This window comes from Paraburkholderia sp. RAU6.4a, from assembly GCF_050435625.1.
Classification (GTDB): domain Bacteria; phylum Pseudomonadota; class Gammaproteobacteria; order Burkholderiales; family Burkholderiaceae; genus Paraburkholderia; species Paraburkholderia tuberum.
The window spans coordinates 57672-172607 of sequence record NZ_JBNDKQ010000003.1; the positions used below are offsets into that span (position 1 = coordinate 57672).

Consider the following 114936-nt stretch of genomic DNA (forward strand, 5'->3'; position numbering starts at 1 on the left):
GTACGCCGTCGCGTCATCGCTGCACGACGTGCCGAACCTCGGCCAGCTGCTGCCGGCGTTGCTCGCCCTGCCGCTCCAGCATCCAGCCGGGGTACTCCGCCGGCAGCGCGCTGACTTCGGCCAGCTTCGCGAGCTCATCGGCGGATAGCGCGACGTTGGTCGCCGCGATGTTGTCGTCGAGCTGCTCGATTTTCTTCGCGCCGACGATCACCGTGCTGACGACACGCTGATGCAGCAGCCACGCCAGCGCGATCTGCGCGACCGAGACGTTTTTTGCTGCAGCGATTTCGCGCATCACGTCGATGCAGTCATACGCGCGCTCGCGATCGACAGGCGGAAAATCGAAGTTCGTGCGACGGCTGTCCGCTTCGGCCTGCTGCTCGCGTCCGTATTTGCCGCTCAGCAAACCGCCCGCGAGCGGACTCCACACCATCAGGCCGAGGCCTTCGCTTTGCAGCATCGGCACGAGTTCGCGTTCGAGATCGCGGCCCGCGAGCGTGTAATACGCCTGCAGCGTTTCGAAGCGCGCGGTGCCGAGCCGCTCGGCGATGCCGAGCGCCTTCGCGATCTGCCACGCGGCCCAGTTCGACACGCCGACGTAGCGCACGTGGCCGTGCTGCACGAGCGTATCGAGCGCGCGCACGGTTTCTTCGATCGGCGTGGCCGGATCGAAACCGTGGATCTGATACAGGTCGACGTGATCGAGTTGCAGACGCTTCAGGCTCGCCTTGATGCCGTCGAGGATGTGATAGCGCGACGCGCCGCGCGCGTTTGCGAACTCGCCGGTCTGGCCGAACACCTTGGTCGCGATCACGACCTTGTCGCGCGGTACTTGCAGGTTCTTCAGCGCCTGGCCGGTGATCTGCTCGGACAGGCCGCCCGCGTAAACGTCGGCGGTGTCGATGAAATTGATGCCCGCGTCGAGCGCCCGGCCGACCAGCCGCTCCGCGTCGTTCTGCTGCAGATCGCCGATCTGCCGCCAGATGCCTTCGCCACCGCCGAAGGTCATCGTGCCCAAACACAACTCTGAAACAAACACACCGGTACGGCCCAACTGGTTATATCGCATTGTCGACGCTCCATCGTGGGTGCAGGAAGAGTCGTCAAGCGTACTGCAATCGGCGGAGGTTGGTAGGAGTGGCGCACACGCCGCAAAAGACTACGAATTCCAGCAGCGGCGCGACGCCCGATGCGCCGCGCACGAGCGGCGAAAACCTGCGAGACTGGCGGCTATTGCGCCGTCAGCGTGGAATGACCCACAACCGTCAAAACGGTCGACATTGCCCGGTACCGACTGGATATCCCCCGCGCCGCCCTCATCTGCACAAGCATGACTTCGGCAAAGACTTCCGCCGCACTCGACGCGGCGCTTCGCTCCCCCAAGGCCCGCTCCACCGCGAGCGCGGCGCGCCCCGCCGCGCCAGCCTTACCGCCAGCCCAGCAGGCACTCGACGGTTTTCACCCAGCCGTCGCCAACTGGTTCCAGCAAACCTTCGCCGCCCCGACCGACGCACAAACCGCCGCGTGGCCGCAGATCCGTAGCGGCCGCTCGACGCTGGTCGCCGCGCCGACGGGCTCCGGCAAGACGCTGACCGCATTCCTGTCCGCGCTGAACGACCTGGTCTCGCAAGGCCTCGCGAACGGCGGCACGCTGCCCGACGAAACGCTGGTCGTCTACGTGTCGCCGCTGAAGGCGCTTTCGAACGACATCCGCCTGAATCTGCAACTGCCGCTGCAAGGCATCGCCGCCGAACTCGACAGGCTCGGCCTGCCGCCGCTCGACATTCGCACCGCGGTGCGCACCGGCGATACCACGCAGCAGGAACGCAACGCGTTGAAAAAGCGCGCGCCGCACATTCTCGTGACGACGCCCGAGTCGCTGTACGTGCTGCTCGGCTCGGATTCTGGCCGCCGCATGCTGGCAACGGTGCGCACGGTGATCGTCGATGAGATTCATGCGCTCGCCGGCAGCAAGCGCGGCAGTCATCTCGCGCTGAGCCTCGAACGGCTCGACGCGCTCTGCGCCCGGCGCCTGCCGCGCATCGGGCTGTCGGCGACGCAAAAGCCGGTCAGCGCGGTCGCGCGGTTTCTGGTCGGCGGCGCGAGCCTCGAGAGCGACGTACCGGCCGAGTGCGCGGTGATCGACGTCGGCCACGTCCGCGCGCGCGACCTCGCGCTCGAGATCCCGCCGGTGCCGCTCGAAGCGGTGATGGCCAACGAAGTGTGGGAGCGCGTCTACGACCGGCTCGCCGAGCTGGTCGCGCAGCATCGCACGACGCTGATCTTCGTCAACACGCGCCGAATGGCCGAGCGCGCCGCGCGTCATCTGACCGAGCGGCTCGGCAAGGACGCGGTCGCCGCGCATCACGGCAGTCTCGCGAAAGAACATCGTTTCGACGCCGAACAGCGCCTGAAACGCGGCGAGCTGCGCGTGCTGATCGCGACCGCTTCGCTCGAACTCGGCATCGATATCGGCGACGTCGACCTCGTCTGCCAGATGGGTTCGCCACGCGCGATCGCGCCGTTCCTGCAACGCGTCGGCCGCTCGGGCCACCACGTCGGCGGCATGCCGAAGGGGCGGCTCTTTCCAGCCTCGCGCGACGACCTGCTCGAATGCGCGGCGCTGCTCGATTGCGTGCGGCGTGGCGAACTCGATGCGCTACGCATCCCGCGCGCGCCGCTCGACGTGCTCGCGCAACAGATCGTCGCGGAAGTGTCGAGCGCCGAGTGGAGCGAGGATGCGCTGTTCGACATGCTGCGGCGCGCAGCGCCGTACGCGGATCTGTCGCGCGAGCAATACGACGCGGTACTGCGCATGCTCGCCGAGGGCTACACGAGCCGCCACGGTCCGCGCGCCGCGTACGTGCATCGCGATGCGGTAAGCGGCACGCTGCGCGGCCGGCGCGGCGGCAAGCTGGTCGCCGTGACGTCGGGCGGCACGATCCCCGAAAACGCCGATTACGCCGTCGTGCTCGAACCGCAGGCGATCAACATCGGCACCGTCAACGAGGACTTCGCGGTCGAAAGCCTCGCCGGCGATGTGTTCCAGCTCGGCAACGCGTCGTATCGGATTCTGCGAATCGAGAGTGGCCGGGTGCGTGTCGAGGACGCACAAGGGCAACCGCCGAACATTCCGTTCTGGCTCGGCGAGGCGCCGGGGCGCAGCGACGAGCTGTCTTTCGCGGTCACGAGATTGCGGGAGCAGGTCGAGCGTTTGCTGACGGAGGGCGAGCCGGCGTCACAGGCGGTTGCGTCGGTGCCAATCGCCGCGGCGCAATTCGAAGCAGCCGCAACGCCCGCGAAATCCGCGGCAAAGAGAGGACGCAACGCGAAAGCTGCCGTGGCGCAGAGCCCGACGCAGACCACAACGGCGTCCGCACCCGCCGCAGCCACGCTGCCCGCGAACGAAGCCGAACCCACGGCCGCGCGCCTCGACCGCGCCATCGCCTGGCTCGCCGACGAGCTCGCGCTCGACGAGCCCGCCGCGCGCCAGATCGTCGAATACCTGGCGCGTGCCCGCGCCGCGCTCGGCGTACTGCCGACGCAGAGCACGCTGGTGATGGAGCGCTTCTTCGACGAATCGGGCGGCACCCAGCTCGTGATCCACTCGCCGTTCGGCAGCCGCGTGAACCGCGCGTGGGGGCTCGCGCTGCGCAAGCGCTTCTGCCGCAGCTTCAACTTCGAGTTGCAGGCCGCCGCCACCGAAGACGCGATCGTGCTGTCGCTGACCGGCAACCATTCGTTCGTGCTCGACGAGGTCTGGCGCTATCTGCACTCGAACAGCGCCGAACACCTGCTGATCCAGGCACTGCTCGATGCGCCGTTGTTCGGCGTGCGCTGGCGCTGGAACGCGACGACCGCGCTCTGCCTGCCGCGCTACACGGGCGGCCGCAAGACCGCGCCGCAACTGCAGCGCATGCGCAGCGAGGATCTGCTCGCGAGCGTGTTTCCCGAGCAGGCCGCGTGTCTGGAGAACCTCGTCGGCGAACGCGAGGTGCCGCGCCACCCGTTAGTCGACCAAACCATCGACGACTGTCTGCACGACGCGATGGACAGCGAACGCTGGCTCGCGCTGCTGCGCCGCATCGAGCGCGGCGAGTTGCGGCTCGTCGCGCGTGATCTGCCGGCGCCGTCGCCGCTCGCCGCCGAAATCCTGACCGCGAAGCCCTACGCGTATCTCGACGACGCGCCGATCGAGGAGCGCCGCACCCAGGCGGTGCTGAACCGCCGCTGGACGGACCCTGAAAGCGCCGACGATCTTGGCGCGCTCGACGCCGCCGCGATCGACAGCGTGCGCGACGAGGCGTGGCCGCAGGCGCGCAACGCCGACGAAATGCACGAAGCGCTGACGGGCCTCGCGTGCATCACCGGGGCCGAGGCGCTCGCGCACGAGGATTGGCCGACGCTGCTTGCGGCGTTGGCGAAAGCCGGCCGGGCGACGCGCTTGCCGCTGGCCGCGCAAGCCAACGCGAGCACGGGCAACGACAACGCCAGCGACAGCGCACTGTGGCTGCCCGCCGAACGCCTCACCTGTTTCGAAGCGCTGTACCCCGGCATCGCGCGCAATCGCTACATGCCGCCGCTGAGCGCCCCGAAGGGCTACACCGAGAACTGGAGCGCCGACGACGCGCTCGTCGACGTGTTGCGCGCGCGGCTGACCGGCTTCGGCCCGCTGACGGTCGAGGCGATCGCGCGCCCGCTCGGTTTGCCGGCCGACCGGATCGAACAGGCGCTGATCCGGCTCGAAGCCGAAGGCTATCTGTTGCGCGGCCGCTTCACGCCGCACACGAGCGACGAGGAATGGTGCGAACGACACCTGCTCGCACGCATCCACCGCTACACGGTGAGGCGGCTGCGGCGTGAGATCGAGCCGGTCGAGCGGCACGACTTCATGCGCTTCCTGTTCGAATGGCAGCATCTGACGCCGACCACACGTGCCGAAGGCCGCGACGCGCTCGCCGCCGCGCTCGACCAGCTCGAAGGCTTCCAGGCCGCGGCCGGCGCGTGGGAGGAAGACATCCTGCCCGCGCGCGTGCGTGCCTACACCAGCAGTTCGCTCGATGAGCTATGCCGCGCCGGCAAGATCGTCTGGACCCGCCTGACCGAGCGGGCGCGCGGCGCCGCCGGTCCGGTCCGCGGCACGCCGATCGTGCTGCTGCCGCGCGTCCAGCTGCGTGCGTGGCGCGCGCTGCTCGATCCGGCGCGCCAGGTCGAGTTGTCGGCGCTCGCGCAAAGCGTGCACGATACCCTCGCGCAACACGGCGCGATGTTCTTCGACGAACTGCTCGCCGAGGTGCGCGTGCTGCGCATGGAGCTCGAAAACGCGCTCGGCGAGCTGGTCGCGGCCGGCCTCGCGAACTCCGACAGCTTCGCGGGCTTGCGCGCGTTGCTGAAGCCGGTCGCCAAACGCAACGCGTTTTCCAGCAGCCGGCGCGCGCGAGCGAGCGCGCTGATCGGCGGCATGGACGACGCTGGGCGTTGGGCGCTCGTGAGCCGTCCGTCCGCCGTCGCGCCGGAAAATCCATCCGAACGGCAGCGCCAGTTACCGCCCGAGGCGCTCGAACACGTCGCAATGACGTTGCTGCGCCGCTACGGTGTCGTGTTCTGGCGCGTGCTCGAACGCGAGGCCGAATGGCTTCCGCCGTGGCGCGATCTGCTGCGCGTTCTGCAGCGGCTCGAGGCGCGCGGCGTGATCCGCGGCGGGCGGTTCGTCAACGGACTCGCGGGCGAGCAGTTCGCGCTGCCCGAGGCGATTGCGCTGCTGCGCGAGGTGCGCCGGCAGCCGAACGACGGTGCTCTTATCTGCGTTGCTGGGACCGATCCGCTGAATCTCGTCGGCACGCTGCTGGTCGGCGACAAGGTGCCGGCCGTGACCGGAAACCGCGTGCTGTATCGCGACGGCGTGGTGGCGGCCACGCTGGTGGCCGGCAAGTTCCGGTTCGACGCGGCGCTCGACGCCAACCCGCCCGAACGCGAACGCTCCCGCGCGCTGCTGGCGCGCCGCCTCTAGCGACGTCATCGTGGCGTCGTTCTGGCGGGTAATAATCGCGCCGCGCGCGGCCGCGCAGGCCCATACTCATGCTTAGCAAAACGTTAATGATTCTTCGCTCGAATTGTCACGCTTAGATACAATGAGGCAGTTTCATTTTAGTATGAGGAAGACTGTCTGCCGCCGCCCGCCTTGATAGGGACCGCCGGCACACTCCGGGGATTCCATGAGCGACGAGCTACACGACCAGGTGCTTCACGCGCGGTTCGGCACGAGCAGCCCTCGCTGGGGCCTGGCGGCGGCCAGCAACATACTGGAACTCGTGCCTGCGCACGGCCACGCGGCTGTCGGCGTCGCCATTTCCCTCACCTCTTCTCAAGCTTCCCAGGTCCGCGCGCTGAGCGGCGTGACCTCCCACGTCGTCGTCGACGTTCAGTTGGACGCCGCGCCGCTGCGGCTGCATCTGGTCGGCAAGAAACTCGATTGTCATCGCTGGGGCGGCACCGCGTCGGCCGATGGCGACACCGAATCCGTCGCGCGAGCGCTGCTGCACGGTCTGTCGTTCGCTGAACAGGTCGTCTCGGAAGTCAATTCGGTCGTCGTGATCGTCGACCGGAACGGCCGGATACAGCGCTTCAACCGGCTCGCCGAGGAGCTGACCGGGCTCAGGGAAGAGGACATCATCGGCCGCAGCGTCTGGACGTTGTTCATGTCGTCCGACGACGACCGGGTCTCGAACGAGGTGAGCGCGAATTTTTTCAATCGTGGCGAACCGTACGAGATCGAACGGCGCATCAAAACGGTGCACGGCGAACGGCTGTTCCTGTTTCGCAACAAATTCGTGCGCAGCGGCAGCGGCATCGAAGAGCAGTTCCTGATCTGCTCGGGCACCGACATCACCGAGCAACGGCTCGCGCAGGACCGCCTGATCGAGCAGGCCACCACCGACCCGCTCACAGGCCTCGCCAATCGCAACGCGATCCAGGAGCGCATCCAGATCGCGATCGAACTGGCCGCGCCGGGCGAAACCGTCGGCATCCTGTTTCTCGATCTCGACAACTTCAAGAAGGTCAACGATCACTACGGCCACGTGTTCGGCGACCGCCTGATCTGCGACGTGTCGGACGCGATCCGCGACTGCCTGAATCCGGGCGACTCGCTCGCGCGTCTGGGCGGCGACGAATTCATCGTGCTCGCGGCGAAGGGCTCCGCGCATGAGCTGGAAAACACCGCGCAGCGCATTCTCGATCGTATGCGCATGCCGTTCGCTGTCGGGCTCGTCGAGGTCTATACCGGCTGCTCGATCGGCATCGCGCGTTCGCCCGAGCATGGCGAAACCCTCGAATCGCTGATCCGTTCGGCCGACACGGCAATGTACGTCGCGAAGGACGAAGGCAAGCGCACGCATCGCGTGTTCTCGCCGGACATGAATCGCCGCGTCGCGGAGTTCATGTGGCTCGACACGAATCTGCGCCGCGGACTCGACGAAGGCCAGTTGGCGCTGCACTATCAGCCGAAGCTGAACCTCGCGACGGGCGCCGTGCAAGGCGCCGAAGCGCTGGTGCGCTGGAATTCGCCGGAGCGCGGCCAGATCATGCCGGCGGAATTCATCCGTTATGCCGAGGAATCCGGACTGATCGGCGTGCTCGGCCGCTGGGTGATGGAAACCGCAGCGAAACAGGCGGCCCGCTGGAAAGCGGCCGGCTATGACCTGCGCGTCGCGATCAACGTGTCGGCGCGACAGCTCACGGATACAGCCGTGGTCCGCCATTTCACCGAGGCATTGCAGCACGCGAGTCTCGATCCATGCCTCGTCGACCTCGAACTGACCGAAAGCTGCCTGATCGAAAACGAAGCGGCCGCGATCGAGCTGATCAAGCAGTTCCGCCAACTCGGCGCGCAGGTGCATCTCGACGACTTCGGCACCGGCTACTCGTCGCTGTCGCAACTCGGCCGTATTCCGCTCGACGTGATCAAGCTCGACCGCAGCTTCACGGGCTCGATCCACGCGGATATGAAGGCACAGGCGCTGGTGCGCTCGATGGTCGCCGTCGCGCAGGAGCTCGATTTCCAGGTGGTCGCCGAAGGGATCGAAACCGAGGCGGAAGAAGCCTTCATGAAGGGGCTCGGCGTCGATTACGTACAGGGCTTCCTGTACGCGAAGCCGATGCCCGCCACCGAGTTCGAGCGCTGGCTGCTCGATAGGCGCAGCAAGCTCAGGCTGATCGCCTGAGCCCTGCTGTCGCGCGCTTCAGCCGAGGCGCGCGGACCAACCACCCACTTCGTCTTCATTCATCCCGACAGCGCGCGCCGCGCAGTGGATTTGCGTCCACGTAGCCGCGTCGATCGGAATGCCGGCGGCCTCGCGCCGCGCGCGCGTCACGCGCTCGGGCTCGCCGGGTTCGTAGATGCGCTCCGCGCCCGCCGCGAGCGGCGACGCCTTCACCCACGCGAGGAACGCATCGGCTTCGGCTTGCGCATCGGGCGCGTCGAATGCGGTGGGATCGATGATCACCGATAGCATGCAGTTGATGATCGCGTGCGTGGTACCGAGCGTGTCCGCATGCGTCGTGAAGCCGCCCGACAGCGCGCCGCCGAAAATCTCGCAGATCGCCGCGAGCCCGAAACCCTTGTAGCCGCCGAACGGCGTCAGCGCGCCGAACGGCGCTTCGTGCATGACTTTCGGTTCGAGCGTCGGCATGCCTTCGTGATCGATCAGCGCGCCGGGTGGTGTGTGCTTGCCCTGGTTATAAGCGACGCGCGTCTTGCCGAACGCGATCGTGCTGGTCGCGAAGTCGAGCACCAGCGGCGGTTTGCCGGGCCGCGGATAAGCGGCGCAGAACGGATTCGTGCCGATGCGCCGGTCCGCGCCGCCGAATGGCGCGACGAGCGGATCGCCCGCCACGTTGACGAAGTGAAACGACACCAGCCCGGCGCGCGCGCACTGCTCGGCCCAATGCCCGATGCGGCCGATATGATGCGCGCCGCGCAAGCCCACCGCGCAGACGCCGAGCCGCCGCGCGCGCTCGATGCCCCGCTCCATCGCCTCGAACGCGATCACCTGACCGAAGCCCTTGCCGCCTTCGACGGTCAGTACCGCGCCCGCGTCCTTCACGACGTCGGCGTGTCGATTCAGTTGCAGTTGCCGGTCGGCGAGCGATTCGACATAGCGGGGGATCATGCCGACACCGTGCGAGTCGTGCCCGGTCAGATTCGCGGCCACCAGATGATCGGCCACCAGCTCCGCTTCGCGCGGCGTACTGCCCGCTCGCTCCCAGATCGCCCTGACGTAGGCATGCAGTTGATCGGCCGGAATCCGGGGCGTGGTGGTTTGGGCAGTCTGGGAGTCGGTCATTCAGCGTGTCGGTGAGGTTCGAACGGAAGGAATGAAACGGCGGGAAAAACAGCTGCATCAAAGCAGCATCGATAAACAGCGGGCCCGGGTCACGCCCGAGCCCCACTCAAACGAAACCGGAACTCACGGCGCCGCGGCAATCACTTCGGCAACCGCGGCCGTCAGCTTCTTGCCGTACGGCACGTGCAGGAACTCGTTCGGCCCATGTGCGTTCGACTTCGGCCCGAGCACGCCGCACACCATGAACTGCGACTTCGGGAAGCCCGCCTTCAGCACGTTCATCAACGGGATCGTGCCGCCGAGACCCATGTAGGCCGCGTCGGCGCCGAAGTGCTGACGCGACGCATCGTTGAGCGCGGTGGCGAGCCACGGCGCGACCTCCGGTGCGTTCCAGCCGCTCGCCGCACCCGCATCCGGCTTGAACGTGACCTTCGCGTTGTACGGCGGATCGAATTCGAGCAGCGCCTTCAGTTCGGCGACCGCCTTCTCCGCTTCGATGGTCGGCGGCAGCCGCAGCGACAGCTTGAACGCCGTGCGCGGACGCAGCACGTTGCCGGCGTCGGCGAGCGCGGGCAAGCCAGCCGCGCCCGTCACCGACAGCGACGGACGCCACGTCGAATTGAGCAGCGCCTCGCGCGGATCGGTCGTGGTGGGCAGCACCTGACGGCCGTCCTGGCCGCACGCCCACGGCATCTTCTTCCAGACGTCGTCGCCGAGAATCTTTGCGGCGGCCTCCGCTTCGCGCAGACGATCGGCCGGCACCGTGCAGTGGAAGCCCTTCGGCAGCAGCGTGCCGTTGGCGGAGTCTTCGAGACGGTCGAACAGTTGCCGCATGATGCGGAAGCTCGACGGCACGATGCCGCCGTAGACGCCCGAGTGGATCCCTTCGTCTAGCACCTGCACTTCGAGATCGCCGCCGACGAGTCCGCGCAGCGACGTGGTCAGCCACAGCTGATCGTAATTGCCCGCGCCCGAGTCGAGACACACGACCAGCCCGACGTTGCCGAGCCGCTCGCGCAGCGCGTCGACGTAGGGCAGCAGATCGTAGCTGCCCGACTCCTCGCAGGTTTCGATCAGCCCGACGCAGCGCGGACGTTCGACACCCTGTGCATCGAGCGCGGCGAGCGCCGTCAGGCTCGCATAGATCGCGTAGCCGTCGTCCGCGCCGCCGCGGCCGTAAAGCTTGCCGTCTTCGAACTTCGGCGTCCACGGACCGAGGTCGTTGCGCCAACCATCGAACTCGGGCTGCTTGTCGAGGTGGCCATAGAGCACGACGGTTTCGTCGCTACCCGAGCGCGTCGCGGCCGTCTCGAAGAAGATCACCGGCGTGCGGCCCGGCAGGCGGATCACCTCGAGCTTCAGGCCGCGCACCGGCTGCTGCTCGGCCCATTGCGCGGCGTCGGTGATCACGCGCTCCAGATAACCGTGTTTCGCCCAGTCGGGATCGAACGCCGGACTCTTGGCCGGCACCGCGATGTAGTCCGTCAGCGCGGGCACGATCTCGTCGTTCCACTTGCGCTCGACGAATTCTCGTAGCGTGTCCGGGTTGAGTTGAGCCTGCTGGGTCGTGTCGTCGGTGATCATGATCGGGTCCGTGAAGTACTGTTCGGTCGAAACGATCATGATAGTCCCGATGCGTGTCGGGCTGAACCCCTTGCGGTGATTGGGGTGGAGACTGGAACGCGCAGGTGCGAGGCGCGCGGCCGCCATTCGCGCGACAATCGCTACATGCATCGCGCATCAGGAGCTTGTATGGGTGGCAACGTGGCCGTTCAGGCCATCGGCGCGGCGTTCGCGCTGGCGCTGTATTTTCTGCCGGCGATCATCGCGGACCGGCGCAAGCGCCGCGACGTGCTGACGCTCGCGCTCTTCAATGCCTGCCTCGGCTGGACCGTGCTCGGCTGGGTGCTCGCGCTGTATTGGGCGCTACAGCCGAATCCGGCGGAGAGCCTCGCGCGGGACGTCGTGGAGACACGCAAGGTGTCGACCTTGCGCGCGTTTTCATCGGCGCTGACGCTGCGCGTGCGGCGACGCCAGGCCGCGCGCGACCGGCCCGAGCGCTGAAACGATTCGGGCGGCTCGAGCAATACGAGCAACAAACGAACAACAGGAAACCGATTGATTGACGTGCACGGGCGTCACTCAGGGGCGTCAGTCAGGGGCGTCAGTCAGGGGCGTCACTCAGGCCGCGCGCCCGATGCGACTCCACTGTACCGAGCCCGCCGGAATGGAGCGCGGCTCCGCCCGCACGGCTTGCGCCGCAAAGCTTTCGTGGCGCAGTTCGCCGTGTTCGTCGAACCACTCGCAGATCACCCAGTCGCCGGGATTCAGCGCGACCGGACCTGCGTACGTCACGGTCATGCGCGGGCCCCCTTCTTTTAACTTGACGACGTCGCCCACATTGAAGGCGGCGGCGGATGCTGTCTGGAATGCGTCAATGGTAGCGGTCAGCATATTGGGTCCCCCTATCTTGAGCGTTATTAACTTGAGCCCGGCTTTATCGACTCCGACCTGTTGAACGTACACTCTAAAGTTAAGACAGATTAACAATCGAATTTAAACGCGGCAAGCGCTTTTTTATTGATACCGTTTCCATTAGACCCGCAGTCCATGCTCGCTGGCTAAAGTTCCCGGCATTACCGAAAACAATCATCGCGACAGCTTGCGGCTAACCCTATGTGCGCTACCGCACAAACGCAACACTTACTGCAGGCCGTCTGCAGGCCGGTAGAAAATGCGAGGCCGGTTTCGTCTGATTAGAGAAAGCTGACGCGATGTCGTCGAGCCGTTAATCGGAATGAGCCAGTTTGATCTAAATCAGAATTACCTGTGAACGAGTAGATCGCCGGTAAATACGATGCAGTTCGTTATACCGCTTCGTTCAAATTGAACGATTTTTTCAGCAAGCTAACAAATGAAAACGATTACCAGCGGATTAATTTCAAACTGCCGGGGCCACCGAGCGCCGCACGCCTTGCTGATGACGTACCAGCAGCACGCTAAGGCCGATACACACGAACATCAGCACGGCATTGATAGCGAGGCTCAGCTGGAACGCGTGCGCATAAGAGGCGGGTGCCGAACTGCCGCCGAGCGCCCCGAAGAACGCGCCGCTGATCGCCGCGGTGCCGAACGCGGAGCCGATCTGCAACGTCGACGAGACCACACCCGATGCAAGCCCGGCCTTCTCGGGCACCACCTCCTGCAGCACGATGCGCATGATCGACGGCAACAGCAGACCATGTCCGACGCCCGCGCACACTAGCCCGCAGTAGAACAGCAGATCGGGCGTCGCGGATTGGGTAGCGGACCAGCCTGTCACCGTGAAGCCCAACGTCATCATCGAGAAACCGAGCGTCAGCACATGGGCGCCGATGCGCTTGACCACGGCCGGCGACGTCAACGGCCCGATCACGAAGCCGAGCGCGAACGGCATGATCGCGATGCCCGACGCGAGCGGCGTCCAGTGCAGGCCGGTTTGCAGAAAGATGCCGTAGGTCAGGAAGAACGCGCTATTGCAATAGAACAGGAACGCGAGCACGAGACCGAGCGCGAACGCGCGATTGCGGAACAGTTGCAGGTCGACGAGCGGATGGCCGCCAGCGCGCTCGACGCGCCGCTCGGTCGCGACGAACAGCGCGAACACCGGCACCGCGAGTGCGAACATGGCGAAGGTCCACGCGGGCCAGCCGGCTTCACGGCCATGCGTCATCGGATAGATGACGAGCAGCAGCACCGCCGACAGCAGCGCGACGCCCTTCAGATCGACGCCGGTATGCGTGACCGGCTGGTTCTCCGGCACGAACTTCCATGTGCCGACGAACGCCGCGATGCCGATCGGGATGTTGATCAGGAAGATCACGCGCCAGTCGAGCCCGAACGGGTGATACGTGATCAGCGCGCCGCCGCCGAGTTGCCCGACGATCGACGACAAGCCGAACACGAAGCCATACAGACTCATCACGCGCGTCTGCTGATGCAACGGCACGACCGCACGAATCGTCGCGAGCACTTGCGGCGCCATCACCGCGGCCGCGATGCCTTGCACGATGCGCGAGATCACGAGCATGTGGCCGCTCGTCGCGAAGCCGCACAACGCCGACGCGATCACGAAAGCCGCCATGCCCGTCATGAACATGCGACGGCGGCCGAACAGATCGCCAAGGCGGCCCCCCGTGATCAGCAGCACCGCGTAGGCGGACGCATAAGCCGACACGACGAGTTGCAGTTGCGCGTCGCTCGCGTTGAGGCCCGTGTGAATCGACGGCAGCGCCAGATTGACGATGAAGTAATCGAGCGGCGCGAGAAAGGCGCCGACGAACAGCACGGCGAGCGCGAGCGCCTGGCGCTGAAAGCCGGGCGCCGACGCGTTGGCGGCGACAGCCAGGCCGGCCATCGCCGGGCCGGGACCGGTCACGGCTGCGCTCGCCGCGCAGCTGACGGATCCACCGAATGCCGCCTGAGCGGACTTGATTGCCTCACGTTTCATGACCGATCGTTCAAAAATTGGTTAAAAAATTTTGCGCCACCGCTCGCGGACGAGGCGTTACACCAGCGCGCGCATCGCCACATCGACGATACCGATCAGCGCATCTTGCTGATGCGCGACCCGCCCCATGACCCGCAAGCCCTGCATCACGCACAGCAGGAAATCGCCGACGGCTTGTTCGTCGAGCGTCGAATCGAATGCGCCGCTCGCCTGACCGCGGATCACCGCCGCCGCGAGCAAAGTCGCCATGCGGCGCTGAATCGCGGCGACGCGCGCGCGCAGCACTTCGTCATCGGGCTGCATTTCGAGCGTCGTATTCGTAATGAAACAGCTGCGCCGGCCGCTCAATGCGCAGGACACCCTCGCGTAGTGCAGCAACGCGTCGCGCAGCGCCTGCTCCGGCTCGGCCGTCGCGCTCAGTCGCTGCGCAAGCCGCGCGACCGCGCCTTCCGAGTAATGATCCAGCGCGGCGAGCATGATGCCGTGCTTGTCGCCGAACACGCCGTACAGGCTGCCGCGCAGCAGACCGGTGGCCTTGCACAGATCGTCGATCGACGTCGCGTGGTAGCCGTGATCCCAGAACACCTGGCTCGCGTTCGCCAGCACGGTGGCCGTGTCGAACTCGCGCGGACGGCCGCGCTGACACGTTTCGCCGGCTTTTTTCGCGGCTTGCTTTGAATGACTCAATTGCGATGACCTTGTTGCCTGGTTGCGTCGGTCTGTTTATATTATGACTGGATGTTCAATAAATCAAGGATGGCATTCCGTAGGCCTACTCGCGTCGGGGTCATCCGTTCATTCGACAACCGGCATCAAAAAACCGGCGGCGGACATGGCCCGTCGCCGGCTTCGTTGCGCGCTCACAGTGACAGCAGGGGCTCAGGTCTCGAGCTTCGCATCCATCGTAATCGTTGCATTCAGCACCTTCGACACTGGGCAGCCGGCCTTCGCGTCCGCGGTGGCTTTGTCGAACGCGGCCTTGTCTCCGCCCGGAATCTTCACGGTCACGTCGAGATGCACCGCGGTGATCGCGAAGCCGCCACCGTCCTTGTCGAGCGTGACGGTGGCCGTGGTGCCGATGTGCTCCGGCGTGATGTTGGCCTTGCCCAGCTCCGCCGACAACGCCATCGAGAAACATCCCGCATGCGCAGCCGCGATCAGCTCTTCCGGATTCGTGCCGATGCCGTCCGCGAAGCGCGTCGCGAACGAGTACTGGGTGTCCTTCAGGACGCCGCTGTCGGTGGAAATCGAGCCCTTGCCGTTCTGCAGGCCGCCTTGCCAGACTGCCGATGCCTTGCGCTTCATTGCTCTCTCCTGTTTGTGCCTTGCCGCGCACGCTGCTCGACCAAAGATGATGCCCGCCGCGGCGGTCCGCCCGGATGTGTCCGCGCCTGGGCATCGGTCGCAGGTGCCGCGCGGCTCGCAGGCGCGGGCGTGGACCGCATTTCATCATAGGCGCTTCCGCGTCCCGGCGCGGAAAAGCGCCTTTTTCACTATCTCAAAACTGGCAATAATATTTCGCCAGAAAGCCGCTTTTTTGCTGACCTCGTAAGAAATAGACTGCGTTCAACGGATCGGGGAACGCGGTTCACACCGATCCACCACACAATCAATTGGAGGTCGTCATGAAATCGCTTCTTTCCGCAGTCGTCGTCGCATCCGCTCTTATCGTTCCGGCACTGTCGTTCGCCCAGCAGACAAACGGTCCGGTCACGCGCGCTCAGGTGCGCGCCGAACTCGTAGCCGCGCAAAAAGCAGGCCTCCTGAACCAGAACGACACCACCTATCCGAAGGCCGTGCCCCAGGACTCGACGATCGTCACCGCTTCGGCGCAAGGTTCGCAAGACGTCGGCGGCGCGAAGGCCAGTTCGTCGGACGCGGGCGCGCCGGCGACGGTGCAGCAACGTCTCTTTTCGACGTATCGCGGTAACTGAGCGTGGTAACTGATCGTGATAACTGAGCGCGCAAGTCGTTAATGTAGCGCGCAGTAAAAAAGCCCCGGTTGCGAAGTTCGGCAACCGGGGCTTTTCGTTGGCGCGCGCGGCGCTGCTGCGCAGCCGCTCGTTGGCAAAAGCGCTATTCGGGAAACGGCAGGCTTTGCTGCCCCAATGCGCGCATGTCGAACACGTTCAGCGTCATCGCGACCAGCGCGTAGTAGCCGAGCAGGCCGACCAGGTTGATCACGACCTGATGCCCGAAACGCCCGACCGTCTGCGCATACGTCGCGGCCGTCACGCGCTTCGTCTCGTACAGTTCGCTCGCGAAGTCGTAGATCAGCGCGTCGTCGGCATCGGCGAACTCGGGGCGGCGCCCCTGGCGGATCGCCTCGGCGTCCGCTTCGCCGACGCCCGCCTGCAGCGCGATCGGATAGTGGATGTACCACTCCGCCTGGGCCTGCCAGCGCGAAGCGGTCACCAGAATCGCGAGTTCCGACAGCCGCAGCGGCAGCCCGGTCTGGTAGCGGCAAAACGCGCCGAGGCGTTGCGCGTGCTGCGCGAGATCGGGGCTGTGAATCCAGCCGAGGAACGGCCCATTCAGGTTGCCGCGCGGGCCGGACAGGATTTCGTCGAGCACCGCCTTCTGTTCGGGCGTGGCAGTGGACATGTCGAAGTGAGGCAAGCGCTCGGTCATCGTCGTTCTCGCAAAAGTCGGTGGGTCGAATCTCAGCGGGCGGCGAGCGACGCGCCGATCGCATCGCTGAGGCGGCTGACGATCTCGTCGATGTCGCGCTCCGTGCAGATGAACGGCGGCGCGAGCAGCACGTGGTCGCCGCTCTTGCCGTCGACGGTCCCGCCCATCGGATACACCATCAGGCCGCGCGCGAACGCTTCGCGTTTGATCGTCGCGTGCAGTTTCAGTTTGGCGTCGAACGGCTCTTTGGTAACGCGATCCTTGACGAGTTCGACGCCGACGAACAAGCCGCGCCCGCGCACGTCGCCGATATGCGCATGTTGCGCATAGTGCTCGCGCAGCCGGCCGCGCAACTGCTCGCCGCGCGCCTGCACGTTCGCCAGCAGATCGTCTTCCGCGATCACGCGCTGCACTTCGAGCGCGGCCGCGCACGCGGTCGCATGGCCGATATAGGTATGACCATGCTGGAAGAAGCCGGAGCCGCCGACGATGGTCTGATAGATGCGGTCGCTGACCAGCGTCGCGCCGATCGCCTGATAACCCGCGCCAAGGCCCTTGGCGATGGTCAGCATATCGGGCGCCACCCCGTCTTCGTCGCACGCGTACAGATAGCCGGTGCGGCCCATGCCCGACATGATCTCGTCGAGAATCAGCAGCACGCCGTAGCGGTCGCACACCGCGCGGATCTTGCGGAAGTATTCGCGCACCGGCGGCACCGCGCCCGCCGTGGCGCCGACCACCGTTTCCGCGACGAACGCCGCGACCGTGTCCGCACCGAGCGCGAGAATCTTCTGCTCGAGTTCATCGGCGAGACGCTGAGCGAACGCTTCTTCGGTTTCGTCCGCGCGCTGCTCGCGATATGCGTAGCACGGGCTCACGTGATGCGCTTCGATCAGGATCGGCAGGAACGGCTCGCGGCGCCATGCATTGCCGCCGATCGCGAGTGCGCCGAGGGTGTTGCCGTGATAGCTCTGCCGACGCGCGATGAAATGGCGCCGCTGCGTCTCGCCCTTCTCGACGAAATACTGACGTGCGAGCTTGAGCGCCGCCTCGATCGCCTCCGAGCCACCCGACACGAAGTACACGTGCTCGAGTCCGGCCGGCGCGCTCGCGACGAGCCGGTCGGCCAGTTGCTCGGCCGGCTCCGTCGTGAAGAACGACGTGTGCGCGTACGGCAACCGTTGGGCTTGCCGCTTGATCGCGTCGATCACGCGCTGGTTGCTGTGACCGAGGCACGACACGGCTGCGCCGCCCGACGCGTCGATATAACGCTTGCCCGTGGAGTCGATGATTTCGATGCCGTCGCCCGCGACGGCCACCGGCAAGGATTGCTTTGGAGAGCGATGAAAAACGGTGGACATGATGTTCAGTTCCTGGTGAGGGCGGCGGGCGCTGAAACGCGGGCCGGTTCGGGCGTCGCGCACGCGACGAAAGTGTCGAACGCGCATTGCTTCTGGCGATACGCTTTCATCGACACACCAGCGTTGCCGATTTCGAACAGCGCGGTGGCAAGGGTGTTTTCGTCGTCGGGATCGTAAGGATCGTCGCGGTAGATCGGCAAGCCCGACGGCGCGCGATCGTGCAGTACGTCGAGCAAGGCCGCCGGTTGCAGCGGGCCGGCCGCGGCGAGGCGATTTCGCCAAGCCGGTAGCCGATGTCGTACGGCTCGCCGCTGACCTGAAAAAACACTGAATGCCTGCATCGACGCCACGGGTCGCACCATATTCAACAATCGGTACGTATTTATACGCCAATACAACATTTGTTGTCAAATGCCGTTGAACGATATCGAACGGAGCGTGGCGTGCCTCACGCAATCGCTCAAGGCACGTACGCGCCCTTCGCATGCAACGATTGTTCGGCGAGCGCAAGCTGCTCGAGCGCATCCGCACCTTCGAGCGCGAGCAAATGCGCGACCAGCGCTTCGGCGATCGCTGTGGCGGCCACCAGCGACGGAAAGAACGACGGGCTTTCGTGCGAGAAGATCAGTACCTTGTCGGCGTTCAACGCGATCGGCGACACGGCGCTGTCGGTGAGGGCGATCAGTTTGCTGCCTTTTTCGAGCGCGGCCTCGGCGACGCGCGCGGCTTCGACCGAATACGGCGCGAAGCTGATGACGATGGTCGCGCTGTCGCGCTCGATCGTGCGCAGTTGCATTTCGAGCGTGCCGGCCTCGCCGTTGAGCAGCGACACCGACGGACGAAACAGCCGGTAGCCATAGACGAGACCGAACGCCACCGCGTAACACGAGCGGAAGCCCGCCACGTGCACGTGCGACGCACGCCGCAACACGCGCGCGGCCTCGACGATCACGCGGCCGTTATGCGCGGCGGTCGTTTCGAGATTGTGCTGCTGCGCGACGAGAAGATCGTTCGCGAGCGCATCTTTCGATTTGACCATCGAGCGCGCCCGGCTCGTCAACGGCTCGGGCCGCGTGCGCACGCGCGCGACGAACAGATCGCGCAATTCGTTCCAGCCGGGAAACCCCAGTTGCTGCGACAGCCGCACCAGCGACGCGGGCTGCACCTGCGCGCGCTCGGCCACCTTGCGCATCGACGACACCGCGACCTCGTCGGGATGATCGAGCAGGAAGCCCGCTCCCATCTGGAACTGCGGGCTCAGTTCGGGAAAGCGCGCCCGAATCAGGGCGACGAGCTGATCGAAGCTGTCTGGCATGGTGAGGTGGATCGGCGCCGAGGTGAGAGATGACAACAAATGTTACCACCGGGCAGGCGCGTTTCAACGGCGCGAAGATGCTCGGTTCACCAGCGCTTCCCGATGCGCGTCGACGAAGTCCGCCATGCTGTCGAAGCGGAAGTCGATGTCAGGCTGCGAGCCCGGGTTCATCGTCGCGCCAAAGCCCGGCTGCGAATGACGGCGGTAAATCCAGCACGACGCCAGGCCGAACTCGTTTGCGGGCTTGTGGTCATGGAAGAGGCTTTCTGCCGTGTGAAGGATTTTTTCCTTCTTGATGCCGCGCTGATCGAGCTTCTGAAGCATGTACTCGAAGTTGCGCGGCGACGGCTTGTAGGACCCGACGTCCTCCGCTGTGATGATGGCGTCGAACTCAACCTGAAGCCTGGCGTTGCTGAAGGTGAAACTTTCGTTGTCGATGTTCGACAGGATGACCAGCTTGTAGTGCTTCTTCAGATATTGCAGCGCGAGCGCGGAATCGGCGAATGCCGGCCAGTTTCTGATCGACTGGCCGTACGCCACGCATTCTTCGTGTGTATAGGGCAGGCCCCACTCTTCAGCCATGCGCTTATATACGATGGGAAGCAGTTCCTGATAGCGCTTCGCAGGGGTGAAGTTCTGCTGCGACGACTCGTGGCGAGCGTGCGCTTCGAGGACCTCGTCACGCGTGAGCGGCGTCCTGGCTCGCTCCAGCAGAGGCCTCAGGCCTTCAAGGATGCCACTCTCCCAGTCGATCAAGGTGCCGTAGCAGTCAAAAGTCAGTGTATCGAAATCGGTCAGTTTCACGACTCCTCCTGTCGGATGACGTGCTCAAAGGTTGAACCCATGCCGAAGCGCAGCTAATCTGGTCAAACACGGATCCAATACCTGGAGACTATATGCGCCACCTCGTCCTAACAATGGCTGTCTTAACAGCCGCCGGCATCACCGCATCCGCCAATGCTCAATCGGTGGTCACCCTCGGTCACTCGGCTCCGCTTACGGGCCCCCAGGCGCCGAACGGAAAGGACAACGAGAACGGCGCCCGCCTTGCAATCGATGAACTCAACAGGAGCGGTGTCACGGTCGCTGGCCAGAAGGTAACTTTCAAACTGGACTCCGAGGACGACCAGGCAGATCCGAAGGTTGGCGTTCAGGTCGCGCAGAAACTCGTCGACAGCGGCGTGATTGCTGTCCTCGGCCCCTACAACTCAGGTGTGGCTATTCCGGCATCGCGCGTCTATAACGCCGGCGGGGTACCGATGCTGCCGGTTGCCTCCAATCCGGCGCTGACGAAGCAAGGCTTCAGGAACATCTTCCGTATCGGCGCGAGTGACGAGCAGCTAGGCGGAACGATGGGTCAGTTTGCGGCCAAAACATTGAAGGCCAAGACCGCCGCGGTGATCGACGACCGCACGGCATATGGGCAAGGTGTGGCCGAGCAGTTCGTCAAAGAGGCGAAGGCAAATGGAATTCAAATCGTGGACCAACAGTTCACGAACTCGTCGGCGACTGACTTCCTCGGCATTCTCACCAGCATCAAGGCCAAAAATCCGGATGTCGTCTTCTTCGGCGGATACGCTGCTCAAGGCGCGCCGATGGCCAGGCAGATGCGCGCACGCGGACTGCGAGCCAAGCTGCTTGGCGGTGATGGCATTTGCTCGGCCGACATGGGCAGGGTTGCCGGTGACGCGGCCTCTATCGTGTATTGCGCCCAGGGCGGCATCGCGCTCGACAAGACCCCAGCCGGGCGTGAGTTTCTGCAGAAATACAAGGCCGCGTTCAACACCGACACGCAGGTTTATGCGGTCAGCTACTACGACGGCGTAAAACTGCTGGCCGATGCGATGGTCAAAGCGGGAACCACGACCGACAAGGCAAAGCTCACCGCCCAGTTGGCAAAGACCAACTATAAGGGCGTGGCAGGCACCTACTCTTTCGATGAAAACGGCGATCTGAAGGGCGCACCCACGACCGTCTATGTGATCAGAAACGGGCTTCCGGTGCCCTACGGGCAGTGACGTTCAATCGAATAACCCCCAACGCACACATGAAAATCACTCGCACTATTTCGACGGTCGAGGTCCATACCGGCGGCGAAGCGTTCCGTATCGTGACGAGCGGGCTTCCTCGTCTTCCCGGTGACACCATCGTCAAGCGTCGAGCGTGGCTGAAGGAGAACGCCGACGAAATTCGTACCGCGCTGATGTTCGAACCGCGTGGTCATGCTGACATGTACGGTGGATACCTGACCGAACCCGTTAGTCCCACGGCAGACTTCGGAATCATCTTCGTCCACAACGAGGGTTATAGCGACCACTGCGGACACGGCGTGATCGCGCTGTCTACCGCGGCGGTCGAGTTGGGCTGGGTTCAGCGCCAGATTCCCGAGACGCGAATCGGCATCGACGCTCCATGTGGCTTCATCGAGGCGTTCGTGCAATGGGATGGTGAACACGCCGGCAACGTACGCTTCGTCAACGTTCCGTCGTTCATCTGGAAACGGGATGTCACGGTCGAGACGCCGTCATTTGGCACGGTAAAGGGTGACATCGCCTTCGGTGGTGCCTTCTACTTCTATACGGACGGTGCCCCGCACGGTCTCGCAGTCCGGGAGTCTTCCGTCGAGGAACTGATCAAGTTTGGCGCCGAGGTCAAAAAAGCTGCAAACGACGCGTACCCGGTTGAGCATCCCGATATCCCGGAAATCAACCACATCTACGGGACCATCATTGCCAACGCACCGCGGCACGAAGGCTCGACGCAAGCCAACTGTTGCGTCTTCGCCGACCGTGAAGTGGACCGTTCGCCCACCGGCTCAGGGACGGGCGGACGCGTCGCGCAACTCTATCTGCGCGGCGAACTGGCGAGCAACGAGACGCTCGTCAATGAGTCCATCATCGGCACGGTCTTCAAGGGGCGTGTACTCAGTGAGACGACCGTCGGCGACTTCAAGGCCGTCGTCCCCGAGGTCCAGGGCAACGCATACGTTTGCGGTTTCGCAACCTGGATCGTGGACGAGCGTGACCCGCTGGCTTACGGTTTCCTCGTCCGATAATCGGTTCCTTGCAGTCGCTTTTAGCGCGGAACGCCGTGACAGGCATTCCGCGTTGTTTGATTGGCGAATCGAGCGGCCCGACCGGTAGGTCAAAGCGCGGTTTCGTGCGCGAGGCCAGCGCGTTGGCATCACCTCATCGCCCGTTCTTGCCTTGCGTCTTCTTTGCGGTCGCTCTGCTTCGGTTCCGAAGCGCGAAGAACACACCGGCTCCGAGCGCGACGAGCAGAACCACGATCAGGCCGCCACTGATGTCGCTCATGCCGGTCATGCCACGAGATTCGCTCTGGCTGGGCGCCGCCGAGGCAGCCACGGGCGCGGAAGCCTCCGCCGCGACGGGCTGCGGAAGCGCCACACCAGCGGCACTCCCTTGACGCACCAGAGAAGCCTCCGACGTCGGCGAGGCCTGGGACACCTGAGATGCATCAGATGCGGATACGGCTGGAGGCGCTTCGGGATTGGGACCGACAGGTGCCATCGCCGTTTCCGAGGCCGTCATGACAGGCGCGGCCGGCTGAGGCGCGGCCGCCTGAGGAGCGACGTCGACGGACCGGGCCATCGCCTTCCACTGCGCGAACACGCCATCCACGCAGTGCACATCGATACAGGCGTTTCGCGCCTGCCGCCACTTCGCCAGTTGCGCGGACGAGAGTTTCCCGCTGCTCAGAAGAGCCTGTTGCTGCGCGAAGATGTCGTCGTACTCGTTGTTCAGGATCGCGTGATCGCAAATGACGCGCTCAGCGGGTTGCTGCGAGGTTGCACACTGAATGTCGTTCGCCGATGCCGCGGTCGAACCCAACGCCGCCATGGATAGCAGCAATACTCCGAATCGTCGTGCCAGGTGCACCCGTCCTCCCAGAATGTGAGTGTCAAAGTCCAGGCACCACTATGAATCCGCCTGGCTCGTCACCGTATGTTTCGACTCTGCCTTCCAGCAGATAACGTGCCGCCAACGCGCATAGCGCCGCGTCGACGTCGTCGATCGAAGTCAGCGACGCTGTTGCGATACCTTCCCGTTCGAGGATTGCCCGGCGCTGCGGACCCTTTTGCTTCGCGGATGCGACGTCCGTCCCGAGGAAAGCGCACGTGATCGCGTGGGGGAATGTCTCGAAGCACACGCGACCATTGATTTTTTCGCCCGCCGCTGAAAAGCGGAAAGTGCGCGACGAATGCGTCGTAGACGCGCTCGCCGTTGAACATCCATCCATAGAAGCCGCTTTTGCTGGCGATCGCCGTTTCGCGAGCCGGTGTCGCAAACGAAAAGATTCGCTGCCGCGCGAGCGCCTTCTCGGCTAGTCGTCCCGCGGCGCCTGTTCGCCAACGACACGGCGCATCGATGCCGACCGCCGCCACCTCGAGTGCGCGACACCGTTCGAGCATCTGTTCGGGGGTCGCGTTGCCGAGATGGCTCACGATCTCGGTGCCGCGCAGGACGACCAGATGGTTTCCCTTCCGGTCGCCGCCAACATCGATGCCCGCTACCGTGGTCGGCGTCAAAGCAGCGCCACCACCCTCACATCGCCCTGCTCCGCCGACGCCACCACCTTCTCGCCGATCCGGCGGAACGTGATCGACACCGACGCATCCCCGACCCGCAGATCGCTGACCTCGAGCCAGTCGATACCTTCGGGCAGCATCGGCTGTTCGATCAGCACTTCGCGGCGCTCGGCGTCGATCGTGATGCCCAGACACGCCTCGAGCATCATGAACGGCGAGCCCGCCGCCCATGCCTGCGGCAAACACGCGACCGGATAGGCCGTGGGCGGCTCGCCGCGGCGTCGCGGGAAGCCGCAAAACAGCTCGGGCAAGCGCATGTCGAAATTGACCGCGGCCTGGAACAGCGCCTGCAGCAGCTTCACGGCCGACGCCTTGCCGCCATAGCGTGACAGCCCTCGCGCGCACAGCGCGTTGTCGTGCGGCCAGACCGAGCCGTTGTGATATGCCATCGGATTGAAGCGCGCCTGGCTCGCGGCCAGTGTGCGCACGCCCCAGCCGGTGTGGAACAGCGTCGAGTCGAGCGCCCGCACCACCGCCTCGCCGCGCTCGCGCGTGGGCAGGCCGAACGCCAGCAGATGCCCCGCGTTCGATGCCATCACGCGACACAACTCGCCATGACCGTCGAGCGCGATGCCGTAAAAGCCGACCTCGTCCATCCAGTACTTTTCTTCGACGCAGCGGCGGATCTTCTTCGCGCGCTCCGCGTATTGCGCGGCCGCGTCGCGCAGGCCGCGCAACTTCGCGTAGTGAGCCATCGTGTCGAACGCGGCGCTCGCATAGGCCTGCACTTCGACGAGCGCGATCGGGCCGTCAGGGAAGCGCCCGTCCGCATGGAACACCGAATCGTGGCTGTCTTTCCAGCCCTGGTTCGCGAGGCCGCCATCCGATTCGCGCTGGTAATCGAGCAGCCCGTGCCGGTTTTTGTCGCACACGCCCGCGACCCACTGCGCCGCGCGTTCGAGCGCGGGCCATAGTTCGTCGATCAAGCCGACGTCGCCGGTGCGGGCCGCGTAGGCGCCGGCCAGCACGATGAACAGCGGCGTGGTGTCGACACCGCCGTAGTACAGCGCAAACGGCACTTCGCCGGCCGCGGCCATTTCGCCCTTGCGCATCTCGTGCATGATCTTGCCCGGCGCGGCGTCGCGAAACGGCGAGTTCTCGCGCGCCTGATGCTCGGCGAGAAAGCGCAGCACGCCGGCTGCGAGATGCGGTTGCAGCCACAGCGTCTGCAGCGACGTGATCACCGCGTCGCGGCCGAACGGGGTCGAAAACCATGGGATGCCCGCGTACGGGTACGGGCCGGTCGCGAGATCCGTCGTCAGCAGGCCGAGGTCGGCGAACGAGCGGTCGATCCACGCGTTGAACAGCGGATTGCTCGAACGCACGCGCGCGCTCGCGTTGCGTCGCTCGCGCATCACCAGGTGCGCATCCACCATTGCCGCGCGTACCGCCGTGCGGCCGACGCGCGGGCGCTCCGCATCGATCTGCGAGAGATGCGCTTCGCTCAACGCATGCATCGGCTGCGACACGTCGGCGCCGGGCTTGCCGGTCATCGGCACGACATGCACCGCTATCGACAGATAGATCGACACGCATGCCTGCGCGGGCAGCTTGACGGTGTAGTCGGCGCGGTCGGCGAACAGCTTGTCCGGCTGCGGCGAGAACGCGATCCGTACGTTGCGCGCCACGTCGTCGAGACCGATGTAGCCGAGCAGCACCTCCTGATTCTCGATGCGCGCGGGCTGCACGCGACCCTGTTTGTCGCGCTTCAGGCCGCGCACTTCGAACATGTCGCGGAAATCGCTGGAAAACGAAATCGACAGCGGCACGGTCGCATCGTGTGTGCCGTAGTTCGTGAGCTCGATCGCCTCGTTGAGCACGGTGCCCGACAGCACGCGCACACGCTCGACGTGGATCACGCCTTCGGGCGTGCTGTCGCCGCCGAGCGGCGGCAGCGGGCGGTTGGTCAGATGCGCGGTGAAACTGGTGTTGTCGCTGCTGACGCTGCCCGACAGCAGCGACGGCGCGCGGCCGCCGAAGGTCAGCCGCAGTTGCGACATCACGCGCGTATCGTTGACGAACAGGCCATCGTCGTGGCCGGTGATATCGCCGAGCGGATCGTTGACGACGAAGGTGTCGCCCGACTTGAGCACGTGCTGCGTAACGCTCGCGACGTTAAGGTTTTCCGTCGGGATGAAAACGCCGTCCTGCTCGGGCTCGCGATGATCGACGCCGCCGGAGTGGGTCAGCCCGCCGAGGGCTTCTGGCTGCTGTATCAAGGTCGCTCCTATGGATTCGCTGCTGCGTTTGGTTGCACTTCGGGTCTCGCCTCGGATCGGCCGCCGGATTGCCCGGTTGCCCCGTCACCGGGGGCCCCGGTTGGCCTGCTCCCCGATGGGCCGGCCCATCCGATTGTAGAGGCTCTTTCCGCGTGAGACGAGCTTATCGCCTCGGAGTTTCGGCTTTTTGCGCCGTTTTTTGACGGCGTTTCCGGTGGCACGGGACGTGCAGGCGGCAGGATGCGCGGAACGTAAAAAAACCCACGGCCTCGTGAGCCGTGGGTTGGCGACCGTCGTTGAACGCGTTGTCGGGCGTCTATCCGGCCTGTTACCGCTTCGCGACCGGCTTCGCCTCGCGCAGCGTCTCGCCGATGAACAGCTGACGCGGACGGCCGATCTTCTGCTCAGGATCGGCGATCATTTCGTTCCACTGCGCGATCCAGCCGACCGTGCGTGCCATTGCGAAGATACACGTGAACATCGACGTCGGAATGCCCAGCGCGCGCTGCACGATGCCCGAGTAGAAGTCGACGTTCGGGTACAGCTTGCGCGACACGAAATATTCGTCTTCGAGCGCGATCTTTTCCAGCGCCATCGCGAGCTTGAACAGCGGGTCGTCGTGCAGGCCCAGCTCTTCGAGCACTTCGTGGCAGGTTTCGCGCATCAGCTTCGCGCGCGGATCGTAGTTCTTGTACACGCGGTGGCCGAAGCCCATCAGCTTCACGCCCGAGTTCTTGTCCTTCACCTTCGCGATGAAGTCGGGAATGTTGTCGACCGAGCCGATCTCTTCCAGCATGTTCAGCGCGGCTTCGTTCGCGCCGCCGTGCGCCGGGCCCCACAGACACGCGATACCGGCCGCGATACACGCGAACGGATTCGCCCCCGACGAACCGGCGAGCCGCACGGTCGACGTCGACGCGTTCTGCTCGTGGTCCGCGTGCAGGATCAGAATGCGGTCGAGCGCGCGCACCAGCACGTCGTTGACCTCGTACTCCTCGGCAGGATTCGAGAACATCATGCGCATGAAGTTCGCGCTGTACGACAGGTCGTTCTTCGGATACACGAACGGTTGACCGACGCTGTACTTGTACGCCATCGCGACCAGCGTGGGCAGCTTCGCGATCATGCGGATCGCCGATACGTCGCGATGCTGCTGGTTCGTGATGTCGAGCGAGTCGTGATAGAACGCGGACAGCGCGCCGACCGCGGCGACCAGAATCGCCATCGGGTGCGCGTCGCGACGGAAGCCGCGGAAAAAGAAGTGCATCTGCTCGTGCACCATCGTGTGCTGCGTGACGGTGTTCTCGAACTCGGCTTTCTGCTGGGCGTTCGGCAGTTCGCCCTTCAGCAGCAGGTAGCAGGTTTCGAGGAAGTCGGCGTTCTGCGCGAGGTTGTCGATCGGGTAGCCGCGGTAGAGCAGTTCGCCCTTGTCGCCGTCGATATATGTGATCTCGGAGTTGCACGCCGCCGTCGACATGAAACCCGGGTCGTACGTGAATTTGCCGGTCTGGCCGTACAGCTTGCGGATGTCGATGACGTCGGGGCCCAGCGAGCCCTGATAGATCGGCAGATCGATGGTCTGGTCGCTGTCGGAAAAGCTCAGCGTTGCGTGTGACTTCGAGTTCATGTACGTCTTCCTTTTGCTTGATACCGCACTCGCGCCGGCATGCATCGCGTTCGTACGGCGAGGCGCGACATCGGCGCTCCCGAAGACGGGCATGCTCAGGCTCCGCTGCGCATTCTACGGGTCGGCGTGTCGTTGATTGCGTCGATTGATCGCAACAGTCCATCTCCTTGGGCGCAACATTCGTTGTCGGCGCGCGGCGGGTGCATCGCGATGCCGTTGAAAGTTGCACGAAAGTCGGAACACCAGCCGCAACAATGTTTTGCTGCCAGCACACTGCGTCGGGCGGGATCCATCTGCGATACTCAGTCCGTGCATTGATGCTTGCGGCCCGCGATTCGAAGCGGGTTTTTTTGATCACACAGAAAAGCAGGACGAATACAAATGAATGTCTCTCTCGAAACGCTGTTTCCGGATCACGTCCATACCGAAGACCACACGGTCACCGCGCTGAATCATCAGGATATCGTCGTCGCGTTGTCGGCGGCGCTGAAGACGCAGGACGTCGCGGTGCTGCACATGCTCTATCCGCGCACCGACGCGCGCACGCATCGCAGTCTCGACACGCTCGTCGACGTGCTGCATGGACACGGCCTGCATGAAGTCGCGGATCTGATCGCGCAGGAAGCGCACTATCTACTGTTCAAGGACCCGGTAAAGGCGTGGAGGGTGTTCCACGAAATCCGCAACGACTCGCTCGCGATCGGCGTACATCTGTACTATCACGGGCTCGTCGGCGAGGCGGCCGAACGCGCGCTCGACAAGGACGCGCATCGCAAGGCCTGATGCAGTAACGGGCGATCGGCGGCGCGCGCCGGCCGATCGCCCTTGGTCTTCGCTTCACTTGCTCAGCGCGCGCTCATCGCCTGAATGAAATCATCCACGTAACGATTGAACGCGGACGGGTGCGCGAGGTTCATGCCATGCGACGCACCGCGTACCGTTTCGCGGCGCGCATCGGGCAACCATCCCTGCAACGCCGTCACCGTGCGGTGGAACATGTCGGGACTCTTCTCGCCGTCGAGCAGCAGGACCGGGCAGCGCAGATCGGCCGCGTCCTCGGGCATGTAGGCGGGCAGCGGATCGCGGAATTGCCGCGCGAGCGTGTGCGCGTTGTCCGTCGCCATGCGGCGAAAACCCGGGGTGCTCAGCGCCCAGAAGCCGGGGCGGCTCACCGAATCGACGAACAGTTGCAAGCCTGCTTCGATCTCGCCGCTTTCGATCAACCGAGCCGCTTTCGCACGCAATGCGTTGACCGTCTCCGGCACGCTCGCGGGTGGACGTCCGGCGATCTGCAGCGGGCCGCCCGGATCGGCGAGCGTCAGCGTGCGCACGTGTTTGGGATGGCGTCGCGCGAAATGATAGGCGACGCAGCCGCCGCGCGAATGCCCGACCACATGCGCGGGCCCCGCGCCGAAACGCGCGATGAACTCCGCCACTTCATCGGCGTGGCTGCTCCAACTGAACGGCAGGTCCACCCGCGCGCTATCGGTCACTGGCCAGTAATGCGTGAGACTGACCGCGACGCAGCGATAGCGCTTCGACAGGCCGGCCAGTTGCGGCTGCCAGTAGCGGTAGTCGCACAACGAACCGTGCACGAACAGCAGCAAGTCGCCCTCGCCGGCCTCGACGTAAGGCATGCGCAAGCCGCTGCGTAGTCCGATGAAGGATGGCGATGACGACAGCGACGAAGCGGAAACGGATTGATTCACGGATGAGCTACGGGCGGCGCGGCATCGGCGCGCGAATGCGCGCGGAGCCGGCAACAAGCATTGGGAAATGAGCGTACCGGTGTCCCTGAAAACGGGACGCGATGCGTATTGTCACATAAGCGTCAGCGACGCGTCGGGCAGGCGTCTTCATCAAACCACTGACGCGTGGCGACAAGGATATTACTCGCCTGGAGAGAACTTCATCAGTCAGGCCGTTTCCTAAAGATCAACATAACCGGTGCGCCCCATAAAGCATCGTATATTGGGTTTCCCGATATTTTTTAGATGTTCGACGACCTCTTTAAACAGAGGCTCATCCTTGTCTGGCTCCATCATTATTCGCCAATCCTGGTCGCCGTCTCCTTTCATCTTTAAGAAGTGTGCGTCGCCTGCGTCGCCTGGTTCGTCCATATAGGCCCTGACTATATAACTGACATTTCCCTCGACAAATTCATAGATATCGTACTCGTAATAATATTCATACATTCCATTTTCATCGCGGTCACTGCAGTCGATATGGTGGCTCACAATTACTTTCATTAACTTCTCCTGCCGGTCAAAAATTTTGGCGTCAAAGCTCAAGATACGCTGTGAGAATGTAGTACGGCATGCCATTGTGGGGTTCGCGCTTTATAAACATTTTAACCTTCCTCAACGGCACGAGTTTCCCTGTTGATCGAGTCATTCCATACCCTGCAGGGGACCCTACGTCATGAATCAGACATAGACGTATGTCATTTGCCGCCGCCCATGCCTTCACCCTCGCAGAGTTGAATTGCATAACCTTTGAAACTGCACTTTCAGCGGCGCGCAAATTCGTAAATGAGGATGCGATGTCAATGCGATTTTCAGCAGCCAGCCTGGCGCGCAATTGCGCCTCGGTTCGTCCCACATGCTTTGCGATTGTATGCCCACCAATCCGGCTGCCAGCTTGCGCCTCATGCTCAATCAGATTGATCCCGGCCCATCGTAACGCTGGCGGCGCGTACCGCCCTGATCGAACCGGCAAAGCCGAACGGCACGACCATATCAACTGACAGGCCTATGTTGTTCGCCAAGTCAGGACTGGCTTTCATCGCCTCGGCCAGTTTCGTCGTACCTTGCTGTATCAGCGTGGCCGTATCCCGGCCTGTCCAGATTTGGCGTAGACCGGCCGACGCCGTATCTGAGCCATGCACGCCGAACACGACACACGCGGCTTTGCTGGCCATCGTCGGTTCCGGCAGCACACACAGTGGCGCCGCCCCGACCATTTCCAGCACCCCGCCGACCACCTGCAAACCGCCCCATAGCCGGTTGGAAAGCATCTCCGTGGGGCTGATCGACTGGCGGGAGAGCACTGCCGCCAGTTGCGGCGCACTGAGCACCACCCGCACGCCGTCCGAATCCTGTTGATACGACGTTCCGGTGTCCTCTGTAGTTGTTAGGGCTGCTACGCTAGCAGGCATCCACAGGGGTATGGAATGGGCGATGGATGATTTTTGGATTCCGCTTCGGTCAACGAAGTGTCAATATTTGTCCGCGTCGGAGGGTCTCAGTTCACTGGGAAGCGCGTGCGCGGCATTCTGAAACGGGAGCGCTGTGGCGGCAACGCTGGCCGCTTCCTGTTCGCGGTCGCGTTCGTTAATTGAGTGTTTGCCAGCGTCGATCGAACGGCCCATCGCAAGCGCCTTCACGTGCGTCCGCAATAGAGACCTCGGGAGACACGCCGGGCCCGCATCGCGTCGCTTGCCCGTCACAGGGCCGGTAAAGCGCAGCGTCCATTTGCAGCCCGCCTTGCCAAGGGTGAGCAGCAGCCCGGTTACCCTGCCACCGAATGCCGGGTTTTTGCCGAGCTGTAGTGAAGCCCTTATCCACCGCTCACGCGTCCCCGGCTTCGTCCACCCACCCTGCCGCGGCCGCCGCGCCCGCGCCGCGCACCGCGCAGGTCAGCGGTTCGTCGGCGACGTGCACGTCGAGGCCGATTTCCCGGCTCAAACGCCGCCCCAGATTGCGCAGCAGCGCGCCGCCACCGGTCAGCACGATGCCCTTGTGCGCGATGTCCGTCACGAGTTCAGCGGGAGCCAATTCGAGCCCGCGCTTCACCGCGCCGATCACCTGGCTCAGCGGCCCTTCGATCGCCTCCGAAATATCGCGGTTGCTCAACTGCACCGTGCGCGGTAGCCCATCGTCGACGCTGCGGCCGGTTGCGTTCATCTGCTCGAGCGGCACGTCGTGCACGGCCGAGCCGATGGCTCTCTTGACGTGCTCGGCGGTCTGCTCGCCGAGCAGCACGCCATACAGATTGCGCACGTAGCCGATGATCGCCGCGTCGAAATTGTCGCCGCCGACGCGCACCGAGCCGCTATACGCGGTGCCGCCCAGCGCGATCACGCCGACCTCGGTGGTGCCGCCGCCGATGTCGACCACCATCGAGCCGGTCGGATCGCCCACCGGCAGGCCCGCGCCGAGCGCCGACGCGAGCGATTCGCCGATCAGGCTGACCTTCCACGCGCCAGCCGCCTCGGCCGCTTCGCGGATCGCGCGACGCTCGACGTGGGTCGCGGAGGCCGGCACGCACAGCGTGAATGCCGCGCGCCGGCTGAAGAGCGAACGCGGCCGCGCCATGTCGACGAATTGCTTGATCATGTGTTCGGCGGCGGAGAAATTGGCGATGACGCCGTGGCGCATCGGGCGTACCGCTTCGAGATTGCGCGGCACGCGGCCGAGCAGTTGGCGCGCCTCGGCGCCGATCGCGGCGATCCGCTTCGACCCGCTCGCGGGCTGCGTCTCGAAGCACACGACGGACGGCTGGTTCAGCACGATGCCGCCGTCGTCGGTATAGATAAGGGTGTTGGCCGTGCCGAGATCCACCGCCACGGCGTGGCGGAACAGTCGCTCAAAGAGCGGGTAATGCGGCGTCGGTCTGGCCATATGCAGGCTCTGATGTGTCGTTATGCGCCGTCCAAGGCGGTCTGGAAATGCGCCCCCGGTACCCCGAAGCCGCGCGACACGCCCCGCTGGGCGTTGCGCTTCCCGCGCGGCGGGGGTGATTTTCAAGCTATTGCCCATATGACGGCAAGCCCATCAGAATCTTTAGGGCCACTTTCTAGTGGGTTTGTGTCAATCGCGCGACAGCTCGCCCAGCGCGCGTTCCAGCGCATCACGGCCGAGCGCGACGCCGTCGGCGGTGATCGTGTGGCCGACGCCGGGCAGCACGTAGGCGTCGACCGCATAGCCGGCGGAGTTGAAAGCGTCGGCCGCGGATTCGAGTTCGCGCACCGGGATCACCTCGTCGTTCTCGCCGTGGACGAGCGTGAGCGGCGTCGCGCGGTTCGACGACACGATCGGCGAGGCGAGCCGCCCCGAATACGCGACGACGCCCGCCGCGCCCTCAACGCTCGACGCGACGTGATGCAGCGCCATGATCGAACCTTGCGAGAAGCCGACCAGCGCAAGCCGATCGAAAGACAGCTGCCAATGCGCGAGCTCGGCGTCGAGCACGCGGCGCAGCGCCGGATAGGCGGCGGCGACGCGCGCCTCGCGGTTCGCCGCGCCGACGTCGCGCAGGCTGAACCACTGGCGGCCGCCGAAGCCGCCGTCGAACGGATCGGTGCCGTCGAGCGACACGAACGCCGTGCCGGGCAGCTCCTCGCTCCAGATGTCGGCGAGCGGCATCAGATCGCGCGCGTTGCTGCCGACGCCGTGCATCAGCACGACGAGGCTCGTCGCGGGCGCGTTTTGCGGCGCGCGCCGCCAGCCGTGTTCGAATTGTTGCCAGCTCATGGTGGGGTCCTTTTTTCCGTGGGATTGGGTGTACGTTTCGGCCTTTGCTGACGCAACCTCAGCCGCGAGCATACGCCGCGTGCCGCGTTCGCGCCGTCGGGCGCCGCATCGGCTGCTGCCGTGGCCGCGCCGGCCGGCGATTGCGGGTATGCTTTTGCGCATCGACGGACCCGCCGCCGCGGTGCACGGTCCACGGCATCCTGCGCCGACCATGCATTGCGAATCGCGCGCCCTCGCCGTCCGTCCTCACGCCGTTCGCGCCTTCCGCCGCAAAACCTCCGGAGAACGCCTTTTGAGCCAGCCCAACGCCGCGCCTGATTCCGCGTCGCCGCCGCCTCAGCCACCCGCGCCACCGTCACCGCCCGCGCCTCTCGAAGGCGGCCGGCTGGTTCTCGCGACGATCGCCGTCGCGCTCGCCACGTTCATGAACGTGCTCGACACCTCGATCGCGAACGTCGCGATTCCGACCATTTCCGGCAACCTCGGCGTCTCGGTCGACGAAGGCACGTGGGTGATCACCGTGTTCGCGGCCTCCAACGCGGTGGCGATTCCGCTGACCGGCTGGCTCACGCAGCGCATCGGCCAGGTGAAGCTGTTCGTCGGCGCGATCCTGTCCTTCACGCTCGCGTCATGGCTGTGCGGCATCGCGCCGACGCTGCCGATCCTGCTGCTGGCGCGGGTATTCCAGGGCGCGGTGGCCGGGCCGCTGATTCCGTTGTCGCAGGCGATCCTGCTCGGCTCGTATCCGAAAGAGAAGTCGTCGACCGCGCTCGCGCTGTGGGCGATGACCGCCACCGTCGGCCCGATCGCGGGCCCGGCGCTAGGCGGCTGGATCACCGACAGTTACAGCTGGTCGTGGATCTTCTACATCAACATCCCGGTCGGCCTGTTCGCGGCCGGCGTCACGTGGATGATCTACCGCACCCGCGAATCGCCGACGCGCAAGCCGCCGATCGACGTGGTCGGCCTCGGCCTGCTGATCACGTGGGTCGCGTCGCTGCAGATCATGCTCGACAAGGGCAAGGATCTCGACTGGTTCTCGTCGCCGGTGATCGCGATTCTCGGCCTCGCCGCGCTGATCAGCTTTGCGTTTTTCCTCGTATGGGAGCTGACCGAGGAGCACCCGATCGTCGATCTGCGGCTCTTTCAGCAGCGCAATTTTCTCGGCGGCACGATCGCGATTTCGATCGCCTACGGGGTATTTTTCGGCAATCTCGTGCTGCTGCCGCAATGGATGCAGGAGTACCTGAACTACCGTTCGATCGACGCCGGCCTCGTCACCGCACCGCTCGGCATCTTCGCGATCATTCTTGCGCCGATACTCGGCCGCGTGCTGCCGCACTCGGACGCGCGCGTGATCTCGACGGTCGCGTTCGTCGGCTTCGCGATCGTGTTCTATATGCGCTCGAAGTACGTGATCGAGATCGACACGTGGCACCTCGTGCTGCCGACGCTGCTGCAAGGCATTCCGATGGCGCTGTTCTTCGTGCCGCTGACGGCGATCATCCTGTCCGGCCAGCCGCAGAGCCGGATTCCGGCGGCGGCGGGGCTGTCGAATTTCGTGCGGGTGTTCTGCGGCGCGGTGGGCACGTCGATCGCGGGTACCGCGTGGAACAACCGCACGATACTGCATCATGTGCGGCTCACCGAGCAGGCGTCGGTCGACAACCCGTTGTTCGCGCAGCAGATCGACAACACGCAGTCGGTGCTGCATCTGAATCCACAATCGGCGAATGCGCTGTTCGATTTCACCGTGAACACGCAGGCCGCGATGATGGGCCTGAACGACGTCTTCTTTGTGTCGGCGATCATCTTCCTGCTGATCATTCCGCTGATCTGGATCACGCGGCCGGCCAAGGGCGGAGGTGGACCGGATGCGGCCGGCGCCCATTGAGGCAGATTCGTTTTCGCGCGACGGCGACGCTCGCGCGGTGGCCACGAAGCGGCGTCAGCGGAAATAGCGCGCCGGCGTGTCGCCGAACGCATCGCGAAACACCGCGATAAACGACGAGACGTCGTTATAGCCGACTTCGAGCGCCACCTGCGTGACGCTCTCACCGGCGCCCAGATGTTCGAGCGCGGCCAGCAGACGCAACTGCTGGCGCCATTGACCGAAGGTCTGCCCCGTTTCCTTCGCGAACAAACGCGCGGCCGTGCGCGCGGTCACGCCCGCGGCCGCGGCGAGTTCCTCCAGCACCAGCGATTGCGCGGGATTCGCGCTGAGCGCCTCGGCGATGCGCCGCGCGCGCGGATCGCCCGGCCAGTTCAAGCCAAGCGGCGCGGCGGGCAAGCCGGCGACGCGATCCAGCAGCACCTGCAGCAGACGGCGGGCGGGTTCATCGGGCGTGTGACCGTGCGGCAGATCGGCCGCGGCGGCGAGCAGCGCCTGCACCAGTGTGTCGGGGATCAGCGCGCCGGTCTGCGCGGGCAGCGGCGCGGCGGAGTCGGCGGCGGAGTCGTCGGTGGCGTCCATTGCGGCATCGGTTGCGACGTAGAGCGAATACGACTGCACCGGCCGCGTCGCGTGCAGGCAGTGCAGCGTATTCGCGGCGATCCACAGCGCGCGGGCGGCCGGCACGACCCAACGGCCGGATGCCGTGCGCACGGTCAGCACGCCTTCGCTGACATGAATCAGACGCGCACGCCGATACGCGCGCCACGGCTCGTCCAGCGTCGCATGGCGCTCGCCGACCACGAAGACCGCTTGCTCGATGCCGTCCGGATCGAAGGCTTCCGTCATGGTGTCTGCTCTGACGCGGGACGTCCGCGAAGGGAGCAAGATTAGCACGCGCGCGGGGCCCGGCTGCGAGGCGGGCTAACAGGGTCCGGCCACCGTGAGCGCATCCCGCCTAGAGCGGGCAGCTCAAAAATCTCTCGAAGGCGATGTTAACTTTCTCGGCAAGCCGTTAGCCTTGAGCACCTGAACAACGAGCCCCTTCGTCCATCGGGCCAGCCGTAATCAGAGCCTGGACAAGGTTGACAAATGGCGCGATCCCGGCAACGCTGCTCACGCTGCCGGGATCGCCACGAGCCTGATCGCCGAATGGGCCATTGCACCACGCGCAACACGAGCTCGCGCGCTGAGTATATTCAGCTGGGAGCTCGTGTTGTTTTGCTTGGTGAGCATCGCAACTTGCCCACGGGGCATGCCATGGAACGCGCAAAAATCACGATCGCCTACGACTTCATTTGTCCATGGTGCTGGATCGGACATCGAAATCTGGAGGCCGGCAAGGCCCTTGACGATCTTCCCGAATTAGACGTTCGTTATCTTCCGTTCAAATTGAACCCGGAAATACCGCCTCAAGGGATGCACCGGCGCGCCTACCGAAGGCTCGAGTTCGGTAGCTGGACTCGCTCGGAAATGCTGGGCGGACGTGACTTTGCCGTGACGCGCCGCTATTTGAACTTGACGAGATCCTTGAAGATCAGTTGAGCCCAGGTATTCCCCCTGGCCTGGACGAGCGAACCGCCCTCCTTGAGCGGTCCTAGCGCAATCGGCGCGAAACCGAGTTGTTCAGCCAGAGCCGCGACCGGTGCCACCGCACTTTCGTCATCACTCGACAAAAACACGACGCGGCTGCCGCCATTCACACTCGGATCAGCGGCCAGAACGGCGGCGGGCAGATGGTTAAAACCCTTTACGAATCTGGACCCGGTAAACGCTTTGGCGACAACTGCGGAGGACGGCAGACCTTGTAGCTCTTCGACGGGAACGCCGTAAGCATTTGTCGCGTCGATGACCGTCTTGCCCTTCCAACTCTTGATCTGCTTCGCGACCTCGCGGTGCTCCCAGAAAGGAACCGCCAGGAAGATCGTGTCGGACGCGATTGCATCCTGCAGCGTCCTGGGGACGACGGTAGGGCCAATCGCTCGTGCCTGCTGCATCAACGTCTCGGGAGGGCGCCGGCTGGCGACCGTTACGTCGATGTTCTTTCTTGCAAACGCTCGAGCGAGTGCCTGGCCTACCGCGCCAAAGCCAATAATCGAATAGCTCATGCGAACTCTCCATTCAGGTGACGTTTTGATCAACCACGGATCCAAGGTGATTATTGGCAACCGGGCGCGCGGGAGCGTTGCCCGCGTTAGGCGGCCCGCTGCGCGCGATGCGCCATGCGAGCCACAGCAGACACGCGGAGCCGAGCGCCTTCGACGCCGTTTGCAGCGACGACAGCGCGAGCAGACGTGACAATACCCGCTGGACAATCACCGAAACCAATCCAAGGTTATTGATCAGGATTTCATATTTATAGACGCAACACGGACCATCTTCGTCAAGTTGACAGGCCCCCTACACGCTTTTCGGCGCGATTTCAGATAGCCGAGAAGCCGCCGTCGACAGACAATTCCACCCCATTCACGAAGCTCGAATCATCTGAAGCAAGAAACAGCGCGACCGTCGCAATTTCCTCAGGACGACCCATCTTTCCCCGCGGGATCAGGGATTCGAACATCCGCTTCGCCTCCTCGGTGAGAACCTGGTCCTGCATCGGTGTGGCGATCGGCCCCGGGCTCAGCACGTTCACCCGGATATTCCTGCCCTTCAGTTCGTTGAGCCAAGTGCGTGCGAATGAGCGCAACGCCGCCTTGCTCGCCGCATACACGCCGTAACCGGGAAAACCTTTCACCGAAGCAACTGACCCGGTCATGAAGATCGATCCGCCATCGTTGAACAACGGCAACGCCTTCTGAACCGTAAACAGCGTGCCGCGCGTATTCAGGCCGAATTCCGCATCGAAGTGCTGCTCGGTAATCTCGCCCAATGGGACGGCTTTGCCCATGCCAGCGCTCGCGAACAGGATGTCGATCTTGCCCTTTTCACGCCTGACTGTATCGAAAAGACGGTCGAGGTCGTCGAGATTGGCCGCGTCGCTGCGCACGCCGGTCACGTTCCGGCCAATCTGCTTGACGGCTTCGTCGAGCACCTCCTGCCTGCGGCCCGTGATGAAAACATAGGCGCCTTCTTCAACGAACCGCTTGGCGCTCGCCAGCGCCATGCCGCTCGATCCGCCCGTGATGACTGCAACCTTACCCTCAAGCTTTCCCATGACATCTCCTTTCGTGGTGTCGGACAGCGTCTCGGTTCCCATTTGCACAAATGTGCTGTATCTTGTGGATCACTGATCCAGATACAGCTTCATTTTATACGGATCACCGATCCGATTGTCAAGGCGATTTATGCGAGCCGACGCTAGAAAAAATTACAGCCATCTACTTGCGGTCGCGCGTGACGTCGTCACCGAGCATGGCGCCGATGCGTCCATGCGAGATATCGCCCGCCGGGCCGACGTCGGGTTGGCCACACTGTTTCGCCATTTCCCGACACGAGAAGCCTTGTTCGAAGCGTTGCTGCGTATGAACGTGGACGAACTGATACAGCAGGCAGCCAAACTAGAAACGTCGAATCCGCCTGACGAAGCGCTGGTGTCCTGGTTTCGCGAAGGGGTTGCATTCGTTCGTAGCTATAGCGGCATTTGCGCCTTGTTCGCGACCGCGCACGCGGACCCTGACTCCGCGCTTCACGCTTCGAGCACAGCGCTGCGTTCAGCGGGCGCGCGACTACTGCGCCGTGCTCAGGCCGAGGGAACGGCGCGCGCCGATATAGATGGGGTCGACCTGTTCGCCCTGATGTCGGCGCTCGGCTGGCTCGACGGCCAACCCGGATTCGCGCCACGCGGGGATCATCTCTTTCACATTATTACGAGCGCCATCCTGACAAACCGGTCGAGCAACGATGTCGAGAAGGCAACGTGTTGAATCAGATCGCCGACGCATACTTTCCTACCAGGAAAGCCCCGGGGATTCGAACCAGACGGCGGAAAGCTGACTGGAGCCGACAGTCGAATGGCCATTACCGCACTTGATCGATCGGCCGCTTCTGGCCGCACGGTGACATCCGGGTCAGTCCTCGATCTCTCTATCTCAGCCGGGTTGAAGGTGCTGGCACTCCGTTTGGAACCAATAGTCGACCAGGCGCTGTGCCGCTTGTAGATCATCCGGGTAATACGGATCATCAAACCACGGTGACGGGTCGTAGCCCGCTTTCCTCAAGGCAGCGAGTTCGCTTTGGTGCTGCGCCATCGTAGGGGGCGCGTTTGTCTTGAGCGCGGCCAGGTCGCGGCACTCTGTCGGAGTGAGGTGCGGCCCGGTATACGGCATGCCACCAGCGACACAGCCGGTGAGCAAAATCACCAGAGCGGGAAGTATTGACTGTGTTCCAGGCCGATTTCTCATAGTACGTCTCCTTCCCTGCGCCGCGCCGTGAACCAACTCGTAGTGCGCACCGTTGCCGCTGCGGGTGAAAATGCCCGCCTTCGACGCATGTCACTTCGAAGCCGGAGCCGGCGTCGCCTTCTCACCACCTTGTAGATGCCACGCGTCTGAACCTTCTCGCCCGGTTTGTGCCCTTCGGCCCTATTACGCTCCTTCGGTTGATTCGCCGCGGGAGCAGCAAGCATCGTTCCTCCCGGCTACCGCCAAGCCCACGTCAGGCGTGAACGTCAACTTGTCCCGCGAGGCGCCGTCTGCAAGCCCGCGCCTCTCCACTACAGGCCAACTATCGTCGATCCAGTTGCGCAGGCGCGACGCGGCCCCCTGGCTGGGATCGGTCGCCGTGACGGCGAAACCATGAGCCAGGAAGTGTGCCCCCAACCCGCGCCAATGACACCAGTGCCGACGACGGCGACGGCTCGCGTTGTCATCGGTTAGCCCTCCTGGCAGGCAGCGTGGATTGTTTCGCGCAATGGCCGCAGCCCAATGATCTTCCGTGCTTCAGCCGGCGTGGCCGGCTCGTAACCCATCTCGCGGACCAGGCGAACAAGCCGCTCGACCAGGTGAACATTGGTGGCCAACTGACCTTAACTGTCCTTGTTTGTTAGTAGAGGTTGTCTTCGAGTCCGACGCGCACGTCCCCTCCCAGCAACGGCGAGTTCATCGCCGCAGGCAACTGCGCCGCGCCGATAGCGCTGACGTTGAAGACGGCGTTGCGGGGCAGATGATCGATCATCGTCTGCAACAGCCGGGGCGTGGAGGGCAACGCGCCCTGGAACGCATTGGCGCCGATCACGATATTGATAAAGTGCGGCGCGTCGTCGAGCCCCTCGTTGATGGCGCGCTGAACATCCTGGACGAAGTCGGCGAGGCTGACCGGCCACAAGGGGACCCTCGACGACGTAGGCTACATCGTCGACATTCGCCATAAATTTGACGCATGCGGGCGTCTTATCAGTTGTGTCGCGCCGTTCCGGAAGCCGATTGATCGAATCCAGGCGGCGAACAATCTGCGTTCGAATGCGCTATCAGGGATATGACACGCTCTTCGAGACCTCCCGCATCCGGCTGCAGGATGCTCCGCAACGAGGGCGGCCGAATCCGGTCGGACACTCCTCATTGCATTGCAGCAAAGGCGCCGCCGCCGCCCGCACCGGCAGGCGCGCAGTTCGCCGCTTGCCGATCCCCCGCTCCTTGCCTGCCGCGACGTCACTGGATCAGCGGCACCACGCCGAGCTTTTCAGCCAGCATCCTTTCGTAGACACCAAAGTGCAGATCGACCTCTTCCTGGGTGACCACGGTCACGAAAATAGTGATCTGCGCGGGCTGCAGGCCCAGCACCGTCGCGATCGCCGCTTCCAGCTGGGGCGCGCATAGCCGGTCATCGGCGAACGTGGTGCCGACCGCAATCTCGTAAGCGGACTCCTGCCGGAACACCACTTCAACCAGCCGCGCCCGGGCGCTCATGTTGCTGTCGATCGCCAGCCGGATGACTTCGACCGCCGTGCGCATCGTCTCAGTCGGGAACCCCTTTGTTGAGCGCAACCGGATACGGTGACGCCCAAGAGTGAGCCAATCGTATTCGAATTCCATGGTGTCCTCGCACGGTGTTGCAGGGTGTCGTGAACGTAGGGGTGTGACAATCCAAATTCAAGAACAAAAAGTCGCCATCGCCCACTTGAAATTTCTGTTTTCAGTCCTATCTTGAATATCGCTCAGGCAGTCGCGCCGGCATTCCGGCGCGCTGCGTGTTTCGATTTGTTTGCCGCAGCATGGCAGACGGACTGGAGCGCGTATGCCGGTTCGTTTCCCTGCTGCATCCAAGGAGGAAACGATCATGAGTGATCTCTACTTCGGAACCGACCTTTTCAGCGAGTTCGACCGTCTGCAACGGCAGATGGCGAGTCTCTTCGGCGGTTTCCCGTCCAGCATCCGCTCGGGGCGCCTGGGCGCCTTCCCGCAGGTCAACATCGGTTCGACCGACGACTCTATCGAGATCGTTGCGTTCGCGCCCGGTATCGATCCGGCGCATCTCGACGTATCCATCGACAAAGGGCTGCTGACCATCAGCGGCGAGCGCCAGACGGGACAGCCGGAAGCGGCCGGCGACGACGTGCGTACTTATGCGCAGGAGCGGTTCGTCGGCACCTTCCGGCGCGTCATTGAACTGCCGCAGCATGCGGACCCTGACAAGGTCACGGCGCAGTACACCAATGGGTGCCTGACCGTGAGCATCGGCAAGCGGGAAACGTCGAAGCCGCGGGCCATCACTGTTCAATGAAACCGGTCGCAGAACTGAGGAGGACATCATGAACGACACGACAGAACTTGCCAGGAAAGACGAAACGGCGGTGGCCCGTCAAGAAGACGAGCAGTCGCAACGCCCGATCACGCTAACGCCGCCCGTAGACATTTTCGAGGACAGCCAGGGCATCACCCTGTGGGCCGATCTGCCCGGCGTTACAAAGGACCGCCTTGATGTGAAGGTACACGATGGCAACCTGTACATCGAGGCCGAGGCGGTGGTGCCCACGCCGGCGGGGCTGCGCCTGCAACATGCGGAGATCCGCCAGCCGCATTTCGCGCGGGCGTTCGCTCTTGGGGCTGACTTCGACGCAACGAAAATCGATGCGAACCTGAAAGACGGCGTGCTGAAACTGACGATACCGCGCCGCGACGAAGCCCGGCCGCGCCGGATCGAGGTGCGGACGGACTGAAGTCGGCAGGTGGGCGGCAACGACAGGGAGAAAACCGGTGGCGGTCGTCTGGCCGCCACCTACTGACTGCGGAGGGCTGGATGCGGACGTCATACATGAGTGCTGGCGCGGACGCACGCTCAGCATACGGCGCGGTGCCGGTACGTGAGCTCAGGACGCGCCGCGGATCGCGAGGCGGCCGTGGCGGCGTTCCGCAGATGCAGTCGGGAACGTCGAGGGCAGAGTCGCGACTTCAGCGCAATGACAGGAATCCGGTTCTCCGGCCAGACTGTAGAGGAGGATACGATGAATACGGATCCGAAAAAGTGGAATCCCTTCAAGTTCCTACGCGGGGCGGCTCGCAAGTCCGATGCGGACACCTCGGAAAGCCCCCCGGCGAGCGAACAGTGGCGTGACTCGTGGCCTGACATTCCGCGATTGTTCACACGGGAACCGTGGCGTGCTTTGGAAGAGTTCTTCCATGACCCGTTTGCAGGTCGCGGCGCCCTCGAACGATGGTTTGGCGACTTCAGTTCATCGCGCTTCCAGCCGCGCATCGACGTGGTCGACGAAGGGAAGGTGTTGCGCGTGACCGCCGAGTTGCCCGGGATGGAGCGCGAAGACCTGAGTGTGAGCGTCGAGGACGGGGCGATCGTGTTGCGCGGCGAAAAGAAACAGGACGTGCGCAGCGAGGAAGACGGCTGCTACCGGCTCGAGCGCGCCTATGGAAGCTTCATGCGCACAATCCCGATGCCGGAAAACGCCGACCCCGATCACGCATTGGCAAAATTTGATAACGGTGTGCTCACGTTGACCGTGCCGAAATCGGAGCCGGCGCGATCCACTAGCCGCACGATCGATATCGGCTAGGCCAAACAGGCAAGAAGTGCGCTGGTCGCGGTGAACATCGGGCGAGACGGGCCGTTAGCTCAGCTGGTAGAGCAGCGGACTTTTAATCCGTTGGTCACTGGTTCGAATCCAGTACGGCCTACCAAAAGATTCAAGGGCTTAGCGTTCGCGCTAGGCCCTTTTTCTTTTCCGACTGTCAACGAAGTGTCAACGGCATTGTTGTGGCGGCCCGCGATTTGGCTTAATTCGCCGAGTATGATTGAACCTCTTGCGATCTCAAGGGGGCTCGGGGCGTCTCCCAAAGATGGCTTCGGCCCGGAGGCGATTCATCGTTGGACTTTTTCCATGAAGTGACCTCCCTGTCGGTTAGGATCGTTTCAAGCGTCGCCGCGTTGTATGTGATGTCGGTTTTTCGATGAACCTCTTCGAAGGCATCAGACCCAACGCAAGCAGGATCAGACGCTTCTCCTGTGCACCGATGTCGCCCTTGGGATTGAATGAAGTCATGCTGCATCCGCCGAGCAGGCCGAATGCGCCGAGCGGCATAACGCGGCCTGCGGCAACGCAAAACCGTTTGACGGTATCAGATTGACCGTGCGCACTTGACCCGATACAGCGATTTCTTCTACATAAACCTGGGATTCTGCATGTCATGTACCCTGGTTGCCGGTAACACCACAGGCGGACGAACTCACCTGCGGTAGCGCCCCTTTGGCTGGCGTGGAAAGGGACCGGCCAAACTGAACCCGGCCGGCCCCACGATGGCTAGCGGCCTGTCGCATCCTGCACAGCTTCCTTCGTGGTTTCCCCAAGTGGGGCGGAGTTCGGCGCTGCCACTTCGAGATGTGGTTGCGCGACGCCCGCTTTATGGCGCCTGCGCGAGTAATGCGCTGGCTTGCTAGCACCCTCCAGTCGCGTCGCGTGAGGCGCGCCCCCGGGACGATGCACGTCGTGCGTCACGAATCCCGAATCGTGATCCGGTATCGCGAACCAGTCCGGATGCTCAAACGATGCGCGAATGTCGTCCAGGCCCGTCTGCCAGTGCTCGCTCATCGTGTCGATGCTGAATTCGTAATCCTTATAGTGCCCCTCATACGCCTTGTTCTTGTATATGAGGTGCACAACATTGACCGTACTGCCATCGGCAACTTCCCGCGCCTCCCGGATGAGCGGATGCTGCTTCTCCAGGCCCGGCGGCACATGCTTCAATAGCTCCTTGATGAGCTGTGCATGACGCTGGGTCGACCCGAGCATCGCGGTGATAGCGCGGGTCCGGCTGGAATACTGGATGTCCTTGGCGCGCTCGGACACATCCAGCATGTCGCCCGGGAGGCCACCGCTCGCACTCCAGAGGTCAACCTGGAAGACCAGGGTGTCCTTGTGCTGCGGGTCGCTTACAACCTCGGTCAATGGCGTGTTCGACACCAGACCGCCGTCCCAGTAACTATTCGCCATCAATCTCGACGGCAGGAAAGCCCGGAGGGAGCGCACCCGAGGCCATGAAGTGCTCTGGCGAAAGGCGCATCTGGGTGTTGTCGAAGTAGACCAGGTTACCCGTGCGCACATTGACCGCGCCGACGGAGACGCGAATATCGCCGTCGTTGATTCTGTCGAAATCGGCGAATTGCAGAAGGGTCGCCCGAAGCGCGGTGGTATCGTAAAAGCTCACTTCTTCTGGCGAGCGCTTGCCCATCCCTGGGATGGGCACCGGAAGGCGCGGCGAGAAAAAGCCTCGCTGCCCTTCGGTGAGTGCGCGGCCTGCCGCCCAGCAGCTCGACCACTTGCGCGACAGGTCGTGCATGCCCGCGGCGCGGGGTAGCCACGCGCCAAGGTTCCCAAGCATGTCCGCCGGCTGGCAGATGGTGTTCCAGAATCCATGCAATGCCTCGGTACGCTTGCCCGGAGCGTTGCCCGCGATGATGGCTGTGTTAAGCGCGCCGATGGAGATGCCGGAAATCCAGTCCGGATGAATGCCAGCTTCCTCGAGGCCTTCGTAGACGCCGGCCTGATAGGAGCCCAGCGCGCCGCCACCCTGTAGCACGAGAGCGACCTCGTCATAGGCCGGAAGCTTGAAAGTCTTGCGAGGTGTGCCTGATGTTTCTTGATCTTGACGCACTGGGCGGCTCCTTAGTGCATCGACCAGCCGTGGCTGACGATAATGGACTGGCCCGTCAATGCGGACGATTCGAAGCCGGCGAGGAATGCCACGGTGTTGGCGACGTCTTCCACCGTCGTGAATTCGCCGTCGACCGTTTCCTTCAACATCACGTTCTTGACGACGTCTGCTTCCGAAATGCCCAACGCTATCGCCTGCTCCGGAATCTGCCTGTCGACAAGCGGCGTGCGCACGAACCCCGGACACACGACATTGGCCCGTACACCGCGCGAACCACCTTCCTTGGCTACCACGCGTGCGAGACCGAGCAGTCCATGCTTGGCCGTCACGTAGGCAGCCTTCAGCTTCGACGCTTCGTGCGAGTGGACCGAGCCCATATAGATAATCGACCCACCGTTGCCCGCAGCGTACATGTGCCTGACAGCAGCTTTGGTCGTGAGGAACGCGCCGTCCAGATGGATTGCGAGCATTTTTTTCCAGTCGGAGAAAGCATAATCTTCAATCGGGTTGACAATCTGGATGCCCGCGTTCGAGACCAGCACATCGATGCTGCCAAGCCTGTCTACAGCCTGCTGGATGCCGGCGTTGACCGCTTCTTCGCTCGTCACGTCCATTGATACAGGCAGCGCTTTGCCACCCTCCTTGCGGATGCTCTCGGCCACGCTCTCAGCAGCCTTGAGGTTCAGGTCCGCGATTACCACCGACGCGCCGAGCGCCGCGAGCTTGCGTGCGCACTGTTCACCGATACCACTTGCAGCGCCCGTCACGAGCGCGACCTTGTCTGTTACGGACATGCCTTTTCCTTAATATGTCAGAGGGTGCTTACTGATTCGCGGCAAGCTTGAGTGCCGGCGCCTCGGCGAGGTAATCGAAAGCCACCTCCCCGATGTCGAGCGTGAGATTGGCGATAACGTGCCGCGCGCCGACGATTTTGCGCACCGGCAAATCCGCCACCGGAGCCAAGGCATGGGGGTGCAGCTCAAGCGCGGCCGGACCGCCCCACGCGCCGAGCACCGTGACATCCCGCAGGAAGTAGCGCACGAGCTCGCAGATGCGGGCTGAACCGTCGACGTGCGGAATGACTTTCAGTAGATAGTTCGGCGTGTCCGCCAGCTTCTTGCGCTCGACCTCGAGGTCAAGTGGCTCGTACTTGTAGCCCATCGTGCCCGTGGCAATGCGCTGGGTGCCATAGTCGAGCGTTCCAAGCAGCGTGTCGTTGCCGTCAACACGCAATTTCGGACTCGCCAGCTTCTTGGGGAAACCCCAAATCTCACGACCGCCTGCAATCGGGCCTTCGTCGTCGAGGTACATCGCGTGTGTGTAGCTGCCTGGCGCGCCGGCATCATCTCTTACCGAGATAACCTGGCCGCTTTCCGTGTAATCGCCGAATCCCGACGAGTCTGGCATGCGAATGAATTCGTAATGCACGAGGGGGCTTGCGACTGTCAGTGGTTCCGGCACCACGGCGCGCAAAGCGTCCATGTCGGTCTCGTACGAAATGATGAAGTACTCGCGATCAAGGAAGCGAAACGGCGGGCGGGGGTAGGAAGGATTGTGGACGGGCATCGCAAAAGCATCTTTGCGGATTTTTTCGATTTTCAACTATCTCTCCAGTAGTGACGTCAAATGACGTCGCGTCTTTAAAGCCCACGCAAGCGCACCAGAGGTGCTGTGCTGCACACCGCGCCTCTGCCTTATCACAGCGTGTCGGATTCGAGTGGCCCTGTGCTTTGCATCGTTGTACAGAGCACGGGCAATAGTAGCGCCTTGGTCCATGCATCGGTGTCCTTGCTGGCCGTAAAACACTGTCCCCCTCGCCGCAACAATTGGTTCGATCCTTGTGCGCGTCAGCTTCTCTCATCGGCGAAACGCCGCGTGTAGCGATGTCGCTTCGTGATAGGCAATGTCGCACATATAGGCATACGTATTAATTGCCACATGGCTCGTTGTTTCGTCCCCGATGCCTCGCTTGCTTCAGGCATGTCGATTCGAAACCGCGTCCCCGAGAATATAAACGCGTGCAAGGTCACAGTTGGACATTAACGGAAGCCGCGACCATCATTGCGCCTGCGTTTCGCGGCGGCGGATCGCCTGCTCTGGGAGAGTACACGGCGTCGCCCGCCTCAATCGGATGACCGCTCAACACGCACGTCCCCGGCCCCTTCGCGATGAACACCCGTCAGGGCTGGTAATCAAAGCGACCGCTGCACGAGTCGCACCAGGAAACCGACCGGGTCTGCAAAGGGTTCGGCGCCGCTTTCAGGTCAGGCGGATCTTCGGTTGGACGAGACCATTGATCTGTTCCGCTGTCCACAGCAGCGTCGCCTTTCGAAAGCCATGGAGAGCCTGCTGATGGCGCCGGTAGAGCATGGCGTGACTCAGTTGAGCGAAACGTCCGCGCACGAAACCGCCACGAAAGAGTCCGAAGCGCCCAAGCGTGCCGAACGCGTTGTAGTCGCTCAGCGAGACGAGCGAACCGAAATCGCGGAAACGGAAATCGGCAAGTGGCTTGCCTGCAAGCCACCCCGGAAGGTGACGCGCGAGATGCTCGGCCTGCTGCGTGGCGACCTGCGCGGTCGGTGCAAGTTGCCGTTCGTGACCGGCAAGTGTCAGGCTTGCGCAATCGCCAAGCGCGAACACGTGATCGTCACACGAAGACTGCAGACTCGCTCCGACGACGATCTGGTTGGACCGGTTCGTTTCGAGTCCGTCGAGATTGTTCATGAAATCCGGCGCCTTGACGCCGGCTGCCCAGACCATCAGATCGGCCTCGGCAAGCGTGCCGTCGCCGTGGCGAAAACCACTCGCCTCTGCCGCGGTAACACGCGTCGAAGTCAGCACGCGAAAACCGATATGCTCGAGCTGCGACTGGCTCGATGCCGATATCTCCGGCGCAAACGCCCCGAGCACGCGCGGGCCGCTTTCGAGCAACGTCAGACTCAGCCGCTCTCGCACAGTCGGGTCTCCGTAACTCGACGCAACGTCAAGCAAGCGGCTCAGTTCAGCGGACAGCTCAACACCCGTTGCACCCGCGCCGACGATCGCCACACGCAGTGGTTCGTCCTTCACGACGCTTCGAAATACGCGCGCTCGCAACGCGGCGTTGAACGCTTCGGCCTGTTTTTGACTGTCGATGAAATGGCAGTGCTCTTTCACGCCCGGCACGCCGAAATCGTTCGCCCGGCTACCCAGCGACAGCACAAGCACGTCGTACCCGACCGTTCGCGGACCGAGCACTACTTCACCTTCCGGCGTCCTGAGCTCGTCGAGCTGGACCAGCCGCCGGCTTCGATCGAGCCCGTTCATTGCGCCGGGCTGATAGGTGAAGCCGTGATCGCGGGCATGGGCGAGGTAGATCACCTGCTGCTGCTGAACATCGCGCGTGCCGGCTGCAATAGTGTGCAGCATCGGCTTCCATATGTGCGTCGGGCTGCTGTCGATCAGCGTGACGCTGGCCCGGCCGCTGCGCCCTAACAGGTCGCCGAGTCGGGTAGCCAGCAAAATTCCCGCAATCCCGCCGCCGACGATGACAATCCGTATTGGTTGTGACATAATAAATTCAACGCGTGATGAATAAGTCACATCGTAGCCTAAAGCACGAGCTCCGTCAAACCGCGGCCCTCCTTAGCGTCTCACGCGCCGTCAGTTAAACTTCGGCTGAATTGACGATCCACAACTCACACCCAAATGAACGACGTAATGTCAGGACCTGCCAAGCTGATCGAGAAAAAGCGTACCCGCGGACGACCCGCGTACAGCGCTTCCGTCGGTGCCGACGTCCTCCTGCGACATGCCCGGCGCACCTTCGCAAAGCGTGGATTCGACGCTACCAGCGTGCGGGAAATCGCGCGCGACGCGGGTGTCGACCCGGCGCTGATCGCGCATCATTTCGGGTCGAAAGAAGCGCTATGGGTTGCGGTGGTAGAGCAGATCGCGGATCAGGCTGCGCCAATGATCGACGCCACAGCCAGGTTGCGCTCGGCCACGCTAGGAGCGCGTGAGCGTGTCGAACACGCAGTGGTACTTTTCATCGATCAGGTTTTCGACGAACCCGACCTTGGTATGTTTTTTTCGACTGCCGCGACCGAAGAAGGCGAGCGCTTCAACATACTCATCGGGCGTCTGGTGCGCCCCTATCACGACGTGTTCGTGCCTTTGCTCGAAGATGCATCGAGGGCGAAGGAATTGAAACCGCACCACCCCGAAGTCATGTTTTCCATGCTGATGAACGCCATCAGCAATACCGTGGCTTACCACCATATGCTGCGGGCTTTCTCGTCACTTCCTGAAGATCAGACCAGGTTCAAGCGCGCGGTGCGGGACACGGCGCTGAACATGATCGGAAAGTAATCAGCAAGACCCAATGCCCTTCGCGACAAGCCCGGAATCCTCCACCTGCTTATAGTGCGCGTCGTCCCCTGACGCATTCGCTGCCCAAGAGAACTACCATGGCGATGACCGCCCCAAGGAACGTGTCCACGATCCGCTCGCCGACGAGCGCGAGGGGAGCGCTCGTCCCGCCCACCGCTGAGATGGTCAACGCGGTTGGGGTAATGAAGGTCAGGGCCAGCGCGTAGTGCCGCGCGGCCACGACTTCGATCGCGAACTGGAGCAGCGCGAGGACCCCGACGAGCCAGAGGCCTTTCGGGTCGACGAGCTGGATCAAGCCAAAGACAGCCGCGCCCAGGACCGTGCCCACAACGCGGTGCACGGCCCGAATGGCACTTGAGCGCGAGACGTGGCTGCCCTGCAGCACCGCACCCGCGACCATAACCGTCCAGTAGGCACGGTGCTCCCCAAAAGACAGGCTCAGCAAGCCGGCGCTGGCAACCGCCACGATCACCCTCGCGGCGATCGTGGCCTTTTCCCCGTCGAGCAAGCCGGGAGGAAACCGCATGCGCAAGCTGGACGCTTCGCCCTTGCGCTGGTGCACAAGCGGCAGCGCGAGGGGTGCGATCACGAGCAAGTACGCACTGAGCGCGCCGACCGCGACCAGAGAGGGGATCATAAAGACGCCAAGGGGCGAACCGCTGAAACGCGCGGAAGCGGCCAGATGACCGCTGACACCGGCGACCAGCACGAACTGCATCGGCCCGGGTGGACCCATTCCGACACCGAGCAGAATGATGCTGGCGAGCGCAGCCACGGCGACGAGGCAGGCGATGGTCAGCCACGCATTCGTCGCGCACAGTACGCCCAGCGTGGAGGCGGCCACGAACCCCGCCGCGACGAACGGCAAGGCCTGGAGCCGGTCGCCCAGGCGCAGCGTCGAGCCGTAGAGAGCCGTGAAGGCGCCGAGAGAAGTGATGAGCCCGAGTGACTGGTGGCCGGCCAGCATGAACGCGCTCAGAGGCACGCCCATCGCGACGCCCCCTCCGACGCCGGCCGACCACCGCCACGGGCCGTCGTTGAAGCCAAGCAGGCTTTTCAGTACGCGGGGCGGCAAGAAAGGTCTTCTCATTTGGGATTGTTTTGTGAAGCGGCCAGGCGATTGGATAATGAAATTTGAATCGAAGGCGGAGATCGCGTTTTCGCTCCGACGGCGCTCCGGTTTGCACGTCTTGTCTGTCGACACTTCAGAGCCGCATCCCGCAGGGTCGCAAGTGACCAACCGCCTTTTTGCGGCTTCAAGACGGCCCTCTCCTGACGACCCGTCGGTCTACGCGTTCGTGCTACCAGTTCGTTCGTCGCAAGTGCCGCTTCCCCCGAACCCACCGAGGTTCAAGTGCGCGAGCGCGATCGAATGACGTTCACGTGACGGCCATCATGCGGACCGCTTGCCTCGCGCAACGGTGTGCGACGACGTGATGGCTCCGGTCCTCCGACTTTCAACCAACGCACGCGTACGCTGCGAGATTCGCGCCGCTGCCTCCCGGATCGATTCGACAAGACGGTCCAGATTGGCAAATTCGAGTCGCTGGGTCGGCACGATCACCGCAAGCGAACCGACTGCTTCACTGGAGTCGTCCGTAAATAGCGGCGACGCCAGTGCAGAAACGCTGCTTTCCAGTTCGCCCCTCGACAGATAAAAACCGGCACGCCGGATTTTGAGCAGCGACGCGCGAAACTCGTCGAGTGTCGCCCCAAGGCCGCTTTGCGCGATCTCGTCAGCATACTGATCGAACAGGACCGCGAGCTTGGCCTTCGGAAAGGTGGACAGGATCGCTTTTGGAGCGGCGCCGAGAAACAGGGGGCGAGGACGGCCCCGGCCGTACCGGAGGTCAAGCGCCGCGCCGTGAGTCTCACGATGCGTGTCCACGAGTTCGTTACCGTACCAGCGCGACATCACCACATCGAAGCCGGAGTGTTCACTCAACTCACGCATGATCGGCTGCCCGACCGCAAGCAGCGGATCCGACATGCGCAGGTGGTAGTCAAGCTTGATGATGCGAGGGCCGAGACCATAGTCTCCTCCTGCAAACCGGATGAGCAAGCCTGCATCCAGGAGCTCGCGTACATAGCGATAAGCCGTTGGGGTTGAGCAATCGAGTTCGGCGGCAACGTCTTCGACGGACAGGAACGGCTTCGCCTCCGAAAACAGCTCGAGTATGGATAAAAGTCTCGTAATGCTCGACATCTATTGCGCTGCGCCTCCTCGTGTGTGAACGGAATTATATGCACTGGCAAGATCGCCATTGACGCCTTCAACGACCACCGCGCGGAAACAGTCGCACGCGAGCCACGCAGCGCCACGCTTATGCAAGCCCCATGCGCTCGGCCATTTCGGTTTGCCAGACACTTCGCGGCCTGAATCCCGATAGCGTTCTTGCGTGGCGTTCGACAGCCGCCATCAGTTCAGCATCGGGCAAGCCGAAGTCCACCGGCACCCGCATCGGCTGGTCGACGTACCACGGCGTGTCGATGTAGAGCTCGAGGCGATTGCCCTCGGGATCGCGGGCATAGATCGAAACCGAATTGCCGTGGGTGACGGGGTTGATTTCCTGCAGGCCTTCCGCAATGAACTGCCGATGAAACCGCCTCAACGTGGCAAGGCTGTCAGCTGTGAACGAAATCTGGTTGATCGGATTGAACGCCAAGTGCTCGGGGCGGCCGCTCGCGAGCACGATCTGGTGATGCACCGCGGGATCGCGGCTCAAGAATACCAACTGCACAGCGCCGTGCGGCGTCTGCAGCGAACCCCGATCCGTCACGGTGAATTCCATCACCCGCGTATAAAAGTCCTCCACGCGCGCCATGTCGCTCACATAGAAGCCCATGTGACTGAGGGACAGCCCTGCCCTCGCTTTCTTCATACCGTTCATGCCTGTCTCCAAGTAGTGATAAACCCTAGCAAAAAACACGTTGTGACATTTGCTAATGTTAGTCTATTCTCACCATAAGATAAATGCACGGGTTTTTTACGAATCCAGGCGTTGATCCAATCTACTTTTTATCTATCCGGAGCATCAATGAAACTCGCCAGCTTCTCCACCCACCTTGGCTCATCGTTCGGCATCGTTCGCGACGAAACCGTGTTCGACCTTGGCAAGCGTCTTGGCGGCCGCTATGCCGATCTGAAGGCACTGATTGCCGCCGACGCATTCCGCGAGGCCGCACAGGCCGCCGATGGCACGCAGGGCGACTACCCGCTGTCGGAAGTCACGCTGCTGCCTGTGATCCCGAACCCCGAACAAATCTTTTGCGTGGGACTCAACTACGCAGACCACGTCAAGGAAACCAACCGCGAAACCACCGAGCATCCGGTCATCTTCATGCGGGTGCCGGCTTCCCAGGTTGGCCATGGCCAGCCGATGCTGCGTCCGCCTGAGTCGCAGAAGTTCGACTATGAGGGTGAGATTGCCGTCATCATCGGGCGCGGTGGACGACGCATCGCCGAGGCCGACGCGTGGAATCACATCGCTGGCTACGCCTGCTACAACGACGGTTCCGTGCGCGACTGGCAGCTTCATACGGGCCAGTGGGGCCCGGGCAAAAATTTCTATCGCACCGGCGCGTTCGGACCGTGGATGGTGACGAGCGACGAGATCGAACCCAACGCGGTGATGACGCTCGTCAGCCGCCTGAATGGACAGGAAGTGCAACGCGCGACGACGCAGATGCTGATTCACGGCATTGCCAAACAGATTGCCTACCTGTCGACGTTCACCCCGCTCTCTCCGGGAGACGTGATCGTGACCGGCACGCCTGGCGGCGTCGGCGCGAAGCGCAATCCGCCGCTGTTCATGAAGGCCGGCGACGTGGCGGAAGTGGAGGTTGATCGGATCGGCGTTCTGTCCAATCCAATCGCCGACGAAGCGTAAAAGTCGTAGCCGGGCGCGTTCGTGTGCGCTCGGCGTCTATCTGGCGGAACAAGACATGTTAGAGAAAACTATTTCGACGCACGCGTGCGACTACGACGTGGCCGTTATCGGTCTCGGGCCCACCGGGGCGACGCTCGCGAACCTGCTGGCAATCGAAGGCTTGCGGGTGCTGGTGCTGGAGCGAGACAAGGAGATTTTCGCGCTTCCTCGCGCGGTGCATTTCGACGGTGAATGCATGCGCGTGTTCCAAACCCTCGGTTTAACCGACAAGCTGCTACCCAAGCTGTTCGTGGGTCCCGGCATGAAATTCGTGAACGGGGAAGGCAAGTTGCTGATCGACTGGCAACGGCCAACCTGTATCGGACCACAGGGGTGGAGTGCGAGTTACAAGTTCCATCAGCCCGATCTCGAGAATGCGTTACGCGAGCGTCTTGCGCAGCAATCGAGCGTTGACGTCCGGTTGCGCCACGAAGTGTTCGCGCTTGACGAGGCGAGCGATGGCGTCCAGTTGCGCTTCGAGGATACGTGCTGCGGCAAACTTGGACGTACCACCGCGCGATATGTAGTCGGCTGCGACGGTGCGCGCTCGATTGCGCGACGCTTCATGGGCACCGAATTGAGCGATCTGAAATCGCATGAACGCTGGGTTGTGGTCGACGTATTGCTCGATGCACCGCGGCCCGATCTTGGCGACTACTCGGTCCAATACTGCGACCCGGCGCGCCCGACCACTTACACGCGTGGTCCCGGAAATCGGCGTCGCTGGGAAATCATGGTGATGCCCGGTGATGACGTGACGCAACTCACGTCCCCCGAATGGCTGTGGGACAAACTCGCTCGCTGGATTTCTCCGGCCGATGCGCGCCTCGAACGTTCTGCCATATATACATTTCACTCGGTCGTGGCGAACGGTTGGCGCCGTGGCCGACTGCTGCTTGCAGGCGATGCCGCACATCAGACGCCACCCTTTATGGGCCAGGGGATGGGAGCCGGCATTCGCGACGCGTCGAATCTCGCGTGGAAGCTTGCTGCCGTCATTCATGGCGAAGCGCCCGATACCCTCCTCGACAGCTACGAATCCGAACGCTCGCCGCACGTGCGCTTATTTATCGAAACGGCGGTACAGCTCGGCTCAGTCATTCAAACGACGAGGTCAGACCTGGCCGAAGTCCGAGATGAAGAAATGAGCGCAGCGATTCGCAATTTTGTGACCCCACAACCCAGGCTTGGCCCGGGCGCATGGATCGATGAACCATCGGGCGTGGCCGGGCATATTGCACCGCAACCCCGCCTGCTGGACGGACAACTCGTGGACGACGTGGTCGGCTATCGGTTTGCGCTGCTTGCGCGACCCGAATTGCTCCGTGAATGCCCCGACGTCGCCAGTAGCGCTGCGCAAGCGGGCGTCGGGATTGTGGCCAGCGATGGAGCGGCTGTTCGCGAGTGGTTGGAGTCGATCAACGCTCCAGCGGTGCTTGTACGCCCCGACCGGTATGTGTACGGCGTCGCGCAGGACGGTGAATCCTTGCAAAACCTTCTGCACCACGCCGTACCCGGCTTGCAAACCGAAGGTGCTGTGGCCATGTGAGCCCGCAACCCCCGTTGTCACGCGAGATGTCTCGCGGTCGACGCACGTAGACCATCGGACAAAGAATCCGATAATCAAATTGGAGGAGTCATGGGAATATCCCACAACCCGGTCGGCGGCGCCGACCGTTCACAGCCATCCGGCTTGTCCCCGTCGCAGTGGAAGATGATTCTCATCGCAAGCCTTGGCGGCTCGCTGGAGTTTTACGATTTCATCGTCTACGGCTTTTTTGCCCATAACATCGCGGCCCAGTTTTTCCCGAACTCGTCGTCGCTGGTCAGCATGCTGGCTACTTTCTCCGTGCTCGCAATCGGGTACGTGATCCGACCGCTCGGCGGAATTGTGCTCAGTAGCTGGGGCGACCGGTATGGCCGGCGTCCAGTGTTTCTCGGCTCAATCATTGTGGTCACGACCGCGACGATCTGTCTTGGTCTGCTGCCCAACTTTCAGAGCTGGGGCATGACCGCATCGATCCTGTTGATCCTGCTGCGCATGCTTCAGGGTTTTTGCGTCGGCGGAGAAATGCCCGGCGCGATTACCTATGCAGTGGAAGCCGCGCCGCATCGGGCGGGGCTCGCCGCGGGCATTATTATCTGCGCGGTGAACCTGGGTGTTTTGCTGGCCACATTCGTCAACCTCGGCATCCAGACCTACCTGTCCGCCACGGACGCGGCGGCGTATGGCTGGCGGATCGCGTTTCTTTTCGGCGGCGTTTGCGGGATCGCTTCCTACCTGATGCGCCGTAATCTGGACGAGTCGCCCGAGTTCAAGAGGATGCAAGGAGCTGTCGTCAAACAGCCGTTTCGCGAGACCTTGCGACGTCATGGCAAAGCGGTCGCGACGGGGGCACTGGCGATCGCCGTGATGGCCGGCGTCAACGGCATACTTTATGGCCACATGCCCGCCTACCTCGTCCAGCAGTTGCACTATGCACCACGGACCGCGGCAATTGCCCAGAACGCTTATCTGATCGTCAGTTCCCTCGGCCTCCTCGCCGCAGGCTGGCTCGGGGACAAGATTCCACGCCGGTACCTGCTTCGAGCGTCAGCGGCGCTGCTGATCGCATTGAGCTACCCGTTCTATGAAGCGCTGGCGAGTCACACCGTCAATCCGGTGGTGCTGTTTGTGCTTGCCGGCTTGGTTTTTTCACTGGCAAGCGGGACATGGGCGTCGGTGCTCGCCGACCAATTCCCTGTCCAGGTCAGATTCAGCGGAATCGCGCTGGCTTACAACCTGGCCGTTGTCGTATTCAGCGGCTTTGCGCCCTTGCTGGCGACCATGCTGATTCGCATGACCGGCTCCTTGGCAGCGCCAGCCTGGTATGTCATCGCCGCATGCACGGTCGCGCTGCTTGCGAGCTATGGGTTGCCGACGGGAAAGTCTCGGGCCGGGTCGCCTTCGAAGACAGATGGACTGAGCGGCGAACTGTTGCGTTGAGCCGAATCGAGCGACGATGCGGCCGGCACCGTCTCCGACAAGAGGTATCCATGCAGTATTTTCGGGAGGTTTACGATGAAAGATGCATCCATTCAGGCCGCCGTCGAGGCGCTGGAACAACAGCGCTGCGACGCCACGGTGGCTGGAGACCTGCACAAACTCGCGTCGCTACTCGACGACGATCTGACGTTCGTCCATTCAGCTGGCTACGTTCACGGCAAGTCGGAGTATCTGTCCTTCCTTACCGAGAAGATCAAGGTGCGTCAAATCGTGCGTCCGCAACCGCTCGCGTATAGCTTCCTGCCAGACACCGTGATCACGACGGGCCATCTCGAACAATCCCTGGTGCGCAGGACCGATGGATCTGAGCTCAACATTCGCGCGCTCATAACTGAAATCTGGGTCAAACGCGAGGGCGGCTGGAAACTGCTGCATCTCCATTCTGGGCGCTTGCCGGATTGACGCAGATCCCTATCTTGCCGTCCATCTCGGGGAAGCCTGGACACCGATCCTGAACAGGTTCGCGAACTTATGCTGCGTGCCTATCAGGCGCACCCGTCGATTCTCGACCATCCGGCGCCATCCGTCATGTTCAGTCAACTGACGCCCGACGGCATTACGCTGAGCGTCACCGGTTATGTCCGCAGCCCCCGGATCACAGGGGATATCAAGAGCGATCTGCTGTTCGAAATCCTCAAGCGATTACGTGCGGCGAAGATCCCACTGTCGAAGCCGCAAACCGTTATGGTCGGGAATCTGCATGACCAGAGTCGCGCCGCCTTTGCCACAACCAGCTTATCGGTCTAGCGTCCCCCGGAGCAGGAACGAGCCGGAGGTCAAGAAACCAGGCGGGATCAGCGCGTTTTCGTCGAAAAATCCGGCGGCATAGTGCGTCCAACTCACGCGGTCCGCTCGGACTAGTAATGCTTCTCGGACTGCAGATCGTCGATCACTAACGCGAGAAGCATGCCAGCACGCGAGTCGCCCGCTCATGCGCGCCAGATAGGTTTCGCACGGCTCGGTACGCGCGGCGATGTCGCTACCTGGTGCCCCGCAACCTGGGTGGTGCATAGGGGACCGCATTCGGTCCCATTGCAGTGCGTGCGCGTTGCAGGCGCTCGCCCGTCAAGGTGCGCACCGCAACGCGGCTACCCTCGATATGGCGCGCGATCAACGCAACGCTACGATCCGTTTCGCGACAACGAATCGCATCGAGGATCGCGACATGTTCGTCGTAGGTTTCGTCGATGCAGTCGCCATACACGAGATCGAGCCGCCGCACGACCCGGATGCGATCGGTCACGCGCCGCATCGCATTGGTCAGCTCGGCGTTATCGGCGGCCTGCACGAGGGCGTGATGAAATGCTTCGTCGAGCGCGACCATCTCGCGGCCGTCACGCCGACGATGAGCAGGCGGGATCTTCCAGATTTGTTCGAGCTGACCGAGCATCCGTGCGACGCCTTCGGAGAGCTCTCCTTCGGCACTCGCAAGCTTCGAGACCGCAAAGGTTTCAATCAGCTTGCGCATTTCGTACAGGTCTTCGAAGCGCTTGAAATCGACCGGCACGACTTCCCAGCCGCCGCGCACATAGCCGCGCATCAGGCCGTCACTTTGCAGGCGCTGCAAGGCCTCGCGCGCTGGCGTGCGGGACACGCCGAAGCGCTCGGCGATGCTGCCTTCCGTCACGCGGTCGCCGGGCAGCAGGCGCATATCGAAGATATCTTCGCGGACACTGACATAGACATGATCAGCCCGCGAGGGGGGAATGCCGGTGATGTCGTTCACGCTTGGAACCTGAGTTGGCGAGTGTCGGGGCTGAGATTATTGTCCGACCCGAACGCGCCATGTCAACACGCGATGAAAAAACCGGCATCGCACGGACATCAGCCGCGAGCGAAATACGCCTTTACAGCCGACAGAAACGTATCGATGTCCGCGCGCCTGCAGCGCGGACGATTTCGATTGAATTGAAAATCGGGTTATGCCGCCACGCGCTCACGAGTAGCTGCTGGCGAGCGAAAGCGCCGGGTTGCGCGCAGCGGCATCGCGCTGCTGTGGGTTGGGCGATTTCAGTTCCGAGCCGCGTTCGGACCCAACGGAGAAAAGATTGACCGCTCTAAGGAGGTTTCGTGCTTGCCGGTTCAAGGCGTCCACGGCGGCGCCCGATTGCTGGACGAGCGCGACGTTCTGTTGCGTGGCTGTGCTCCAGGCTTGCGATCATCTCGCGGACCTCGCCGATCTGAAGCGTTTGCTGCTGACACGCGTCATGGATTTCGCTCCGCGTGCCCCTTCGGTGTCGCCGGAGGTTTGCCGTGCAATCACCTCGTCGATAAACGGCGTGGCCTTGTTGCCCGCCTCGATCACGCGCGAATAGATAGCGCGCTCGGCTGCGGTGATGTCGGTGCGCTGCGCGTAGACGGCGGCAAGCGGCTTTGCCGCCTCGTCATAATCCGCCGCGAGTTGAAATGAGCAACCGCCACGGCGCCTGCGCGGCAACGCAGTTCAATTTCTCAGGTTTATATCGTCACCTGACGAGTTGCGCTGGAGACGACTCGGACGATCGCAGCGATAACACCGGCGAGCCGCCCGGCGCCGACTCGCAATGCGTTTATAGCGCAGGCAGCAGGCTCGGCAGGCTCGTCAGGAAGGCGCGCACGTGCATGGCAATCACCGCTTCGGCGGGCATGCTGTTTTCATTCGAATAGATGCGGCGGCGAATCGCCAGATGAGACACGGCGCCATGTAACAGCCAACCCACTTCGCCCAGTTGAGCCGGGTCGGCGGGCATGCGTAGACCCAGTTCATACGCGGTCTCCGTGACGATGATCTCGAGCGCATGGCTGACGATCGCGTTCGTATAGGCCGGCGCCGTGTGCAGGCCCTCGAGCGACGAATAAAGGAAGAGCCTCAGCCAGCGGCGCGTCAGGAGCGTGTCATAGTACTCGCAATAAAAGCGGTTGAGTCGGCTTTCAATCGGCACACTTCGGTCTTGCAATTGAACAAACCAGATTGCGTCGAAGATTCCGACGACTTCCCGCTTGTAGACTTCATCAATCAAAGCGGCCTTGCTCGGGAACAGGCTATATAACAAGCGTTGCGATACGCCGCAGGCTTCCGCGATGGCGCGGGTCTGTGCGCCGAGACCATGCTCCGCGAAATATTCCGCGGCCTTCTCCAGCACGCGCGCCTGACGCTCGGCACGCGGCAAACGCTGCGGCGCTTTTTTCATCGGCCGCTTGACCGCCACGCGGTCGGCGCCGGTTCCACGGCTCGGCTTCTCGATAGTCCCTTTGGTCTTCATAGCTCCCTGCGCTCTCGGATCATAGCTGTTATCATCACCTGACGATTTACGTTTTGATAAAGTATACGCCCCGGGCGTGGGCGGCAGTCCCGCGCTGCCCTGCGTGACCCTCGCATTATCTCAGCCGTTGCGAAACGAGCGTCGTCCTTGCTGCTGCCAACTAACCTGGAACCGGATGTTCGTCCATGTCCGCGTTGCCACGGAGGCATTGTGATGGGAGTCGGCGTGACGGCGCCCGCATTGGCATCGAATCCCGCCCAGCCGATGGCGGGCCGCCACGAACGCTCTCTTTAGCAGGCCTGAAGCACGTTGATGACGCGGCTCACGAGCAACGGGCGCGTATTGTGTCCATATTCGGCCATATGCGCGGAGGCCCCGTGCGCCCTCAACGCTTGCGCGCTTTCCCAGCGCTCGATGACAGCGAACGTGTCCTTGCCGAGCGGTGTCTGAATCGTCCCGAACTCAGGTACGTCGATGACGGCCTCGTAGCTGATGCACCCCTCTTCGGCCAACACCGCCGGCCGGTTCTTGTTGAAAAGTGCCAGCACGGCTTCGCGTTGACCGGGCTGTGCAGTGATTGTGGCAATGACATGGATCATCCGGGTACTTCTCCTTTTCTGTTTCGGCGTCGATCGCCGCGTGAAATCATAGCCGCGTTTGCGTACGTTTGCCGATAGAGCCTCATCGAGTTCAGACCGCGCTTCCGACGTGGCTCGTCAGCGATTCGATCCGTCACTACATCGCGACGCTCAGCACGCTCTTGCCTATCTGAACATGACAGCGGCGTAATGCGGAGGTCAGCCTGGCGTCACCCCATCCGCGGACAATAGAGCTTACTCACCCTCACGGCGGTGGCGCGGCGAGCGCCGCCAAAGCACAGGTTCGCGCAGCGTTCAGGCAGCGCGATGCGGCCGATGGCCTCGCCGTCCGGTGCGAACACCATCACGCCGTTCAATGTCCGTCCTGTACCCCAGCCGGCCCACAGGTTGCCGTCGGTGTCGCAGCGGAAGCCATCCGGCGCGCCGTGCTCGCCGCCGTCGACAAAGATGCGGCCGTTGACGAGGCGTCGGCCATCCTCGACGTCGTACGCCCGGACGCGTCTTGGCGTGGATCCGGACTCGACAATGTAGAGGCGGCTTTCATCCGGCGAAAAACAAAGGCCGTTCGGATTGGCGATGTCGCCAGCGACGATCTCTGCTTCGCCGGAGCGCGGGTCCAGGCAAGTCAGTCGTTCTTCCGGATATACGCTGCGAACGCCTGCTCGTAGTCCGGATGCCAACGCGATAGCGCCGGGCGATTCTCTACAATGTCTCCCGCAGCCCAAAGGATGCGTCGCTCGTCGAGGGAGCGAGGCACATCGTTGTCGGGGCACAGAATGTAGAAATCGCCGGCACCCAGTCGCTCGATCATGAAATCGACAGTCTGCTCGGGCGTCCAGGCAGCGGCCGGTTTCTCGGTACGACCTTGAGCGGCAAGCTCCGTAAACACAAAGCCAGGGATCAGCAAATGCGCGCTGATCCGGCAGCCCGGCGTATTGCGCAACTCGTGCTGCAGTGCTTCGGTAAACGCCTTCAGGCCGGCCTTGGAGACGTTATAAGCCGGGTCGCCGGGCGGCGTCGTGATGCCCTGCTTCGAACCGGTGTTAATGACGAGCCCCGGGCGTCCGCGCGCGATCATCGCGGGCACGAAGGTCCGAGTGCCACGAATGACACCCCATAGGTTGACGTCGAGCACCCGCTCCCAGTTAGCGGCCGCGCCGAACATGGCGCTACCCGGTTGAATCCCCGCATTGTTCATGAGGATATCCGTGCCGCCGAAGCGATCCCGAACGGCTGCTTCGAGGCGGACCAGGTCTTCGATGCGGCTGACGTCCGTCTCGACGGCCAGTACCTCCTTCGCGCCTTCAGCAGCCACGCTGGCAATCGCCTGCTTCGCGTGCGCCAGGCGGTCCTCACCCAGATCCGCAATGCACACGCGAAGCCCGAGCTGCGCGAACCGCTTCGCAGCAGCGAGTCCAATGCCGGCAGCGCCGCCTGTCACGACGGCGACGGCTCCGGGAGTGAAAGTAAAGTGTGTCATCAATAGTCCTTTCTGATTCGTCATAAAACGTCAGCCCGCCACCTCACAAGCAGACCGCCAAACGGCAGGTACGTCGATAGGTCGCGCGGCCGGGAAATTCGTCACTCACCTCAGTCCATCGGGCAAAACGGCACTGGCGACAGAAACACCGATTCCTGATGGACGAGATACGGCAGGATGCGCGGCGTGAAAGCTTGCCAGCGTGGATCGGCTGCGAGTTTCGCGCGCTGCGCTGCCCGATGGGCGTAGTCCTCGTAGCCCCAGCAGAACACGATCGAGTTCAACGTGCCTGAGTCCTTCGTCCAGCAACCCTTGAGCCGGGCGTACTGACTGATGATGCCAAGCCCTTCGCGCTCGTAGATGTCCAGGAACTCGCCTGTCTTTCCCGCCGTAATCTGATATGTACGCATTTCTACCAACATGATTCCCTCTGTTTCGATCGGTACTCCGTCGCAGCACACCGCCGTCAGACCGCGTGGCTTTCGACATGCGCCTTCAGCGCGCTGAAGAACTCATCGAGATTCTTGCTCGCGGCGGACTGAATCAGGCGCGACCCCACGCTCATCAGCTTCCCGCCAATCTCGACGTCAGCGTCGTACACCAGCACGGTCGTATTGCCTTGCGCTTCAAGTTGCAGGCGCGCAGTGACTTTGGCAAAGCCCAGCGCACCTGCACTGCCCATACCGGCAATCGTATAGGCCTTGGGCGGATCGAGATCCGACAATTCGACGTTGCTTTTGAAGGTCGCCGCCATCGGGCCGACGCGAATCTGCACGGTCGATTCGAAATGCAGGTCGTCGAGTCTCTTCAGCGCTTTGCAGCCAGGCAGGCATGCTTCGAGTACTACGGGATCGTTCAATGCGCGCCATGCGGCTTCAGGGGGCACGGGCAGGATGGTTTGATCTGTCAGCTTCATCGCCGCCGCTCAGCGCTCGTAGAGTTTGAACAGCGCCTGCGTGCCGTTGCGCGCGCAGCCCCGCTCGGCCAACTCCTGGTACATTACGCGCACCAGTTCCAGACCCGGCAATTCACGTCCCATGCTCCGCGCTTCCTCGTGCGCAATCCGCATGTCCTTGATGAAATGCTCGATGAAGAAACCGGGTGCAAAATCGCCCTTGGCAATGCGCGGCCCCAGGTTGTTCAGCTGGAATCCACCCGCCGCGCCTCCGCCAATCGCGCTCAATACGGTGTCGGCGTCCAGCCCGGCGCTGTGCGCATAGGCGAGCCCTTCGCACACGCCCACCATTGTCGATGCAATGACGATCTGATTGCACAGCTTCGTGTGCTGACCCGCACCCGGGCCGCCTTGCAGGACGATGTTGGTGCCGAGGCAGCGCAACATCGGTTCCACGCGTGCGAGCACAGCGCGTGCGCCGCCGACCATGATCGACAGGCGCCCTTCGCGCGCACCGATGTCGCCGCCCGATACCGGCGCATCCAGCATGTGCACCCCGCGCTCAGCGGCGAGCGCGGCCAACTCTTCGGCCAGTTTTGGACTCGACGTCGTCATGTCGACCAGCACCGCATCGCGCCGCGCATGCGCGACCAGACCGTCGTCGCCGAGATATAGTGTGCGGACGTCCGCGGGGGTGCCGACAATCGTGAACACGACGTCCGATACTTCGGCGAGCGCCCGCGGGGTCGCTTGCCATGTCGCGCCGGCCCTCGATGAGCGGCTCAGCCTTCGCACGCGTACGGTTATAGACATGCAGCGGATAGCCGGCGGCGGCTAGCCGCGAGGCCATCGAGAAACCCATGATGCCAAGGCCGATAAAGCCAATCGCGGGTTTGCCTGTAGATTGATTCATGATGGTTGGTCCCTTCAGAGTTTGTCGCGCAGCAAGTCGCGCAATAGCATGGGAGTCAGTGGATGACGGTCGGCAACGACGCCAAATGGCGCAAGCGCATCATTGACCGCGTTGGTCAATGCGCCGATCGCTCCCATCACCCCGCCTTCGGCCATCCCCTTGATGCCGGCCGCCGTCGACTCGCCAGGCGTATGCAGCGGGATGATCTCGAAGTTGGGCAATTCAGTTGAAGTAGCGATCAGGTAGTCGGCGAGTGAGCCGGTCACGTTCTGTCCTGAGTCGTCGTAACGCATCTGCTCGAACAGCGCGCCCGACAGTCCCATCGCCACGGCGCCATGCTGCTGCCCTTCCACCACGGTGGGATTGAGCAGCGTGCCGCAGTCTTCGGCGACGACGTAACGCGCGATGCGGATTGCGCCGGTCAAGACGTCCACCTCGATCTCGCATCCATGAGCCGCATTCGAATAGGTCATGGCCGGAGGGTCGTAAGTCAGGTGAAATTCGAGGCCCGGCGTCAAACCTTGCGGCAACGCGGTGGGATCCAGATACGCACGGCGGGCGACGTCGGCGAGCGTCAACCCCGTGTCGATCCACTCGTCCGCGCGACGACGCTCGATTCTCGCGTCGATCAGGCGCAGCGACTGCTCGTCAGGCAAACCAAGGCAACCGGCGGCGATCGCGAGAACCTTGCGGCGTGCGTCGAGTGCGCACAGGTAAAGCGCGCCGCCGCCTGCCGTGCCGCTGCGGGCGCCACGACTGCCCATACCGTATGGTGCGATATCAGTGTGGCCCATATGAATGCGCACGCTCGACGGCGGCACGCCCAGGCCCTCCGCCACCGCGTTGGCCATCGCGCTCTCATAGCCCTGGCCGCTGGGCCCTAGACCGACCGACGCGTTCACCACCCCGCCTGGTTCGATACGGATCCAGCTTGCTTCGTGCCCCGAACCGGGAATTCCCGCGGCCTTATAGAAGCGCGAACCATACGTGGTCGGTTCGACCACGTTGCACAGGCCAAGCCCCAGGTAATGGCCATCTGCGCGCGCCGCCCGCTGGCGCTCGCGAAAGCCCGCGTAGTCGAGCGCCGACAGCAAGGCCTCGAACGTCTGGGTCGGCGTGATGTCGTCCAGACATTCTCCCGTAGCAGTGCGGTACGGCAGTTCTGCCGGACTCAGCAGGTTGCGCCGGCGTACCTCGACCGGGTCGAGTGCCAGTTCCCGCGCGATTGCATCCAGCGTGCCGTCCATCACCCAGCTGGTGATGGACATCGGCGCGCGCATCGGTGCATTGCCACATTTATGACTGAGCACGACCTTCACATCGAAAGCGTAGTCCTGCAGCCGGTACGGTCCGCTCAGGATCATCGCAACGACGCGCGCCAGATAGTTGGCAGGAAAGAAGCAATAGGCGCCAAAGTCTTCGCGGAGTTCGAGTTCGAGAGCGAGCAGCGTGCCGCGCTCATCGACCGCTGCGCGGGTGCGGCAGAAGTCCTCACGCGAATTGGCGGCGGCCGTCAGGTTCTCGAGGCGATCCTCACGCCAGCGCACGGGCCGTTTCAATTGGCGAGCCAGCGCAGCAACCGTCAACTCTTCGCGGTACAAGGCGATTTTCTGTCCGAACGCTCCACCGACATCGGGCGAAATCACGGTCACCTGAGACTCGTCGAGCTTGAGGCGCTGCGCCAGTTGAGTGCGCAAAGGATGTGGCACCTGCGTTCCAATATGGAACGTCAGGTGGTTCCGTCCGGCGTCCCAGACCGCTGCACAGCCGCGGGTTTCGATCGGCACATGGGTCTGGCGCTGCTGCTGGAAGGTCGCTTCGACTATCCGGAAGGCCCGGCTGTTGGCGCGCTCAGGGTCGCCATGCACGTAGGTCTGGTGCGAGACCAGGTTGCCTGGCACGGCCGGATCGACTTGCGCCGCGTTGGGTGCGAGCGCCTGCCACATGTCTGTCACCACGGGCAGCGGTTCGAACTCGACGAGCACCTGCTCGGCGGCGTCTTCAGCGAGGTACCGATCCGTCGCGACGACGCAAGCCACAAGATCGCCCTGAAAACGCACTATGTCCACTGGCATCGTCGCAAATTCGACGGGCTTCAGTCCTTCGACGGGTGGTGCGACACGGAACGGTGTAGTCCACCGCGCGAGTTCCACGCCCGTGATGACGGTTACGACGCCGGGCATTGCGGCGGCGCCGTGAATATCGATGGAGACGATCCGCGCATGCGCGTGCGGCGAGCGAACAAAGCACACGTGAAGGACACCAGGGATCTCGATGTCGTCGAGATACCGGCCATAGCCGGTCAGCAGCCGATAGTCTTCGGTGCGAGGCGTCGCTTTGTTGAAATAACGAAACGTCTGCTCAGCCATCGACCGTCTCCGCGCGCATCCGCTCGGCCGCGAGCAGGATCGCCCGCACGATGTTCTGATATCCGGTACAGCGGCACAGATTGCCCGACAGCACCTCGCGCACCTGGGCCTCGGATGGCCACGGGTTCTCGCGCAGGTACGCTTCAAATGTCATGACGATGCCGGCCGTGCAGAAACCGCACTGCAGACCGTGGCACTCATGCAGCGCCTGTTGGAGCGGCGACAGACGACCGTCTTGCGCTACCGCCTCGATGGTCGTGATCTGCGCTTCATCCATCTGCACGGCGTAAGCCAGACATGAGCGTGCCGGGCGGCCATCGATCAACACGGTGCATGCGCCGCACACACCGTGCTCGCATCCGACATGCGTGCCCGTCAGCCGGCAATCTTCGCGCAGCACATCGGACAATAGCTTGCGAGGCTCGCAATGCACATCATGGCGCGCACCGTTCACACTCAGATAAATTGCTGTCTTTTCCATGAACGGCCTAATCGGGTTGTGTAACGCCAGCGGTTATCCGCTGCAATGCTCGAGCGATGAGCGCCTTGACGAGGTCGCGCCGATACGCGGCGCTGATGCCTGGCTGATCGTGCACCTCGACGGCGTTTGCGACTGCCTCGGCAATCCTGCCGACGCTCGGCGCATCGGCCGTTTCGCCGACGAATCCCGCAGCGAGGTCGTCAAGCACCAGCGGCACATCTGCCACACCGCCTACGCCGATCCGCAACGAGGCGAACCTGTCATCCGCGAGCACGGCGGTGACAGCGCAAGCCGCGATCGCGAAATCGCCGTGCCTTCGGCTAAATGCTTCGAAGGCATGCCGCTCGCCGGACAACGCCGTCGGAAAGCGCACCGTGCGAATGATTTCGTCAACCGCCAGATCGGTGGTCATCACCGCGATCAGAAACTGTGCCGCCGACACCTCCCGGCTGCCGGCCGGCCCGACAATCTCGATGCGTGCGCCTAGCGTGCTCGCAACGAGCGGTAATTGCGCCGCGGGGTCCGCATGCGCGAGACTGCCGCCGAGTGTCCCGCGCTGTCGGATGGCGTAATGTCCGATCGTTGCCGCCGCTTCAGCCAGTAGCGGGCAAGCAGCGCGTACTGTGTTGCTGGTGGCCAGCTCGTGATGGCGCGTCATGGCGCCGACCGCTAGCGTATCGGGTTCAAGCGTGACGCCCTTGAGTTGAGGCAGCGCATTCAGATCGACCAGGTGCGCCGGTTGCGCGAAGCGCATATTCATCATCGGCGCGAGGCTTTGTCCTCCGGCGATCAGCTTGGCGTCAAAACCGTGAAGAGCAAGAAGCGACAGCGCGTCGTCGAGCGTGTGCGGCCGGCGATACGAAAATGCGGCGGGTTTCATATGCCTTGCGCCCGCGGACTCAGGCCGCAATTCCGGGCGAAGACCGGCAACCCACGACAGCCCCCGCCCGCCGATAACCAAGGCAATCGACGACGGCCATTCCCGATTCGCTTGACGCTGCTCATGAGTCGCTCCAGCCGCGTGCGCGGCGCTGTTCACCCCGTGGAATAGCTACTGCTTCAGCCATCGCATTGGCAACGAGGATATCGCCGATAAATTAAATCGTCAATTGACGACTACATTTCCATGAACAGGCTCGACGTCGATCCAGCATGCAAGCTGGTGTATTTGCCTGTCTGTAGGGGAAATCGTGATGTGGCGTTTTTTATCGGCCGTTTGATCGGCGCCATCCCTGCCTTCATGCCCCTCCCTTGTGAACGGGTTTTTCAAATACGTCTTCACATGACGACTTATGATTTGATAGAGTACATCGTCCGCAAGCATGAACCGGCGTCGCCATGCTCCCGGTCTAGCCATGCACTATCTCAGTGCCATCGCGAAGCGAGCTTCATCTGTGACTGCCGGCATCGGCAAACACCCGCGCCAGGGCGTTTGCGAGTCTGCCACTCAACCCGTATCGGTTCTCCGCTCATTTCTTTGTCAAGCCGTCAATCGGTCGTCATTGCGTTGATCGTCGCCAGTGCCTATTTCATGGAGAACCTCGACGCTACGGTGATTGCGACAGCGCTGCCCCACATGGCCGCCACGTTCGGCGTTACGCCCGTGAGGTTGAGTATCGGCATGACCGCCTATCTGCTCGCGCTCGCGGTTTTCATCCCGATCAGCGGCTGGGTGGCGGATCGCTTTGGGCAACGCTCTGTGTTCGGTAGCGCCATCGTCGTGTTCACGGGCGCCTCGATACTTTGCGGACTCAGCAACGGTCTCGTCGAATTCACAGTCGCGCGGATCCTGCAGGGACTCGGCGGTGCAATGATGGTGCCGGTAGGCCGGCTCGCGGTGCTGCGCAGCACTGAGAAGCGTCATCTGATGCGCTCGATCGCCTACATTACCTGGCCCGGGTTGGCCGCACCGGTGCTGGGTCCAGCGTTGGGCGGCTTTATCTCGACCTATTTCAGCTGGCGGTGGATCTTTTTGCTGAACGTACCGATCGGTCTGCTGGGTCTGGCGCTGACCGCCACCTTCATTCCGAACTACCGCGAATCCAGCCGCCGGCCGTTCGATGTGCCCGGATTCGTGCTTAGCGGAGTCGCGCTAACCTGCCTCATGTATGGCATGGAACTCGTTGGGCAACCACATGGCGACTGGCACATCACGGTCGCGGCCCTGACGGGTGGCGTGGCCGCCGCGGCCTTCGCGGTACGGCATTTCCGGCGTGCCGAACATCCGCTGATCGATCTTGCGCCGTGGCGAATCCCGACCTTTCGCGTGACCCTCGAAGGAGGTTCGTTGTATGTCGTCTCGGTCAGCGTTTCGCCCTTCCTGTTGCCGCTGTTCTTCCAACTCGGTTTCGGGCTGAACGCGTTCGCCGCCGGTTTGCTCGTGCTCGCTTACGCGGCCGGCAATCTGGCCATGAAGACCGTCACCACGCCCATTCTCAAGCGCTTTGGTTTTCGCAAGGTAATGATCGTGAATGGCCTGCTCACTGCCGCCACCATCGCCCTGTGCGCCCTACTCTCGCCGGACACGCCACGCACGCTGATCATGCTGGTGCTGCTGATCGGCGGGCTATGCCGATCGATGCAGTTCACCAGCATCAACACGCTCGCATTCGCGGATGTGCCGCCAGCGCGGATGAGTTCGGCGAGCACGTTTTTCAGCATGGTCCAGCAGATGACCATCGGTCTAGGCATCGCATTCGGTGCGATCGCGCTGCATGCTGCAGTCCTGATACATGGCGGCCACGCGCAGCTTTCGCTCGCTGACTTCCGGGTCGCGTTTCTGCTTGTCGCGGCGTTGGTACTGATCTCCATACTCTACTTTATCGGCATCGAACCCGACGCCGGCTGCGAGGTTAGCGGCCATGCGCAAGCCGCATCGCAGTAGTGCGGAAATTGTATCGAGCGCATTGACGGCTACCGATCCAAATTAAACAGAGAGAGTCCGTGCAGAATAACCCGGGTACGCCGCTCACCGCTGCGCATCTCACGCTGCGCCAGGTCGGCGCTACGCAGTAATGTGGAGGGATGCGATCAGCTTTCCGGAAGGTCCCGAGCGAGTTTGGCAGAACCATTTTTCGAAGAGCGTAAGAAGAATACGACGGGGTTGCCTTCAATGACGGAAATAACCGCCGTAGTCAGCGTCAGGATTGCGGATATCACGCGTCTGACCCACATATTCGGCGAGGAATCGACTCAACAGGCTCTCACTCAGTTCGGCGAGGAAGCAACGGCTTTGCTAAAGCGGTTGCTGGATCAGCATGAGGTAATTGACCGATATCGTTCCGATGTCGACGGACATTGCTCTGCGTGTTTCCGTGTCCTGTCGGGAGGCTTGCCGCGTGATGCCAGCGAAGCGGCGCAGGCCATAGAAAAGGCAGGGCGTCATCTGATTCGCGAGCGGCTACCTGCTATTTTTGGCGGCGGGACAGGCGCCCGGATCAGCTACGGTCTGTCGGTGTTGGTTTTGCCTTCCGAAGCAGTCTCGGGAGATGCCAAAGCATGTTGGCTTCAATGGACGAAAGATCGATCGAGGTTCCAAACCAAAAAACCAAGGCGGAAGACCGCCGCTTCCTGCTGAGCGGAAACTCGTTCAGCGTTCGATCCGGCTGACCGCCTCACAGTGGGCAAAAGTCGATGCATACGGCCTATCCTGGCTGCGCCAGCTAATCGAGCGCGCCAAACCACCAAAAAGATTGCAGGAGCCTGGAGAACAGACGCCTGACGATTGATCCAAAAAAGAGTCGGCGAGGCGAACAAACCTCGCCGACCGAAAATGCCCCGGCTTTACGAGGGTCGCCGGGACAGGAGGGCCAAACCTTGATTAAAAAATTACTTGCTGCTCGCGACGCGCACGCCTGACGAGACAGGACCGGATACCCCCGAACTACCGTGCTGCGTCGAATTTGCCAGCTGATTCACGAAGGAAACGACTTCCGGCCAGTGATAGAATTTCGCCCACGCGAAAGCCGCGATCAGTACCGACGCCGTAGTCAGCGCGAACACTTTCCACGTGCGCCGTGGTCGCGGTTTTTCGTCTTTCGCAGCAGCGAGTGCTGCGGCAATTGATGAAGACGGTTTGATCGTGCTCGTGAAGCGGATATCGTTGACGAATACCTTTCCGGCTTCGAAGCGGTTGTGCGACGGAATTTGCGCCAGTTGCTGCGCCGGTTTTGCTTCTGCGCTGACGCGTGGCCGCTGCGGTTCGAAGTCCGCAGCTACAACCGCGAGCCGCACCGATACCCTGTCGAGAAAAACCTGCACATCTGGTTGCAGGTAGCCGAGCGCATCTATCGATCCTTCGTTCAGATGGTCCGCAATCGTCGCAAGCTGCGACGCGAACAGCCCCGGCAATTCCGAAATATCGGCCTGCTCGATCAGCACGTGATGTTTGATTAATCCGCCGAGAATCGCGGCGCAAATGCATGTCAATGCGCACGTAGCGTGCGCCGGTACGCCAATTTGCGTGGCGACGTGATCACTCAGCACGCTCGCATCTCTGCCGGTCGCGCGAGCCACGAACGTGAAGCCCGCGTGTTCAAGCTCTTTCAGTTGACCGGTCGTATCGACCAGCTTTGCGCACTCGTCGTCAATGCGCGGGTTGATATCGCGCGACATCAACGCGCCGAATACCATGACAGTTTCCTCGCGCCCTTCCGATGATCGCGCAGCAAGCGCGGCAATCAGAATCGATCCGGCACGGCTGAAAACGTCCGCGATTGCGGGCGCAGGCAATCCGACTTTCATCGCGATTTTTTCACGAACGATATCGTCAGCGCACGCACCCAGTGCGGTGGAAAGATTGATCCGTTTCAATGCAGGCTCCCCGTTGCGTTTTCTGTTTGCTCAACCTGCGTTTCGTGACTGAACGCGAGCACGGCAAGATCGCGCGTCAGCGCTTCGAAAACAGGCGTCCAGTCGCCGTATGTGGATTGGCGGTAAAGGCGCGTGTTTGCGTACCACGGACTATCCGTGCGCTCCGTCATCCAGACCCAATGCGGATTAACGTCGAGCAGGACCCACGTAGGGACGCCCAGGCCGCCCGCCAGATGCGCAATCGACGTGCACACAGTGATGACGAGATCGAGGCCGCTGACGACTGCTGCTGTGTCGTCAAACGATGACAATTCCGCAGCCGGATTTGCGACAGTCAGGCCCGCGCCGCGCAGATGCTGCACGTCCGTTTCCGCGTCCATCTGCAGATTCACGAACGTGACATGGCTCATGCCTGCAAAGGCGCGTGCGTAATTCAGCGGATCAACCGAACGCAGTCCGTTGCGCTGATGGGTTTTGCTGCCGCTCCACACGAGGCCAACACGCAATTTCCGGTCGTTCGGCAGATACTTGCTCCACGTCTGGACCTTCTGCGGATCGGCTTTCAGATACGGTTCGTCGGGCAAATCGTTGAGCGTCACGCCGAGTAGAAAAGGCAGACTGCCCACGGGCAAATGAAAATCGAAATGCGGCAGCGGACGCTGGTCGTGCGGAATGATTGTCAGCACCTCATCACCGAGGCTGCGTGCAAAAAGCATTTGCAGACTGCTGAAACAGCAATAAACCAGCTTGCCGCCTTGCTGTTCCACGAATTCAGCGACAGCCGGGACAAAACGCACAAACTGCAATGCATCGCCGTGCCCCTGCTCGCCCCAAACGAAAATCGTTTTACCCTTCAGCGCTTCGCCGTTCCAACGTGGCGCGGGGATATTCGGCACGACATCACGCAGTTCCGGCGAACCGCTCCAGCGTGCCTCGTGATTTCGCCAGCCGTTTTCGTAGTCGCCGAGCAGCAATTGCAGCATGGCGATAGTCCAGATCAGCGAAGGATTTTCCGGATTGAAGCTCAGCGCCCGCTGCGCGATTTCGAGTGCGCCGGAGAACTGTTGCAACTCGCGCAGCACGTACGAATATGTCTGCAACGCGCTGACGAGATTCGGCGCGAGCGCGCATGCCCGTTCGGCTGCAACCAGGCTGTCATTGAGCTTGCCGGTTTTGAGCAGCACAGACGCAAGATTTGTCCACGCCAAGGCGTGATCCGCGTCTTCAGCAAGTGTCGCTTCGAAAAGCTGACGCGCCTCGTCGTACCGGTTCAATTCGAGATAGGCAGCGCCGAGGTTGTTGCGCAGCATCGGCAATTTCGTGTTCAGGCTGAGGGCCTTCTGGTATGCATCGAGCGCCTGCGCATGGCGTCGCGTCTGCTGATACGCGAGCCCGAGGCGAAACCAGTTCCCGGCATCGGCGCCGAAATGCTCACAAAGAATGATCGCGATATTGATGGCGTCATCGCCCCGCCCCATGCGCGATGAAGAATCGAACCAGTCGATGAGCCACACGTCGCCGCGTGCGCCGGTATTCCACGCGCGCTGAAACCATTCCTGCGCATCGGCATCGTTGCCGAACCTGATCGCCACGCGCGCACGTTCGACAAGCGCATCTACATTGTCCGGTTTGATGCTGAGCGCCTTATCGAGCAGTTGCCGTGCTTGCACGAGCCGCCCACGCAGAATCATCAAGCGGCTGCACGCGATCAACACTATCGGCTCATCCGACTCCATCGCGCGCTGCGCATCGAGCAGTCGTGACGCGCCAATCAGATCGCTGCGCGTGATTTTATTTTCGACATCGCCGAGCCATTTCATTTGTGCGTCCGTCACTTGCTTCCCCGTCACTTGCTTCCCCGTCACTTGTGTCAGCGTCATTTCGATGCGCTCCGGAAAGTCTGTTGCGAACGGATGGCCGATTTCTCCGCAAGCCGACCAATCAGCCCTGCAAAGGTGTCATCGTTCTTTTTGCCCTGCATCGCTTTGCGCATCGGTTCGCGCGCTTCGTCATAAGACGGAACCACCGTAGCGCGTCGATCATTGAGGCGCGCAACGATAAAGCTGTCGCCGACGCGAACAGGCGTGCGCGTGATTTCGCCGGTCTTCAACGTCGCGATAACATGCGCGAGCGGCACCGGCACACCTTGCGTGTGACCTTCTGTGATCGGAGTGTTGAAGCTGACCCATGCCGTTTGCGCAGCACTCGCCTGCGTGCGTGCAGCGACCTGATCAAACGAATCGCCGCTCTGAAGCAGCATCAATGCGAATCGTGCTGTCGGCTCATCGGCAAACACCATCTGGCTTACCTGATACTGATACGGCCCAAGTTCGCTGATGATTTCGTTATAGCGTTGGCGCACCTCGGCATCCGTGACCGGTTCAGCAGACAGATGCCGCGCAACGTACAGCCGATTTTCGGTATCGATTTTCGCTTTCTGCATTGCGGCGCGAACCGGTTCCGTGTTGCCCAAGCCTTCGCGCTCCGCTGCCTGACGCAGCAATTCACGCGCAACGAGCCCTTGCAGAATTTCCGGTCGCATCGTTTCGGGACGGCCTGTCATCGCTTCCTCTAATTCGAGGCGATGCACGGCCACGCCGTTGACCGTCGCCACGGCATCATCAGAAGCTGCGAGCGCCGTCGGCACGTGAAGTCCAGCCGCGACGATTGCCAGAACCATCAAACCCGTCACGCGCAGAGTACGTACGTTTTGCATGTGTGTTTTCCTCATCTGTGTTTTTTTCACGTGTGGTTTTCTGGTTAGGCCGCGACTAGCGCCGCGAGCAATTCGTCGTAACGGACAATAAGCGGTTCGTGCGTGGCAAGGAAAGGTTTGATCGCTGCGCGCTGACGGGCGCGATACGTTTCCCAATTGCCGTTATGGTTTTTGATCGCGTGCACAAGCTGCTGCGTACCTGCATCCAGATCGCTTTCCGGATAGAAGTACCCGACTTCCTTGCACAGATGCGCGTTATGCACGAGCGCATATCCGTTCCAGGCCGCATCGAAATAGAAATAGTTCAGCGCGAGGCCCCATTGATGCGACACGACGATATCCGTGTGCTCAGCCAGAAATTGCGGCGTATCATGACGGCCAACGAAGCTGACCTTGCTGTCGCGCACCAGGTCCAGGTAATGCGCGATGCCGATAAATTCAGGACACGAGCGCGCCAGATGTTCAGCGTTCGTCACGTGCACATAGCCGAGTTTTTCGCCAACCTGCCGATATGCACTTTCTGCAATCAGCAGCGGATTCAGGCAGAACTTCAGCACGTCGATATTCGGTTCCATGATCGATATGCGTGCAGGCCCCTTACCCGGCCTGTATTCGCCTGCGAACGGCATTTCTTTCGTACGCATGTTGAGCCACATCGAGTCCCACACGAAAGGCACAGGGACGACTTTATGACGCCGCAGCACGCCGAGAAAGCCTGCGCTTGTCTCCATCACCTGGGGAATCACCCAAACCTGGTCATAGTTCTGGTTGATGAAGACGTGATCGGTCATACGCCGCCCGAAAATCATCGCCTCCGTCATCTGCACGTATTCAGGCCCGCAGCAGTAGCTAACGATCTTCGTACCACGTGTTTTGAGATAGGCCGTCTGCTCGTTGCTGATCTGGCCGCCCAGCTCGATCAACACATCGAGACTGTCTTTTGCATCCGCGAACGCACGTGTCGGGAAGCGGTTCAAATCCCACGGCAGCGCGGAAGTAACGGCCACGTTCGTTGTGTTGACGAGCGTTACCTCGTGACGCAGCGGCGAATGCCGAAACAGCTTCGCCAGATACAGCGCGTTCTGCTTGATGCCGTTGACCCACAGACTTTCAGCTTCGTGGTGAAGCCCAATCGTGATACCGATTCGTAATTTTCGATTCATACTTCCCTCCTACTTTTTATAAGGTCAAACGGTTCAGGCAGTGACGACCGCCGCGATTGCCGCGCTGTACTGTTCGATATTTGCGGGCGCAAGCGGATCGAGCGTCGCGAGAAATGCCTGTGCATTCGCCCTGTAGTCATCGAGGCTTGCGTCGTGAACGGCGAACGCTTCGCGCAGGGCGAGGGCTCCCCCTTCGCAATCGAAATCCCCGTACCGATAGCCGCAGCCGCCCAACAAATCCGAGTTGTGGATCAGCGGATAACCGCCGTGCAGCGCTTCGTAATAGACGTAGTTCTGTGTGTTCTCCCACGTGTGCGAAACGATGGCGTCCGCTTGCTGCGTGAGAATTTCGTGGACCGGCAAACGCGGCTCGAATGTCGCGCGGCCTTGCGTGACGAGATCGAGGCTGCGAGCAAAACCGACGAACTGCGCATCATTTTTCAGATGCATCGTGTTGAAGAAACGCGCGTAGTCGATCAGGCCCGGTTGCTGCCGATGCGCAAGGTCTGCGAGTAGCATCGGAATATGCGACGTTTTCACCATGCAGATATTCGGTTCGAGCACGGCGAGCCGCCAATTCGACCGACCCGGCTTGTATCCGAACGCACCATTTGCCGCACGCTCAACAAGCGCAGGGCTCCACAGGTGTTGCATCGCCTTCACTGGCGCACGCAGTGCCGTTTCGTAATAGCTCGCGCAGGTTTTTTCGAACGCAGGCAACGTCCAGATTGCGCTGTAGGGCGTGCCTGACACGAGCATTCCATGTGGCAGACCGAACATCATTCGCTCTATGTCGATCACGTAATCATTTGCTACGCGCATGCCGATGACATGACGACCTTTCTCGCAGAAACTGCGCGCCCAATCCGGATTACTCACAGGTCAATAATATAGCGGACAGATTGATGCCTAAAAAATGAGCGAACAAGGCACGGATCGCGGCGAATTTGTGAAAGCTGCTCGTGAATTTTTGAGCCCAACTTTTCACCTTTTCGAAGTGGGCGCCGCGCGACGCCGGTGCGCTTGACGTGACTCCACACCAGTTCATCTGGATTCAGGTCCGGTGCGTAACCGGGCAGGAAATGCAAAGTCAACTTGCCCTGCGTACTGGCGACATAGTCCTTAACGATGGCTTTCTTATGTGCTGGCAATCCGTCAACGATCAGATGAACCGCTCTTTTCCGGTTGAACATCAACTTCCTGAGCAGTTCCACGAACAGCTCACCGCTAAGTGCCCCTTCATAGGTTGCAAACCAAAACGCACCCTTCGAATTAACAGCGGACGCGGCGCTCATGCTTTGCCGTTCGCCGGGCCGCTCGACCACCGGCGTCTCACCGCGCGGCGCCCACGTCCTGCCATGCACCGAGTCAGCACGGAAGCCCGATTCGTCCCAGAAGAAGATGTCTGCCTTCTGCTCACGAGCCTGCCTGGCAATGCTCGGATAGGTGTCTCGCTGCCAACGCTCGATAGCTTCCGGGTCACGCTGATAAGCACGCTGCAACGGCTTTTGCGGCGTCAGGTTCAGACGCGCGAGCATCGCGCCGATCGAAGCCAGACTGAGCGTGACGTCGAATCTCTGTCGTACCAGTTCACGAACCAGGTTGCGCGTCCACAGACCAAAATCAAACCCGTACTGCATTGGATTCTTGCCATTAACCCAGCGCATTACCCGTTGCTCCTGCGTCGCAGTGAGCGTACGTGGGCGACCCGTGCCTTTGGTCGATCGCAGCGCTCGCACACCATGACCACGCCCCCGCGCCTGCGCCCTGATCTTGTACGCCCACGAGCGATGCATCCCAAATGACGCAGCAACATCATTTGGATGCTCGCCTTCAGCCATACGCTGAACTGCAAGAATACGCATCTCTTCGAGCGTGTTGTGAGCCAGGATGCGGCCATCTCGTTTCATGGGCGAATGCTCTCATTAGCTATCGCTCAAGAATAGTCCATTTGTCCGCAAAATTCCTGACTTATGAGTAAGCTGCGCGCTCAGTTCGACAATCAGGTCGAGCTTTTCTCGCGCCGTATCGAGGTCGATCACGGGCACGGGTGCGAATTCGAGAAATTGCGCTGCTGCTGCCGGATCGCCGTCGCCGCCGTTGACCAGGTACGCAGCTTCGACGTTGGGCGAATGCTTGAGCAGCATCGCCAGGAAATAGCAGTTCTGAAAAATGCCGTTTTCCCAAATGGACTGCTGGCCTTGACGCAGATAAATGGTCACGCCGACCTTTAGCTTTTTCATACTGCCACCCCCGCCTTTCTGGCAGTCAGGGCGAGCAGCAGCCGCGCGTACGCTGAAGCGTTGGGCGGTGCATGTGGTGACAGCGACGCGAGGAAGCTGCGCGAACGCTGCAAGTAATATTTGTGGTGCGCGTCGTGTGAGCGGGCCCGAAGAAGCTGTGCCGCGCCGGCTTCGATGTCTGAATCCGGATAGTAATAGCCGTATCTTTCGAGCCACGGCGAATTGTGGATAAGCGGATACCCACCGTACAGCGTATCGAGGTACAAAATGTTCTGGTCGTTCTGCCATTGATGCGCGATCACGGCATCGGCATGCTGACTCATGAAACCAGCGAAATCGTGCCGAGTGTCGAGCCGCACGCGCTCCTGTTTGTGCAAGTCCATTGAACTGAGCAGAAACGAGAACGACGGATGATCCTGCATTTGCACGCTGTTCAAGACGTGCAGGGATTTAACGGCATCAGGATTTGCGCGAAAAGCCGCTTCGGCAATCAACGTCGGAATCACGCAGCATTTGACGACCGAAATATTCGGCTCGAAAATCGCAGTGCGCAGGCTGCGGCGTGGGCATTCGCCAAAGGCAGACCGCCCTTCGTAGCCGAATTTCAATCCCGCTTTTTCGACAGCCGTGATTCGCTGCTCGATAAATGTGCTGTCCCACAGAAACGGCACTTCGACAACCGGACAGCGATGCAGCGTGCGCATCATCGGAATCAACGCACGATCCTTGCCGAGAATCCAGATTTCATCGCAACGTGTGGCGCGCGAGAAATAGCCGTCACGTTTGAAAACGCTTGGTTCGATCAGGCCCACATACGGCTGACCGCAGCATAAAAAGACGACTTTCGAACCGCGCGCCCGAGCGTAGTCGAGCCATTCGACATCGAGGCCCCCGCCCATTTCGAAAATCACATCCGGCAGTTCGGCCAGCTCACGCGGGGCGACGAGCGGCACGCCGTTTGCAAGTGCTTCGGCTTCTGGCGGCAAACACGGCTGATCGCCGCAGTTCAGAAGCACAATATCTGTCACAAAAGGCAACTCCCGCAGCAGTTGCACAAAGTAAAAGATGTTCTGCCCTAACCCGTTTTCCCATATGCTCTGCCCCACGTGCGTGAGCACAGAAATCCCGATCTTCATTTCCCGTTTTCCCTCTTTTTAGTCTGTCGGTCCTTTCGCGCTAAAGCGTGCTCATTTCTTTTTATGCGCGAGCGTCGTTGTTCATTCGAACGCTCGCGCGAACAGCGCTTTTGCGGTAGTACCCGTGCAGCATTTTTCTATTCGAGCGTGATGTCCACCCGCCGATTTTTCGCACGGCCTGCGGCTGTCGCATTGCTCGCGACCGGACTGCTTTCGCCGTAGCCGTGCACGTTGAATTTCTCCGCCCTCAGGCCGTGATCGCGCAGATACTTCTCTACCGACTGCGCACGCCTTTCGGATAGGTCCTGGTTGTGTTCAACGGAGCCAGTCGAATCCGTGTAGCCGTTAATCGTGATCGCCCTGAAAACCGTCCCGTTCGCAGCTTCAATGAGAACATCAAGTTTTTCGCGCGCCTCCGCTTTCAGCGTCGATTTATCCGTGTCGAAATTCGCGTCACTGTCGAGCGTGATGCGTTTCGGTGGAGCAACCGGTGCAACAACAGGCGCAGGAACAGGCGCAGGCTTCGCTACAACGGGTTGCGCAGGCTGCGGCGGCGTCGCGCATTGGAAAGTGAGACTGCGCACGTCACGCGGGTTTTGATCGTCGCCCAAAGGCGCAACCTGCTCGATAGGCTGCATCTGCTTTTTGCCGCAGATTTCTTTCGCCTGTGAAAAACAGGCGTCCTGGCCTTCGAAGAGACCGTGACAATCGACGCGGAATGCCTGCTGACCGTTCGGCAGACCGACCGAATATGCATTCCAATGGGGAGCCTGCGAAGTCGAACAGGCCGCGAGCAACACGGCGGTGAAAGCAACAAGCAGAAGTTTTCTTGACATTTTTTCCTCGGTTTTTGGATCGGCTTTTTTCTGCGCGGGACAGACTTGTGAAATCCATCCCGCGCAGGTTTCAACCCGTTATGCGCAAGCAGCCGTTACCACTGATACGACGCGCCTACGCCGTACGAACTGCCGGCGCTGCTGATGCCCACACCGCCCCGAACCTTCAAGTTGCTCGTAATGCGTGCGGTGAAGCCGATTGCGGTCGCACCGTAGCCCTGATAGCTCGCCCCGCCAATTCCAACCGAAAGCGTCTTGCCTTGATCGACATCCGGAATCATCGTGAGAGCCGTAGCCGCAGCAACGCCGCCGTATGCCTTGCGGGCAACGGAATTGATGCTGTTGTTCAGGCTGTTCTGCACGCCTTGCAGTTGGGACATGTTCACGCCATCAGTCGGGTTGATACCCGGCGCGACGTTCGTCAGGCGACGTTCGTTACCAGCCGAACCGAGGGAAACGGTGTTGTCCTCGTCCGCGACCGAGCCCTTGCCAAGCGCAACCGAATCGCGCCCGCTTGCAACCGAACCCACACCCAACGCGGTCGAGTTATCTCCGGATGCAGTCGAACCGACACCCATAGCGCTCGAATTCACGCCGGTGGCATTCGCGTTGTAGCCGACCGCCGTTGCGGCGGCCCCAGCGGCGTTTGCGTTGTTGCCAAATGCCGAAGAATTCGTGCCCCCGGCAGTGGCGTTCACGCCCACAGCGATGGCATTAAAGCCCGTTGCACCATCGTTGTTGTAATTGCTGCCCTGGATGCCGTTGTCGTTGATGCTCAGGTAGTGCGACGGTTTCAGGGTCGAAATCACCGTGGACAGCGAAGACACATTGCTGTTCGTCGTGGACAGGCCCGTCGAAAGCGAATTGACGCTGCTCGTCACAGTCGAAAGTCCGCTCGAAGTCGAAGTGCTCAACGACGACAAACCGGTACTCGTGGACGTGCTGAGCGACGACACGCCAGTCGAAAGCGAACTCGTTGCCGTAGAGAGCGAACTCGTTGCAGTCGAAGTCGAAGTCGAAAGCGAATCCACATTGCTCGTGACCGTCGAAAGTCCGGTGCTCAAGCTCGAAATACCTGTCGAAGTCGAAGTGGACAGCGACGAAATACCGGTACTCAAACTCGAAATGCCCGTGCTCGTGGAAGTCGAGAGCGAACCGATTGCCGTGCTCGTGGACGTGCTCAACGAATCCACGTTGCTCGTTACAGTCGAAAGACCCGTCGAAAGCGACGACACACCGGTGCTCAAGCTGCTGATGCCGGTCGAAGTCGAAGTGCTCAACGAATCGATTCCACTTGTCACGGTGGACAGACCTGTCGAGAGCGAACTCAGACCGGTTGACAGAGAGCCGATGCCGGTTGACGTGGACGTACTGAGCGAATCGACGCTGCTTGTCACAGTCGAGAGACCCGTCGAAGTCGAAGTTGAAAGCGAATCAACGCTGCTCGTGACAGTCGACAGGCCCGTACTGAGGCTGCTAATCCCTGTCGATGTCGAAGTCGAGAGCGACGACACACCCGTGCTCAAACTCGAAATGCCAGTGCTCAGGCTCGAAACAGCCGTCGAAGTCGAAGTGCTGAGCGACGAAATGCCCGTGCTAAGACTGCTAATTCCGGTCGAAGTCGAAGTAGACAACGACGAAACGCCGGTGCTCAGACTGGATACCGCTGTCGAAGTCGATGTCGAAAGCGAATCAACGCTGCTCGTGACTGTGGACAGGCCGGTACTCAAACTCGATACAGCCGTCGAAGTGGAAGTGCTCAACGACGACACGCCGGTGCTCAAACTGCTGATTCCCGTGGATGTCGAAGTCGAAAGGCTCGAAACGCCCGTGCTCAGCGATGACAGGCCCGTCGAAGTCGAAGTGCTCAATGACGAAACTGCTGTTGAAGTCGAAGTGCTGAGCGAATCGACGTTACTCGTCACGGTCGAAAGACCCGTTGAAAGCGACGACACCCCGGTGCTCAAGCTGCTGATGCCGCTTGACGTGGAAGTGCTCAGGGAATCGACGCTGCTCGTCACAGTTGAAAGACCCGTGCTCAGTGACGAAACGCCGGTGCTGAGCGAAGACAGTCCCGTCGAAGTCGAAGTCGAGAGCGAACCGATTGCCGTGCTCGTGGACGTGCTGAGGGAATCGACGTTGCTGACGACCGTCGAAAGGCCCGTGCTCAACGAACCGAGGCCCGTACTCGTGGACGTGCTCAACGACGAAAGTCCCGTGCTCGTGGATGTCGAGAGCGACGACAAGCCTGTCGAAGTCGAAGTGCTCAACGAATTTACGTCACTGACGACTGTCGAAAGGCCGGTGCTCAAACTGGACAAGCCCGTCGAAGTCGAGGTGGACAGCGACGATACGCCCGTGCTCAAGCTCGATACAGCCGTCGATGTGCTTGTCGAGAGCGAAATAATTCCCGTGCTCGTGGACGTGCTCAGCGAATCAATCGCCTGGTTCGTTTGATAAAGCTGCGAGCCATTGATTGCATCCGTGCTGTTCGCGTTGATTTGACCCGCCGCAACGTTCGTGATTTGACGTTCCGAACCCGGCGCACCAACACTCACTACGCCGACAGGATTTGCACCGGCGAACTGATACGTTGCGCCGCCGATAACGGCGCTCGGAGTCGGATGCGAAACGTCGGTAATCGAGCCTGCGCCAAGTGCAACCGAATTATCGTTTGCAGCATTTGCGCCGTCGCCAATCGCAACGCTGCTTGCGCCCGCTGCTGTGGCGTTCGTACCTGCCGCAATTGCGTTCAGACCTGTCGCGCCATCGTTCGCGTAATTGCCTTGCTGCACGCCGTTATCGTTGACGCTGTAGTAATGCGTCTTCGCAGCTTCGATTGCAGTCGAAGTCGATGTGGACAAAGAACTGATGCCCGTCGATGCAGACGTGCTCAACGACGACACACCGGTACTCAACGAATCGACACTGCTTGTCACAGTGCTGAGCCCCGTCGAAGTCGAACTGCTCAACGAAGAAATGTCGCTGACCGCAGTCGAAAGACCCGTCGATAACGAACTTACGTTTGTCGAAAGCGAACTTGCGACAGTCGAGGCCGAAGTCGAGAGCGACGAAATTCCCGTCGATGCCGACGTGCTCAACGATGACATACCGGTCGAAAGGGAACTTACGCCCGTGCTCAACGAACCGATATTGCTCGTCACAGTGCTGAGGCCCGTCGATGCGCTCGTGCTGAGCGAATCAACGCTGCTCGTGACCGTAGACAGACCGGTCGAAGCAGACGTGCTGAGCGACGACAGGCCGGTACTTGCCGAAGTGGACAGCGAAGCCACATTGCTATCCGTTGTCGAAAGGCCCGTGCTCAAGCTCGAAACGCTTGCCGACGTCGAAGTGCTCAACGAAGTGACGTTGCTCGTGACCGTCGAAAGACCCGTCGATGCCGATGTGCTCAGCGATGAAATGCCCGTGCTCAACGAACCGATGCCGCTCGTTACCGTGGACAAACCGGTACTGGTGGACGTGCTCAACGAATCAACGGCGCTCGCGACGGTGGACACACTTGCGCTGACGCTCGAAATTCCGGTCGATGCCGAGGTCGAGAGCGACGAAATACCCGTGCTCAGCGAACCGATGCTGCTTGTAGCGCCCGAAATTCCGGTGCTCAAACTCGATACCGCCGCCGAAGTCGAAGTCAAAAGCGAACCGACATTGCTCGCCACCGTTGACATACCTGTCGAAGCGGACGTGCTCAACGAAGAAATGCCCGTGCTGAGTGAGCCGATGCCACTCGTCACCGTTGACAGTCCGGTACTCGTGGAAGTCGAAAGCGACGAAATACCCGTGCTCAGCGAAGAAACCGCAGTGCTCGTAGACGTGCTGACCGCATCGATTGCCGAGTTCGTCGCGTACAGTTGCGAACCATTAATTGCGTCCGTGCTGTTTTGCGTGACCTGGCCTGCCGCAACGTTGGTAATCTGACGTTCCTCATTCGGAGCGCCGACGCTAACGACACTCGAAGGATTTTCACCTGCATATTGATACGTTGCACCGCCGACCGTACCGCTTGCAGTCGGATGCGAAACGTCAGTGACGGAACCCGAACCCAAAGCTACATCGCCGGTATTTGTCGCGACAGCGCCCGAACCAACGGCCACAGAGTTTGCGCCCGTCGCATTCGCAGTATTTCCGACTGCAACGCCTGCCGCACCAGTTGCGGTTGCGCCTACGCCTGCCGCGAGCGCATTGATGCCTGTCGCGCCGTCATTTTCGTAATTCGCGCCCTGGACGCCGTTGTCGTTGACGCTGTAATAGTGCGTCTTGCTTGCCGAAATCGCTGTAGACAGCGAACTCGTTGCACTGGACAGGCCGGTCGAAAGCGAACCGATGCCGCTCGTCACGGTAGACAGGCCCGTCGAAGTCGATGCCGACACGGAACCGATGCCGCTCGTGATCGTGGACAGGCCGGTCGAAGCCGAAGTGCTCAAACTCGAAACGCCAGTACTGAGCGACGACACGCCAGTCGAAAGTGAGCTTACGCCTGTGCTCAACGAGGCCACATTGCTCGCGACCGTCGAAAGACCAGTGCTTGTCGAAGCGCTCAACGAAGAAATACCGGTGCTTGCGGAAGTCGAGAGCGAGGACACGCCGGTCGAAAGGGACGACACGCCAGTGCTCAACGAAGAAACACCCGTCGAAAGCGACGACACGCTAGTGCTGAGGCTAGAAATTCCCGTCGAAGCGGAAGTGCTCAGGCTCGATACACCTGTGCTCAACGAAGAAACACCCGTGCTCAGCGACGACAGGCCCGTCGATGCGGACGTAGACAACGATGCGACATTGCTGTCGGTTGTCGAAAGCCCGGTCGAGAGCGAATTGATTCCGCTCGTGACAGTGGACAAGCCGGTCGATGCAGAAGTGCTCAACGACGAAATTCCCGTCGATGCGGACGTGCTAAGCGACGACAAACCGGTCGAGAGTGAGGAAACGCCAGTGCTCAAAGACGATACGCCGGTCGAAAGCGAAGAGACACCCGTGCTCAACGACGAAACGCCCGTGCTGAGGCTCGAAACTGCCGTGCTCGTGCTCGTGGACAGCGACGATACGCCGGTGCTGAGGCTCGAAATGCCGGTCGATGTCGAGGTCGAGAGCGCATCAACAGCGAGATTAGTTGCATTCAGTTGCGAGCCGTTAATCGCGTCTGTGCTGCTCGCGTTCACCTGGCCTGCTGCAACGTTTGTGATCTGGCGCTCCAGGTCCTTCGCGCCGACGCTTACAACGCCCGTGGGGTTCGCGCCTGCGTATTGGTATGTATTGCCACCGACCGTCCCGCTCGAAGTCGCAACGGCATTTTTCGTCAAAGCTCCGTTGCCGAGCGCAATAGAATTTGCAGTCGATGCGGTTGCGCCATTTCCGATAGCAATTGAATTTTGCGTCTTTGCCTGCGCGTTGCCGCCAAACGCTATTGCGCCATCGGTCGAAGCAACCGCGCCGCTGCCGACTGCAACCGAATTGTTTCCGGATGTCGATGCGTTATTTCCGAAGGCTGCATCGCCATCGCCGGATGCTGTCGCGCCATGGCCCAACGCGGTCGAGTCGTTGCCGCTCGAAACCGAATTCTGTCCGATTGCGACGCCACCTGTTCCGTTTGCTTGTGCACTGTTTCCGACTGCAACTGCGCCATCACCAAGCGCGCTCGTGTTGTAGCCGATTGCCGCCGATGCATTTCCTTGTGCTACAGCACCGACACCCGCAGCGATTCCATTTACGCCGGTTGCCCCATCATTGTTGTAATTGCCTCCCTGAACGCCGTTGTCGTTCACGCTGTAGTAATGCGTTTTGCTTGCGGAAATCGCAGTAGACAGCGAGCTTGCTGCTGTCGAAGCCGAAGTGCTCAGCGACGAAACGCCCGTGCTCAGACTGCCGACGCCCGTCGAAAGTGAACCGATGCCGGTCGATGCGCTCGTGCTGAGCGATGCGATATTGCTGACCGCTCCGGACAGGCCCGTCGAGAGCGAACTATTTGCCGTCGATGTCAAAGTGCTCAACGAACTGATCGAATTCGACACGCCGGTCGAAAGCGAGCTGAGGCCCGTGCTCGCGGAAGTCGAGAGCGAGGAAAGTCCCGTGCTGAGGGACGATGCGCCCGTGCTCAACGAACTGATGTTGCTGACGGCACCGGACAAGCCGGTAGACAGCGAGCTATTTGCTGTGGACGTGGAAGTGCTCAAAGAGCTGAGGCCGGTCGATGCCGATGTGCTCAGCGAAGACAGGCCGGTGCTCAACGACGATACGCCGGTCGAGAGTGAGCCGACATTGCTTGCAACCGTCGAGACGGAATTCGACAACGAACTGATGCCTGTCGAAGCCGAAGTGGAGAGCGAGCTTACGCCCGTCGAAAGTGACGAAGCGACCGTGGACAGACTGGAAATCCCCGTCGATGCGCTCGTGCTCAATGAGGAAACGCCGGTGCTCAACGAAGACACGCCAGTAGACAGCGAATCGACGTTACTTGCGACCGTGGACAGCGAATTCGACAACGACGAAATTCCGGTCGATGCAGAGGTCGAGAGCGAAGAAACGCCGGTACTCAGCGATGACACGCCGGTCGAAAGTGACGAAGCAACTGTGGACAGGCTAGAAACGCCCGTGCTCAATGACGAAATTCCCGTCGATGTACTTGTCGAAAGCGAATCAACAGCTTGATTCGTTGCGTTAAGCTGCGAACCATTTACGGCATCCGTGCTGTCTGTACTGAGTTGCCCTGCCGCAACGTTCGTGATTTGTCTTTCCGCATTTTTCGCGCCGACACTGACGACACTCGTCGGAGCCGCACCAGCGAAGTCATAGGACTTTCCGCCGATGGTTGCATTCGGAGTCGGATTTGCAGCAGCCGTGCTCGAACCGCTGCCAAGTGCAACGTCCCCTGCATTTGTTGCGACAGCAGCCGAGCCCAATGCGATCCCGCCATCCGCCGCAGCAGTCGAAGTGCTGCCGAGGGCAAGCGAGCCGGCTCCGGTTGCGCTGTTCGAATTACCGAGTGCGACTGCGCCTGTTCCATTCGCTGTATTGTTTGCGCCAATCCCCACCGCGCCCGTACCTGAAACCGAACCCGGATCGCCGATTGCAACTGCACCATCGCCGTTTGCGGTTTGCTGATTTCCGATTGCGACTGCACTACCGTTGAGCGCCTGCGATTTATAGCCCATCGCTACGGAACCAGGTCCCGCAGTTGCCGCGACCGTATTGCTGTCGCCTACAGCCACGCTCGAAGCGGCCAGCGCCCGCGAATTGTTGCCGACTGCTGTTGCGCTCGCGCCCGAAGCGGATGCGCCAACGCCCGCCGCAAGGGCATTTACACCGGTCGCACCATCGTTGTTGTAATTCGAACCTTGCGTGCCGCCGTCGTTCACACTGTAGTAGTGCGTTTTGTTCGCATCGACAACGGTGCTTAGCGACGAGACGTTACTGTTCGTCGTTGAAAGACCCGTGGACAGACTGCCGATGCCGGTGGATGCGCTCGTGCTGAGGCTCGAAATTCCCGTCGAAGCAGAAGTCGAGAGCGACGAAAGTCCGGTAGACAGTGAACTGTTCACCGTGGATGTCGAAGTGCTCAACGAATACAGCCCGCTCGCGACGGTCGAAATAGAACCCGACAATTGCGATGCGCCGGTACTGAGCGACGAAATTCCGGTCGAAGCCGATGTGCTCAGCGACGACAGACCCGTCGAGAGCGAACTGACGCCCGTTGAAAGTGAGCTTGCGACAGTCGATAAGGAACTCACGCCGGTTGATAGTGACGATACGCCGGTCGAAAGTGAACTGGCAACAGTCGAAGCGGAAATCGAAAGGCTTGTGACGTTGCTGTTCGTTGTCGAAAGACCCGTGCTGAGCGACGACACGCCCGTCGAAAGCGACGATACGCCCGTGCTCAGGCTAGAAACTCCGGAACTCGTGGACGTGCTGAGCGAATCAACAGCTTGATTCGTTGCGTTCAATTGCGAACCGTTCACGGCATCCGTGCTGTCTGCGGTAAGCCGCCCCGCTGCAACATTCGTAATCTGACGCTCCGCGTCCTTTGCGCCGACGCTCACGACGCTCGCCGGTTTTGCGCCTGCGAACGCGTAAGTGTTTCCGCCGATGGTGGCGTTTGCTGTCGGATTCGCTGCGCCAGTGATCGAGCCGGAACCGAGCGCGACATCGCCGTCATTTGTCGCAACCGCTTTTGCGCCCACTGCGACCGAATTCGCGCCCGTACTATTTGCTGTGTCGCCCAACGCCACACCGCTCGCACCTGCCGCTGTAGCGTTCGTGCCGACAGCAATTGCATTTACGCCGCTTGCGCCGTCGTTCGCGTAATTGCCTTGTTGCGTGCCGTTATCGTTGATGCTGACGTAGTGTGATTTGCTCGCCGAAACGATAGTGCTGAGCGACGACACATTACTGTTTGTCGTGGACAAGCCGGTCGAAAGCGAACCGATGCCGCTCGTCACGGTAGACAAACCGGTGGATGCGGAAGTCGAAAGCGAGCTAAGGCCGGTGCTTGCCGAAGTCGAAAGGCTCGAAATTCCCGTGCTCGTGGAAGTGCTCAACGAGGAAAGACCGGTGCTCAACGACGACACGCCTGTGGATAAGGAACTGACGCCCGTTGAAAGCGACGACACGCCAGTGCTAAGGCTCGAAATTCCCGTCGATGTGCTTGTCGAAAGCGATTCGACAGCCTGGTTCGTGGCGTCAAGCTGCGAACCGTTGACCGCATCCGTCGAATTTGCGTTCAGTTGGCCAGCGGCCACATTCGTGATTTGTCGTTCAGCACCTTTATCGCCAACGCTGACGACGCTTTTCGGGGTTGCGCCCGCAAAGCCGTACGATTTTCCGCCGATAGTTGCGCTCGCAGTCGGATTCGCTGCCGCAGTTACTGAGCCCGAACCCAAAGCCACATCGCCTGCATTTGTTGCCGTCGCCTTCTGACCAATCGCGACGGAATTTGCTGCTGCGCCGTTCGCTGCATCGCCGAGAGCCACCGCGCTTGCGCCCGCCGCCGTGGTATTTGTACCTATGGCAAGTGCATTTACGCCGCTTGCTCCGTCGTTCGCATAATTGCCCTGCGGAGTGCCGTTGTCATTGATGCTCATGTAATGCGACGGTTTCAAAGTCGAAATCGCCGTGGACAATGAAGACACGTTGCTGTTTGTCGTGGACAGACCCGTGGACAAACTGGAAACGCCGGTACTGAGCGAGGAAATTCCCGTCGATGTGCTTGTTGAAAGATCATTGACGGCGAGGTTTGTCGCGTTGAGTTGCGAGCCATTGATTGCATCCGTGCTCGTATCACTGATCCGGCCTGCGGCCACATTCGTGATTTGACGTTCGGTGCCTTTAGCGCCTACGCTAACAACGCTCGTCGGCGCGGGTCCGGCAAATGCATACGACTTGCCGCCAATCGTGCCTGTTGGCGTGGGGTTCGCAGCGGCAGTAACCGAGCCGGTCCCCAATGCAACGCTATTCGCGTTCGCAGCGGTTGCGCCCTGACCGAGTGCCATTGCACTAGCACCTGAAGCGACCGACGCCGCGCCAATTGCTACGGAATTTCCGCCGACAGCCGATGCGGTATTTCCGAGCGCAAGATCATTGATAATCGTTGTGTTGCTGTCGATGCCCGCAACTGAGTTGGTTCCTGCCGCGAAAGAATCGTTGCCGTTTGCTTTAGCGCCCGAGCCGACAGTCACCGAATGCGCGCCTGCCGAAACCGCTGCCGCGCCGATTGCGGTGGCGTTCGTGCCTGCTGCCGTGGAATTCGTGCCGATGACCACCGCATTGATACCAGTCGCCGCCCCGCCATTGGAAATAGCGACGGAATTCGTGTTGCTGCTGATTGCGCTCTGACCGATTGCCATCGCGCCCGCACCGCTTGCCGTAGACGAGGTGCCGACTGCAACCGAATTTCCGCCGACAGCCGAAGCGCCATTGCCAAGCGCGATATCGTTAGCGATTGTCGTGTCACCTGCTACACCTGCGACTGCGTTTGTGCTACCCGCAAAAGAATTCGCCCCGTTTGCCATTGAGCCGAAACCAGCTGCAAGCGAACCGGCACCTGAAGCCGTGGCGTTTTCGCCCAAGGCTGTCGAGTCATCACCGACACTCCGTGCTTTTTTGCCTACGGCTGTACTGTCCAATCCGGCAGCCCCCGCATTAGCGCCCACTGCTGTTGTGTAATCGCCGGTTGCGTTCGCACCTGACCCCGCGACGGTCGAGGCTGCACCTGATGCGGTGGCGAACACGCCAAATGCAGACGCATTCGTATTGGACGACGTAGAGAAATTACCCAACGACAGTGCTGCCATTGCGCCCGACGCTGTAGAACTATTGCCGAACGCCATAGAGCCTGTGCCCGACGCAGTTCCCAGGAACGCAAAAGAATTGATGCCTGAAGCTGTCGAACCATAACCAACTGCAACGGCCCGGTTCCCTGCAGCCAAAGCCGTAGACCCGATCGCGACCGCATTTCCTCCGGTTGCTAACGCGGTTGAACCGAGCGCCGCACTCCCGATTCCGGAAGCTGTCGCGGCTGAACCGAGCGCCATACTTGCCGAAGCGTTAGCGGTCGCCGAGTGGCCGAGCGCGACTGCATCCGGTACGGTTGCCACCGCTGCCGCGCCCATCGCCATACTCGCGCTTCCCGAAGCTGTCGTTGCTGCTCCGAGGGCTATCGAATTACCGCCAGTTGCGCTAGCGTTCGTGCCGAGCACAATGTCATTCACGACTGTCGCGTCGCCTGCCACCCCCGCGACCGAATTTGTGCCGCCCGCAAAAGAATTGTTCCCGTTCGCTGTTGCGTTCAAGCCCTCAGCGACTGCGTTATTCCTAATCGCTGAAGAATTCATCCCCAAAGCCATACTTGCCGAACCGCTAGCAGTCGCGTTGTGCCCGAGCGCGATTGCACCCGTTTGCGACGCTTCCGTACTCGCACCTAATGCAAGCGAAAAATCGCCGTCCGACGATGAGGCAACGCCAATTGCAGCACTGCCGTCGCCTCCCGCGCTCGCCGTCGATCCGATTGCCGCGCTGCTATTTCCGCTTGATCGCGAATTAGAACCGACCGCAACAGCGCCCACGTTATTCGCACGCGCCGCTGTGCCGACAGCGGCAGCACCTTGCGCCGCAGCGACTGCAAGATATCCGACCGCTGTCGAATTTACGCCTGAAGTCGTGGTATTTGCACCGAGAGCAGTTGACCCGGAACCCGAGGCAGTTACACCGCAGCCGACAGCAACAGTCAGCAGTGCTCCGGCTGGCGATGACTGACTACATCCGGTGCCGGGATATAAAGCGGTTTGTGCTTCAGCCTCATCTGGCGTCATCAGCGAGCCGCCGAACATGACGGTCATTGCAACGGCCATGAGCGTAAGCGGCACGCCATTTACCTGATAAGGCGCGTGCGCTGCGTCACTCACAACGCCGCCTGCGCCCTTCCCTTTTCCGTGCGCCGTGTCTAGTTCAGAGACAGCGACGAAAGCCCCTAACGATTCATTCCAGATCGTCCGATAACTTATGTTCATTTTCAGCCCGCCTCTTTCAAAGGTTTTTCTTTAAACATCGTCAAACACACGCACATCTCCTGCGCAGGGGGCATCCCTCGCCGATGCGATTAGTAGTATTTGTTAAATCGAAAACTACAATTGCAAATTACTGGCAACCCAATTCAGGGCGTCAGGTGCCTTGACGAAATGACCCTGAACCCATTTCGTCGTGCACTCGTGGACATGTAGTAAATCCATCGGCTCATCAACGCCTTGAATTACTACATCGTCGGCCTGCTCTGCTGCGAGGCGTACTAACCGCGCGAGGCGTGCAACGTGTTTTTCGCCGTGGCGGGCAGCGGCGACGAAGGACGCATCGATCTTGATGATGTCAGGCGTATGGATGCCGATAGCGGTTTCGATTCCGAAGTTGTCTATCGCGATCCTGCAACCGGCCTGCTTGAGGCGATATGCGAAATGCTGTGCGTTGTCGTGGGCGTCGAACCAGGCGGGCTCCGGAAATTCGATCACCAGCCGTTGCGCCACTTCGGGCGCTTCTTCGAGCAGATGAAAAATCGCATGCCACACGACATCTGCGACCGCGCTCTGAACGGAAATGTTGATGCCGAGCCTCAGAGTGGCAGAACCGCGCAAGGCCGCGATGGCTTGTTTGACGACGTACCGGTCGAACAGGCGGATGAGCGACATGCGCTCAAGCGCCGACATGAACAGAGCCGGATTCAATTCGTTGCCGCGTGCATCAGTCGCTGTCGCGCAACACTCGTGATAGAGCACGTTTTCGCTGCCTGTGACGTTGCACACCGGTTCACGGTGCAACTTCACACGCGAGTCGATCATCGCGCTAAACACTTCCCCCGCCAAACCCTTGTCGTCCATCTTCTTCTCCGGACCGGTCAATTCCGTACTTCTCTTTTGAGCGGACAGCACGCGAACCACAGATTTAAGTGTTAAAAATTCTGATTCTTTTTCGGGCGAACCCCGCACGCACAGATCGCCCCGATCTATCGGTCACGGTCGTCGACTTCAATTTGCGAAACACTGTCAACCCTTCGCCTGGAGGCGGTCAAAAAGGAACCTTTGTGCCAAATTGCTAAAAAAGTTCTTCCAGCTTCCCTACGGCCGCGTCAGGTAAGCCCTACAGGCACGTCAGGCGAGGATTACAAGCAGCAAACTGGGGCGGACAAAAGGGTTCCTTTTTGTCCAGTAGAATGCGATCAGATCTTGCAATGCCTGACACTTCTGCGGCTCACGCGAACATAGACAAGTACAGAGCAACCGCAATGGCAAAGCTGTGCGCTCGCACCAAAAGCTTTGTGGATTTCTTATTGACTGACAGATGGATGAAGTACGCCTTTTTTCGCTGGGTTTGCCAGCTGTCGGCACTTTTCTCAGAGATGCAGGCGGCCTGCGGTACCGCAACGGGGCCGCTCAGCGGAGGAGCACACTATGAAAATCGGATACGCGCGCGTCTCAACAGAAGAACAAAACCTATCGCTACAGCAAGACGCATTGCTGCGTGCAGGATGTGAAGTGTTGTACACGGACCATGGCATATCCGGCGCGTCCTTTTCCAGGACAGGACTGAACAACGCGCTCGCAAAGATATCGGCCGGCGATACGCTTGTCGTATGGAGGTTGGACCGGCTTGGCCGATCAATCGGGAAACTAATTGAACTGGTGAACTATCTTGGCAACAACAGTATCGACTTTATCTCGCTGACCGAGTCAATCGACACAACATCAGCCGGCGGCATGCTGATGTTCCACATGATGGCCGCACTGTCCGAGTTCGAGCGGCGACTCATTAGCGAACGCACTCGTGCAGGAATGGTGGCGGCGCGTGTACGCGGCAAGAACTTCGGCCGTAAGCCGCTACTAAGCCCGGCACAGCGCCGCCAGGCGGTCGCACTATTGGAAACGACCTCGATAGCCGAGATCGCACGGAAATTCAATGTGCATCCACGCACACTGAAACGGGCGATCAGCTTGGACGCAAATGCGATACGGCAACGAACGAAGCCGTCTGCGCAACGAGGTCAATGAACCTCCGTATTGAACAGAGGCGGCTCAGGTGCGCAGCGTCGTTTTGAAAGATGCCGGTTGCTAGCGGCACTGAGTGGCATCCGGACGCACACGTGGGTCTTACCGAGACGGTCCCGTGGTGACTCACGGTTCCACCGAACCACCAACCGATTTATCGGCGGTCGCAGCGGCAATCGCTATTCCATATCGGCAGTAGTTAAAGCCCGTGCTCCTGGCTGATTCATATATCGCCTCAACGTGCGCCTGTCGATATTTAAGGTCTCCGCAACGACCTTGGCAGGATGTTCCTCTAGCAATTCGCGAGCTCGTTGCCGCTGTGCCTCGTTCAATGCGGCCGGCCTACCGATATTGCTGCCCCGCGCACGTGCCGCAGCAATACCCGCGCGAGTCCGTTCACTGATCAGTCCGCGCTCGAACTCCGCAAGCGCCGCTAGCATGTGAAATGTGAAGCGTCCGCTTGACGAGCGCGTATCAATGTACTCGGTCAATGACACGACTCGCACTCCGCGCATATCCAGGTCTCCGATTATTGCCGCGAGGTGCCTCATTGACCGCCCGAGGCGGTCCAGCCGCCACACAACAATAGTGCTGCCAGGGACGGCTGTGGCCAACGCTTCGTTCAAGCCCGGGCGGTCGAACTTGGCACCCGAAATTCCCCGGTCTGAAAACGTCACATCGCAGCCGTAGGCGGCGAGCGCTTGTAACTGCAGGTCCAAGTGCTGTTCATCGGTTGATACTCGGGCATAGCCGATTTTGTTGTCACTGATCTTCATACCGGTCGCAGGTTCTATTGTCGTGAAAAGATTGCGCCGTGCGCAAAATCTCGGGTGCCAACCCCGTCTTTAAGTCGGGTATGGGTGCCTCGCCGCATCGTCCCGGAAGCTTCGCCGCAATTGGCGATTTCGCGAGATACCAACGCCGACGTTACGCTACTCATATGACGTACGATGACATTACGATGCGTCGCAAATTCTTAGAGCGGCGCGACGTGCGCAGCGCCGACGTTTAATTAAACGCTTTCGACGTCAAATGTGAATTGTAAAGCGGACAAATATGTTGACAACTTAATTCTCACATTTCGCGCAGCCATTTGTACAAATAATGTTAATTCCTATCTTTTGCTCGCCTTCAGGCGCGAAGTGAACTCAGGGTTTCGGAGAATCGGCCTTTGCTTCAAAATAGGGCCGACACATTCCCACCTCCCTGGTCGGAAGAACGGATAGGGCGCACGCCTGCCGAAATGCGTCAGGCAGTGGTGTCTGCCCCTGCCCGTCTCTCGCGAGCTCGTAATGGCAACATGGCGTACGTACTACGCAACATCCCTCAAGAACCTTTGCGGGCGACCAATCAATTGACCGAAACCGACAAAGCGGACATCAAACAGGCCGTCGCTATATTAATGAATGGACATGGGAAGTTCCGATCTTCATAAGAACGCGCGAGAACCTTAAATCTGTCCACGTACCCATAATGAGTAGCTTATTGTCATTAAGTGGCGTTCTGTGCCGTTACACCAAATTCATATAGACAAATAGTTAACTATGTTACATGATGTCATACCTCATTTGCAGCCGTTGCGATTGCACGATGGAATCCAGAACACGAGAGCAGTGGCGGAAAATCGGCTTGCCGACCAGACCGATTTCGCGCAGCGCGACCAGCCGCTGACGGCGTTCCTCAACCGGTGTGTCATCGTCGCCGACCGCGCGCCAGGTAGCACAGACGTAGCGGCGTTTCGTCCGCGACCGAACGACCTTTCGCGATCCCGCAGACTTGGTTGTGCGCTCATAAGATCTATGGAGAAACATCAAAGTTTGCGGGGAAAAGTTGATCGGAAGGCCCTACCACCGTTGAAGTCTTAATCATGAGACAGGGTCAAAGTTCGCAGCAGCAATTGCGATTTCTGAGACTGCATCGATTCCAGCTGCGCAAAGTCTGCGGGATCGCCCGCCAACAACCCTTGCGAAAGCGACAACAAAGAGTGCCACATCGAAATCATGCTGCTCCGCAACAAATAGGGACGCACCATTGCGACTCGTAATGTGTAGCCGACACGGAGTGCATGGATTTTCACCCGCCACAGCCATCCGAGCCTCAACGCCGGCAGCCCGCCCGAATTCACCCCCATCCGTAACAACGCACGCGACTGCGCTTTTCATCTCCGAACATTTCAACCAAAAGCTATAGCCAAGATGTCCCGGTAACGACAGAAGCGATAACACTGTGCGGATGTCGGGTCTTACGAGCCAATGTCGGTCGCCCCCCACGGCGGCAATAACAGATCAGATAGGTTCAAGAAAAATTTCCCGCGGCTGTGCTACGAGGACCGGAGCCCCCAACAGGTTCAACGAGAGTGGTCCAACTCCTAGCTAACACTTGCGAGCGGAATGATCTTCGGCAGCACCCGTCAATTCGATTCCCCGAATTCGCCCTCGCTGCTCCCTGGTAAAGTTACTTCTTCGCAACCCAGCCGTCCGTAGAGCTTCATCGCAGGGTCTTCAAGCGACGCAACAACCGGCCCTCGGAGTACATGATGCTGTACGAACTGGACAACGCGGACGTGATGGCGAGTTCTGGCTATCTGGAACGGTTGAATAACCCGACTGCGTGGACGCGCCGAATAATGCCGACCCTCGAGCAGTTTCGCCGAGGCGGCGGAACTATTCTCGCCCGGGGTGCGAACTCGGCCGGACACGGCGGTCACCTCGCCATCGCACGATTTGAAGACGCACTACCGGAATGCCTGATAGCCCAGCAAGGGCAGGCAATCGTTGATGCGCTCGCGAAAGGCGACTGGGTTGTGAACGCGCAGATCATGGCCGTGAAAAACGAGGCGACAGCCATTGCCACGCAGGAAAAGTCAATGCGGCGAAGTTCAGAAGGTGAATTCGCCGGACTACTTCTCGTGGAGTCGCTCGATAATGGCTCGCTTGACCGCGCGATGATGCAGGCGAGCAAGGCAGCCGGGATCAATCCTGATTTGTTCGATTCATACGACCTCGCCTTCGTCTGCCATTCCAGGTAGGCGACTGCATAGGGCGTCTGATGTCTGGAATAACTCAACAGAGAGGGAAGCGCTCCGGCCAGGGCGAGACGTTGCATCGGATGCGAGTGTCAGCAATGGGACGGGCAGCAGCCGCACGCCATCCGATTGGCGATCGTCGGCTTTGGCCGACGACTTGTCGTCATGCCGAAAGCATTGACACCTTGGAAGCAGCCGCTAACCTCTCGTGAGTACCACAGGGTGTTGAGGGTCGCGAGGCGCCTGATAGATTGATATCCCTTTGTCCGGTCTAAGTTTCAGGCGCTTAGCGGTTGTTGTTTGAACGGCTGTGCGTCAGCTCCCCGACCAAGTGTGGATTCCGTTCGACGCTCGAGCGACGCCTTGCGCTTTTCTTCAGCGGTCGCGATGAAGTCGGACAGTTCGCGCTCCATGGCTGAATCTTTGGCACCCGGTTTCCACGTCGCGGCACTGTGCCGCCTACGCGTAGTTCTAGCCAGCGCGAGTGCTGACATCGCGGCCTTCGCACACTCATATTGGACCTGACCGCAAAGGTCTATCGGCTCGCCGAACTCCCGAAATGCCTCCAAGTACTCTCGGGCAGCGTGCACAGTAGCCGGGTATTCACGCAACTCGGAGATAACTCGGCGGCTCAGGACGTGCCACTGCAGCCTGTCCGGATAGGCAAAAGCAGGGATGGACACGCCCTTGCTGGCTTCGCTGCTGATAGGGCCGCCGGCTCCGCTGCCGCCCAAACAGCCTTATGCATCATTGTCCGACAGCTTCGAGCGTAGCTTTCCAGCGATAACGCCAGCTCCAATGCAGTGTCGCGTCGCTGACGCCTGCGCTCCCGGGCATCTCGCGCCGAAATCCACGCTAGTGTCACGACAGAGCCGACTGCTGCCGACGCTAGTGCCAAAGTTATCGGAGCGTTCCAGCTAAGTCGCTGGAGAGATTCAAGCCATTCCTGCCGCATAGAGCGCGCCTCGGAGAAAGAGGTGCACAGAGTATACGCAATCGTTTGCGGGAGTATTCAGCGCAAAAAATGCGGTGTGCATTTTTCGCCACAAACGGTTCGATCGGGCGACCCCATCTTGACAGATCGGACCGAACCCTGGTAATCGTCCGCCCAGCATCATCGGAGAGGCCGCCCAAATTTGGCGCTGCTTTACTTCTTTAAGCGGACGGGGCGTCGGCGTTGGTCCGAACGGTGGCAGCGGGTCCGCCTGTTGCCGCTCATGGGAAGTGCCGTTCGATTGCTGGACGATCGACAAGGTTCGGCCAACGACGGGCGATGGCCCACGGTTTCACGCGGACGTTCGGATGCCGGCTCCGCCCAGACAACGGACCTTCGCGCGCGGATCATGTCAGTCGCGTCGTCGGCCAAAGCCGACGATCGCCAATGGGATGGCGTGCGGCTGCTGCCCGTCGCATTGCTGACACTCGCAAAAGGGTGCCGGCGAATGTCAGCTCCCGCTACTAACGAATGAGTCGTCTCGACCCGCAAGAGACGCTGGAGATCGAACGCCGGCTGAACGGTTCCATCGAACTATTGCATCGACCGGTTGAATCCGCCATCTGCAAGCGGACGTTGTAGCTTACAACGACTTGTCCGTTCTCCAGGCCAGCTTCGAGGCAATCTCCGGTACGACCGCGCTACGCAACAACGCGGTTAGCATTGAGGATGCCAGCAGGATCGAGAAGCGCCTTGAGCTGTTTCATCAGTTTCAGCTCGGCGTCTGAGCGACTCAAACGCAGGAATGGCTGCTTGATGACCCCGATGCCATGCTCCGCCGAGATGCAGCCCCCTGCCGTGTCGACCGCCGTGTAAGCCACTTCTTCGACGCGATGAAGCGCTTCAGCACTCGCGTACGGCCCCGAAAGCACATGAAGATTTCCATCGCCCAGATGGCCGAAGAACAGATGCGTCTGATCAGGAAACTGCTCGTCAAGCGATATGCGTACGCTCTTGACGAATCGGTCCATCTGGTCCATCGGTACACCGACGTCGAATGCGGCGTGCGGTTTGAGCTTCGACAGCAGTTCACCCACTGTCTCACGGTAAGCCCACAACTGGCGCGAATGATCGATCGACTGCGCAACGATTGCGTCCTGCACGACCTCCTGCTCAAGTGCGCTTTCGAGCAACCGTTCCAGCGCGCGCCGATCATCCTCCTCCGATACGCCCAGCGTCTCGACGAGCACATAGACCGGATAGGGCTGCGCGAACGGAGCCTTCAGACTGGCTATGTCCATCGCCGCACGCATGAAGTCATCCCACATGACCTCGAACGACGAAAGACCCGGTAGCGTTGCCCGCATGTCCTTGAGCAGCCGCGTTGCGGCGTCGAAGGAACCCAGCGCACACAACGCGGTATTGGCGGCCGTGGGCTTCGGTTCGAGCTTGAGAACGAGACGGGTGATCACACCCAGCACGCCTTCCGAACCGATGAACAGTTGCTTCAGGTCGATACCCGTTGTGTTCTTCGTGACCTTGTTCATCATCGACAACACCGTACCGTCGGGCAACGCGACTTCCATGCCGAGAATCAGGTCCCGCATGGTTCCGAAGCGGACCACCCTATTGCCGCCTGCATTCGTCGCGGCGTTGCCGCCGAGTTGGCATGTGCCCCGTGCTCCGAGATCGAGCGGAAAAAACCAGCCCTCCGATTCAACGTAACCCTGTAGCTGCTCCAGCGCCAGTCCCGCCTGGATCGTAATCGTCCCACCGATACGGTCGAACGCTTCGATCGCGTTCATCTTCGACAGCGACAACGCCACTTCTCCCGCCTGCGGCGTCGCGCCGCCCGCCAGTCCAGTGAGCCCTCCCTGAACGACAACTCTTTGCTGGAATCCGGCGAGGGCGCCCAGTGCGCGTGCGACTTCGTCCGGCGTGCGCGGCAGCACGATCATCGTTGGCCGGACCCGGGTTGCGTCGCTCCAGTCACCGGCGTGCGCATCGAATGCGGTCGGGTCGACGGACACGCGGTCGTCGCCGAGTTGACCAACGAGTGCGCGATGCAGAGCCGCGAAGTTGTCTGATTGATCTTTCATGTTCTCTTTATTCCTGCGCGCCTGTCCGGTTGACCTGTCCGCTGAATCGCCGAAGCCCAGTGCGGGCAATCAGCGCAATGAGCGCGACGCCAGTCAGGAAGATCCCGGGTGCGGCAGACGAACCCGTACGATGCAATAGTTGCGTGACGAGAAGCGGCGTGATGCCTGTGAAGACCACCGTCGCGAGATTGAGCGAGAGTGCGATGCCGCTAAAGCGGACATTCGTTGGAAACAGATCCGCGAGAAGGAATGCGTAAGCGCCGTTCACGAATCCGCCGACAAGGCCAATGATGGCGAACGCGACAAGCGGATCCAGCCCGTGTGCGGCGACAAGTCGATAGAACGGATAGCTGCCCAACAGCATGATGAGTGAACCGATGCGGTGCCAGTGACGGGCTGGCATGTGGTCCCCAAGCCACGCGAACAGCAGCAGCGATGCCGACATTGTCGCAATACCGACGTTCTGGCCCGCGCTCGCCAGACTCGACGAATAGTGCAGCACAGTCGTCATGTACGACGGCAGCACCACGAAAAGGAGACTGTTCGATGCGTTCACGATGCCAGCCACGCCCACGCCGATTACGATCTGCTTCGGGTAATCGGTCAGCACTTTTCTGAACGGCCGTTTGACCTTGTGGCTCTTGAGGCGCTGAAATTCACTGGATTCTTCGAGCGACGTGCGTAACCAGTAAGACACAAGTCCGATCACGCCACCGAAGATAAATGCCATGCGCCATCCGTAAGTCACGACGTCCGAAGCGCTTAACGTCGAACGCAGTACGAGACTGATCAGCGTTGCCGTCAGCACTCCGGAATTCAGACAAAAGATGACGAGGCCACTCACCAGACTCGCGCGAGCCGGTATCTCTTCGACAACATAGGTAATCGAGCACGGCAATTCGCCCGCAAGGAAGAACCCCTGCGCAAGACGGAGCAGGATCAGCAGCGCGGGTGCCAGCACACCAATACTCGCGTACCCCGGTATCAATCCGATCCCGATCGTCGACGCGGACATCGCGAGGACCGAAACAAGAAAGATGACCCGTCGGCCAAAGCGGTCGCCAAGGCTGCTCAGCACGATTCCGCCCAGCGGCCTCGACACGTAGCCAATCGCAAACACGCTGAATGTGCTGATCAACGAGGCGATCGGGTCCGCGCCCGGGAAGAACTGCCGTGCAATCTCACGCGCGAACACGCCGTAGATGATGAAATCGTAGATCTCCAGCGAGCCGCCAAGACTCGCCAGAATCACCGTCTTCCACTTCTGTCTGAGCGCGGGTCCTTGCGTCACCGCAGTCATGTCGGCTGAGGCCATCAGTTGTCTCCATCAATGATTTTTATGCTGTCTTTTTACCGCTCGGGCGTCATTCGACCGGCACCGGCGTGGCTGCTGGTGTCCCCGTCTTCAGCGCTGCATCGCGTCCACCGAATGCCTCGATGAGCCTGTCCTGATCGAGCTTCGCTGCCGCATCGACGGCTTCGGGGTCGACCAGGTTACGTAGCGCGCTCTTCGAATAACGACAGCACGGCTGCATATTCCGGCAGTCCTGCGACGTCGTTCAGTTCGTCGGGATCGCGTCGCAAGTCGAACAGTTCGGGCGGCAGGCCAACGTAGTGGTGGTATTTGTAGTCGGCGCTCGCAAGCATATAGGCCGCACTCTCCGAACCGACTGCGTGGTACTCGCTAAAGGCGAGATGCTCATGCAGATCGGGCGCGTTCGCCAGTTCCGCGAGCGATTGACCGGGACCGGACAACATCTCCGGACTGCAGCCCGTTTGCCCGAGAATCGTATTCTGGATGTCGACCAGCGACACCGGGGTTTCGCTGACCTTCCCCGCGGGAATGTCGGGCCCTGAGATGATCATCGGCACACCGGTCGATTCGCGGTACATCAGACATTTGTTCCACATGCCCCGCTTGCCCAGGTTGTCGCCGTGATCGCTGCTATAGATGACCGTCGTGCTGTCGTCGAGACCGTTTTCGCCTAGCGCGGAAAGTACTTTGCCGACCTGCGCATCCAGGAACGACACGAGCCCGAAATAGCACGCGATAGCGAGCCGGCGGCGCTCGTCGGTGCCGATCGCGGCGTCGTGATCCATGTGCAAGGCCTGCCGCTCGACCCATGGATGGCGTACATAGCCCGTCGATGGCTGGAGGGCCGGAAGTTCGATCGTAGCCGGATCGTACAGATCGAGGTATTGCTGAGGCACGATCAATGGGAAATGCGGCGCGACCAGCCCGACAAAGAGAACCCACGGCTTAGCGTCGCCGGCATGGTCGGTCAGCCAGTCGACGGCCGTGTCGGCGACGCGCGCATCGAAACGGTTGTAGTCGGACGTGCCTGGGCCGATCTTGTCATACAGCGGCGAGCGTCCCATCGTTCTGGGCAGGGGATTGCGCACCGATCCCCAAACCTGACCGATGCCATCAAGAATGTGAACGGGGTGATGCTGGCGCCGGAAGCCGACGGGTGAAGACTCCGATTTGTAATGCAGCTTGCCGATCGACTCGGTGAGCAGGCCGCTTTCGGACAGATATTGAGCCCACCCAGGATACGCGCCGTCATACGCGATCGCGTTGTCCCAGCAATGGATGTCGTGCACATAACGGCCGGTGGCGAGACTCGCGCGCGCCGGCACGCAGATGGGTGACGGCGTGTAGGAGTTGCAAAAGCGCGTGCCGCGCTGCGCGAGCGCATCGAGATTGGGCGTCTGGATGAACGGATGGCCCGCACAACCCATCAGGTTGTGCTGATGTTCGTCGGACAGGATGAAGAGGACGTTGCTGGGTTTCATAAGTCTGTCTTTCGCTGCAGTTGCGATGCGCCGCGTCTCCTGAAGCCATATTGGTATCGGGACGCATGAGAAGCAATTGACATTTTTTGCCAGGCGAATAACTATTGGTTATTCGCTGAGGTAGAGCATGGATCCGATCGAACGTTTCTTTCAGGCCGGGCTGAAACTCAGTCATCTGCGTCTTCTGACGCTGTTCGACAGCCTCGGGCAGATCCGACTCGTGGCGGAAAAGCTCAACGTCACACAGCCTGCCGTGTCCAAGCAGCTCGCTGAACTGGAGGCCGGGCTGGGCGTACCTGTACTGAGGCGCACCGGAAACCGGCTCTATTTCACTGCCGTCGGCGAGACGTTAATGAAGCGCGCAAGAGAGGTGTTTCATCAGCTCGAACAGGCTCGCTACGAAGTCGACGCGCTGACGAGCGGCCTTTCCGGAAAGATCTCGGTCGGCGCGGTGGCGACGGTCATGCCCGTTTTTGCGCCCGAACTCGTCCTGGAACTGAAGAAGCGCGCGCCGCACGTCAACGTATCCTTCTATGAAGCCACCAGCGACAGACTTTTCCCAATGCTTGCCACCGGGGCGCTTGACTTTGTCCTGAGCCGGACCGCGCCACCGCAGACCCATGCGTCCGAATTCGAGTCGCGAGCTATCGTTGAGGATCCGATTGTCGTCGTCTGTGGACGTGATCATCCGCTTGCCGCCCGGCGCACCGTCAGCGCGTCGGACCTGGCCGGCCTGCCCTGGATACTGCCGCCGCGGGAGGCGCCGACCTTTCTTGCACTGGAAAGCTGGTTGCGAGGGTCAGGACTGACATTCCCCGACGGTTGCGTGCAGTCGATTTCCCTACAGGCCAACGAAGCGATGCTGGCGAGTTATCCGTTCCTCGCCCTGATGCCGCTCACCGTCGCGCGGCGTGGCGCGAATCGCGCCGCACTGTCCATCCTTCCGCTGCCGGGCGCGCGTTTCCTCGAGACTGTTCAGCTGTTTTACAACGACGCGTCAGCAAATCCGGTGATACCGGCGGCGCTGAGCTGCGTTGCAAGTGTGGAAGAGCGACTATCGAACTCACTACACGCATGAAAAGAATAGCGGCCGGCCGCGGCGTGAATGCAGCGGACCGTCGATGGTTGATTGGGCTTTCACCTGGCGCGAGCGGCCGGTGTAGGCCCGCTAGCTGACCCACCGGTGTCCTCATGCAAAGACCGCAGTTGGCCGACCGCTGCCTGATGCATCTGATGCATCCCGACCCAAACCCGTCCCCTACGACACCACCAACGAATGACCACTCGTCATCATTCAGGCGCGCAGTGGACGTCGAATTTGATGAGCTTCGTCGGACCGAATGTGTTGCTGATCGCAACGTCGGCGGCATCGCGGCCGCACGCCATCAGCACACGACCGATACGCGGCACGTTGTTGCGCGGATCGAAGGTCCGCCAGGAGCCGCCCACATAGGCTTCGAACCATGCCGCGAAATCCATCGTGCTCCACGGCGGCGGCACACCGACGTCACTGATGTAGCCCGTGCAGTAGCGAGCCGGAATATTCATCGCGCGGCATAGCGCCACGGCCAGATGAGCGAAGTCGCGACACACGCCCTTGCGTTCCTGCCACGCCTGAAACGCGGTCTTGGTCGGCCGTGCAAATTCGTATCCGAACGTGACATGGCGATGCACGTAGTCGCAAATCGCCTGCACCCGGTGGCGGCCCGGAGGCGTATTGGAAAACAGTTTCCAGGCAATGTCGGACAGCAGATCGGTTTCGCAATAGCGGCTGCCGAGCAGGAACACCAGACATTCATCCGGAAGCGTTTCGACGGCATGCTGATAGTCGAACGGCTCGCGCGTCTCGGGTTGATCGGAGACGTTGAGCAGCGCGGTGGTGGAGAGCGAAATCAGCCCCTGCGGCGCGACGATGCGGCTGCACAGATTGCCGAAGCTATCGCGATACTGGGTGATCGCCACCGGCGGATCGACCACCAGCAGATCGGCAGACAGGACATCCTGCACGCGGGAAAAATGCGTGTTCAACATCAACATCATTGGTGTCGGCTGCGCGCACTCGTAGATCAGTTCATAGCCCACGCGAAGTTTCATCTGACCATCCTTCCATTGATAAAGTCCTAACGCGCTGAGCGCTCAGGCGTCTTCGATCACGCTCACGTCGACCTCAAGACTGCGGAACGAATGCATCGCGCCGTGCCATGTGCCCCAGAGCGGCAGCGCCTGATCGTGATTCCACGCTACCGCCACACGAATCAGATGCCGGTTGCCGACGATGCTGTTGGTCGGATCGAAATCGACCCAGCCTGCACCGGGAAGATAGATCTGCAGCCATGCGTGGGTCGCGCCGCCGCCCAGGGTGGTGTCGTGGTCCGGCACGAAGATATAGCCGCTGACGAACCGGGCCGCGAGGCCAAGCGAGCGGACGGCATCCATCATCAGCACCGCGAAATCGCGGCAACTGCCGCTGCGCAGGCGTAGCGTGTCGGCAGGACGATTGACGCCCTTCTCGACGCGCCGCACGTACATGAAGTTGTTCTTGATCTCGAGCGTCATGCTGCGCAACAACGTCATCGTGCCCGTCGTGCCGCCGGGGTCGATAAAGCGTCGCGCCCACAGGTCGACATCGTCGTTCGGAAACTGTCGGCTTCGCGCGTTCACCAGATCAGAGGCTTCCTCGCTCGTATACGCGAAGGGCCAGGTCGACGCATAGGCTTCCAGCGAATAGTCAGGCAGCGGCGCCTCGTAATGTTCGAGCGTCACCTCGCTTCTGAAGAGCAGCTCGGATGCTTCGACCGAAAACGTGGCGACTGCGACCGAGTTGTCGAAGACATCGTGCAACCAATACAGCCGTTCAGGTGTGGGCGTGATCAGCAACTGCGCGGTGAGAAGCCGCAGATCATGACTCGCACGCGGGCGGAACATCATGCGATGCTCGCCGAAGCGCACTGGCTCCCAGTAGTGGTAGACGCTCTGGTGCCGCACGGTTAGACGTTGCGGCGCGCTCATTGCGTTTCGCCGCGAACAAACTTGCTCACCATTTCGCCCCCAAAAGGAAAGCCCACCGCGACAGCACGAACCGGGGCGGCAATCGGTCACGACTCAGACACGCGCTGAAAACGATCAGCAATGAGAGGCAACAAGGTGCAGCCCGAATTGCAATGACGCTCTTTCTACCGGGCCGCTGCTACACCTTCGTCGAAAGTGCGCACAAGCAAAGTGAAACGACCGCGCGTCACATGCGCGTGTCGGTTACTTCTTCGTCACGCCGCTCGACACAGGAGTCTTCGGGGTAGACGTCTTGAACAGACCTGCTCCGGGAGATGGTAACTTTTTAGGTTGTTTAGGCTTCTTTGCCTCGCGATTACTACGCAGTTGACCTTTTGCCATTGCGCTCCCCATTTAGGTGCCCACGGAAGGGTCCGCTCTGCGACTCATTCTGGGCGCATTTTTAATTACTGTCGCGATCTATTTAAAAGACCCGATCACACACCTTAAGGGGTAAGTGCACAAGTTTACTGATAGTGCGTGCTCTCTTCATGCACCCAGCCGCCGGTTTGCCGATTGTTCTTGCTTTGTCGCGCCATGCGGCGCACTCTCGGATAGCCAACTTGAGTGCGCAAGCGGCTTTCATCGACTCGCCACTCGTGTCCGGCTCGCCAGTACCGGCGGGAATACGCGTTGAATCTCGCACGCGAATGAGCATTGCGACCTTGATGTGGCGCGTCGCCGTGCTCAAGCGTGCTTTCTGGCCTCAGGCCACTGCCTTGAAGTTGCACGCTCTTTTTGCAGGCGTTCAGATGCTGAAGCGAACCCCAATGAGCCCGATCATGTCGGGCAGACCGGAAGACTATGTGGCGACCCAGAAAGCTCGCGTCGAAGCCTTGCGGCAGGCGGAGTCCGACCGCGCCCAGAAGCGGCTCGACGATGATGCTCGCATCGATATCAACGCCGCGAAGTGGCGCTACGTCTCTTCGAGAGATTAGATGGCAAAAAGCAAGATCGTGCTCAGCTTCCCAAATCCCAGTCGCTCTTACGACACCTCCCAGGCATCGTGTATGTTTCTGGGGCTACGACAATTCTCGCGAGATCGCGTTTCTCGTCGATGGTCAAATGCTGACGAAGCTCAACCCCGGAATCCGTAGCGAGGAAACCGACCTGCTCGCGGCGTTCGATCGTAATCGCGACCGGATACTGGAACTGGCCAAAACGTGATATAAGGGTGGCCCGCAGATCAGGTACACGATCTCCTGAATCGAAGATTCGGGCGCGATCACTTTTTAGTTGCGGGGATGCGAGGCGCGAGCAGGGTTCGAACACGCAGCCAATATTACTCGGCCCGAACGCCCCTATACGTTCAATATGAAGCAGGCAGCAGATCGCCCAGCGCCTGATACACTGCTTCACGAAAAAGCGCAACCGCTGAAGACTGGCCAAACTCCACGGTGCGATCGACAATCTTGCCTGTCGCCTGATCCGGGCCGAGCGACACTCGCGATGTCGTGAACAATACATAGGCGGTCGGCGCCCTGGGGTAAAAAGCTCACCTGAGTAGCAGTCCCGCAACGCGGCCGCGACGTGGAAGCGGTGTTCGGAGCGACCTGGCTACATTTGCGGGAGCGCCACGAGCACGCTCACACGCACGAGACACCGGAACCAAACCACCGAGGTCGCCATGACGAGCACCATCAGCACGTTCATGACTTCCCGTGGGACGGGCAGGAACCACATACCCCCACATAAGCGTGAACCCGTAACACACAAGCATCGCCACCATCGTCATTGACTTCGCGTGATTTCAATGTCCGCAGCAGCGCGATTATCGGTCGCTCACTCTATCGCTTTGATCGACTCCTAATGGCCGGGTCCTGCCCGATGCGGTCGGCGGGAGTCGACCGGATATAGCCTTTCAACATTCACGTTAGCGGCCTGTCATGACCGAATGGTGCTGGGAAGCCTCAATACGAGATTTCGAAATGTGATTTCCGCTGAACCATATGTGCGAGTTCGAAGGTCGAGTCGTTCAGACGATTTTCGTGAAACCGTCGGCGCTCCAGCGTTCGCTCCCCACGCCGTGATGAACGAAGAACAAACCATCGGGATCATACTGATCCTTAATGGCGAGCAGCCTGCTGTAATTTGAGCCCCAGAAGGACCGCTGCCAGTCCGCGTCGAAAAAATTGCTTTCCGCCACGTAGGAACCGGCGTCTGGAACCAGCTTGCGCACCTCGGCCATTGCACGTCCGATGGCCTGCCGGTCCCGGCGCGCCAGCGCGGTGTCGGGCTCGTGGCCCTGAATGCCCGGATACGCGGGCGGCCCCTCCGCCCCGGCGATAAGCAACGCGAAGGCGTCCAGCGCGGCCGGGTTCGTGGCGGTGTTTCTCGCGGCAGCGACAGCCTCCGCCGGTGCACCCGCCAAGCCCTTGTTGACGTGCAGCGACACGCTCCATTGACGGGTCGCCGCAAACAGCGTGTCGGCCAGGGTTTGACGCCGGTCATCTTGCAGCAAGGCCACGGGGAGCCACGCGGACTCGTAGCCGTGTAGCACTTGTCCCGCCTCTCCGCGATTACCCGACCAAAAGATATTATCGTCGGGTGCGCCCGGCCGGTCGTCGGTGCTGATGAAGCCGAGGAGCTTCTTGAACAGGGTTGGAGCCCAGAAACTGCGGGCCGAGATGGCGACAATCTTCAGTGGCGAGAACTCGACCTTGAAATCGTCCGGGGACGCGGCAAGCGTATCCATGAACGGCTGCCAGATCGCTTGCGCTTCACTGCGACTGAGCCCCTGGAACACCATCGAGATGGTGAGGACGTTGTCGCGGCGAAATCTGATCTGTTCGCCCCAGTGCGGGTTCATCAGGTTCTGATTATAGAAGTCGATGATCACGCCAATCAGCCGGCGAAACGCAGACGTCGATGTCGCCTTGATCGTCATGTTCACCGCGCCGAAGGTCTCGGGCAATTCGTGGACCCGCAGCGTGAGCCGGGTGACCACGCCCAGGCTGCCACCGCCGCCGCCTTTCAGCGCCCAGAATAGATCGGGATTCGTGCAGGCATTGGCGATCCGGACCGCGCCATCTGCCGTCACAACTTCCGCTTCGAGCAGGCTTCCCGCGGCCAGTCCGTAGGCCTTGGAAAAGCTGCCGAACCCGCCGCTTTGGATCAGGCCAGCCACGCCGACCGTCATGCAGCCGCCACCTTGCACGTAACCGCCCGCCTTGGTAGTGACCGCATCGTAGACGTGCGCCCAGAGCGCGCCGGCACCGGCCGTGACCGCCCTCACCGGTGCCGCATGTCCCTCGCATCCTGTGCCGACAAACGCGTCCTGCACGGTGATGTTGTTCATTTTTCGCGTCCAGACCAGCAGAGAGTCCGGCGCATTCGATGTGCCTTGATAGCTGTGGCCGCCGCCCTTCACCACGAGGCGGAGATTGTTCCGACGTGCGAAGTTAACGGCGACGACGACGTCATTCGTGTTGCGGGCAGCCACCGCGTAGACGCTGGGTGTCGATGTCCACGCGTCAACCCAGCCGAGGGTTTGCGTTAGACCCACCTCGTCGCCGAGAAAATAGGGGTTCTTGAGCTCCCTGAATAGTTGCCTGCAGTCGTCACTATCGGGCGCGTTCAGGCAAGCCACCAGAGGCGATTGCACTTTCACCAGTGCATTGCCGACCTGCTGGCTGAGTTCGTTCCACTGCGCCTCGGACGGCCAGCCTGGATCGCCCGGACGCACGCGAGTGAGCGCTCCGGATACCGCCGCTTGCGCCGAGGCGAGCATCTGTTTCCGAGCACCATGCAAAAATGTGATTCCGACCGCAATTTGCAAAATACGTCGTCTTTTCGAGGACGTGGTTTTGTTTGAAGGTTTCATCGGCATGCGTGAAATCTCAATATGGTTGCAACCCGGATGACTGAGAAACCGGCGGAACTCTTCGAATAATGGGGTGACCGGAAGACGTGCCTCAAGCGTTCGAAGTCCGCCAACCGTGCACCGCAAATCGTTAGCCCCCCAGCCCACCGCCGGACAGATTTTCAACGACTTAGCCTTCGAGGTCGATTGGCAGAAACCTGTCCCACGACGACGTGCTGAACTCGACCCGCAAGAGGTTAAGGCAACCTGGAAAAAGGCTACGGCGTGCGCGGCGAGGCGCCGTATGTCATCGCTGGCTCGTGTGTTGGGGGTGCGTGCGTAATCAATGGTACGTCGTCGTAGACGACTGCAGCTTCGTCAGCACGCCGCGTTTGAACCGGAACCAGCCTTCCGAGCTTTGCATCACGACTTCATCGCCTTGCCAGAACACGCGCTTGACCGTCATGCGGTTACCCGAGCGTTGCACAAGCGGCGGATGGTGGCGAAAGTCGTACAGCACCGGCCCGGAATCAGTCTGCACGAGCGTGCGCGTGACGCTGTCATTTGCATTGCCTACGTCGTCGAAATGCGTGAGCATGCTCGCGCTAAAGCGATCGAAAATTTCCTTGTCGAGCATCCCCACGAAATCGCCGTCGACGCGCACGAATTGCAAGTTACCCGAGGGCGTGACGAGCGGGCCAGACGCGTTGCTTTGCGCATGAACGCAAGTCACGAAAGAGGTGGCTGCGAGCCCAGCGAGGAACAGTCGTCTCATGTTTTCCTTTTAGATTCAGCGGCGTCTCCGACGACGGAGCACGACCCGCAATCTTTCCTTGGGAACATTGTCGTCAATTTTGGCCGAGACGTCGAAGGTCTTTAACTGGCCGACCTCTGCCAGATGACGCCACGGGCCTGAATTCGCGAGCTGCGTCTCGCGCGAAAGGCCGAGGCCGACCGCTTGAGACACTCGCGACTGACAGCAATAGGGAATCGAAAATGGTGCAATGAGGTTGTTCCGGCAAATTCATCTTCCGTAGAAACGCCTTGTAGCGCAGATGGATTTCAGATTTTTAGCAGCGGATGTTATTCATCGACTAACTCGCTTGGAGTCCGTGATCCAGCGTCTCGCGGTAGGCAATTCAGCAAGCGAGAACAAGCGGACATCGCCATGAAAAAAGGGTTTTAGCATACCAACCATAACCCGTAGCCATGCGAGATCCGTAACCACTGCGATGTGGCTGAAATCGTGCCAGTGCCTCAGCCCGAACGCGCCGTCATCCCAAAGCGCTCCAACCTCAAATCCCGTGAACTCTTTCCCGACGACATAGAGCATCTTGATCGGCCCCTTGCCCATCATCGCCTCAGCCTTGGGTATGAGTGTACTTTTGTAGTCGTCGTGCGTAACCTTGCCCGTGGCTTCGATCGCGAGCACATCTTGCGGTAACCCATCGATGAATTTGAACATCGCCGTCCCCCATTGGTTCTCCGCAGTGCAATTCGGTGCCTGCGGCCGCGATGATGCGTTCCTATTGTAGGCTCATGAGCGACCGCTTCGGGTAACAGTTCTCGCAGGGTCAGTGACCGCTCATGGCCGGCCGACAAGAGGCGGACACGAATGCGCAGCCGGCAACCTGCGTCCACCGCTTAGCGTGCTTTATTGTCGGAAGGAATTATGAAGCCGCCCCTTCATGCGCGGCCGGGGTGCCGGAGCCGGTTCGGCATCAGCCAACTGTTCCAGCAGGCTCGCGATGTCGTGATCGATGGCCGAAAGGATGCGTTGCTTGGGGTGCCCGTCGAGATTCGGTTTTTGTCGCCCCGACGGCATGCCGTGTCCCGCCCCACCCGGGAAGGGACGCACGAGTCCCGATTGGATTGAAGGTTAGAATCCCGCGCGTGTGCGCCGCGCGCTCGAATAATTACCTGTGGGCACACACCGGAACGAGCGCATGGCAATCGTCAAGGGCACGCCCGGGTTCGCCGAGCGCCGGGTCGCGGACTTCGACTACAGCATGTTCAGGAAGGCGACATAACCGCCGTGCCGTTTCGGACTAGAATCCTCTGAGGAGGAGTCAGTGATGTCAGCTCTCAAGCGCATCGATTCGGGCCATTCCGCCTATCAGGCCGCGCTGAACAGGACGACCCGCTACCCTGCGGAGCACGTCACATTGACGGCTAGCTCAAGGAAGAGGCTGCGCCCCTGTGTGCCGCATCGAAAGGTCGGGCGCGGCAAGGTCGGCATCGGCGGCAAGTAGGCATCCGCAAGCCTTGTATGGCGTCGGGCTTTAGAAGGTGGCTTGACGTGAATTGGCTGTCCGGCGCGAGCACGGATGAGACGTGGTTCGTGACCGACAATCTTGCGATATAGGCTCGATCATTGTGGTCACGTCCGCGACCATCTGTCTGGGGCTGCTGCCCAACTACCAGAGTTGGGGCATGACCGCGTCGATCCTGTTGATCATGCTTCGCATGCTCCAGGGTTTTTGCGTCGGCGGAGAAATGCCCGGCGCCATCACCTATGCGGTGGAAGCGGCACCGCATCGCGCGGGCCTTGCCGCGGGCATCATCATTTGCGCAGTCAACGTGGGCGTGTTGCTGGCTACGTTCGTCAACCTCGGCATCCAGACCTACCTGTCGAGTGCGGATGCGGCGGCGTATGGCTGGCGGATCGCGTTCCTGTTCGGCGGCGTTTGCGGGATTGTCTCCTACTGGATGCGCCGCAATCTGGACGAGTCTCCCGAGTTCAAGGAGATGCACGGAGCCGTAGTCAAACAACCGTTTCGCGAAACGCTGCGACGTCATGGCAAGGCCGTTGCGACGGGAGCGCTCACGATCGCGGTGATGGCCGGCGTCAACGGCATACTTTATGGTCACATGCCCGCCTACCTCGTCCAGCAACTGCACTACGCGCCGCGGACCGCGGCAGTTGCCCAGAACGCTTATCTGATCGTCAGCTCTTTCGGCCTGCTCGCTGCGGGCTGGCTCGGGGACAAGATCCCGCGCCGGTATCTCCTGCGCACGTCCGCGGCGCTATTGGTTCTGTTGAGCTACCCGTTCTATCAAGCGCTCGTCAGCCATACCGTCAATCCGGTCGTGCTATTTGTCCTCGCCGGCGTGGTTTTCTCACTGGCAAGCGGGACTTGGGCGTCGGTACTCGCCGATCAATTTCCTGTCCAGGTCAGATTCAGTGGAATCGCGCTTGCATACAACCTGTCAGTCGTCGTCTTCAGCGGCTTTGCGCCGTTGCTGGCGACTCTACTGATTCGCCAGACTGGTTCGCTCGCAGCGCCAGCCTACTACGTTATGGGCGCATCCGCGGTCGCGCTGCTTGCAAGCTATGCATTGCCGATGGGAAGGTTCGCGGCCGAACCCATTTCGCAGGGAAATCGACTGAGCGGCGAATTATTGCGTTGACCGCGGCGAATGATTCGCCGCGCGGAAGATGCCCGCGAACACACAACTCAACAGGCAGCCGGTGCCGTTCCTGACGGGCCTCGCGCATGCCGCATCCGCAGGGGAATCATGATGAAGAATGCGTTCGCTCAAACCGCCGTCGACGCAATGGAAAAACAACGCTGCGACGCTACGGTGTCAGGGGACATGCTGACACTGGCCTCGCTTCTCGACGACGAGTTGATGTTCGTTCACTCATCCGGCTACGTTCATGGCAAGTCGGAGTATCTGACTTTCCTCGCCGAGAAGATCGAGACACGGCAGATCAAGCGGCCGCAGCCGCTCGCGTACCGGTTTCTGCCGGACATGGTGATTACGACGGGTCGGCTTGAGCAATCGCTGGTGCGCAGGACTGATGGATCTGAGGTCGAGATTCGCGCGCTGGTCACGCAGATCTGGATCCAACGCGAAGCTGTATGGAAGCTGTGGCACGTCCATTCGGGCGCTTGCCGGACTGACGCGAATCGCTATCAGCCCGGCCTCGCAGGATTGGCCAGACGGCGTACCGCGAGCAACTGCGGCTTGAGCACCGCGCTCAGGTAGTGCTTGCCGAAGCTGATCAGCGTGTCGCGGATCGGCACCGACGTCTTCAGCAGGCCAATCGTCGCCTTTGCTTCTTGCGCGGCGGCGAGCATGACCTCGGCGAACATCTCTTCCCGCCACGCGATACCCTGATTTGATTACCGCTGCGGCGCGTTTCCGAGAGGCGTCTGAAAAGAGCCATGCTGAGGCCACTGATGACATGACAATCTTCGCCGTGGGGCTCACATCCTCGTTCAGTGCAGACAGTTTCCGGCAAAGATTCGGATGGTAGCCCCTGGACGGCTTACTGCGGCCGCGGCAGCGCTCGTCATCGTGTGGCTCAGCGTGAAGACCGCCAAATCAGCCCCGCGAGGCGGCTAGGTCGGGAAGTGGACGGGCTTGCTCATGCCCGCATCGGACAACGCACACAACGCTACGGCCGACCAGTCGTGCGCGGCGCCCATCCCTTGCGAACGCAAGGTCAGGAAGCGGTCGCGCACGAGGCTCGCCAGCGGCAAAGGCACACCCAGCGCCTCGGCGGCCGCCAGCATCAGACGGTTATCCTTCTGCCCGAGCGGCAACGAAAAGCCCGGCGGCTGGAACTGCTGGGACGCGATCAACGGGCCGTAGATCTTGTACGGCGGCGCGTTGAAGTTCGCGCTCGTCAGCAATTCGACGAGGCGCATCGGGTCGATGCCCGCCTTGCCGGCCACCGCACAGGCCTCGCCCAAAGTCTCGATGATCGCGGACAGCATGAAATTGCCGATCAGCTTCACGAGGTTCGCCTGCGAAGGATCCGTGCCGACGATGCCGACCGACTGTCCGAGTTGCTCGAGAAGCGGGAGCGCGACGGTGAGATGCTTGTCCTCGCCCGCGGCCATGATGAAGAGCTTGCGCGCCGCAGCGGCGTCGGGCCGGCCGAATACCGGCGCGGACACGAAAGGGAGCTCCGCTTCGCGGTAGCGCGCCGCGTGATCCTGCGCGGCCGCCACGCTAATCGTGCTCATCGAGATATGCAGCGCGCCCGGTCGCAGCGCGTTAGCAATACCGGCCTCGCCGAACGTGACGGCGGCATGCGCGGCATCGTCGGCGACCATCGTGAAAACGACGTCAGCCGACTCCGCGGCGTGCGCCGGGCTTGCGGCGACCCGTGCGCCAGCGGCGCGCAAAGGCTCCGCCCTCGCGGCCGTGCGGTTGAAAACATGCACCTCATGCCCCGACTCGATCAGGTTCATCGCAATTGCGGCGCCCATCGAGCCAAGACCTACGAATCCAATCTTCATGGTGATAATCCAGGAGAACAGTCAAGCGGACACGGGATCGCTCAGACTGCAAGTTGATAGACCTGGCGGCTGACTTCGAGCGTCACGTTGCCGTGCTCGCCCAACGCCGTCATCCCGTGCTCTTCGAGCTTGTTGATCAGCGTGCCGATGGAGCTGCCGCCAATCTGATAGTCGCGCAACCGGGTCCCAAGCGACATGCGCTCGAAGAACACGCGGGTTGCCGTGATCGCCGCGCTGATGCGCTCATCCTCGCTACCCTCGGTAATGTTCCAGACGCGCTCCGCGTATTGCAGCAGCTTGGCGTGCTTCTGTTGCCGTCGCACGCTCAGCATGGCCGGCAGCACGATCGCGAGCGTCTGCGCATGGTCGAGCCCGTGCAGCGCGGTGATTTCGTGGCCGAGCATGTGAGTCGCCCAGTCCTGCGGCACGCCTGCGCCGATCAGGCCGTTGAGCGCAAGCGTCGCGGTCCACATGAGGTTGGCGCGCACGGCATAGTTGTGCGGCTCGGCAAGCGCCTGCGGGCCCACTTCGGTCAACGTGATCAACAGCCCTTCGGCAAAGCGGTCCTGCACTTTCGCATCGACCGGATAGGTCAGGTACTGCTCGACGACATGAACGAATGCGTCGACGACGCCGTTGGCGATCTGCCGCGGCGGCAGCGAGTAGGTCGTGACCGGATCGAGCACGGAGAATCGCGGATAGGTTGCATCGCTGCGAAACGGCAGCTTGTCGCCTTTCGCGCGATGGCTGATCACGCCGCCGTTGTTCATTTCGGAACCCGTGGCCGGCAACGTCAACACACTGCCGAACGGCATCGCGTCGCGCACTTCGACCTGTTTCGCGAGGATGTCCCACGGCTCGCCGTCGAACTTCAGTGCGGCCGCGATGAACTTCGTGCCGTCGATCACCGAGCCGCCGCCGACTGCGAGCAGAAAGTCGAGGTCGCGCTCACGTGCGAACTCGACCGCCTGCATCAAGGTTTCGTAGGTGGGATTGGGCTCGATGCCGCTGAACACGAAATAGGGGCGCTCGCCCAGCGCTGCCTGTACTTGCGCGAGCACGCCATTGCTCTTGATGCTGCCGCCGCCGCACGTGATCATCACGCGCGCGTTGGTCGGGACCTCGGTGTCGAGTGCGGCGATCTGGCCTTCGCCGAACAGAATGCGAGTTGGATTGTGGAAGATGAAGTTTTGCATGGGGACCTTGCT

Annotated in this window: 102 protein-coding genes, 1 tRNA gene and 11 pseudogenes; 34 read left to right on the top strand and 80 right to left on the bottom strand. The window is 61.3% G+C overall.

The annotated features are described in order from the left end of the window. Positions 1-13: 13 nt before the first annotated feature. Positions 14-1069, bottom strand: coding sequence for an aldo/keto reductase (locus tag OKW40_RS24695; protein WP_429492145.1), 1056 nt, complete (start codon positions 1067-1069; stop codon positions 14-16). A gap of 261 nt (positions 1070-1330) precedes the next feature. On the opposite strand from OKW40_RS24695, the gene OKW40_RS24700 reads away from it, so the two are divergent. Both OKW40_RS24700 and pdeR read left to right on the top strand, forming a co-directional pair. Continuing rightward, positions 1331-6010: a DEAD/DEAH box helicase gene (locus tag OKW40_RS24700; RefSeq protein ID WP_429492147.1), complete on the top strand. Its 4680-nt coding sequence runs from the start codon at positions 1331-1333 to the stop codon at positions 6008-6010. 205 nt (positions 6011-6215) lie between these two features. Next, positions 6216-8222, top strand: a complete 2007-nt coding sequence (gene pdeR, locus OKW40_RS24705) for a cyclic di-GMP phosphodiesterase (protein WP_429492149.1) — start codon at positions 6216-6218, stop codon at positions 8220-8222. Positions 8223-8240: 18 nt separating this feature from the next. Here the strand turns inward: pdeR and OKW40_RS24710 are convergent, their stop codons facing one another. Together OKW40_RS24710 and OKW40_RS24715 are read right to left on the bottom strand one after the other, a co-directional pair. Beyond that, on the bottom strand, positions 8241-9344 hold the full coding sequence (locus OKW40_RS24710; RefSeq protein ID WP_429492151.1) for a malate/lactate/ureidoglycolate dehydrogenase: 1104 nt from the start codon (positions 9342-9344) through the stop codon (positions 8241-8243). Positions 9345-9467: 123 nt separating this feature from the next. Beyond that, positions 9468-10928, bottom strand: a complete 1461-nt coding sequence (locus OKW40_RS24715; RefSeq protein ID WP_184060305.1) for a M20 family metallopeptidase — start codon at positions 10926-10928, stop codon at positions 9468-9470. A gap of 168 nt (positions 10929-11096) precedes the next feature. Here OKW40_RS24715 and OKW40_RS24720 point away from each other — a divergent pair, with 168 nt between their 5' ends. Beyond that, positions 11097-11408: a superinfection immunity protein gene (locus OKW40_RS24720; RefSeq protein ID WP_184047290.1), complete on the top strand. Its 312-nt coding sequence runs from the start codon at positions 11097-11099 to the stop codon at positions 11406-11408. Positions 11409-11525: 117 nt separating this feature from the next. On the opposite strand, the gene OKW40_RS24725 is transcribed toward OKW40_RS24720, so the two are convergent. From OKW40_RS24725 to OKW40_RS24740, 4 genes are all read right to left on the bottom strand, one after another. Then, positions 11526-11798: a YodC family protein gene (locus OKW40_RS24725; protein WP_429353638.1), complete on the bottom strand. Its 273-nt coding sequence runs from the start codon at positions 11796-11798 to the stop codon at positions 11526-11528. 487 nt (positions 11799-12285) lie between these two features. Continuing rightward, positions 12286-13833, bottom strand: coding sequence for an MFS transporter (locus OKW40_RS24730; protein ID WP_429492153.1), 1548 nt, complete (start codon positions 13831-13833; stop codon positions 12286-12288). Between the two features lie 57 nt (positions 13834-13890). After that, positions 13891-14520 (bottom strand): TetR/AcrR family transcriptional regulator, encoded by a 630-nt coding sequence (locus OKW40_RS24735; protein ID WP_187630725.1) that lies wholly within the window; start codon positions 14518-14520, stop codon positions 13891-13893. 192 nt (positions 14521-14712) lie between these two features. Next, positions 14713-15138 carry an OsmC family protein gene (locus tag OKW40_RS24740; protein WP_429403023.1) on the bottom strand — a complete coding sequence of 142 codons (426 nt, stop codon included), beginning with the start codon at positions 15136-15138 and terminating at the stop codon, positions 14713-14715. Between the two features lie 320 nt (positions 15139-15458). On the opposite strand from OKW40_RS24740, the gene OKW40_RS24745 reads away from it, so the two are divergent. Further along, the gene (locus tag OKW40_RS24745) at positions 15459-15767 is read left to right on the top strand and encodes a DUF4148 domain-containing protein (RefSeq protein WP_184059910.1); all 309 of its coding nucleotides are present in this window, start codon (positions 15459-15461) and stop codon (positions 15765-15767) included. A gap of 142 nt (positions 15768-15909) precedes the next feature. Here OKW40_RS24745 and OKW40_RS24750 read toward each other — a convergent pair whose 3' ends face one another. The 5 genes from OKW40_RS24750 to OKW40_RS24770 form a co-directional block, all read right to left on the bottom strand. After that, positions 15910-16464 (bottom strand): carboxymuconolactone decarboxylase family protein, encoded by a 555-nt coding sequence (locus tag OKW40_RS24750; protein WP_429353636.1) that lies wholly within the window; start codon positions 16462-16464, stop codon positions 15910-15912. A gap of 32 nt (positions 16465-16496) precedes the next feature. Then, positions 16497-17825, bottom strand: a complete 1329-nt coding sequence (locus tag OKW40_RS24755; RefSeq protein ID WP_184059906.1) for an aspartate aminotransferase family protein — start codon at positions 17823-17825, stop codon at positions 16497-16499. Between the two features lie 5 nt (positions 17826-17830). Continuing rightward, positions 17831-18061, bottom strand: a complete 231-nt coding sequence (locus tag OKW40_RS24760) for a hypothetical protein (protein WP_429403022.1) — start codon at positions 18059-18061, stop codon at positions 17831-17833. A 224-nt stretch (positions 18062-18285) separates the two neighbouring features. Continuing rightward, positions 18286-19140 carry a MurR/RpiR family transcriptional regulator gene (locus OKW40_RS24765; protein ID WP_429354219.1) on the bottom strand — a complete coding sequence of 285 codons (855 nt, stop codon included), beginning with the start codon at positions 19138-19140 and terminating at the stop codon, positions 18286-18288. Between the two features lie 63 nt (positions 19141-19203). Then, the gene (locus tag OKW40_RS24770; RefSeq protein ID WP_429492156.1) at positions 19204-19944 is read right to left on the bottom strand and encodes a haloacid dehalogenase type II; all 741 of its coding nucleotides are present in this window, start codon (positions 19942-19944) and stop codon (positions 19204-19206) included. A 92-nt stretch (positions 19945-20036) separates the two neighbouring features. Here OKW40_RS24770 and OKW40_RS24775 point away from each other — a divergent pair, with 92 nt between their 5' ends. Further along, positions 20037-21158 (top strand): branched-chain amino acid ABC transporter substrate-binding protein, encoded by a 1122-nt coding sequence (locus tag OKW40_RS24775; protein ID WP_429492158.1) that lies wholly within the window; start codon positions 20037-20039, stop codon positions 21156-21158. A 29-nt stretch (positions 21159-21187) separates the two neighbouring features. Further along, entirely contained in the window at positions 21188-22195 is a 1008-nt protein-coding gene (lhpH, locus tag OKW40_RS24780) for a trans-3-hydroxy-L-proline dehydratase (RefSeq protein WP_184059898.1), read from the top strand. A 133-nt stretch (positions 22196-22328) separates the two neighbouring features. Here the strand turns inward: lhpH and OKW40_RS24785 are convergent, their stop codons facing one another. The 4 genes and pseudogenes from OKW40_RS24785 to gltA form a co-directional block, all read right to left on the bottom strand. Further along, entirely contained in the window at positions 22329-23000 is a 672-nt protein-coding gene (locus OKW40_RS24785) for a hypothetical protein (protein WP_184059896.1), read from the bottom strand. A 61-nt stretch (positions 23001-23061) separates the two neighbouring features. Next, positions 23062-23689, bottom strand: a pseudogene (locus OKW40_RS24790) (DUF429 domain-containing protein). After that, the gene (locus tag OKW40_RS24795; protein WP_090810509.1) at positions 23686-25965 is read right to left on the bottom strand and encodes an amylo-alpha-1,6-glucosidase; all 2280 of its coding nucleotides are present in this window, start codon (positions 25963-25965) and stop codon (positions 23686-23688) included. The pseudogene OKW40_RS24790 and the gene OKW40_RS24795 overlap by 4 nt, the downstream one beginning before the upstream one ends. 331 nt (positions 25966-26296) lie before the next feature. Continuing rightward, positions 26297-27595, bottom strand: a complete 1299-nt coding sequence (gltA, locus tag OKW40_RS24800; RefSeq protein ID WP_184059892.1) for a citrate synthase — start codon at positions 27593-27595, stop codon at positions 26297-26299. A 381-nt stretch (positions 27596-27976) separates the two neighbouring features. On the opposite strand from gltA, the gene OKW40_RS24805 reads away from it, so the two are divergent. After that, a complete protein-coding gene (locus OKW40_RS24805; protein WP_184059890.1) occupies positions 27977-28378 on the top strand; it encodes a hypothetical protein in 402 nt (133 codons plus the stop codon). Positions 28379-28440: 62 nt separating this feature from the next. Here OKW40_RS24805 and OKW40_RS24810 read toward each other — a convergent pair whose 3' ends face one another. From OKW40_RS24810 to OKW40_RS24835, 6 genes and pseudogenes are all read right to left on the bottom strand, one after another. Further along, entirely contained in the window at positions 28441-29304 is an 864-nt protein-coding gene (locus OKW40_RS24810; RefSeq protein WP_429492160.1) for an alpha/beta fold hydrolase, read from the bottom strand. A 219-nt stretch (positions 29305-29523) separates the two neighbouring features. Continuing rightward, on the bottom strand, positions 29524-29844 hold the full coding sequence (locus OKW40_RS24815) for a hypothetical protein (RefSeq protein ID WP_429492162.1): 321 nt from the start codon (positions 29842-29844) through the stop codon (positions 29524-29526). Between the two features lie 31 nt (positions 29845-29875). Next, positions 29876-30752: pseudogene (locus tag OKW40_RS24820) on the bottom strand (RNase A-like domain-containing protein). 60 nt (positions 30753-30812) lie between these two features. Then, a complete protein-coding gene (locus OKW40_RS24825) occupies positions 30813-30965 on the bottom strand; it encodes a hypothetical protein (protein WP_429492163.1) in 153 nt (50 codons plus the stop codon). A 199-nt stretch (positions 30966-31164) separates the two neighbouring features. Then, entirely contained in the window at positions 31165-32217 is a 1053-nt protein-coding gene (locus OKW40_RS24830; RefSeq protein ID WP_184031269.1) for a rod shape-determining protein, read from the bottom strand. A gap of 189 nt (positions 32218-32406) precedes the next feature. Further along, positions 32407-33069 (bottom strand): alpha/beta hydrolase, encoded by a 663-nt coding sequence (locus OKW40_RS24835; RefSeq protein WP_429403015.1) that lies wholly within the window; start codon positions 33067-33069, stop codon positions 32407-32409. 292 nt (positions 33070-33361) lie between these two features. Here OKW40_RS24835 and OKW40_RS24840 point away from each other — a divergent pair, with 292 nt between their 5' ends. After that, a complete protein-coding gene (locus tag OKW40_RS24840) occupies positions 33362-34963 on the top strand; it encodes a DHA2 family efflux MFS transporter permease subunit (protein WP_429492165.1) in 1602 nt (533 codons plus the stop codon). Between the two features lie 54 nt (positions 34964-35017). Here the strand turns inward: OKW40_RS24840 and OKW40_RS24845 are convergent, their stop codons facing one another. Continuing rightward, entirely contained in the window at positions 35018-35809 is a 792-nt protein-coding gene (locus OKW40_RS24845) for an AraC family transcriptional regulator (protein ID WP_429492167.1), read from the bottom strand. Between the two features lie 411 nt (positions 35810-36220). Between OKW40_RS24845 and OKW40_RS24850 the strand changes: the two genes are divergently transcribed. After that, positions 36221-36505, top strand: a complete 285-nt coding sequence (locus tag OKW40_RS24850; protein ID WP_184059870.1) for a DsbA family protein — start codon at positions 36221-36223, stop codon at positions 36503-36505. Here the strand turns inward: OKW40_RS24850 and OKW40_RS24855 are convergent. Continuing rightward, positions 36469-37068 (bottom strand): NADPH-dependent F420 reductase, encoded by a 600-nt coding sequence (locus tag OKW40_RS24855; protein ID WP_429492169.1) that lies wholly within the window; start codon positions 37066-37068, stop codon positions 36469-36471. The two genes, OKW40_RS24850 and OKW40_RS24855, sit on opposite strands and share 37 nt — an antisense overlap. Positions 37069-37382: 314 nt before the next feature. Then, entirely contained in the window at positions 37383-38117 is a 735-nt protein-coding gene (locus OKW40_RS24860; protein ID WP_187616615.1) for an SDR family NAD(P)-dependent oxidoreductase, read from the bottom strand. Between the two features lie 130 nt (positions 38118-38247). Between OKW40_RS24860 and OKW40_RS24865 the strand changes: the two genes are divergently transcribed. Continuing rightward, positions 38248-38826 carry a TetR/AcrR family transcriptional regulator gene (locus OKW40_RS24865; RefSeq protein WP_184059865.1) on the top strand — a complete coding sequence of 193 codons (579 nt, stop codon included), beginning with the start codon at positions 38248-38250 and terminating at the stop codon, positions 38824-38826. A gap of 165 nt (positions 38827-38991) precedes the next feature. Here the strand turns inward: OKW40_RS24865 and OKW40_RS24870 are convergent, their stop codons facing one another. The 4 genes from OKW40_RS24870 to OKW40_RS24885 all read right to left on the bottom strand — a co-directional run bounded on the left by OKW40_RS24870 (position 38992) and on the right by OKW40_RS24885 (position 40932). After that, positions 38992-39303: a DUF4148 domain-containing protein gene (locus OKW40_RS24870; protein ID WP_184059863.1), complete on the bottom strand. Its 312-nt coding sequence runs from the start codon at positions 39301-39303 to the stop codon at positions 38992-38994. A 470-nt stretch (positions 39304-39773) separates the two neighbouring features. After that, on the bottom strand, positions 39774-39920 hold the full coding sequence (locus tag OKW40_RS24875) for a 3-keto-5-aminohexanoate cleavage protein (RefSeq protein ID WP_410451209.1): 147 nt from the start codon (positions 39918-39920) through the stop codon (positions 39774-39776). Between the two features lie 23 nt (positions 39921-39943). Further along, positions 39944-40225: a 3-keto-5-aminohexanoate cleavage protein gene (locus OKW40_RS24880; protein WP_429492172.1), complete on the bottom strand. Its 282-nt coding sequence runs from the start codon at positions 40223-40225 to the stop codon at positions 39944-39946. 323 nt (positions 40226-40548) lie between these two features. Continuing rightward, entirely contained in the window at positions 40549-40932 is a 384-nt protein-coding gene (locus OKW40_RS24885) for a hypothetical protein (protein ID WP_090809669.1), read from the bottom strand. Positions 40933-41176: 244 nt separating this feature from the next. Between OKW40_RS24885 and OKW40_RS24890 the strand changes: the two genes are divergently transcribed. From OKW40_RS24890 to OKW40_RS24905, 4 genes are all read left to right on the top strand, one after another. Next, positions 41177-41620, top strand: a complete 444-nt coding sequence (locus OKW40_RS24890) for an Hsp20/alpha crystallin family protein (protein ID WP_184060299.1) — start codon at positions 41177-41179, stop codon at positions 41618-41620. 28 nt (positions 41621-41648) lie between these two features. Then, positions 41649-42056: an Hsp20/alpha crystallin family protein gene (locus OKW40_RS24895; protein WP_184059859.1), complete on the top strand. Its 408-nt coding sequence runs from the start codon at positions 41649-41651 to the stop codon at positions 42054-42056. A gap of 285 nt (positions 42057-42341) precedes the next feature. Further along, positions 42342-42905: an Hsp20/alpha crystallin family protein gene (locus OKW40_RS24900; RefSeq protein ID WP_429404313.1), complete on the top strand. Its 564-nt coding sequence runs from the start codon at positions 42342-42344 to the stop codon at positions 42903-42905. 48 nt (positions 42906-42953) lie between these two features. After that, positions 42954-43029: transfer RNA gene (locus OKW40_RS24905), tRNA-Lys, on the top strand. Between the two features lie 287 nt (positions 43030-43316). Here the strand turns inward: OKW40_RS24905 and OKW40_RS24910 are convergent. The 6 genes and pseudogenes from OKW40_RS24910 to OKW40_RS24935 form a co-directional block, all read right to left on the bottom strand. Then, a pseudogene (locus OKW40_RS24910) lies at positions 43317-43430 on the bottom strand (ubiquinol oxidase subunit II); the annotation flags it as partial. A 219-nt stretch (positions 43431-43649) separates the two neighbouring features. Then, positions 43650-45000, bottom strand: a pseudogene (locus OKW40_RS24915) (DUF3734 domain-containing protein). 11 nt (positions 45001-45011) lie between these two features. After that, complete coding sequence (locus tag OKW40_RS24920; RefSeq protein ID WP_184059855.1) at positions 45012-45794, bottom strand: 3-hydroxybutyrate dehydrogenase; 783 nt, start codon at positions 45792-45794, stop codon at positions 45012-45014. 28 nt (positions 45795-45822) lie between these two features. Continuing rightward, the gene (locus OKW40_RS24925; protein WP_184059853.1) at positions 45823-46602 is read right to left on the bottom strand and encodes an acetoacetate decarboxylase; all 780 of its coding nucleotides are present in this window, start codon (positions 46600-46602) and stop codon (positions 45823-45825) included. Between the two features lie 424 nt (positions 46603-47026). Further along, positions 47027-47176 (bottom strand): DUF3331 domain-containing protein, encoded by a 150-nt coding sequence (locus OKW40_RS24930; RefSeq protein ID WP_090809656.1) that lies wholly within the window; start codon positions 47174-47176, stop codon positions 47027-47029. 83 nt (positions 47177-47259) lie between these two features. Beyond that, positions 47260-48552 carry an NAD(P)/FAD-dependent oxidoreductase gene (locus OKW40_RS24935; RefSeq protein ID WP_429492174.1) on the bottom strand — a complete coding sequence of 431 codons (1293 nt, stop codon included), beginning with the start codon at positions 48550-48552 and terminating at the stop codon, positions 47260-47262. A 135-nt stretch (positions 48553-48687) separates the two neighbouring features. Between OKW40_RS24935 and OKW40_RS24940 the strand changes: the two genes are divergently transcribed. Next, the gene (locus tag OKW40_RS24940; protein WP_429492176.1) at positions 48688-49350 is read left to right on the top strand and encodes a TetR/AcrR family transcriptional regulator; all 663 of its coding nucleotides are present in this window, start codon (positions 48688-48690) and stop codon (positions 49348-49350) included. Between the two features lie 49 nt (positions 49351-49399). Here the strand turns inward: OKW40_RS24940 and OKW40_RS24945 are convergent, their stop codons facing one another. From OKW40_RS24945 to OKW40_RS24955, 3 genes are all read right to left on the bottom strand, one after another. After that, positions 49400-50461 carry an FUSC family protein gene (locus tag OKW40_RS24945; protein WP_429492177.1) on the bottom strand — a complete coding sequence of 354 codons (1062 nt, stop codon included), beginning with the start codon at positions 50459-50461 and terminating at the stop codon, positions 49400-49402. A 303-nt stretch (positions 50462-50764) separates the two neighbouring features. Then, positions 50765-51577 (bottom strand): IclR family transcriptional regulator, encoded by an 813-nt coding sequence (locus OKW40_RS24950; protein WP_090809648.1) that lies wholly within the window; start codon positions 51575-51577, stop codon positions 50765-50767. A gap of 118 nt (positions 51578-51695) precedes the next feature. Next, complete coding sequence (locus tag OKW40_RS24955; RefSeq protein WP_184059845.1) at positions 51696-52262, bottom strand: VOC family protein; 567 nt, start codon at positions 52260-52262, stop codon at positions 51696-51698. Between the two features lie 147 nt (positions 52263-52409). On the opposite strand from OKW40_RS24955, the gene OKW40_RS24960 reads away from it, so the two are divergent. The 5 genes and pseudogenes from OKW40_RS24960 to OKW40_RS24980 all read left to right on the top strand — a co-directional run. After that, positions 52410-53261 carry a fumarylacetoacetate hydrolase family protein gene (locus tag OKW40_RS24960; protein ID WP_429492179.1) on the top strand — a complete coding sequence of 284 codons (852 nt, stop codon included), beginning with the start codon at positions 52410-52412 and terminating at the stop codon, positions 53259-53261. Between the two features lie 55 nt (positions 53262-53316). Beyond that, positions 53317-54849: a bifunctional 3-(3-hydroxy-phenyl)propionate/3-hydroxycinnamic acid hydroxylase gene (locus tag OKW40_RS24965; protein ID WP_429493949.1), complete on the top strand. Its 1533-nt coding sequence runs from the start codon at positions 53317-53319 to the stop codon at positions 54847-54849. Between the two features lie 90 nt (positions 54850-54939). After that, on the top strand, positions 54940-56286 hold the full coding sequence (locus OKW40_RS24970; RefSeq protein ID WP_429492181.1) for an MFS transporter: 1347 nt from the start codon (positions 54940-54942) through the stop codon (positions 56284-56286). Positions 56287-56361: 75 nt separating this feature from the next. Continuing rightward, a complete protein-coding gene (locus OKW40_RS24975; RefSeq protein WP_429492183.1) occupies positions 56362-56748 on the top strand; it encodes a nuclear transport factor 2 family protein in 387 nt (128 codons plus the stop codon). A 36-nt stretch (positions 56749-56784) separates the two neighbouring features. Next, positions 56785-57093 (top strand): annotated as a pseudogene (locus OKW40_RS24980) (DUF3772 domain-containing protein); the annotation flags it as partial. A gap of 232 nt (positions 57094-57325) precedes the next feature. Here OKW40_RS24980 and OKW40_RS24985 read toward each other — a convergent pair. The 13 genes and pseudogenes from OKW40_RS24985 to OKW40_RS25045 form a co-directional block, all read right to left on the bottom strand. Beyond that, positions 57326-58072, bottom strand: coding sequence for a GntR family transcriptional regulator (locus OKW40_RS24985; RefSeq protein ID WP_429492185.1), 747 nt, complete (start codon positions 58070-58072; stop codon positions 57326-57328). A 432-nt stretch (positions 58073-58504) separates the two neighbouring features. Next, a complete protein-coding gene (locus OKW40_RS24990; RefSeq protein ID WP_429492187.1) occupies positions 58505-58783 on the bottom strand; it encodes a hypothetical protein in 279 nt (92 codons plus the stop codon). A gap of 112 nt (positions 58784-58895) precedes the next feature. Continuing rightward, a complete protein-coding gene (locus tag OKW40_RS24995; RefSeq protein ID WP_311735642.1) occupies positions 58896-59534 on the bottom strand; it encodes a TetR/AcrR family transcriptional regulator in 639 nt (212 codons plus the stop codon). A gap of 344 nt (positions 59535-59878) precedes the next feature. Next, positions 59879-60187, bottom strand: a complete 309-nt coding sequence (locus OKW40_RS25000) for a putative quinol monooxygenase (RefSeq protein ID WP_184054630.1) — start codon at positions 60185-60187, stop codon at positions 59879-59881. Positions 60188-60396: 209 nt separating this feature from the next. Beyond that, the gene (locus OKW40_RS25005; protein WP_429492189.1) at positions 60397-60867 is read right to left on the bottom strand and encodes an SMP-30/gluconolactonase/LRE family protein; all 471 of its coding nucleotides are present in this window, start codon (positions 60865-60867) and stop codon (positions 60397-60399) included. Continuing rightward, positions 60813-61667, bottom strand: a complete 855-nt coding sequence (locus OKW40_RS25010) for an SDR family NAD(P)-dependent oxidoreductase (protein ID WP_184060291.1) — start codon at positions 61665-61667, stop codon at positions 60813-60815. The genes OKW40_RS25005 and OKW40_RS25010 overlap by 55 nt, the downstream gene beginning before the upstream one ends. Positions 61668-61777: 110 nt before the next feature. Continuing rightward, positions 61778-62089 carry an NIPSNAP family protein gene (locus OKW40_RS25015; protein ID WP_184059833.1) on the bottom strand — a complete coding sequence of 104 codons (312 nt, stop codon included), beginning with the start codon at positions 62087-62089 and terminating at the stop codon, positions 61778-61780. Between the two features lie 44 nt (positions 62090-62133). Next, the gene (locus OKW40_RS25020) at positions 62134-62583 is read right to left on the bottom strand and encodes a CoxG family protein (RefSeq protein WP_184059831.1); all 450 of its coding nucleotides are present in this window, start codon (positions 62581-62583) and stop codon (positions 62134-62136) included. 9 nt (positions 62584-62592) lie between these two features. Then, positions 62593-63375 carry an NAD(P)-dependent oxidoreductase gene (locus OKW40_RS25025; RefSeq protein WP_429492192.1) on the bottom strand — a complete coding sequence of 261 codons (783 nt, stop codon included), beginning with the start codon at positions 63373-63375 and terminating at the stop codon, positions 62593-62595. Next, positions 63347-63475, bottom strand: a pseudogene (locus OKW40_RS25030) (NAD(P)-binding domain-containing protein); the annotation flags it as partial. The pseudogene OKW40_RS25030 and the gene OKW40_RS25025, both read right to left, overlap by 29 nt. Before the next feature lie 14 nt (positions 63476-63489). Continuing rightward, positions 63490-65844: a xanthine dehydrogenase family protein molybdopterin-binding subunit gene (locus OKW40_RS25035; RefSeq protein ID WP_429492194.1), complete on the bottom strand. Its 2355-nt coding sequence runs from the start codon at positions 65842-65844 to the stop codon at positions 63490-63492. Further along, on the bottom strand, positions 65837-66325 hold the full coding sequence (locus tag OKW40_RS25040) for a (2Fe-2S)-binding protein (protein WP_429353603.1): 489 nt from the start codon (positions 66323-66325) through the stop codon (positions 65837-65839). Before OKW40_RS25040 ends, OKW40_RS25035 begins: the two co-directional genes overlap by 8 nt. A 7-nt stretch (positions 66326-66332) precedes the next feature. Then, positions 66333-67205, bottom strand: coding sequence for an FAD binding domain-containing protein (locus OKW40_RS25045; protein WP_429492195.1), 873 nt, complete (start codon positions 67203-67205; stop codon positions 66333-66335). A gap of 591 nt (positions 67206-67796) precedes the next feature. Here OKW40_RS25045 and OKW40_RS25050 point away from each other — a divergent pair. After that, on the top strand, positions 67797-69209 hold the full coding sequence (locus tag OKW40_RS25050) for a DHA2 family efflux MFS transporter permease subunit (RefSeq protein ID WP_429493950.1): 1413 nt from the start codon (positions 67797-67799) through the stop codon (positions 69207-69209). Positions 69210-69383: 174 nt separating this feature from the next. Continuing rightward, positions 69384-69902, top strand: coding sequence for a hypothetical protein (locus OKW40_RS25055; RefSeq protein ID WP_429492197.1), 519 nt, complete (start codon positions 69384-69386; stop codon positions 69900-69902). 251 nt (positions 69903-70153) lie between these two features. Here OKW40_RS25055 and OKW40_RS25060 read toward each other — a convergent pair whose 3' ends face one another. From OKW40_RS25060 to OKW40_RS25105, 10 genes are all read right to left on the bottom strand, one after another. After that, entirely contained in the window at positions 70154-70957 is an 804-nt protein-coding gene (locus tag OKW40_RS25060) for a hypothetical protein (RefSeq protein ID WP_429492199.1), read from the bottom strand. A gap of 176 nt (positions 70958-71133) precedes the next feature. After that, on the bottom strand, positions 71134-72957 hold the full coding sequence (locus OKW40_RS25065) for a tetratricopeptide repeat protein (protein ID WP_429492201.1): 1824 nt from the start codon (positions 72955-72957) through the stop codon (positions 71134-71136). A 56-nt stretch (positions 72958-73013) separates the two neighbouring features. Then, entirely contained in the window at positions 73014-73883 is an 870-nt protein-coding gene (locus tag OKW40_RS25070; protein ID WP_429492203.1) for a peptidylprolyl isomerase, read from the bottom strand. 14 nt (positions 73884-73897) lie between these two features. Then, positions 73898-75016: a DUF2827 domain-containing protein gene (locus OKW40_RS25075; RefSeq protein ID WP_429492205.1), complete on the bottom strand. Its 1119-nt coding sequence runs from the start codon at positions 75014-75016 to the stop codon at positions 73898-73900. A 33-nt stretch (positions 75017-75049) separates the two neighbouring features. Beyond that, positions 75050-75895 (bottom strand): DUF2827 family protein, encoded by an 846-nt coding sequence (locus OKW40_RS25080; protein ID WP_429492207.1) that lies wholly within the window; start codon positions 75893-75895, stop codon positions 75050-75052. Beyond that, positions 75892-76926 (bottom strand): IS630 family transposase, encoded by a 1035-nt coding sequence (locus tag OKW40_RS25085; RefSeq protein WP_429488503.1) that lies wholly within the window; start codon positions 76924-76926, stop codon positions 75892-75894. The genes OKW40_RS25080 and OKW40_RS25085 overlap by 4 nt, the downstream gene beginning before the upstream one ends. Positions 76927-76941: 15 nt before the next feature. Beyond that, positions 76942-77259 carry a DUF2827 family protein gene (locus OKW40_RS25090; RefSeq protein WP_429492209.1) on the bottom strand — a complete coding sequence of 106 codons (318 nt, stop codon included), beginning with the start codon at positions 77257-77259 and terminating at the stop codon, positions 76942-76944. Then, positions 77256-78395 (bottom strand): DUF2827 family protein, encoded by a 1140-nt coding sequence (locus OKW40_RS25095; protein WP_429492211.1) that lies wholly within the window; start codon positions 78393-78395, stop codon positions 77256-77258. The genes OKW40_RS25090 and OKW40_RS25095 overlap by 4 nt, the downstream gene beginning before the upstream one ends. A 137-nt stretch (positions 78396-78532) precedes the next feature. Then, positions 78533-79195, bottom strand: a complete 663-nt coding sequence (locus OKW40_RS25100; protein WP_429492213.1) for an OmpA family protein — start codon at positions 79193-79195, stop codon at positions 78533-78535. A 131-nt stretch (positions 79196-79326) separates the two neighbouring features. Continuing rightward, positions 79327-80058 (bottom strand): YadA family autotransporter adhesin, encoded by a 732-nt coding sequence (locus tag OKW40_RS25105; protein ID WP_429493951.1) that lies wholly within the window; start codon positions 80056-80058, stop codon positions 79327-79329. A 79-nt stretch (positions 80059-80137) separates the two neighbouring features. Between OKW40_RS25105 and OKW40_RS25110 the strand changes: the two genes are divergently transcribed. Beyond that, entirely contained in the window at positions 80138-81688 is a 1551-nt protein-coding gene (locus OKW40_RS25110; RefSeq protein WP_429492215.1) for a hypothetical protein, read from the top strand. Here the strand turns inward: OKW40_RS25110 and OKW40_RS25115 are convergent. Continuing rightward, a pseudogene (locus tag OKW40_RS25115) lies at positions 81688-85011 on the bottom strand (beta strand repeat-containing protein); the annotation flags it as partial. The gene OKW40_RS25110 and the pseudogene OKW40_RS25115 overlap by 1 nt on opposite strands. Positions 85012-85027: 16 nt before the next feature. Here OKW40_RS25115 and OKW40_RS25120 point away from each other — a divergent pair. Next, the gene (locus tag OKW40_RS25120) at positions 85028-85894 is read left to right on the top strand and encodes a hypothetical protein (protein WP_429492217.1); all 867 of its coding nucleotides are present in this window, start codon (positions 85028-85030) and stop codon (positions 85892-85894) included. A gap of 5 nt (positions 85895-85899) precedes the next feature. Here the strand turns inward: OKW40_RS25120 and OKW40_RS25125 are convergent. Next, a pseudogene (locus tag OKW40_RS25125) lies at positions 85900-86784 on the bottom strand (hypothetical protein); the annotation flags it as partial. On the opposite strand from OKW40_RS25125, the gene OKW40_RS25130 reads away from it, so the two are divergent. After that, on the top strand, positions 86693-87172 hold the full coding sequence (locus OKW40_RS25130; protein WP_429492219.1) for a hypothetical protein: 480 nt from the start codon (positions 86693-86695) through the stop codon (positions 87170-87172). The pseudogene OKW40_RS25125 and the gene OKW40_RS25130 overlap by 92 nt on opposite strands. 5 nt (positions 87173-87177) lie before the next feature. On the opposite strand, the pseudogene OKW40_RS25135 reads toward OKW40_RS25130, so the two are convergent. Beyond that, a pseudogene (locus OKW40_RS25135) lies at positions 87178-90747 on the bottom strand (ESPR-type extended signal peptide-containing protein); the annotation flags it as partial. A gap of 114 nt (positions 90748-90861) precedes the next feature. Beyond that, positions 90862-91605: an EAL domain-containing protein gene (locus OKW40_RS25140; RefSeq protein WP_429492221.1), complete on the bottom strand. Its 744-nt coding sequence runs from the start codon at positions 91603-91605 to the stop codon at positions 90862-90864. A 570-nt stretch (positions 91606-92175) separates the two neighbouring features. On the opposite strand from OKW40_RS25140, the gene OKW40_RS25145 reads away from it, so the two are divergent. Continuing rightward, positions 92176-92772, top strand: a complete 597-nt coding sequence (locus OKW40_RS25145) for a recombinase family protein (RefSeq protein WP_184031423.1) — start codon at positions 92176-92178, stop codon at positions 92770-92772. A gap of 176 nt (positions 92773-92948) precedes the next feature. Here the strand turns inward: OKW40_RS25145 and OKW40_RS25150 are convergent, their stop codons facing one another. Beyond that, positions 92949-93545, bottom strand: a complete 597-nt coding sequence (locus OKW40_RS25150) for a recombinase family protein (RefSeq protein WP_429492223.1) — start codon at positions 93543-93545, stop codon at positions 92949-92951. 1760 nt (positions 93546-95305) lie between these two features. On the opposite strand from OKW40_RS25150, the gene OKW40_RS25155 reads away from it, so the two are divergent. After that, positions 95306-95797, top strand: coding sequence for a hypothetical protein (locus OKW40_RS25155; RefSeq protein ID WP_429492225.1), 492 nt, complete (start codon positions 95306-95308; stop codon positions 95795-95797). Positions 95798-96072: 275 nt separating this feature from the next. On the opposite strand, the gene OKW40_RS25160 is transcribed toward OKW40_RS25155, so the two are convergent. From OKW40_RS25160 to OKW40_RS25180, 5 genes are all read right to left on the bottom strand, one after another. Beyond that, entirely contained in the window at positions 96073-96207 is a 135-nt protein-coding gene (locus tag OKW40_RS25160; protein WP_260321229.1) for a hypothetical protein, read from the bottom strand. 1222 nt (positions 96208-97429) lie between these two features. After that, on the bottom strand, positions 97430-98686 hold the full coding sequence (locus OKW40_RS25165) for an FAD-binding oxidoreductase (RefSeq protein WP_429492227.1): 1257 nt from the start codon (positions 98684-98686) through the stop codon (positions 97430-97432). Between the two features lie 148 nt (positions 98687-98834). Continuing rightward, complete coding sequence (locus tag OKW40_RS25170; RefSeq protein WP_429402674.1) at positions 98835-100142, bottom strand: MFS transporter; 1308 nt, start codon at positions 100140-100142, stop codon at positions 98835-98837. Positions 100143-100191: 49 nt separating this feature from the next. Beyond that, positions 100192-100362 (bottom strand): hypothetical protein, encoded by a 171-nt coding sequence (locus tag OKW40_RS25175; protein WP_429492229.1) that lies wholly within the window; start codon positions 100360-100362, stop codon positions 100192-100194. Continuing rightward, positions 100322-101623: a sulfatase-like hydrolase/transferase gene (locus OKW40_RS25180; RefSeq protein ID WP_429492231.1), complete on the bottom strand. Its 1302-nt coding sequence runs from the start codon at positions 101621-101623 to the stop codon at positions 100322-100324. Before OKW40_RS25180 ends, OKW40_RS25175 begins: the two co-directional genes overlap by 41 nt. A gap of 127 nt (positions 101624-101750) precedes the next feature. On the opposite strand from OKW40_RS25180, the gene OKW40_RS25185 reads away from it, so the two are divergent. Beyond that, positions 101751-102701 (top strand): LysR family transcriptional regulator, encoded by a 951-nt coding sequence (locus tag OKW40_RS25185; RefSeq protein WP_429402676.1) that lies wholly within the window; start codon positions 101751-101753, stop codon positions 102699-102701. 212 nt (positions 102702-102913) lie between these two features. Here the strand turns inward: OKW40_RS25185 and OKW40_RS25190 are convergent, their stop codons facing one another. Further along, positions 102914-103717 (bottom strand): transglutaminase-like domain-containing protein, encoded by an 804-nt coding sequence (locus OKW40_RS25190; protein ID WP_429492233.1) that lies wholly within the window; start codon positions 103715-103717, stop codon positions 102914-102916. Between the two features lie 42 nt (positions 103718-103759). Next, a complete protein-coding gene (locus OKW40_RS25195; RefSeq protein ID WP_429492235.1) occupies positions 103760-104632 on the bottom strand; it encodes a transglutaminase family protein in 873 nt (290 codons plus the stop codon). Between the two features lie 689 nt (positions 104633-105321). On the opposite strand from OKW40_RS25195, the gene OKW40_RS25200 reads away from it, so the two are divergent. Beyond that, on the top strand, positions 105322-105609 hold the full coding sequence (locus OKW40_RS25200) for a hypothetical protein (protein WP_429402678.1): 288 nt from the start codon (positions 105322-105324) through the stop codon (positions 105607-105609). Then, a pseudogene (locus OKW40_RS25205) lies at positions 105610-105838 on the top strand (DUF1488 domain-containing protein). A 142-nt stretch (positions 105839-105980) separates the two neighbouring features. Here OKW40_RS25205 and OKW40_RS25210 read toward each other — a convergent pair. After that, positions 105981-106115 (bottom strand): hypothetical protein, encoded by a 135-nt coding sequence (locus OKW40_RS25210; RefSeq protein WP_260335711.1) that lies wholly within the window; start codon positions 106113-106115, stop codon positions 105981-105983. A gap of 110 nt (positions 106116-106225) precedes the next feature. Between OKW40_RS25210 and OKW40_RS25215 the strand changes: the two are divergent. Beyond that, positions 106226-106409, top strand: a pseudogene (locus OKW40_RS25215) (EamA family transporter); the annotation flags it as partial. A 237-nt stretch (positions 106410-106646) separates the two neighbouring features. Here the strand turns inward: OKW40_RS25215 and OKW40_RS25220 are convergent. From OKW40_RS25220 to OKW40_RS25230, 3 genes are all read right to left on the bottom strand, one after another. After that, the gene (locus tag OKW40_RS25220) at positions 106647-108500 is read right to left on the bottom strand and encodes an FAD-binding protein (protein ID WP_429492237.1); all 1854 of its coding nucleotides are present in this window, start codon (positions 108498-108500) and stop codon (positions 106647-106649) included. Between the two features lie 316 nt (positions 108501-108816). Further along, complete coding sequence (locus OKW40_RS25225; protein ID WP_429492239.1) at positions 108817-109248, bottom strand: hypothetical protein; 432 nt, start codon at positions 109246-109248, stop codon at positions 108817-108819. A 312-nt stretch (positions 109249-109560) separates the two neighbouring features. Continuing rightward, entirely contained in the window at positions 109561-109938 is a 378-nt protein-coding gene (locus tag OKW40_RS25230) for an STAS/SEC14 domain-containing protein (RefSeq protein WP_090807178.1), read from the bottom strand. A gap of 610 nt (positions 109939-110548) precedes the next feature. Between OKW40_RS25230 and OKW40_RS25235 the strand changes: the two genes are divergently transcribed. From OKW40_RS25235 to OKW40_RS25245, 3 genes are all read left to right on the top strand, one after another. Beyond that, positions 110549-110725 carry a hypothetical protein gene (locus tag OKW40_RS25235; protein WP_429492241.1) on the top strand — a complete coding sequence of 59 codons (177 nt, stop codon included), beginning with the start codon at positions 110549-110551 and terminating at the stop codon, positions 110723-110725. Between the two features lie 82 nt (positions 110726-110807). Beyond that, positions 110808-111884, top strand: a complete 1077-nt coding sequence (locus OKW40_RS25240) for an MFS transporter (protein ID WP_429492243.1) — start codon at positions 110808-110810, stop codon at positions 111882-111884. A gap of 9 nt (positions 111885-111893) precedes the next feature. After that, the gene (locus OKW40_RS25245; RefSeq protein WP_429492245.1) at positions 111894-112466 is read left to right on the top strand and encodes a nuclear transport factor 2 family protein; all 573 of its coding nucleotides are present in this window, start codon (positions 111894-111896) and stop codon (positions 112464-112466) included. Here the strand turns inward: OKW40_RS25245 and OKW40_RS25250 are convergent. From OKW40_RS25250 to yqhD, 3 genes are all read right to left on the bottom strand, one after another. After that, positions 112394-112573: a hypothetical protein gene (locus OKW40_RS25250; RefSeq protein ID WP_429492247.1), complete on the bottom strand. Its 180-nt coding sequence runs from the start codon at positions 112571-112573 to the stop codon at positions 112394-112396. The genes OKW40_RS25245 and OKW40_RS25250 overlap by 73 nt on opposite strands. Before the next feature lie 249 nt (positions 112574-112822). Next, positions 112823-113728 carry an NAD(P)-dependent oxidoreductase gene (locus OKW40_RS25255; RefSeq protein ID WP_429492249.1) on the bottom strand — a complete coding sequence of 302 codons (906 nt, stop codon included), beginning with the start codon at positions 113726-113728 and terminating at the stop codon, positions 112823-112825. A gap of 41 nt (positions 113729-113769) precedes the next feature. Then, positions 113770-114924 carry an alcohol dehydrogenase gene (gene yqhD / locus OKW40_RS25260; protein ID WP_429492251.1) on the bottom strand — a complete coding sequence of 385 codons (1155 nt, stop codon included), beginning with the start codon at positions 114922-114924 and terminating at the stop codon, positions 113770-113772. Between the last annotated feature and the right edge of the window lie 12 nt (positions 114925-114936).

Bases quoted from the DNA above. Each gene is read 5' to 3' on its own strand.
- OKW40_RS24695 (WP_429492145.1), bottom strand. From the start codon at position 1,069: ATGCGATATAACCAGTTGGGCCGTACCGGTGTGTTTGTTTCAGAGTTG.
- OKW40_RS24700 (WP_429492147.1), top strand. From the start codon at position 1,331: ATGACTTCGGCAAAGACTTCCGCCGCACTCGACGCGGCGCTTCGCTCC.
- pdeR (WP_429492149.1), top strand. From the start codon at position 6,216: ATGAGCGACGAGCTACACGACCAGGTGCTTCACGCGCGGTTCGGCACG.
- OKW40_RS24710 (WP_429492151.1), bottom strand. From the start codon at position 9,344: ATGACCGACTCCCAGACTGCCCAAACCACCACGCCCCGGATTCCGGCC.
- OKW40_RS24715 (WP_184060305.1), bottom strand. From the start codon at position 10,928: ATGATCACCGACGACACGACCCAGCAGGCTCAACTCAACCCGGACACG.
- OKW40_RS24720 (WP_184047290.1), top strand. From the start codon at position 11,097: ATGGGTGGCAACGTGGCCGTTCAGGCCATCGGCGCGGCGTTCGCGCTG.
- OKW40_RS24725 (WP_429353638.1), bottom strand. From the start codon at position 11,798: ATGCTGACCGCTACCATTGACGCATTCCAGACAGCATCCGCCGCCGCC.
- OKW40_RS24730 (WP_429492153.1), bottom strand. From the start codon at position 13,833: ATGAAACGTGAGGCAATCAAGTCCGCTCAGGCGGCATTCGGTGGATCC.
- OKW40_RS24740 (WP_429403023.1), bottom strand. From the start codon at position 15,138: ATGAAGCGCAAGGCATCGGCAGTCTGGCAAGGCGGCCTGCAGAACGGC.
- OKW40_RS24745 (WP_184059910.1), top strand. From the start codon at position 15,459: ATGAAATCGCTTCTTTCCGCAGTCGTCGTCGCATCCGCTCTTATCGTT.
- OKW40_RS24750 (WP_429353636.1), bottom strand. From the start codon at position 16,464: ATGACCGAGCGCTTGCCTCACTTCGACATGTCCACTGCCACGCCCGAA.
- OKW40_RS24755 (WP_184059906.1), bottom strand. From the start codon at position 17,825: ATGTCCACCGTTTTTCATCGCTCTCCAAAGCAATCCTTGCCGGTGGCC.
- OKW40_RS24765 (WP_429354219.1), bottom strand. From the start codon at position 19,140: ATGCCAGACAGCTTCGATCAGCTCGTCGCCCTGATTCGGGCGCGCTTT.
- OKW40_RS24775 (WP_429492158.1), top strand. From the start codon at position 20,037: ATGCGCCACCTCGTCCTAACAATGGCTGTCTTAACAGCCGCCGGCATC.
- lhpH (WP_184059898.1), top strand. From the start codon at position 21,188: ATGAAAATCACTCGCACTATTTCGACGGTCGAGGTCCATACCGGCGGC.
- OKW40_RS24785 (WP_184059896.1), bottom strand. From the start codon at position 23,000: ATGGCGGCGTTGGGTTCGACCGCGGCATCGGCGAACGACATTCAGTGT.
- gltA (WP_184059892.1), bottom strand. From the start codon at position 27,595: ATGAACTCGAAGTCACACGCAACGCTGAGCTTTTCCGACAGCGACCAG.
- OKW40_RS24805 (WP_184059890.1), top strand. From the start codon at position 27,977: ATGAATGTCTCTCTCGAAACGCTGTTTCCGGATCACGTCCATACCGAA.
- OKW40_RS24815 (WP_429492162.1), bottom strand. From the start codon at position 29,844: ATGAAAGTAATTGTGAGCCACCATATCGACTGCAGTGACCGCGATGAA.
- OKW40_RS24825 (WP_429492163.1), bottom strand. From the start codon at position 30,965: ATGGGCCGTTCGATCGACGCTGGCAAACACTCAATTAACGAACGCGAC.
- OKW40_RS24830 (WP_184031269.1), bottom strand. From the start codon at position 32,217: ATGGCCAGACCGACGCCGCATTACCCGCTCTTTGAGCGACTGTTCCGC.
- OKW40_RS24835 (WP_429403015.1), bottom strand. From the start codon at position 33,069: ATGAGCTGGCAACAATTCGAACACGGCTGGCGGCGCGCGCCGCAAAAC.
- OKW40_RS24845 (WP_429492167.1), bottom strand. From the start codon at position 35,809: ATGACGGAAGCCTTCGATCCGGACGGCATCGAGCAAGCGGTCTTCGTG.
- OKW40_RS24850 (WP_184059870.1), top strand. From the start codon at position 36,221: ATGGAACGCGCAAAAATCACGATCGCCTACGACTTCATTTGTCCATGG.
- OKW40_RS24855 (WP_429492169.1), bottom strand. From the start codon at position 37,068: ATGAGCTATTCGATTATTGGCTTTGGCGCGGTAGGCCAGGCACTCGCT.
- OKW40_RS24860 (WP_187616615.1), bottom strand. From the start codon at position 38,117: ATGGGAAAGCTTGAGGGTAAGGTTGCAGTCATCACGGGCGGATCGAGC.
- OKW40_RS24865 (WP_184059865.1), top strand. From the start codon at position 38,248: ATGCGAGCCGACGCTAGAAAAAATTACAGCCATCTACTTGCGGTCGCG.
- OKW40_RS24870 (WP_184059863.1), bottom strand. From the start codon at position 39,303: ATGAGAAATCGGCCTGGAACACAGTCAATACTTCCCGCTCTGGTGATT.
- OKW40_RS24885 (WP_090809669.1), bottom strand. From the start codon at position 40,932: ATGGAATTCGAATACGATTGGCTCACTCTTGGGCGTCACCGTATCCGG.
- OKW40_RS24890 (WP_184060299.1), top strand. From the start codon at position 41,177: ATGAGTGATCTCTACTTCGGAACCGACCTTTTCAGCGAGTTCGACCGT.
- OKW40_RS24895 (WP_184059859.1), top strand. From the start codon at position 41,649: ATGAACGACACGACAGAACTTGCCAGGAAAGACGAAACGGCGGTGGCC.
- OKW40_RS24900 (WP_429404313.1), top strand. From the start codon at position 42,342: ATGAATACGGATCCGAAAAAGTGGAATCCCTTCAAGTTCCTACGCGGG.
- OKW40_RS24920 (WP_184059855.1), bottom strand. From the start codon at position 45,794: ATGTCCGTAACAGACAAGGTCGCGCTCGTGACGGGCGCTGCAAGTGGT.
- OKW40_RS24935 (WP_429492174.1), bottom strand. From the start codon at position 48,552: ATGTCACAACCAATACGGATTGTCATCGTCGGCGGCGGGATTGCGGGA.
- OKW40_RS24940 (WP_429492176.1), top strand. From the start codon at position 48,688: ATGAACGACGTAATGTCAGGACCTGCCAAGCTGATCGAGAAAAAGCGT.
- OKW40_RS24945 (WP_429492177.1), bottom strand. From the start codon at position 50,461: ATGAGAAGACCTTTCTTGCCGCCCCGCGTACTGAAAAGCCTGCTTGGC.
- OKW40_RS24950 (WP_090809648.1), bottom strand. From the start codon at position 51,577: ATGTCGAGCATTACGAGACTTTTATCCATACTCGAGCTGTTTTCGGAG.
- OKW40_RS24955 (WP_184059845.1), bottom strand. From the start codon at position 52,262: ATGAACGGTATGAAGAAAGCGAGGGCAGGGCTGTCCCTCAGTCACATG.
- OKW40_RS24960 (WP_429492179.1), top strand. From the start codon at position 52,410: ATGAAACTCGCCAGCTTCTCCACCCACCTTGGCTCATCGTTCGGCATC.
- OKW40_RS24965 (WP_429493949.1), top strand. From the start codon at position 53,317: ATGTTAGAGAAAACTATTTCGACGCACGCGTGCGACTACGACGTGGCC.
- OKW40_RS24970 (WP_429492181.1), top strand. From the start codon at position 54,940: ATGGGAATATCCCACAACCCGGTCGGCGGCGCCGACCGTTCACAGCCA.
- OKW40_RS24975 (WP_429492183.1), top strand. From the start codon at position 56,362: ATGAAAGATGCATCCATTCAGGCCGCCGTCGAGGCGCTGGAACAACAG.
- OKW40_RS25000 (WP_184054630.1), bottom strand. From the start codon at position 60,187: ATGATCCATGTCATTGCCACAATCACTGCACAGCCCGGTCAACGCGAA.
- OKW40_RS25010 (WP_184060291.1), bottom strand. From the start codon at position 61,667: ATGACACACTTTACTTTCACTCCCGGAGCCGTCGCCGTCGTGACAGGC.
- OKW40_RS25015 (WP_184059833.1), bottom strand. From the start codon at position 62,089: ATGTTGGTAGAAATGCGTACATATCAGATTACGGCGGGAAAGACAGGC.
- OKW40_RS25020 (WP_184059831.1), bottom strand. From the start codon at position 62,583: ATGAAGCTGACAGATCAAACCATCCTGCCCGTGCCCCCTGAAGCCGCA.
- OKW40_RS25025 (WP_429492192.1), bottom strand. From the start codon at position 63,375: ATGTCTATAACCGTACGCGTGCGAAGGCTGAGCCGCTCATCGAGGGCC.
- OKW40_RS25035 (WP_429492194.1), bottom strand. From the start codon at position 65,844: ATGGCTGAGCAGACGTTTCGTTATTTCAACAAAGCGACGCCTCGCACC.
- OKW40_RS25040 (WP_429353603.1), bottom strand. From the start codon at position 66,325: ATGGAAAAGACAGCAATTTATCTGAGTGTGAACGGTGCGCGCCATGAT.
- OKW40_RS25045 (WP_429492195.1), bottom strand. From the start codon at position 67,205: ATGAAACCCGCCGCATTTTCGTATCGCCGGCCGCACACGCTCGACGAC.
- OKW40_RS25060 (WP_429492199.1), bottom strand. From the start codon at position 70,957: ATGGTATTCGGCGCGTTGATGTCGCGCGATATCAACCCGCGCATTGAC.
- OKW40_RS25065 (WP_429492201.1), bottom strand. From the start codon at position 72,957: ATGAAATGGCTCGGCGATGTCGAAAATAAAATCACGCGCAGCGATCTG.
- OKW40_RS25075 (WP_429492205.1), bottom strand. From the start codon at position 75,016: ATGAATCGAAAATTACGAATCGGTATCACGATTGGGCTTCACCACGAA.
- OKW40_RS25085 (WP_429488503.1), bottom strand. From the start codon at position 76,926: ATGAAACGAGATGGCCGCATCCTGGCTCACAACACGCTCGAAGAGATG.
- OKW40_RS25090 (WP_429492209.1), bottom strand. From the start codon at position 77,259: ATGAAAAAGCTAAAGGTCGGCGTGACCATTTATCTGCGTCAAGGCCAG.
- OKW40_RS25095 (WP_429492211.1), bottom strand. From the start codon at position 78,395: ATGAAGATCGGGATTTCTGTGCTCACGCACGTGGGGCAGAGCATATGG.
- OKW40_RS25130 (WP_429492219.1), top strand. From the start codon at position 86,693: ATGCCGGTGGATGCGCTCGTGCTGAGGCTCGAAATTCCCGTCGAAGCA.
- OKW40_RS25140 (WP_429492221.1), bottom strand. From the start codon at position 91,605: ATGGACGACAAGGGTTTGGCGGGGGAAGTGTTTAGCGCGATGATCGAC.
- OKW40_RS25145 (WP_184031423.1), top strand. From the start codon at position 92,176: ATGAAAATCGGATACGCGCGCGTCTCAACAGAAGAACAAAACCTATCG.
- OKW40_RS25150 (WP_429492223.1), bottom strand. From the start codon at position 93,545: ATGAAGATCAGTGACAACAAAATCGGCTATGCCCGAGTATCAACCGAT.
- OKW40_RS25155 (WP_429492225.1), top strand. From the start codon at position 95,306: ATGCTGTACGAACTGGACAACGCGGACGTGATGGCGAGTTCTGGCTAT.
- OKW40_RS25160 (WP_260321229.1), bottom strand. From the start codon at position 96,207: ATGGAGCGCGAACTGTCCGACTTCATCGCGACCGCTGAAGAAAAGCGC.
- OKW40_RS25165 (WP_429492227.1), bottom strand. From the start codon at position 98,686: ATGATCGTGCTGCCGCGCACGCCGGACGAAGTCGCACGCGCACTGGGC.
- OKW40_RS25170 (WP_429402674.1), bottom strand. From the start codon at position 100,142: ATGGCCTCAGCCGACATGACTGCGGTGACGCAAGGACCCGCGCTCAGA.
- OKW40_RS25175 (WP_429492229.1), bottom strand. From the start codon at position 100,362: ATGCAGCCGTGCTGTCGTTATTCGAAGAGCGCGCTACGTAACCTGGTC.
- OKW40_RS25180 (WP_429492231.1), bottom strand. From the start codon at position 101,623: ATGAAACCCAGCAACGTCCTCTTCATCCTGTCCGACGAACATCAGCAC.
- OKW40_RS25185 (WP_429402676.1), top strand. From the start codon at position 101,751: ATGGATCCGATCGAACGTTTCTTTCAGGCCGGGCTGAAACTCAGTCAT.
- OKW40_RS25190 (WP_429492233.1), bottom strand. From the start codon at position 103,717: ATGAAACTTCGCGTGGGCTATGAACTGATCTACGAGTGCGCGCAGCCG.
- OKW40_RS25195 (WP_429492235.1), bottom strand. From the start codon at position 104,632: ATGAGCGCGCCGCAACGTCTAACCGTGCGGCACCAGAGCGTCTACCAC.
- OKW40_RS25200 (WP_429402678.1), top strand. From the start codon at position 105,322: ATGAGCATTGCGACCTTGATGTGGCGCGTCGCCGTGCTCAAGCGTGCT.
- OKW40_RS25220 (WP_429492237.1), bottom strand. From the start codon at position 108,500: ATGCCGATGAAACCTTCAAACAAAACCACGTCCTCGAAAAGACGACGT.
- OKW40_RS25225 (WP_429492239.1), bottom strand. From the start codon at position 109,248: ATGAGACGACTGTTCCTCGCTGGGCTCGCAGCCACCTCTTTCGTGACT.
- OKW40_RS25230 (WP_090807178.1), bottom strand. From the start codon at position 109,938: ATGTTCAAATTCATCGATGGGTTACCGCAAGATGTGCTCGCGATCGAA.
- OKW40_RS25235 (WP_429492241.1), top strand. From the start codon at position 110,549: ATGTCAGCTCTCAAGCGCATCGATTCGGGCCATTCCGCCTATCAGGCC.
- OKW40_RS25245 (WP_429492245.1), top strand. From the start codon at position 111,894: ATGATTCGCCGCGCGGAAGATGCCCGCGAACACACAACTCAACAGGCA.
- OKW40_RS25250 (WP_429492247.1), bottom strand. From the start codon at position 112,573: ATGTTCGCCGAGGTCATGCTCGCCGCCGCGCAAGAAGCAAAGGCGACG.
- OKW40_RS25255 (WP_429492249.1), bottom strand. From the start codon at position 113,728: ATGAAGATTGGATTCGTAGGTCTTGGCTCGATGGGCGCCGCAATTGCG.
- yqhD (WP_429492251.1), bottom strand. From the start codon at position 114,924: ATGCAAAACTTCATCTTCCACAATCCAACTCGCATTCTGTTCGGCGAA.